The organism is Dactylosporangium aurantiacum, from assembly GCF_000716715.1.
In the GTDB taxonomy this organism is placed as follows: domain Bacteria; phylum Actinomycetota; class Actinomycetes; order Mycobacteriales; family Micromonosporaceae; genus Dactylosporangium; species Dactylosporangium aurantiacum.
Window position 1 is genome coordinate 1 of record NZ_JNYJ01000038.1, and the last position, 112843, is coordinate 112843.

At 73.0% G+C, this 112843-nt stretch carries 110 protein-coding genes, 1 tRNA gene, 4 pseudogenes and 1 riboswitch (1 of these 116 cut by a window edge); of the genes and pseudogenes, 39 read left to right on the forward strand and 76 right to left on the reverse strand.

Translation table 11 applies throughout. The features are described 5' to 3' along the window. The 7 genes from OP18_RS34980 to galE all read right to left on the reverse strand — a co-directional run. The coding region (locus OP18_RS34980) for a carbohydrate-binding protein (protein ID WP_063745675.1) at positions 1 to 2408 on the reverse strand (2408 nt) is incomplete at its 3' end. 367 nt (positions 2409 to 2775) lie between these two features. Further along, positions 2776 to 3690, reverse strand: coding sequence for an endo alpha-1,4 polygalactosaminidase (locus OP18_RS59910; protein ID WP_245635630.1), 915 nt, complete (start codon positions 3688 to 3690; stop codon positions 2776 to 2778). Positions 3691 to 3955: 265 nt separating this feature from the next. Continuing rightward, on the reverse strand, positions 3956 to 4603 hold the full coding sequence (locus tag OP18_RS59915; RefSeq protein ID WP_033363433.1) for a spherulation-specific family 4 protein: 648 nt from the start codon (positions 4601 to 4603) through the stop codon (positions 3956 to 3958). Beyond that, on the reverse strand, positions 4600 to 6051 hold the full coding sequence (locus tag OP18_RS34995) for a hypothetical protein (protein WP_033363434.1): 1452 nt from the start codon (positions 6049 to 6051) through the stop codon (positions 4600 to 4602). The genes OP18_RS59915 and OP18_RS34995 overlap by 4 nt, the downstream gene beginning before the upstream one ends. Before the next feature lie 140 nt (positions 6052 to 6191). Continuing rightward, positions 6192 to 7655 carry a GT4 family glycosyltransferase PelF gene (gene pelF / locus OP18_RS35000; protein ID WP_033363435.1) on the reverse strand — a complete coding sequence of 488 codons (1464 nt, stop codon included), beginning with the start codon at positions 7653 to 7655 and terminating at the stop codon, positions 6192 to 6194. 9 nt (positions 7656 to 7664) lie between these two features. After that, a complete protein-coding gene (locus OP18_RS35005) occupies positions 7665 to 9698 on the reverse strand; it encodes a hypothetical protein (RefSeq protein ID WP_033363436.1) in 2034 nt (677 codons plus the stop codon). 26 nt (positions 9699 to 9724) lie between these two features. Continuing rightward, positions 9725 to 10822 (reverse strand): UDP-glucose 4-epimerase GalE, encoded by a 1098-nt coding sequence (gene galE / locus OP18_RS35010; protein ID WP_063745676.1) that lies wholly within the window; start codon positions 10820 to 10822, stop codon positions 9725 to 9727. Positions 10823 to 11222: 400 nt separating this feature from the next. Between galE and OP18_RS35015 the strand changes: the two genes are divergently transcribed. Beyond that, positions 11223 to 12806 carry a GGDEF domain-containing protein gene (locus tag OP18_RS35015; RefSeq protein ID WP_245635631.1) on the forward strand — a complete coding sequence of 528 codons (1584 nt, stop codon included), beginning with the start codon at positions 11223 to 11225 and terminating at the stop codon, positions 12804 to 12806. Between the two features lie 370 nt (positions 12807 to 13176). On the opposite strand, the gene hemB is transcribed toward OP18_RS35015, so the two are convergent. From hemB to OP18_RS35040, 5 genes are all read right to left on the reverse strand, one after another. Next, on the reverse strand, positions 13177 to 14157 hold the full coding sequence (gene hemB, locus OP18_RS35020) for a porphobilinogen synthase (protein ID WP_033363437.1): 981 nt from the start codon (positions 14155 to 14157) through the stop codon (positions 13177 to 13179). A 9-nt stretch (positions 14158 to 14166) separates the two neighbouring features. Continuing rightward, positions 14167 to 15750, reverse strand: coding sequence for a bifunctional uroporphyrinogen-III C-methyltransferase/uroporphyrinogen-III synthase (locus tag OP18_RS35025; protein ID WP_033363438.1), 1584 nt, complete (start codon positions 15748 to 15750; stop codon positions 14167 to 14169). Then, positions 15734 to 16663: a hydroxymethylbilane synthase gene (gene hemC / locus OP18_RS35030; RefSeq protein WP_033363439.1), complete on the reverse strand. Its 930-nt coding sequence runs from the start codon at positions 16661 to 16663 to the stop codon at positions 15734 to 15736. Before hemC ends, OP18_RS35025 begins: the two co-directional genes overlap by 17 nt. Continuing rightward, the gene (locus OP18_RS35035; protein WP_052387791.1) at positions 16660 to 17958 is read right to left on the reverse strand and encodes a glutamyl-tRNA reductase; all 1299 of its coding nucleotides are present in this window, start codon (positions 17956 to 17958) and stop codon (positions 16660 to 16662) included. The genes hemC and OP18_RS35035 overlap by 4 nt, the downstream gene beginning before the upstream one ends. Positions 17959 to 18019: 61 nt before the next feature. Next, the gene (locus tag OP18_RS35040) at positions 18020 to 18766 is read right to left on the reverse strand and encodes a redox-sensing transcriptional repressor Rex (protein WP_052387792.1); all 747 of its coding nucleotides are present in this window, start codon (positions 18764 to 18766) and stop codon (positions 18020 to 18022) included. Between the two features lie 404 nt (positions 18767 to 19170). Between OP18_RS35040 and OP18_RS35045 the strand changes: the two genes are divergently transcribed. After that, positions 19171 to 20463 (forward strand): sensor histidine kinase, encoded by a 1293-nt coding sequence (locus tag OP18_RS35045; RefSeq protein WP_033363440.1) that lies wholly within the window; start codon positions 19171 to 19173, stop codon positions 20461 to 20463. Between the two features lies 1 nt (position 20464). On the opposite strand, the gene OP18_RS35050 is transcribed toward OP18_RS35045, so the two are convergent. The 4 genes from OP18_RS35050 to OP18_RS35065 all read right to left on the reverse strand — a co-directional run bounded on the left by OP18_RS35050 (position 20465) and on the right by OP18_RS35065 (position 23618). After that, positions 20465 to 21109, reverse strand: a complete 645-nt coding sequence (locus OP18_RS35050; protein WP_033363599.1) for a response regulator — start codon at positions 21107 to 21109, stop codon at positions 20465 to 20467. A 108-nt stretch (positions 21110 to 21217) separates the two neighbouring features. Further along, a complete protein-coding gene (locus tag OP18_RS35055) occupies positions 21218 to 21874 on the reverse strand; it encodes an HAD family hydrolase (protein ID WP_245635632.1) in 657 nt (218 codons plus the stop codon). Further along, entirely contained in the window at positions 21871 to 22116 is a 246-nt protein-coding gene (locus OP18_RS35060) for a glutaredoxin family protein (protein WP_033363441.1), read from the reverse strand. The genes OP18_RS35055 and OP18_RS35060 overlap by 4 nt, the downstream gene beginning before the upstream one ends. Then, the gene (locus OP18_RS35065) at positions 22113 to 23618 is read right to left on the reverse strand and encodes an AMP-binding protein (RefSeq protein ID WP_033363442.1); all 1506 of its coding nucleotides are present in this window, start codon (positions 23616 to 23618) and stop codon (positions 22113 to 22115) included. Before OP18_RS35065 ends, OP18_RS35060 begins: the two co-directional genes overlap by 4 nt. 513 nt (positions 23619 to 24131) lie before the next feature. Between OP18_RS35065 and OP18_RS35070 the strand changes: the two genes are divergently transcribed. The 3 genes and pseudogenes from OP18_RS35070 to OP18_RS35080 all read left to right on the forward strand — a co-directional run bounded on the left by OP18_RS35070 (position 24132) and on the right by OP18_RS35080 (position 27277). Continuing rightward, the gene (locus tag OP18_RS35070) at positions 24132 to 24995 is read left to right on the forward strand and encodes a sigma-70 family RNA polymerase sigma factor (protein WP_389250113.1); all 864 of its coding nucleotides are present in this window, start codon (positions 24132 to 24134) and stop codon (positions 24993 to 24995) included. A 169-nt stretch (positions 24996 to 25164) separates the two neighbouring features. After that, a pseudogene (locus tag OP18_RS35075) lies at positions 25165 to 26028 on the forward strand (DUF5667 domain-containing protein); the annotation flags it as partial. 346 nt (positions 26029 to 26374) lie between these two features. Further along, on the forward strand, positions 26375 to 27277 hold the full coding sequence (locus tag OP18_RS35080; RefSeq protein ID WP_081971377.1) for an HAD family hydrolase: 903 nt from the start codon (positions 26375 to 26377) through the stop codon (positions 27275 to 27277). A gap of 754 nt (positions 27278 to 28031) precedes the next feature. Here OP18_RS35080 and OP18_RS35085 read toward each other — a convergent pair. From OP18_RS35085 to OP18_RS35120, 9 genes and pseudogenes are all read right to left on the reverse strand, one after another. Further along, positions 28032 to 29015, reverse strand: coding sequence for a lysophospholipid acyltransferase family protein (locus OP18_RS35085; RefSeq protein WP_081971378.1), 984 nt, complete (start codon positions 29013 to 29015; stop codon positions 28032 to 28034). Next, complete coding sequence (locus tag OP18_RS35090) at positions 29012 to 30067, reverse strand: NAD-dependent epimerase/dehydratase family protein (RefSeq protein ID WP_033363443.1); 1056 nt, start codon at positions 30065 to 30067, stop codon at positions 29012 to 29014. Before OP18_RS35090 ends, OP18_RS35085 begins: the two co-directional genes overlap by 4 nt. A gap of 245 nt (positions 30068 to 30312) precedes the next feature. Next, entirely contained in the window at positions 30313 to 30414 is a 102-nt protein-coding gene (locus OP18_RS55865; protein ID WP_007465623.1) for a 30S ribosomal protein bS22, read from the reverse strand. A 122-nt stretch (positions 30415 to 30536) separates the two neighbouring features. Then, entirely contained in the window at positions 30537 to 30752 is a 216-nt protein-coding gene (locus OP18_RS35095) for a helix-turn-helix domain-containing protein (RefSeq protein ID WP_033363444.1), read from the reverse strand. A gap of 129 nt (positions 30753 to 30881) precedes the next feature. Then, positions 30882 to 32066: an ABC transporter permease gene (locus tag OP18_RS35100; RefSeq protein ID WP_033363445.1), complete on the reverse strand. Its 1185-nt coding sequence runs from the start codon at positions 32064 to 32066 to the stop codon at positions 30882 to 30884. After that, positions 32066 to 32737 (reverse strand): annotated as a pseudogene (locus tag OP18_RS35105) (ABC transporter ATP-binding protein); the annotation flags it as partial. The gene OP18_RS35100 and the pseudogene OP18_RS35105, both read right to left, overlap by 1 nt. Continuing rightward, complete coding sequence (locus OP18_RS35110) at positions 32734 to 34092, reverse strand: efflux RND transporter periplasmic adaptor subunit (RefSeq protein ID WP_033363447.1); 1359 nt, start codon at positions 34090 to 34092, stop codon at positions 32734 to 32736. The pseudogene OP18_RS35105 and the gene OP18_RS35110, both read right to left, overlap by 4 nt. Positions 34093 to 34127: 35 nt before the next feature. Next, a complete protein-coding gene (locus OP18_RS35115) occupies positions 34128 to 36059 on the reverse strand; it encodes a hypothetical protein (RefSeq protein ID WP_156090019.1) in 1932 nt (643 codons plus the stop codon). Positions 36060 to 36147: 88 nt separating this feature from the next. Further along, positions 36148 to 37068, reverse strand: a complete 921-nt coding sequence (locus OP18_RS35120) for a proline dehydrogenase family protein (RefSeq protein WP_033363449.1) — start codon at positions 37066 to 37068, stop codon at positions 36148 to 36150. Between the two features lie 78 nt (positions 37069 to 37146). Here OP18_RS35120 and OP18_RS35125 point away from each other — a divergent pair, with 78 nt between their 5' ends. Together OP18_RS35125 and OP18_RS35130 are read left to right on the forward strand one after the other, a co-directional pair. Continuing rightward, positions 37147 to 37734, forward strand: coding sequence for a CGNR zinc finger domain-containing protein (locus OP18_RS35125; RefSeq protein ID WP_052387794.1), 588 nt, complete (start codon positions 37147 to 37149; stop codon positions 37732 to 37734). Positions 37735 to 37936: 202 nt separating this feature from the next. Further along, positions 37937 to 38137, forward strand: coding sequence for a cold-shock protein (locus OP18_RS35130; RefSeq protein WP_033363450.1), 201 nt, complete (start codon positions 37937 to 37939; stop codon positions 38135 to 38137). Positions 38138 to 38258: 121 nt separating this feature from the next. On the opposite strand, the gene OP18_RS35135 is transcribed toward OP18_RS35130, so the two are convergent. Together OP18_RS35135 and OP18_RS35140 are read right to left on the reverse strand one after the other, a co-directional pair. Beyond that, positions 38259 to 39059, reverse strand: a complete 801-nt coding sequence (locus tag OP18_RS35135) for a sugar phosphate isomerase/epimerase family protein (protein WP_033363451.1) — start codon at positions 39057 to 39059, stop codon at positions 38259 to 38261. A 40-nt stretch (positions 39060 to 39099) separates the two neighbouring features. Next, a complete protein-coding gene (locus tag OP18_RS35140; RefSeq protein WP_033363452.1) occupies positions 39100 to 40029 on the reverse strand; it encodes a Ppx/GppA phosphatase family protein in 930 nt (309 codons plus the stop codon). 43 nt (positions 40030 to 40072) lie between these two features. Here OP18_RS35140 and OP18_RS35145 point away from each other — a divergent pair, with 43 nt between their 5' ends. Further along, positions 40073 to 40906, forward strand: a complete 834-nt coding sequence (locus OP18_RS35145; protein ID WP_052387795.1) for a DUF3109 family protein — start codon at positions 40073 to 40075, stop codon at positions 40904 to 40906. 19 nt (positions 40907 to 40925) lie between these two features. On the opposite strand, the gene OP18_RS35150 is transcribed toward OP18_RS35145, so the two are convergent. Beyond that, entirely contained in the window at positions 40926 to 41138 is a 213-nt protein-coding gene (locus OP18_RS35150) for a hypothetical protein (RefSeq protein WP_033363453.1), read from the reverse strand. 292 nt (positions 41139 to 41430) lie between these two features. Here OP18_RS35150 and OP18_RS35155 point away from each other — a divergent pair, with 292 nt between their 5' ends. Next, positions 41431 to 41877 carry an acyltransferase gene (locus OP18_RS35155; protein ID WP_389250110.1) on the forward strand — a complete coding sequence of 149 codons (447 nt, stop codon included), beginning with the start codon at positions 41431 to 41433 and terminating at the stop codon, positions 41875 to 41877. A 44-nt stretch (positions 41878 to 41921) separates the two neighbouring features. Next, positions 41922 to 42551, forward strand: a complete 630-nt coding sequence (locus tag OP18_RS35160) for a PilZ domain-containing protein (protein WP_033363454.1) — start codon at positions 41922 to 41924, stop codon at positions 42549 to 42551. Between the two features lie 120 nt (positions 42552 to 42671). Here the strand turns inward: OP18_RS35160 and OP18_RS35165 are convergent, their stop codons facing one another. Both OP18_RS35165 and OP18_RS35170 read right to left on the reverse strand, forming a co-directional pair. Continuing rightward, entirely contained in the window at positions 42672 to 43355 is a 684-nt protein-coding gene (locus tag OP18_RS35165; protein ID WP_033363455.1) for a response regulator transcription factor, read from the reverse strand. A gap of 77 nt (positions 43356 to 43432) precedes the next feature. Continuing rightward, positions 43433 to 44500, reverse strand: a complete 1068-nt coding sequence (locus OP18_RS35170) for an ATP-binding protein (RefSeq protein WP_081971399.1) — start codon at positions 44498 to 44500, stop codon at positions 43433 to 43435. Between the two features lie 193 nt (positions 44501 to 44693). On the opposite strand from OP18_RS35170, the gene phoU reads away from it, so the two are divergent. Further along, on the forward strand, positions 44694 to 45350 hold the full coding sequence (phoU, locus tag OP18_RS35175) for a phosphate signaling complex protein PhoU (RefSeq protein ID WP_033363456.1): 657 nt from the start codon (positions 44694 to 44696) through the stop codon (positions 45348 to 45350). Positions 45351 to 45414: 64 nt separating this feature from the next. Here phoU and OP18_RS35180 read toward each other — a convergent pair whose 3' ends face one another. Further along, a complete protein-coding gene (locus OP18_RS35180; protein WP_033363457.1) occupies positions 45415 to 46167 on the reverse strand; it encodes a phosphoglyceromutase in 753 nt (250 codons plus the stop codon). A 63-nt stretch (positions 46168 to 46230) separates the two neighbouring features. Here OP18_RS35180 and OP18_RS35185 point away from each other — a divergent pair, with 63 nt between their 5' ends. From OP18_RS35185 to OP18_RS58825, 3 genes are read left to right on the forward strand one after another with little or no spacing between them, the layout of a single operon-like run. Next, positions 46231 to 47463 (forward strand): MFS transporter, encoded by a 1233-nt coding sequence (locus OP18_RS35185; protein WP_052387798.1) that lies wholly within the window; start codon positions 46231 to 46233, stop codon positions 47461 to 47463. 35 nt (positions 47464 to 47498) lie between these two features. Beyond that, the gene (locus tag OP18_RS35190) at positions 47499 to 48749 is read left to right on the forward strand and encodes an MFS transporter (RefSeq protein ID WP_033363458.1); all 1251 of its coding nucleotides are present in this window, start codon (positions 47499 to 47501) and stop codon (positions 48747 to 48749) included. A gap of 32 nt (positions 48750 to 48781) precedes the next feature. Beyond that, positions 48782 to 49108 (forward strand): STAS domain-containing protein, encoded by a 327-nt coding sequence (locus OP18_RS58825; protein WP_033363459.1) that lies wholly within the window; start codon positions 48782 to 48784, stop codon positions 49106 to 49108. Between the two features lie 55 nt (positions 49109 to 49163). On the opposite strand, the gene OP18_RS35200 is transcribed toward OP18_RS58825, so the two are convergent. The 4 genes from OP18_RS35200 to mshA all read right to left on the reverse strand — a co-directional run bounded on the left by OP18_RS35200 (position 49164) and on the right by mshA (position 53797). Beyond that, positions 49164 to 50192 carry an alpha/beta hydrolase family protein gene (locus OP18_RS35200; RefSeq protein WP_052387799.1) on the reverse strand — a complete coding sequence of 343 codons (1029 nt, stop codon included), beginning with the start codon at positions 50190 to 50192 and terminating at the stop codon, positions 49164 to 49166. Positions 50193 to 50515: 323 nt separating this feature from the next. Continuing rightward, on the reverse strand, positions 50516 to 51973 hold the full coding sequence (locus tag OP18_RS35205) for a glycosyltransferase family 39 protein (protein WP_033363611.1): 1458 nt from the start codon (positions 51971 to 51973) through the stop codon (positions 50516 to 50518). Positions 51974 to 51986: 13 nt separating this feature from the next. Next, positions 51987 to 52484, reverse strand: a complete 498-nt coding sequence (locus tag OP18_RS35210; protein WP_033363460.1) for a type III secretion system chaperone family protein — start codon at positions 52482 to 52484, stop codon at positions 51987 to 51989. Beyond that, positions 52481 to 53797, reverse strand: a complete 1317-nt coding sequence (gene mshA / locus OP18_RS35215; protein ID WP_156090021.1) for a D-inositol-3-phosphate glycosyltransferase — start codon at positions 53795 to 53797, stop codon at positions 52481 to 52483. Before mshA ends, OP18_RS35210 begins: the two co-directional genes overlap by 4 nt. Before the next feature lie 129 nt (positions 53798 to 53926). Between mshA and OP18_RS35220 the strand changes: the two genes are divergently transcribed. Both OP18_RS35220 and OP18_RS35225 read left to right on the forward strand, forming a co-directional pair. After that, complete coding sequence (locus OP18_RS35220) at positions 53927 to 54682, forward strand: SDR family oxidoreductase (RefSeq protein WP_033363461.1); 756 nt, start codon at positions 53927 to 53929, stop codon at positions 54680 to 54682. Continuing rightward, positions 54682 to 55434, forward strand: a complete 753-nt coding sequence (locus OP18_RS35225) for a methylase (protein ID WP_033363462.1) — start codon at positions 54682 to 54684, stop codon at positions 55432 to 55434. The genes OP18_RS35220 and OP18_RS35225 overlap by 1 nt, the downstream gene beginning before the upstream one ends. 10 nt (positions 55435 to 55444) lie before the next feature. Here OP18_RS35225 and OP18_RS35230 read toward each other — a convergent pair whose 3' ends face one another. Further along, the gene (locus OP18_RS35230; protein WP_245635633.1) at positions 55445 to 56467 is read right to left on the reverse strand and encodes a UDP-N-acetylmuramate dehydrogenase; all 1023 of its coding nucleotides are present in this window, start codon (positions 56465 to 56467) and stop codon (positions 55445 to 55447) included. An 86-nt stretch (positions 56468 to 56553) separates the two neighbouring features. Between OP18_RS35230 and OP18_RS35235 the strand changes: the two genes are divergently transcribed. Further along, a complete protein-coding gene (locus tag OP18_RS35235; protein ID WP_033363464.1) occupies positions 56554 to 57312 on the forward strand; it encodes a maleylpyruvate isomerase family mycothiol-dependent enzyme in 759 nt (252 codons plus the stop codon). A gap of 27 nt (positions 57313 to 57339) precedes the next feature. Here OP18_RS35235 and OP18_RS35240 read toward each other — a convergent pair whose 3' ends face one another. From OP18_RS35240 to OP18_RS35250, 3 genes are read right to left on the reverse strand one after another with little or no spacing between them, the layout of a single operon-like run. Beyond that, positions 57340 to 58158 carry an EI24 domain-containing protein gene (locus tag OP18_RS35240; protein WP_052387800.1) on the reverse strand — a complete coding sequence of 273 codons (819 nt, stop codon included), beginning with the start codon at positions 58156 to 58158 and terminating at the stop codon, positions 57340 to 57342. Between the two features lie 39 nt (positions 58159 to 58197). After that, positions 58198 to 58548, reverse strand: coding sequence for a hypothetical protein (locus OP18_RS35245; RefSeq protein ID WP_033363465.1), 351 nt, complete (start codon positions 58546 to 58548; stop codon positions 58198 to 58200). Then, positions 58548 to 58736, reverse strand: a complete 189-nt coding sequence (locus OP18_RS35250; protein ID WP_033363466.1) for a hypothetical protein — start codon at positions 58734 to 58736, stop codon at positions 58548 to 58550. Before OP18_RS35250 ends, OP18_RS35245 begins: the two co-directional genes overlap by 1 nt. A gap of 126 nt (positions 58737 to 58862) precedes the next feature. On the opposite strand from OP18_RS35250, the gene OP18_RS35255 reads away from it, so the two are divergent. Beyond that, complete coding sequence (locus tag OP18_RS35255; RefSeq protein ID WP_033363467.1) at positions 58863 to 59270, forward strand: GntR family transcriptional regulator; 408 nt, start codon at positions 58863 to 58865, stop codon at positions 59268 to 59270. A gap of 373 nt (positions 59271 to 59643) precedes the next feature. Here OP18_RS35255 and OP18_RS35260 read toward each other — a convergent pair whose 3' ends face one another. From OP18_RS35260 to mtfM, 11 genes and pseudogenes are all read right to left on the reverse strand, one after another. After that, positions 59644 to 60381, reverse strand: coding sequence for an alanyl-tRNA editing protein (locus tag OP18_RS35260; protein ID WP_033363468.1), 738 nt, complete (start codon positions 60379 to 60381; stop codon positions 59644 to 59646). 174 nt (positions 60382 to 60555) lie between these two features. Next, positions 60556 to 61443, reverse strand: a complete 888-nt coding sequence (locus OP18_RS35265) for an alpha/beta fold hydrolase (RefSeq protein ID WP_156090022.1) — start codon at positions 61441 to 61443, stop codon at positions 60556 to 60558. Positions 61444 to 61453: 10 nt separating this feature from the next. After that, the gene (locus OP18_RS35270) at positions 61454 to 61780 is read right to left on the reverse strand and encodes a DUF2516 family protein (protein ID WP_033363470.1); all 327 of its coding nucleotides are present in this window, start codon (positions 61778 to 61780) and stop codon (positions 61454 to 61456) included. Positions 61781 to 61850: 70 nt separating this feature from the next. After that, entirely contained in the window at positions 61851 to 62375 is a 525-nt protein-coding gene (locus OP18_RS35275; protein ID WP_033363471.1) for a hypothetical protein, read from the reverse strand. A 17-nt stretch (positions 62376 to 62392) separates the two neighbouring features. After that, positions 62393 to 62785 (reverse strand): annotated as a pseudogene (locus OP18_RS35280) (helix-turn-helix domain-containing protein); the annotation flags it as partial. A gap of 69 nt (positions 62786 to 62854) precedes the next feature. Then, positions 62855 to 63802 carry an asparaginase gene (locus OP18_RS35285; RefSeq protein WP_033363472.1) on the reverse strand — a complete coding sequence of 316 codons (948 nt, stop codon included), beginning with the start codon at positions 63800 to 63802 and terminating at the stop codon, positions 62855 to 62857. Further along, a complete protein-coding gene (locus OP18_RS35290; RefSeq protein WP_033363473.1) occupies positions 63795 to 64631 on the reverse strand; it encodes a beta-keto acid cleavage family enzyme in 837 nt (278 codons plus the stop codon). Before OP18_RS35290 ends, OP18_RS35285 begins: the two co-directional genes overlap by 8 nt. An 8-nt stretch (positions 64632 to 64639) precedes the next feature. Then, positions 64640 to 65707, reverse strand: a complete 1068-nt coding sequence (ygfZ, locus tag OP18_RS35295; protein WP_033363474.1) for a CAF17-like 4Fe-4S cluster assembly/insertion protein YgfZ — start codon at positions 65705 to 65707, stop codon at positions 64640 to 64642. Positions 65708 to 65710: 3 nt separating this feature from the next. Further along, positions 65711 to 66136, reverse strand: coding sequence for a Fur family transcriptional regulator (locus OP18_RS35300; protein ID WP_033363475.1), 426 nt, complete (start codon positions 66134 to 66136; stop codon positions 65711 to 65713). Positions 66137 to 66184: 48 nt separating this feature from the next. After that, the gene (locus OP18_RS35305; RefSeq protein ID WP_033363476.1) at positions 66185 to 66769 is read right to left on the reverse strand and encodes a heme-binding beta-barrel domain-containing protein; all 585 of its coding nucleotides are present in this window, start codon (positions 66767 to 66769) and stop codon (positions 66185 to 66187) included. Then, a complete protein-coding gene (mtfM, locus tag OP18_RS62055) occupies positions 66766 to 66870 on the reverse strand; it encodes a small membrane protein MtfM (RefSeq protein WP_033363477.1) in 105 nt (34 codons plus the stop codon). Before mtfM ends, OP18_RS35305 begins: the two co-directional genes overlap by 4 nt. Positions 66871 to 66882: 12 nt before the next feature. Here mtfM and OP18_RS35315 point away from each other — a divergent pair, with 12 nt between their 5' ends. Further along, on the forward strand, positions 66883 to 67257 hold the full coding sequence (locus tag OP18_RS35315) for a DsrE family protein (protein WP_211273764.1): 375 nt from the start codon (positions 66883 to 66885) through the stop codon (positions 67255 to 67257). 1 nt (position 67258) lies between these two features. Here OP18_RS35315 and OP18_RS35320 read toward each other — a convergent pair whose 3' ends face one another. The 6 genes from OP18_RS35320 to OP18_RS35340 form a co-directional block, all read right to left on the reverse strand. Further along, complete coding sequence (locus OP18_RS35320; protein WP_156090023.1) at positions 67259 to 68044, reverse strand: hypothetical protein; 786 nt, start codon at positions 68042 to 68044, stop codon at positions 67259 to 67261. 174 nt (positions 68045 to 68218) lie between these two features. Next, entirely contained in the window at positions 68219 to 68530 is a 312-nt protein-coding gene (locus tag OP18_RS35325) for a DUF1416 domain-containing protein (RefSeq protein WP_033363480.1), read from the reverse strand. Positions 68531 to 68543: 13 nt separating this feature from the next. Then, positions 68544 to 69395, reverse strand: a complete 852-nt coding sequence (locus OP18_RS35330; protein WP_033363481.1) for a sulfurtransferase — start codon at positions 69393 to 69395, stop codon at positions 68544 to 68546. Between the two features lie 213 nt (positions 69396 to 69608). Beyond that, positions 69609 to 69683 (reverse strand): Ms5788A family Cys-rich leader peptide, encoded by a 75-nt coding sequence (locus tag OP18_RS62675; RefSeq protein WP_345006453.1) that lies wholly within the window; start codon positions 69681 to 69683, stop codon positions 69609 to 69611. 71 nt (positions 69684 to 69754) lie between these two features. After that, the gene (locus OP18_RS53515; protein ID WP_052387802.1) at positions 69755 to 70525 is read right to left on the reverse strand and encodes an LmeA family phospholipid-binding protein; all 771 of its coding nucleotides are present in this window, start codon (positions 70523 to 70525) and stop codon (positions 69755 to 69757) included. 90 nt (positions 70526 to 70615) lie between these two features. After that, complete coding sequence (locus OP18_RS35340) at positions 70616 to 71554, reverse strand: hypothetical protein (protein WP_245635634.1); 939 nt, start codon at positions 71552 to 71554, stop codon at positions 70616 to 70618. A 272-nt stretch (positions 71555 to 71826) separates the two neighbouring features. Here OP18_RS35340 and OP18_RS35345 point away from each other — a divergent pair, with 272 nt between their 5' ends. Both OP18_RS35345 and mshD read left to right on the forward strand, forming a co-directional pair. Then, positions 71827 to 72528, forward strand: a complete 702-nt coding sequence (locus OP18_RS35345) for a winged helix-turn-helix transcriptional regulator (RefSeq protein ID WP_033363482.1) — start codon at positions 71827 to 71829, stop codon at positions 72526 to 72528. A gap of 14 nt (positions 72529 to 72542) precedes the next feature. Beyond that, the gene (gene mshD / locus OP18_RS35350) at positions 72543 to 73466 is read left to right on the forward strand and encodes a mycothiol synthase (protein WP_033363483.1); all 924 of its coding nucleotides are present in this window, start codon (positions 72543 to 72545) and stop codon (positions 73464 to 73466) included. Between the two features lie 15 nt (positions 73467 to 73481). Here the strand turns inward: mshD and OP18_RS35355 are convergent, their stop codons facing one another. Then, positions 73482 to 74243 (reverse strand): NUDIX hydrolase, encoded by a 762-nt coding sequence (locus OP18_RS35355; protein ID WP_052387803.1) that lies wholly within the window; start codon positions 74241 to 74243, stop codon positions 73482 to 73484. Positions 74244 to 74252: 9 nt separating this feature from the next. Next, a complete protein-coding gene (locus OP18_RS35360; RefSeq protein ID WP_033363484.1) occupies positions 74253 to 74687 on the reverse strand; it encodes a hypothetical protein in 435 nt (144 codons plus the stop codon). A 38-nt stretch (positions 74688 to 74725) separates the two neighbouring features. On the opposite strand from OP18_RS35360, the gene OP18_RS35365 reads away from it, so the two are divergent. The 3 genes from OP18_RS35365 to OP18_RS53520 all read left to right on the forward strand — a co-directional run bounded on the left by OP18_RS35365 (position 74726) and on the right by OP18_RS53520 (position 78416). Beyond that, positions 74726 to 75703, forward strand: coding sequence for a Gfo/Idh/MocA family protein (locus OP18_RS35365; RefSeq protein ID WP_033363485.1), 978 nt, complete (start codon positions 74726 to 74728; stop codon positions 75701 to 75703). A 41-nt stretch (positions 75704 to 75744) separates the two neighbouring features. Then, positions 75745 to 76071 (forward strand): hypothetical protein, encoded by a 327-nt coding sequence (locus tag OP18_RS35370; RefSeq protein ID WP_033363486.1) that lies wholly within the window; start codon positions 75745 to 75747, stop codon positions 76069 to 76071. A gap of 332 nt (positions 76072 to 76403) precedes the next feature. Continuing rightward, positions 76404 to 78416 (forward strand): M91 family zinc metallopeptidase, encoded by a 2013-nt coding sequence (locus OP18_RS53520; RefSeq protein WP_156090024.1) that lies wholly within the window; start codon positions 76404 to 76406, stop codon positions 78414 to 78416. A gap of 35 nt (positions 78417 to 78451) precedes the next feature. Here the strand turns inward: OP18_RS53520 and OP18_RS35380 are convergent, their stop codons facing one another. From OP18_RS35380 to OP18_RS35390, 3 genes are all read right to left on the reverse strand, one after another. Next, positions 78452 to 79468, reverse strand: a complete 1017-nt coding sequence (locus OP18_RS35380; protein WP_033363619.1) for an inorganic phosphate transporter — start codon at positions 79466 to 79468, stop codon at positions 78452 to 78454. 1 nt (position 79469) lies between these two features. Then, on the reverse strand, positions 79470 to 80096 hold the full coding sequence (locus OP18_RS35385) for a DUF47 domain-containing protein (protein ID WP_033363487.1): 627 nt from the start codon (positions 80094 to 80096) through the stop codon (positions 79470 to 79472). A gap of 113 nt (positions 80097 to 80209) precedes the next feature. Further along, the gene (locus tag OP18_RS35390; RefSeq protein WP_033363488.1) at positions 80210 to 81199 is read right to left on the reverse strand and encodes a PI-PLC domain-containing protein; all 990 of its coding nucleotides are present in this window, start codon (positions 81197 to 81199) and stop codon (positions 80210 to 80212) included. 53 nt (positions 81200 to 81252) lie between these two features. On the opposite strand from OP18_RS35390, the gene sigJ reads away from it, so the two are divergent. Further along, positions 81253 to 82143 (forward strand): RNA polymerase sigma factor SigJ, encoded by an 891-nt coding sequence (sigJ, locus tag OP18_RS35395; protein WP_033363489.1) that lies wholly within the window; start codon positions 81253 to 81255, stop codon positions 82141 to 82143. Here sigJ and OP18_RS35400 read toward each other — a convergent pair. Beyond that, a complete protein-coding gene (locus tag OP18_RS35400; RefSeq protein WP_033363490.1) occupies positions 82126 to 82626 on the reverse strand; it encodes a DUF402 domain-containing protein in 501 nt (166 codons plus the stop codon). The genes sigJ and OP18_RS35400 overlap by 18 nt on opposite strands. A 139-nt stretch (positions 82627 to 82765) precedes the next feature. Between OP18_RS35400 and OP18_RS35405 the strand changes: the two genes are divergently transcribed. Further along, positions 82766 to 84751 carry an ATP-dependent DNA helicase gene (locus OP18_RS35405; RefSeq protein WP_081971402.1) on the forward strand — a complete coding sequence of 662 codons (1986 nt, stop codon included), beginning with the start codon at positions 82766 to 82768 and terminating at the stop codon, positions 84749 to 84751. Positions 84752 to 85164: 413 nt separating this feature from the next. On the opposite strand, the gene OP18_RS35410 is transcribed toward OP18_RS35405, so the two are convergent. Continuing rightward, positions 85165 to 86421 carry an AI-2E family transporter gene (locus tag OP18_RS35410; protein ID WP_033363492.1) on the reverse strand — a complete coding sequence of 419 codons (1257 nt, stop codon included), beginning with the start codon at positions 86419 to 86421 and terminating at the stop codon, positions 85165 to 85167. 148 nt (positions 86422 to 86569) lie between these two features. Here OP18_RS35410 and OP18_RS35415 point away from each other — a divergent pair, with 148 nt between their 5' ends. Continuing rightward, entirely contained in the window at positions 86570 to 86890 is a 321-nt protein-coding gene (locus tag OP18_RS35415; RefSeq protein WP_033363620.1) for a GroES family chaperonin, read from the forward strand. On the opposite strand, the gene OP18_RS51535 is transcribed toward OP18_RS35415, so the two are convergent. Next, on the reverse strand, positions 86881 to 88524 hold the full coding sequence (locus OP18_RS51535) for a PrsW family intramembrane metalloprotease (RefSeq protein ID WP_052387805.1): 1644 nt from the start codon (positions 88522 to 88524) through the stop codon (positions 86881 to 86883). The two genes, OP18_RS35415 and OP18_RS51535, sit on opposite strands and share 10 nt — an antisense overlap. A 32-nt stretch (positions 88525 to 88556) precedes the next feature. Beyond that, positions 88557 to 88672: riboswitch (SAM riboswitch) on the forward strand. Between the two features lie 12 nt (positions 88673 to 88684). Here OP18_RS51535 and OP18_RS35425 point away from each other — a divergent pair. Further along, entirely contained in the window at positions 88685 to 89932 is a 1248-nt protein-coding gene (locus OP18_RS35425) for an aminotransferase class V-fold PLP-dependent enzyme (protein WP_033363493.1), read from the forward strand. Positions 89933 to 89945: 13 nt separating this feature from the next. Here OP18_RS35425 and OP18_RS35430 read toward each other — a convergent pair whose 3' ends face one another. Further along, positions 89946 to 90779 (reverse strand): PSP1 domain-containing protein, encoded by an 834-nt coding sequence (locus OP18_RS35430; protein WP_033363494.1) that lies wholly within the window; start codon positions 90777 to 90779, stop codon positions 89946 to 89948. Between the two features lie 310 nt (positions 90780 to 91089). Between OP18_RS35430 and OP18_RS35435 the strand changes: the two genes are divergently transcribed. After that, on the forward strand, positions 91090 to 92592 hold the full coding sequence (locus OP18_RS35435; protein ID WP_033363495.1) for a hypothetical protein: 1503 nt from the start codon (positions 91090 to 91092) through the stop codon (positions 92590 to 92592). 532 nt (positions 92593 to 93124) lie between these two features. On the opposite strand, the gene OP18_RS58830 is transcribed toward OP18_RS35435, so the two are convergent. Then, positions 93125 to 93361 carry a hypothetical protein gene (locus OP18_RS58830; RefSeq protein ID WP_033363496.1) on the reverse strand — a complete coding sequence of 79 codons (237 nt, stop codon included), beginning with the start codon at positions 93359 to 93361 and terminating at the stop codon, positions 93125 to 93127. A 286-nt stretch (positions 93362 to 93647) separates the two neighbouring features. Between OP18_RS58830 and OP18_RS58835 the strand changes: the two genes are divergently transcribed. The 5 genes from OP18_RS58835 to OP18_RS35465 all read left to right on the forward strand — a co-directional run bounded on the left by OP18_RS58835 (position 93648) and on the right by OP18_RS35465 (position 98529). Continuing rightward, positions 93648 to 94037 carry a GntR family transcriptional regulator gene (locus tag OP18_RS58835; RefSeq protein WP_033363621.1) on the forward strand — a complete coding sequence of 130 codons (390 nt, stop codon included), beginning with the start codon at positions 93648 to 93650 and terminating at the stop codon, positions 94035 to 94037. Between the two features lie 223 nt (positions 94038 to 94260). Then, positions 94261 to 94767 carry a MarR family winged helix-turn-helix transcriptional regulator gene (locus OP18_RS35450; protein ID WP_052387807.1) on the forward strand — a complete coding sequence of 169 codons (507 nt, stop codon included), beginning with the start codon at positions 94261 to 94263 and terminating at the stop codon, positions 94765 to 94767. After that, positions 94764 to 96329, forward strand: coding sequence for an MDR family MFS transporter (locus tag OP18_RS35455; RefSeq protein ID WP_033363497.1), 1566 nt, complete (start codon positions 94764 to 94766; stop codon positions 96327 to 96329). The genes OP18_RS35450 and OP18_RS35455 overlap by 4 nt, the downstream gene beginning before the upstream one ends. A gap of 107 nt (positions 96330 to 96436) precedes the next feature. Continuing rightward, positions 96437 to 98065, forward strand: coding sequence for a fatty acid--CoA ligase (locus OP18_RS35460; RefSeq protein WP_211273771.1), 1629 nt, complete (start codon positions 96437 to 96439; stop codon positions 98063 to 98065). Beyond that, entirely contained in the window at positions 98062 to 98529 is a 468-nt protein-coding gene (locus OP18_RS35465; RefSeq protein ID WP_033363498.1) for a hypothetical protein, read from the forward strand. The genes OP18_RS35460 and OP18_RS35465 overlap by 4 nt, the downstream gene beginning before the upstream one ends. Before the next feature lie 54 nt (positions 98530 to 98583). Here OP18_RS35465 and ku read toward each other — a convergent pair whose 3' ends face one another. Continuing rightward, positions 98584 to 99564 carry a non-homologous end joining protein Ku gene (gene ku, locus OP18_RS35470; protein WP_033363499.1) on the reverse strand — a complete coding sequence of 327 codons (981 nt, stop codon included), beginning with the start codon at positions 99562 to 99564 and terminating at the stop codon, positions 98584 to 98586. A gap of 95 nt (positions 99565 to 99659) precedes the next feature. On the opposite strand from ku, the gene ligD (OP18_RS35475) reads away from it, so the two are divergent. Both ligD (OP18_RS35475) and ligD (OP18_RS35480) read left to right on the forward strand, forming a co-directional pair. Continuing rightward, positions 99660 to 100592, forward strand: coding sequence for a non-homologous end-joining DNA ligase (gene ligD / locus OP18_RS35475; protein ID WP_033363500.1), 933 nt, complete (start codon positions 99660 to 99662; stop codon positions 100590 to 100592). Then, a complete protein-coding gene (gene ligD / locus OP18_RS35480) occupies positions 100585 to 101448 on the forward strand; it encodes a non-homologous end-joining DNA ligase (RefSeq protein ID WP_063745679.1) in 864 nt (287 codons plus the stop codon). The genes ligD (OP18_RS35475) and ligD (OP18_RS35480) overlap by 8 nt, the downstream gene beginning before the upstream one ends. Positions 101449 to 101554: 106 nt before the next feature. Here ligD (OP18_RS35480) and OP18_RS61095 read toward each other — a convergent pair. Next, positions 101555 to 101909 (reverse strand): annotated as a pseudogene (locus tag OP18_RS61095) (cellulase family glycosylhydrolase); the annotation flags it as partial. A 214-nt stretch (positions 101910 to 102123) separates the two neighbouring features. Here OP18_RS61095 and OP18_RS35490 point away from each other — a divergent pair. After that, positions 102124 to 102729: a response regulator gene (locus tag OP18_RS35490; RefSeq protein ID WP_033363502.1), complete on the forward strand. Its 606-nt coding sequence runs from the start codon at positions 102124 to 102126 to the stop codon at positions 102727 to 102729. Positions 102730 to 102879: 150 nt separating this feature from the next. Beyond that, positions 102880 to 103500, forward strand: coding sequence for a LuxR C-terminal-related transcriptional regulator (locus OP18_RS35495; protein ID WP_033363503.1), 621 nt, complete (start codon positions 102880 to 102882; stop codon positions 103498 to 103500). Here OP18_RS35495 and OP18_RS53525 read toward each other — a convergent pair. From OP18_RS53525 to OP18_RS35515, 4 genes are all read right to left on the reverse strand, one after another. Continuing rightward, the gene (locus tag OP18_RS53525) at positions 103472 to 105067 is read right to left on the reverse strand and encodes a cellulose binding domain-containing protein (protein WP_052387808.1); all 1596 of its coding nucleotides are present in this window, start codon (positions 105065 to 105067) and stop codon (positions 103472 to 103474) included. The genes OP18_RS35495 and OP18_RS53525 overlap by 29 nt on opposite strands. A 171-nt stretch (positions 105068 to 105238) precedes the next feature. Then, on the reverse strand, positions 105239 to 106972 hold the full coding sequence (locus OP18_RS35505) for a putative bifunctional diguanylate cyclase/phosphodiesterase (RefSeq protein ID WP_052387809.1): 1734 nt from the start codon (positions 106970 to 106972) through the stop codon (positions 105239 to 105241). Positions 106973 to 107094: 122 nt separating this feature from the next. Beyond that, a complete protein-coding gene (locus OP18_RS58840) occupies positions 107095 to 108201 on the reverse strand; it encodes an ABC transporter permease family protein (RefSeq protein WP_162189878.1) in 1107 nt (368 codons plus the stop codon). Between the two features lie 81 nt (positions 108202 to 108282). Beyond that, on the reverse strand, positions 108283 to 110019 hold the full coding sequence (locus tag OP18_RS35515) for a metallophosphoesterase family protein (RefSeq protein ID WP_033363627.1): 1737 nt from the start codon (positions 110017 to 110019) through the stop codon (positions 108283 to 108285). Between the two features lie 137 nt (positions 110020 to 110156). On the opposite strand from OP18_RS35515, the gene OP18_RS35520 reads away from it, so the two are divergent. Continuing rightward, a tRNA-Thr gene (locus OP18_RS35520) sits at positions 110157 to 110229 on the forward strand. 526 nt (positions 110230 to 110755) lie between these two features. Here the strand turns inward: OP18_RS35520 and OP18_RS35525 are convergent. From OP18_RS35525 to OP18_RS35540, 4 genes are all read right to left on the reverse strand, one after another. Further along, positions 110756 to 111445 carry a hypothetical protein gene (locus OP18_RS35525; protein ID WP_033363505.1) on the reverse strand — a complete coding sequence of 230 codons (690 nt, stop codon included), beginning with the start codon at positions 111443 to 111445 and terminating at the stop codon, positions 110756 to 110758. A gap of 94 nt (positions 111446 to 111539) precedes the next feature. After that, the gene (locus OP18_RS35530) at positions 111540 to 111848 is read right to left on the reverse strand and encodes a hypothetical protein (protein ID WP_033363506.1); all 309 of its coding nucleotides are present in this window, start codon (positions 111846 to 111848) and stop codon (positions 111540 to 111542) included. Between the two features lie 23 nt (positions 111849 to 111871). Beyond that, positions 111872 to 112189: a YbaB/EbfC family nucleoid-associated protein gene (locus OP18_RS35535; protein ID WP_033363507.1), complete on the reverse strand. Its 318-nt coding sequence runs from the start codon at positions 112187 to 112189 to the stop codon at positions 111872 to 111874. Between the two features lie 76 nt (positions 112190 to 112265). Beyond that, on the reverse strand, positions 112266 to 112843 hold the 3' portion of the coding sequence (locus OP18_RS35540) for a DNA polymerase III subunit delta' (RefSeq protein WP_033363508.1). 628 nt of this gene lie beyond the right edge of the window; only the last 578 of its 1206 coding nucleotides appear in the window; the start codon falls outside the window, past its right edge; its stop codon occupies positions 112266 to 112268.

Below are 112843 nucleotides of genomic sequence, written 5' to 3' on the forward strand. Positions count from 1 at the left end.
GCCCAGTTCTGCGCCCCGGACCCGTTGCACGTCCACAGCTGGATCTTCGTACCGTCCGCGGAGCCACCACCGGACACGTCCAGGCACTTACCGAGCGCCTGCAGCGTCTGACCGGAGCGGGTCCAGGTCTGCGCGTTGGTGCCGTTGCAGGTGTAGATCTGGATCTGCGTGCCGTCCGCGGTGGCGGCCGAACGCACGTCCAGGCACTTGCCGGCGAGGCCCTTGACCGGGCCGACGCCGCCGGTGCCGGTGGTGAACGTGAAGCTGTCCAGGTCCAGCAGGGCGGCGGTGCCGCTGCCGGCGAACGTCACGTACAGCGACGTCGTGCCCGCCGGCGGGCTGGTGATCGGCACCGTGACGCTGGTGAACGTCTCCCACGAGCCGGTGACCGGGATCGTGGCGGAGCCGATGACGGTGCCGGTGGGTGAGCCGGTGCGGAACTGCACCGTGCCGCCGATGCCACCGGACGACGCCCGGACCAGCACCGAGGTGGCGTTGTTCAGCTTGTACGGGTCGAACTCGATCCAGTCGCCGTTGTTGATGTCACCGACGGTCTTGCCGCCCTCGGCGGTGGTCTTGCTGAACGTGTTGATGCCGGAGGACGTCTTGAAGTGCTCCGCCTGCCGGTGCCGGGGCTGCAGGATGTTCTGGGCGTGGGTGGTGAGGCCGCCCTTGTCGGTGTACTGCGCGTCGAAGATCGGGAAGATGTTCGCCGCGTCGTCGTGCTCACCGTCGACCGGGATGGTGATCGTGCCGGAGCAGCCGGTCTGCGACGTGATCTGGTGGGCGTGCTGGTCGTGGCCGAGCACGTAGGTCATGGTGACCTTCGTGCAGTCGATCGTGCCGTCCTCGGGGTCGCTGACCGTGACGCTCCACGGGACGCTGTCGCCGAAGGACACCAGCTGCCCCGCCGCGGGCGCGTTGATCGTCACCGTCGGCGCGGTGTTGCCGACGCTGATCAGCACGCTGGACGTGGCGGGGGCGTTCTGGTTGTCCCGCACGGTGAGCGTCGCGGTGTAGGTGCCGTTCGTGGTGTACGTGTACGACGGGTTCGCGGCGGTCGAGTCCTGGGTGCCGTTGCCGTCGAAGTCCCACGAGTAGGTCAGCGCCCCGCCCTCGGGGTCGCTGGACCCGGCGGAGGAGAACGTGACCGTGAGCGGCGCGGCGCCCGAGGTCTTGTTCGCGCTCGCGACCGCGGTCGGTGCCCGGTTGCCGCCGCCGACGTAGTCGTAGCGGTACAGGGCCGAGTTGGCGTCGCCGTTGAAGTAGCCCGTGCCGTAGTCCAGGACGTACAGGGCGCCGTCGGGGCCGAACTGCATGTCCATGACCTGCTTGCCGTTCCACGGGAACGTGTCGATCGCGCCGCGGGAGCCGTCGCTGTTGACGACGATCGGCTTGATCCAGCCGCGGCCGAACTCGCCGGCGAAGAACATGCCGTTGAACGCCGCCGGGAACTTCGTCGCCGACGGGTTCGCCGCGTCGTAGCGGTACACCGGACCGCCCATCGGCGACTCGGAGCCGCTGCCGAACTCGGTCGGGCTGCCGGCGTCGCCGCCGTAGCGGATCCAGGCGGGGCGCGCCGCGGGCAGCGTGCCGAGGCCGGTGTTGCGGAACGAGTTGTTCGTCGGGCCGCCCGTGCAGTTGTACTTGGCGCCGCCGGTGCTGGTGGCGAAGTCCCACTCGTTGTAGGTCTCGGTCGTGGTGTTCGTGCCGGTGCAGTACGGCCAGCCGTAGTTGCCCGGCGACGTGATCCGGTTGAACTCGACCTGCCCGGACGGGCCCCTCGTGGAGCTGGTGGTGCCGGCGTCAGGGCCGTAGTCACCGACGTAGACGACGCCGGTCGCCTTGTCCACGGTCATCCGGTACGGGTTGCGGAACCCCATCGCGTAGATCTCCGGCCGCGTGTTCGCGGTGCCGGGCGCGAACAGGTTCCCCGACGGGATGCTGTAGGTGCCGTTCGCGTTGAAGTTCGAGTTCAGCGTGAACCGGGACAGGCGGTTGACCCCGGTCCAGGTGGCCCAGTCGGTGGCGGTGCCGGTGGCCGGTGCGTCGCCCGCCGGGGTGTTCAGCGGCGGCGCGTAGTACAGGTAGATGTAGCGGTTGGTGGCGAAGTTCGGGTCGGCCGCGACGCCCTGCAGGCCTTCCTCGTCGTGCGTGTAGACGGGGATGTTGCCGATGACGGTGGTGGTGCCGTTCGCGTCGGTGCGCCGCAGCGTGCCGTTGCGGGCGGTGTGCAGCACGGACCGGTCCGGCAGCACGGAGATGGTCAGCGGCTCGCCGACCTCGGGCTCGCCCTTAGCCAGGGTGACCTGCTGGAAGTCGGCGGGGTTGATCGCCGCAGCGGCCGGGGCGGCCTGGACGACCAGGGCGCCGACGCTCGCCGAGACAAGGAGCAGGGCGGCACCCATCGGCCGCCATCGATGACGTGAGGGTTGTAGGTTCACTGTGTCCCTTCCTGACTGAACGTGCCAGGCAGGGCGCGCGCCGCCGCGCCGGATGCCGTATGCCTCCGCGACCCCGGGATGGCCATCGATGCATCCACTGCCGACGGATACATTGATGAAACACTCCGGTGTCGTGGAGGACACACTAGGAGCTTCGAACCACGCTGTCCACACTTTCTGACGCGTTGGCATGAACTTTTGCTGAGTTAACCAAAAGTGACGATCCGCTACCGAGGACGCGGTCGGCTACGATGTGTGACCGCGTCGATAGGTGATTTGGAAGAATCGGCTAAGGTTTGCTGGAGAGCAGCGCGCCGGCACCGGGCTGGGATCAGCAGGGGGCACGCCACGCGTCGAGGTCCTGCTTCTTCTTCATCGACGAGAAGCGCAGGGCGGTCGTCCTGGGGCAGAACGCGGCGGTGTCGACGTCGTACTCGACGTGGAAGACCGGCTTGCCGGCGGCGATGAACACCTTCAGCGTGTCGCACTCGTCGTAGTGGGCGCACTCCTCGTTGACCGCGAAGTCGAACGCCGGCTCCAGCGCGCGGGCCTGCTCGACGTCGTTCTTCAGGCCGACACCGAGGCCGTGGCGGTGCGCGAGGTCGGCGACGCGCCGGTTGAACGTCAGCTGGTCGTCGGCGGTCAGCGGGAAACCGCTGTGGTTGGCGTAGCCGTCGACGTTGTCGGGCTCGACCGCGTCGAAGCCCTTGTCCTTGCACACCTTGAACCGGGCGGCGAACAGCGGCTCGAGCGTGTCCCAGCGGCGGATGTCGAGCCACTTCTCCCCCGGCCAGCCTTCCAGGCCCTTGCCGCGCACCGACTCGGGGAAGCTGCCGGCGTCGGCGCGGAAGTCCTCGTGGGCGCCGACGTTGACGTAGCAGATGACGCGCCGGCCCGCCGCCTTCAGCCGGGCGACGTCCGCCGCGGACGTGGTGACGGCGTCGACGTCGTACACGTCGACGGCGACCGACGTGTCGAGGGTGCCGGTCAGCTGCCACTGCCAGGTGGCCCCGACCGCCGGCCGCCACCAGCCGGCCGGCGCCGGCGCGCCCGACCCGGACGGTGCCGGCGCCGGTGACGGCGACGCGGAGCCGAGGCCGCCGAACCCCGACGGCGGCACCGCGGCCGTGCGCGGGGCGCCCCGGCCGGCGTCCGGGTCGTCGCCCCGGTCCGTGCAGGCGGCCGCGTACAGGACGGTGAGCAGGACGAGCCCGCACAGCGCGAACCGGAGCCGGCGGTCGCTCACCTGGCCACCGCCCGCGAACGCGGGAACCGCGGCCGGTGGCCGGTCACGGGAGCGCCGCCGGCGAACGCCCGACCGCCCGAACGCCCGAACCGCGGCCCGTGGCCGGTCACCACGCCTGCGCCCGCGGACGCCCGAACGCGCGGCCCGCGGCCGGTCACCGCGCCGTTGCCCGCGCACACACGAACCCGCGAACGCGCGAACCGCGGCCCGCGGGCGGTCGCCACGCCGCCGCCCGGCGAACGCGGGAACCGCGGCCCGTGGCCGGTCACCGGGCCGCCGCCCGGGACCGCACGACCGACGGGATGCCCTCGTAGGGCAGCGGCGCGACCAGGTCGGTGACGAGGCCGTGCGGCGCCCGGGACAGCAGCAGCGCGGTCGCGGCACCGACCCGTTCGGGCGGCACGCCGTAGACGAGGTGCGCGGCGTTCGGCCAGTCACGGCCGTCGGGCAGCCCGTACGACGGTGGGGCGTCCACATAGGACTCCCACGGGCCTTCGAAGGTGCACACCACGTCGGCGAGGTCCGCGTACCCGGGCAGGCACCGGGTCCCCGGGTTCAGCACCACCGAACCTCGCACCGCCCGCACCACCTGGGTCACGTAGGGCAGACCGGCCGCGTCCGCCGGCACCTGGTCGAAGAAGATACCGCCGACCGGGTACCGCGCCCAGCCGACGATGTCGCACCAGACCTCGCCGTTGGCGCGGTTGCCGTAGTCGAGGTCGACGTAGCCGAGCATCCGCACGCCGCTGCGGTGCAGGCGGGCGGTGGCGACCGCGTACACCTCGTCGCGGCCCTCGCCGCCAGGTCCGTTGTGGACGTTGACGATCGTCGTGGGGCGTTCGGTGCTGCGGCACAGGGTGTCCCACGCGTCGGGGTCGGCGAGCGGGTGGACGTACAGCGGCAGGAGCATCATCGGTAACTCTCCGGGTCACGCAGGACGAGCGCCGCGACGGCCAGGCCGGGCAGGCCGGCGCCGAGCAGGGTCGCGACGGCGAGGGTTTCGGTGAACGTGGGCGCCACGTGCACCAGGGCGGGTGCCCAGTGCCCGACGCCGGCGACGAGCAGCGTCGGCCACCACACGACGAGGGCGGCGGTGCCGGCGCGGCCGTGCGCGGCGAGGACGAGGCACAGCGCGTACACGCCGGTGAGCAGGATCGCGGCGGCGAGGCCCTGCCCGCCGGGGCCGCTGAGACCGGCCCAGACGGCCCCGGCGACGGCGGCGCCGAGCCCGACGGGCACGCACAGCACGGCGACGGTGCCCTTGCTGATGCGGGCCAGCCGCCGGTCGAACGCGGCCCGGTCGGCGAGGACGGCCCGGGCGTACGCGATGCGCCGCCGGTGCCACACGAGGGTCAGCTCGATGAGGGGTACCCCGACGAGCAGCGGCACCGCCTCGACGGGGACCCGGTGCGGGGCGATGCCGTCGAGGGCGACGGCCCGCAGCAGTGCCGCCTGGCCGGTGCCGACGAGCCCGAAGAGCAGGGCGTAGCCGATGTCGCCGCGCCATGACCGCCACCGCCGCCACGGCATGCGGCCGCTGACGTCGGCGCCGACGACGGGCCGGAACGCGACGGCGACGAGCGCGGCGACCCCGCACAGCAGCGCGGGGACGGCCCACCGGCCGAGCCCGGCGGCGACCGCGGCGGTGGCGAGCCAGCACGGGGCGGCCGCGGCCAGCACGACCCGTTCCCGGCCGGTGACGAGTGCGACGGCGGCGACCGCGAACAGCGCCAGTTGCGCGGCGGCGATCGTGTACGCCCGTGGCCCGTGCCCGGCGAGCGCGACGGCCCAGCCGGCGGCGAGGCCGAGGAACCCGCCGCCGAGCAGCCGCGCGGCGGCGGTGACGCCCCGCTCCGACAGTGCCCGGTAGCCGAGGTACGACAGTGCCTGCCCGCCGCCCCAGCCGAGCAGCAGCGTGCCGGTCGTGGCGAGCTGCGGGGCGCCGTCGACCTCGGGTGCGGCGCCGAGCCCGATGGCGAGGGGCGTCAGGTAGATGGCGGCGCGGGTGAGGGTCTCGGTGACGACGGCGCGGGTCGTCGGCCCGTCCTCGACGGCCGTGGTGTGCACGACCGTCTCGGCGGTGTCGAGGGTACGGGCGACGACGCGCCCGGCGAGCGCGAACACCGACGGCACGCCGTACTCCCGGTCGGCGACCCGGTCGTTGATGCCGTTGGCCTCCAGGATCGCGGCGATCTCGTCGACGTCGACGGCGCCGACGCAGTCCTCGCGCATCCGGTCGGCGAGCGCGGCGACGGGGTCGGTCGGGACCCGCCCGACGAACCGCAGCGACTCGCCGCGGTCGAGGGTGGACGGCCGGGCCCGCCGCTGGGTCGGCACGACCACGAGCGAGTCAGCGCCCATGCCGCCCGCCCCCGCCGCCGTGCCCGGGACCGCCGGGGCCGTCGGGACTGGTCATGCCGTCACCTCCGCTGCGCTCCGGCGCCGCCCTGACCTCGAAACTGCGCCCATGATGACCAGCTCCTCGCTCCGCTGCGGGCCGGTCATACCGCCACCAGGACCGGGTCGGCGGCCGGGGCGGACCCGGCGGCGCGGTGGCCCGTCAGGTCCAGGTACCGGTCCCGGTACGCGGACAGGCACCGGTCGAGGGTGTGTTCGCGCAGCGCCCGTTGCCGGCCGGCGTGGCCGGTCGCGGCCCGCAGCTGCGGTGAGGTGAGCAGGGCGACGCACGCCTCACCGAACGCCTGCGGGTCGCGGGGCGGCACGACCAGCCCGGCGTCGCCGACGGCCTCGGCGACGCCGCCGACGTCGGTGCTGACCGTCGGCCGGCCGCACATCATCGCCTCCAGGACCGTGTACGGCATGCCCTCGGAGATGCTGGACAGGGCCGCGACCTGCCCGGCGGCGAACGCGTCGCGGCTGGACGCGCACGGCCCGGCCCAGGTGACCGCGTCGGTGAGGCCGAGCCCGGCGGCGGTGGCCCGGCACGCGGCGGCGTACGCCTCGTTGCCGGCGGGGACGGGACCGGCCAGGTGCAGCCGGGCGCCGGGCACCTTGGCCCGCACGACGCCGAGGGCGCGGATGAGTGTCTCCAGGTCCTTGAGCGGGTCGACCCGGCCGACCCAGGAGATCACCGGCTCGTCGGGCTCGTCGGGCAGCGGCGCGAACCGGGCCGGGTCGACGCCGTTGCCGATGACGGCGAGCTTCGCCGGGTCGGCGCCGTGGCGTACCGCCCACCGCGAGTTGAACCCGCTGACCGGGGTGATGAGGTCCGACTCCCAGTACGACAGCCGGGCGAGGGCCCGGTGGAACCGCAGCAGCGCCGTCTTCACGCCGGGGCTCTGGTCGCCGGAGGACAGGTACCGTTCCCGCAGGTACACGCCGTGCTCCGTCATCAGGAACGGCACGCCGGAGCGCCACTTCGCGGCCAGCGCGACCATGGACGACAGGCCGTTGGCGTTGGCGTGGACGAGGTCCGCGCCGGCCGGGAGCTCCGCGGCCAGGGGGCGCAGCGCGTGCTCGAGCAGGACACCGGCGACGTCGGCGTCGCGGAGGGTGAGGCGGGGCAGGTGGATGCCGTCGGCCCTGGCCCGCGCCCACGCGTCGAGCAGGATGTCGCCGAGCCGGATCCCGGCCGCGGGGTGGCGGCCGGTGCGGGCCCTGGTGAACCGGCCCGGGCGGGGCCGCGCGAGCTCGGCGAGCTCACGCAGCCCTTCGGTGAACACGACCAGGTCGGCGGTGGTGTCGCCGAGCATGCCGCGGCACAGCCGGGCGGCGGCCCGTTCGGGGCGGCCGCGGGCCGGGCGGGCGCTGCCCCAGATCGGGACCGGGGTCAGTGACCGGACGTTGCCGGGCAGCTGGACCGCGGGCCGGTCCGGCTCGGTGCCGACGATGGCGACGAGGTCCCAGCCGACGTCGGGCAGGCCCCGCACGAGCTGGTCGCACCAGGTGCTGACCCCGCCGGTGACGTACGGGTAGGTGCCTTCGTTGACGAGCACGACACGCACGCGCGGGCCTCAGCTCGGCAGGCGGAGCAGCTGGCTCGCGCCACGGGTCAGGGTCCGCCAGGCGGAGCGTTCCCCGCCGTAGGCGTCGCCGTAGTTGCCGCCCGTGACCTCGATGCCGAGGACCGACATGCTGATCACCTTCGTGTTGGCGGGGACGGTGATCGGCACGTCGACGGTGCCGCTGCCCTTGTTGACGACGGTGACCCTCCCGTCGAGGGTGTACGCGTCGACCGACCCGGCGCGCAGGGCCGCCGTCCACGCCGCCTGCCGCTTGTTCTGCAGGGCGGTGTCGGCGAACTTCGGGTTCACGACCGGGGTGGCGCTGGTGTACGTGGCGGTGTACCGGTCGAGGACGGCGTCGAGCACCGGGTACAGGATGCGGTCCTCGGCGAGGTTCGACTGGTGCGCGTAGTGCGGCGCCGGGTTGGTGGACACCACGTGGTCGTAGGCGATGCGGGCCTCGATCGGCACGATGTACGTGTCGAACCCGTCGGCACCGAGCGGGGCGATGCAGGTGGAGGCGGGGTTGTTCTCGCAGATGCCGCTGCCGCCGGCGGCCCGGCTGGTGTAGATCCAGTTGTACTCGTCGACCTCTTCGGCTCTGGTGGCGACGTTGTAGTAGATGTTCATCGGGTACCGGGGCACGGTGACGGCGTTGCCGGCGGGGCGTGCGGTCTGCTCGCGGGACGCGTCGGAGGCGATGTACCTGACGCCGGTGGTGTTCAGCGCGGGCGCCAGGTTCGGGTTGTCGGCCGGCATCTGCGGCCACGTCCTGAGCCCGGAGTGTTCGCCGGTGACGAGCTCGGCGGCGTCGACGGTGATGCCTTTCGACCTGGCCCAGTCGACGTTGTTCTTGATCTGGGCGGTGATGTCGGCCTGCGACATCCATCGGGTGGCGCCGTAGCTGTCGGTCTGGCACCGCCACGGGGACACGGTGAAGTCCTGGACGCAGCCGAGGTACGGGTGTTCGTACGTGTGGTTGATCCAGCGGAACTGTGTCCTGTTGTTCAGCATCGCGGTGGTGAGGGGGTCGCCGGCGCCGGCCTCGACGCTGCCGGCGCCGTTGAAGACGACGTCGAGCTTGACGCCCCTGGCCTGCTGCCAGGCGACGAGTGCCTGCACGTCCGCCGGGGTCATCCGGATCGTCGTGTTGTACGGGGTCACGCCCGGGTCGCGGCCCGGGTTGCAGTCGTCGCCGACGGTGCAGTTGTGGGTGGTGTCCCACCGGTCGTCGGGCAGGAACACGTCGTCGACGTGGACGCTGAAGTAGTTGCGGGTGATGCCGAGGTGGATGCCTCTGGTCAGCCAGGTGACGAGGCCGTGGCCGAGCTCCATGGCGTGGGTCTGGTACCGGTTGGCGGCGAGGGTGACGACGAGCTCCTCCCGGCCGTCGTGGGTGTGGACGCCCATCAGGGCGCCGGTCGGGCCGCCGCCGGGTGCGGTGCCGGTGACGAGCGGGGTGAACGTCGCGCCGGCGGCGGGGGTGCCGAGGTAGCCGTAGGACTCGATGACGGCGGCGTCGCGGTCGTCGATGCGGACGGTGCCGTTGAGGTAGCCGAAGCCGGCGGCCTTGCCGGCGTCGGTGACGTTCATCGTGGCGCCGTCGAGGACGCCGCTCCACGCGAGGGTCTGCCCGACGTTCGGGTTCGCCCACGTGTACGCGTCGATCTGGCGGATCTTGAACTCGCGTTCGAAGTCGGCGAGGGCGGTCGCCTCGGCGCCGGTGACGGTGCTCTCGTTCGGCACGATCACGCCCTGGTACCTGGCCCGCCGTACGCCGCTGACGGAGTCGGCGAGGAACGCGGGGGTGATCGCCGGGCGGCCGCTGTCACCGAGGGCGAGCGCGTCGTAGGGGACGCCTTCCCGGTCGAGCTGGGCGCGGAGCATGTCGATGCCGGTGCTGCCGTCGTCGAGGACGAGGACCTGCAGGTCGACGCGCTGCCTGGGTTCGGCGGCGACGGCGGGTGAGGCGACGAGGAGACCGGTGGCGGCGACGAGCGCGCAGGCGCCGGCGATGCCGCGCCGGCGGATCGGGGACTTCAACGTGTTGCTCCTTCGGGGCGGGGGGCTCAGCGTTGGGCGTTCTTGACCTGGTTCTTCGATCTGGGTCCCGGGTGCTGCTCGGGTACGACGGTGAGGAGCGCGTCGCGGTGGGCGGCGCGGGCCCGGTGCGCGGCGGCCTGTGAGGTGGCGGTCTGTGGTGTGGCGGCGTGTGTGGTGGTGTCCGCGGCGGCGCTGGTGACGATGTCGTGCAGGTCGTGGCGGGCCTGCCAGCCGAGCAGGGCGCGGATGCGGGCGGGTGAGGCGACCACCTGGGCGGGGTCGCCGGCGCGGCGGGGCGCCGCCGTGTAGGGCAGCGGGCGGCCGAGCGCCGCGCCGACCGCCTCGATCATCTGCAGGACGGAGGCGCCCTCGCCGCGGCCGATGTTGAGGATCTCGTCGCGGGCCTCGCCGCGGTGCAGGGCGACGGCGGCCCGTACGTGCGCGTCGGCGATGTCGGCGACGTGGACGTAGTCGCGCACGGCGGTGCCGTCCGGGGTCGGGTAGTCGGTGCCGTACACCGTCGCGGGCCGGCCGTCGGCGGCGGCGCGCAGCAGCCGCGGCACGAGGTTGGTGCCGCCGTGGTCGCGCAGGTGCGGCGCGCCGGCGCCGGCGACGTTGAAGTACCGCAGCGCGCACCAGCCGAAGCCGGCGCTGCCGGCCGCGTCGCGCAGCATCCACTCGCCGATCAGCTTGGTGCGGCCGTACGCGTTGTCCGGCGTCGTCGCGTCCGACTCGCTGACCGGGGATCGGGGCGGGGTGCCGTACACGGCGGCGCTGGAGGAGAACAGGACCGACGGGGTGCCGCTGGTGGCTACGGCGTGCAGGACCGACCGGAGCCCGTCGAGGTTCTCCTCGTAGTAGCGCAGCGGGTGCGCGGTCGACTCGGCGACATCCTTGCGGGCGGCCAGGTGGATGACGCCGTCGAACCGCTGCCGGCGCAGCAGTCCGCCGAGCGTGGCGCCGTCGCGGACGTCGGCGCGGACCAGCGGCACGCCGGCCGGCAGGCGCCGCGCGTGGCCGGTCGACAGGTTGTCGAGGACGACCGGTTCGGTGCCGGCCGCGCGGAGGGCGGTGACGACGTGCGCGCCGATGTACCCGGCGCCTCCAGTGACTAGCCATCTCACGGTGGGGGCAACGAGGGTCTATCCCCGCGAATCGGGCAACTGTCGTGTTCCTGACAGAATGAGCACCCGAAAGTCCGACGGAAGTCCCTCCACGGGTCCCGTAACCCAGTGTGGCCGACGAGCCGACCTGCGGGTTCGCGAACACGCGCAAATGCCCGAAATGTACGTCCTGCGGTGGTGCGGTGGGTCCTGTGGTGGGCGAGGCGCGCTGCGGTGGTCGGGCGCGTACTGCGGTGGTGAGGCGCGCTGCGGTGGTCGGGCGTGTACTGCGGTGGTGAGGCGCGTCGCGGTGGTCGGGCGCGCACTGCGGTGGTGAGGCGCGTCGCAACGCTCATGCGCGGCGACCGGCTGCCGACGACAAGTGGCGGAAGCCGCGACCACGACCGGATGGGGAAGGCACATGCCTGACGCTCAGCCACGGCCCATGCCCGCCGCGCGGCTGCCGATCCCGTTGTGGCCGTTCGGACCGCACCAGGCGCTCACGCTGCAGGTGCACGAGCTGACCGTGCACGGGCGCAACTCGGAGGCCCTCGCGCTCGCCGACCGGCTCGAACACGTCGTCGACCTGCTCGGCGACACCCGCTCCGTCGGCATGATCCGCCAGGGCCGCCTGTACGCCCTCATCAGCCTCGGCCGGCTCCACGAAGCGCTCGAGGAGGGTGAACGCCTCCTGCAGATGCACCGCACCAGCGGCGCCCGCACCGGCGAGGCCAAAACCCTCGCCGACACCGCCGAGGTCCTGATCAAGCTGGGGCTGCTCGACGAGGGCCTGCACCGCCTCGCGAACGCCACCCGCCTGCTGGAGAGCATCCCGCGCAGCAACGTCCGGTACATCTCGGCGATGTCGTCGGTGAGCGAGGCCGCCCGGGCCGCCGAGCTGTACGAGCTCGCCGACGAGGCGTCGGCGTTCGCGGTCGAGTCGTTCGCCCGCGGCACCGACCAGCGCGCCGCCGCCGAGCTCCAGCGCGCCGAGCTGCTCCTGGAATGGGGGCTGCGCCTCGAGCACGTCGGCCTGACCGAGGAGGCGAACGTCCGCTTCGCCAGGAGCGTCGACCTGGTCCGGTACTGGGTGCAGCACCACTTCCACGACGCGCCCCTGGCCACCGTCCTGTACGCGCTCGGCCTGGTGAAGATCGGCGCCGTCGAGCAGGCCCTCACGCTCGCCGACTCGCTGGTCGTGCCGCTGCGCGACAACGGCCACGAGCACGAGGCCCGCCTGGCCCACCTCGCGTACGGCATCGCCCTGCGCTGCACCGGCCGGCTCCGCGAGGCCCGCCGCGAGTTCCTCGCCGCCGACGAACTGGCCCCGCTGAGCCCGCAGCGGCTGATCTTCCAGTACGAGCTGGCCCTGCTCGCCGCCGCCGAACAGCCCGGCGACTCGACGGGCGCCCTGCTCAACGCGGTCCGCGAGCACGCCCGGCACCTGTGGCGGCTGCGCCTGGAACGCCGCTCGATGCTGCAGCAGGCGCGCCGCCGCGTCGACCTGGAAGCCGCCCGCGCCAGCGCCGACCGCGACGCCGCGCAGGACGCTCTGACCGGCCTCGGCAACCGCCGCCAGTTCGACCGGCAGCTCGACCAGATCGCCGCCGGGCCCGGCTCGGCCGTGCTGCTGCTCGTCGACATCGACCGGTTCAAGGGCATCAACGACCACTTCTCGCACATCGTCGGCGACCGCGTCCTGCGCGAGATCGCCGCCGTCCTGCGCGCCCACTGCCGCCCCGAGGACGTCGCCGTCCGCCTCGGCGGCGACGAGTTCGCCCTCTTCCTGCGCACCGACCTGCCGACCGCCGCCCGCGTCGGCGAACGCATCCGCGACGTCGTCACCGCCCGCGACTGGAACCAGGTCGCGTTCGGCCTCCGCGTCACCCTGAGCATCGGCGTCGCCGCGCTTCACGACGGCATGGACGGCCGCCAGCTGTACGACATGGCCGACCGCAACCTGTACGTCGCCAAACGCGGCGGCCGCGACCGGGTCGCCGCCTGACCCGCCGCAGGGCCGCTCGTGTCGCCCTGACCGACTCGCCCTGACCGACCGGGTCGCCGCCTGACCCGCCGCAGGGCCGCTCGTGTCGCCCTGACCGACTCGCCCCGACCGACCGGGGTCGCCGCCTGACCCGCCGCCGCAGGGCCCGCTCGTGTCGCCCTGACCGATCGCGTCGCCGCCTGGCCCACCGCACGAACCTGTCGCGTGGCCGTCTTGACCGGCGCAGCGCCTAAAGGCGAGCGGCGGCGTTCAGGAGCATCCACCGATCGGTGACCCCGTGGCGGCGCGCTGCCCTACTGGCACGGTACTCCATCCATGCAAATCACCGAACGAAGTCGCTACGCGCGGTGAGCGCCGGCGGCGTGTCGGTTCAGGCGCGCAGGAGGCGGGCCGCGTCCATGGCCCAGTAGGTGAGGATGAGCTGGGCGCCGGCGCGGCGGATGGAGGTCAGGGTCTCCAGGATGACGCGGTCGCGGTCGAGCCAGCCGTTGGCGGCCGCGGCCTCGACCATCGCGTACTCGCCGGAGACCTGGTAGGCGGCGACGGGCACGTCGACGGCCTCGGCGACCTTGGTGAGCACGTCGAGGTACGGCAGGGCCGGCTTGACCATCACCATGTCGGCGCCTTCGGCGATGTCGAGGGCGACCTCGCGCAGGGACTCGCGGACGTTGCCGGGGTCCTGCTGGTAGGTCTTGCGGTCGCCGACGAGGGCGGACTCGACGGCCTCGCGGAAGGGGCCATAGAAGGCGCTGGCGTACTTGACGGCGTAGGCGAGCTGCGCGACGTCGGTGTAGCCGGCCTCGTCGAGGGCGCGGCGCACGACGCCGACCTGGCCGTCCATCATGCCGGAGGGGCCGAGGACGTGGGCGCCGGCGGCGGCCTGGGCGACGGCCATCGACGCGTACGCGGCGAGGGTGGCGTCGTTGTCGACGGCGCCGTCGGGGGTGAGCAGGCCGCAGTGCCCGTGTGAGGTGAACTCGTCGAGGCAGAGGTCGCTCATGATGACGGTGGCGTCGCCGACCTCGGCGACGACGTCGCGGATGGCGACGTTGAGGATGCCGTCGGGGTCGATGCCGGCTGAGCCGGTCTCGTCGCGGGTGGTGGGGACGCCGAAGAGCATGATGCCGCCGATCCCTGCATGGGCCGCTTCGGCGGCGGCCTTCCGCAGGGATTCACGCGAGTGCTGGACGACACCGGGCAGCGACGAGATGGGGCGCGGCTCGGTGAGGCCCTCTTTGACGAACATGGGCAGGATGAGGTTGGACGGCTCGACGTGTGTCTCGACGACGAGCCGTCGCATCGCTGGGGTACGACGCAGCCGGCGCGGGCGGACGGTCGGGTAACCAGCCATGACGTACCCCTAACGGAACCTGAGAGCGGTCGGACCCTGGACCTTGGAGCCGCGGCGCTGCTTCGCGGGCATCGCGGCGAGCTTCTCGCGCAGCTCGACCGCGTAGCCGGCGAGGGCCTCGACGAGGTCGGGGACGGACGCGTGCGGCGGTTGGACGTCGACGCGGAGCCCGAACTCGACCGCGGTGTCGGCGGTCTTGGGGCCGATGACGGCGACGACGGTGCGGGCGTGCGGCTTGCCGGCGATGCCGACGAGGTTGCGCACGGTGGAGGACGACGTGAACAGGACCGCGTCGAAGCCGCCGGACTTGATGGCGTCGCGGATGTCGGCCGGTGGCGGGGCGGCGCGGACGGTCCGGTACGCGGTGACGTCGTCGACCTCCCAGCCGAGCTCGGTGAGGCCGGCGGCGAGGGTCTCGGTGGCGATGTCGGCGCGGGGCAGCAGGACCCGGCCGACGGGGTCGAGGATCTCGTCGTGCGGGGAGAACTCGGCGAGGAGCCCCTCGGAGGACTGTTCACCGGCGGGGATGAGCTCGGGGACGATGCCGAAGCCGCGGACGGCCTCGGCGGTCGCCTCGCCGATGCAGGCGACCTTGACGCCGCCGAAGTGGCGGGCGTCTAGGCCGTGCTCGGCGAACTTCTCCCAGACGGCGCGGACCGCGTTGACGGAGGTGAAGACGGTCCAGGCGTAGCGGCCGTCGACGAGGCCCTTGATGGCGCGTTCCATCTGGGCGGGGGTGCGGGGCGGTTCGACGGCGATCGTCGGCACCTCGCACGGGATGGCGCCGTAGGCGCGCAGCCGCTCGCTCATCGCGCCGGCCTGTTCCTTGGTACGGGGGACGAGGACCTTCCACCCGTACAGGGGCCGGTTCTCCCACCAGCCGAGCTTCTCGCGCTGGGCGACGCCGGCGCCGAGGCACAGCACGACCCGGCCGGCGAAGCCGAGGGCGGCGGCGACCATGCTGTCGACGGTGGTGGCGGAGCTGTACTGGGTTTCGCCGGTGCCGTCGCCGGTGACGGAGACGGGGGTGGACGGGTCGACGCCGGCGGCGAGGAGCCCGTCGCGGACGGCGGCGAGGTCACCGGCGTCGACGGCGAGGGCGGAGGAGCCCCGGCTGACGGCGGCGGCGATCGCCTCGAAGTCGACGGACTGGACGTCGTCGACGTCGGCGGTGACGCGGACGCCGGGCAGTGGCACGCCGGCGTACGTGGCGACGCCGGCGGCTTGTCCGATGCCGGGGACGACCTCGAAGGGGACGGCGGTGCGGGCGACGGCCTGCACTTCCTTGAGGACGGTGTCGTGGGCGAGCGGGTCGCCGCCGACGAGGTGGATGGCGCGCAGGCCGGATCGGGCCGCGGACAGCAGCACCTTGGCGACGTCGCCGGGCGCTCCCTCGGCGGGGGAGAACTGCGTCTCCGGGTCGGCGTCGGCGCGGATCACGCTGAGCAGCGACTCGGGGACGTTGCGGTCGTAGACGATGTGGTCGGCGGACACCAGCGCCTCATGGGCGCGACGCGTGAGCAGGCCTGGATCGCCGGGGCCGGCCCCGACGAAGGCGATCCGGCCGGTGCTGCCCTTACGGGTGCGGGTCATGCTGCACTCCCAGTGCGTTGTCGGCGCCTTCTTCGCGCAGGTCGCGGGCCAGGGCTCGGCCCACCTCCGCGGCGTCGGCGAGCGTTCCGGTGCGTGACAGCCGGAGGGCGAACCCGCCGTCCGGGCTGAAGACCGCACCGCGCAGATAGATCTCCGGTCCGTCGTCGCCTTCTGCGACCTCGGCCAGTGCCGCGATCGGGGCGGAACAGCCCGCCTCGAGCTCGGCCAACAGCGCCCGTTCGGCGGTGACCGCCGCGCGGGTGTATTCGTCGTCGAGCGCGGCGAGGAGGTCGCGCAGCTCGGCATCGTCTTCCCGGCACTCGACCGCGAGTGCGCCCTGCGCGGGGGCGGGCAGCATCAGCAGCGGGTCGAGGACCTCGGTGGCTTCGTCGCCGCGGCCGAGGCGGGCCATGCCGGCGTGGGCGAGGACGATCGCGTCGAACTCGCCTTCGGCGAGCTTGCGCAGGCGGGTGTCGACGTTGCCGCGCAGCGGGAGGGGTTCGAACCGGCGGCCGAGGGCGTTGAGCTGGGCGATGCGGCGCAGTGCGCCGGTGCCGATGCGGGCGCCGACGGGCAGTTCGTTGAGGGTGAGGCCGCCGCGGGCGACGAGGGCGTCGCGTGGGTCGTGGCGGGGTGGGATGGCGGCGATGACGAGGCCGTCGGCGGGTGCGGTCGGCAGGTCCTTGTACGAGTGGACCGCGAAGTCGATCTCCTTGGCGAGCAGCGCGTCGCGCAGGGCGGAGACGAAGACGCCGACGCCGAGGGTCTGGATGGGCGCGCTGGAGCGGTCGCCGGGGGTGACGATCTCGACGAGTTCGACGTCGCGGCCGGTACGGTCGCGGACGGCCTGGGCGACGGTGCCGGACTGCGCCATGGCCAGGGCGCTGCCTCTGGTGCCGAGTCTCAACGTCACGGGTGCACCTCGCCTGCGGCGGCCGGGTCGATGTCCTTGGTGGGGATCTGCAGGTCGAACAGTTCGCGGAGCGCCTGAGCATATGCTTCGCCGCCGGGTTCGGCGGCCAGTTGCCGGACCCGGACGGTCGGCTGGTGCAGCAGGCGCTGGACGATGCGGTGGACGCTGTGGGCGACCTCGGCGCGGTGGCCGTCAGTGAGCTCGGGGCAGCGTTGGGCGAGGCGGCCGAGCTCGGCCTCGACGACCTCGTCGGCGCGGGCGCGCAGGGCGGCGACGGTGGGTGCGACGTCGGCGCCGCGCAGCCAGGTGAGGAAGGCTTCGACCTCGCCGGCGACGATGTCCTCGGCGGCGCGCTGCTCGGCGTCGGCGGTGGTGGACAGCGACTCCGACAGCAACTCGATGTCGACGAGGGTGACGCCGGGCAGGTCGCCGACGCCGTGGGCGACGTCGCGCGGGAGGGCGAGGTCGAGGATGAGCAGCGGGTGTGCGGCGGCGCTGACGGCGGCGCCGACGAGGGCCGCGTCGAGGACGGGCTCGGGTGACGCGGTGGCGCTGACGACGACGTCGGCCTGCTCGAGGGCGGTCGGCAGGGTGGCGTACGGCACGGCGATGGCGCCGTGCAGCTCGGCGAGGCGTTCGGCGCGTTCGGCGCTGCGGTTGGTGACGTACAGCGGGGACGCGCCCGCGCGGCGCAGCGTGGCGAGGGACAGCGCGCCCATGGCGCCGGCGCCGATGACGAGGGCGGGGCGGCCGTCGACGGGGCCGGTGGCGCCCTGGCCGTAGGCGAGGGCGGCGCTGACGACGCTCTGCCCGGCCCGGTCGATCTCGGTTTCGGCGTGGACGCGTTTGCCGACGCGCAGCGCCTGCTGGAGCAGTTCGTGCAGGACGCGGCCGGCGGTGCCCTGTTCGGCGGCGGTGCCGTACGCGTCGCGGAGCTGGCCGAGGATCTGCGCCTCGCCGACGACCATCGAGTCGAGGCCGGCGGCGACGCGGAAGGCGTGGCGGATGGCGTCGACCTCGTAGTGGACGTACAGCTGCGGGGCGAGCTCGCCGACGGTGGTGCCGGCGCGGGCGGCGAGGATGCCGCCGATGTCGGCGAGGGCGCCGTGGAAGGCGGTGACGGACGCGTAGATCTCGACCCGGTTGCAGGTGGAGAGCATGACGGCCTCGTCGACGTACGGCTGGGCGACGAGGTCGGCGAGGACCGCGGCGAGCTGGCCGCCGGGGACGGTGACGCGTTCGAGCAGCGGCACCCCTGCGGTGCGGTGGGAGATGCCGACGACGAGCAGGTTCACGCCGTCACCTCCGCCGAGTCCCGCCGCTGGGGTACGGCCGTTGCGCTCCGCTTCGATCCGTTCACGTGGCCACCGCCTCCCCGCCGAGCCGGTTGGCCATGCCGACCCGCCCGGGTTTCTGCACCGCGGCGGGCAGCGCGGTGAGCGCTGACTTGCGGTGCTCGTGGAAGGACAGGATTTGCAGTTCGATGGCCAGATCGACCTTACGCACGTCGACGCCGTCGGGGACGTTCAAGACACACGGTGCGAAGTTCAGGACACTGGTGACGCCGGCGGCGACGAGGCGGTCCGCGACGTGCTGCGCGGCGTGTGCCGGGGTGGCGATGACGGCGATGGAGATGGACTCCTGCTCGACGACTTCGGGCAGGTCGTCGATGTGGCGCACGACGAGTCCGTTGATGTGTTCGCCGACGCGGCCGTGGTCGGCGTCGAAGAGGGCGGCGATGCGGAAGCCGCGGGTGCCGAAGCCGGCGTACCCGGCGAGGGCGTGACCGAGATTACCCACGCCGACGAGGGCGACGGCCCTGCGGTGGGTGAGGCCGAGGACCTGTTCGATCTGGTCGATGAGCAACGTCACGTCGTAGCCGACGCCGCGGGTGCCGGTGCGGCCGAGGTGGGAGAGGTCCTTGCGGAGCTTGGCGGAGTTGACGCCGGCGGCCGCTGCGAGGCCCTCCGAGGAGACCGTGTCGTGCCCGTCTTCCGCGAGGTGGTGCAGGGCGCGCAGGTACTCCGGAAGCCGGGCGACGGTCGCCTCCGGAAGGTCCGGAAAGTCCGGTCCGTCGGTGGGGCCGGTGCGCTGCTGGCTCATGAGTCTCCGTGACGACGACGGTATGCGAGGCCGCTCGCGATGGCTGTGACCGCCTGTGCTAGCGGGGTTCGTCGTTGCAACAGAGTAGGCGCTTGTGAAGCCGTGCACAAATCGCGATCTTGATACGTCCACGCCGACCATGCAGAGGTCAGCGCCCGCCCGTGCGGCCCACGTACCCGTGGAATGCCCCCGCGGCACCTGTGTGCCCCTTTCCCCGGACCAGGCCGGCAGCGGGCGGGCGCTCGATTGAGTATCGCTACAAAACCGGTCATAACGCCGCCGACACGCTGGAGTCGTTTTCTCCATCAGTAGCCAGGCTACACGTGCCGGTAGGGTTGCCCCTACCACCGAGTGGCCGGGCGGCGGGATGGGACGGGAGCAACGCCGTGCATAGCGTCGACGACATGACAACGACCATCACCCCTCGCCGCAGTGGCATCTTCCGTCAGCTCGCCGTCGACACCCAGTACGTGCTGCTCGGCTTCCCGCTGGGCATCGTGACCGTGGTGCTGTTCCTCGTCGGCTTCGGCCTCGGCGTCGGACTGAGCGTGACCGTGCTCGGCTTCCCGATCCTGGTCGCGACCCTGTTCCAGGCCCGTGGCTTCGCCACCGTCGAACGCGCCCGCATCGGACCCGTCCTGCGCACCCGGCTACCACATCCGTACTACAAGAAACCCGACCCGGACGACGGCTTCTGGCGCAAGATGCTGGTGCCGCTCAGCGACGGGCAGTCGTGGCTGGACCTGCTGCACGGGATCCTGCGCTTCATCCCGAGCACGATCGCCTTCGCGTTCGTGCTCACCTGGTGGGTCGGCGCCCTCGGCGGGGTCACCACCATTCTATGGGACTGGTCGATCCCCCGCCCGCCGGACAACAAGGACCTCAACGAGCTCATCGGCCTCGGCAGCGGCGACGACGTGCGGATCCTGCTGTACACCGGCATCGGTGCCGTCTTCGCGCTGACCCTCGTGCCGGTGGTGCGCGGCGCGGCGCAGCTGGAGGCGCAGTTCGCCCGGGCCCTGCTCAACGGCGTCAACGAGCTGCGGGAGCGGGTCGCCGAGGCCGAGGCCGGCCGCGACGCCGCCCGCGCCCAGCGGGAGGCCGCCGTGTCCGCCGAGGCGACCGCCCTGCGCCGCCTCGAACGCGACATCCACGACGGGCCGCAGCAGCGCCTCGTGCGGCTCGCGATGGACCTCGGCCGGGCCGACCTGCAGTTCGAGTCCGACCCGCAGGCGGCCCGGGCGACGGTCGCCGAGGCCCTCGCCCAGACCCGGGAGACGCTCGACGAGCTGCGCGCCCTGTCCCGGGGCATCGCGCCGCCGATCCTCGTCGACCGGGGACTGCGGGCCGCGCTGACCGCGCTCGCCGGCCGCTCCCCGGTGCCGGTCGACCTGGACCTACCGAAGACCGACGACCGGCTCGCCGAGCACGTGGAGACCACCACCTACTTCGTCGTCGCGGAGGCGCTGACGAACGTGGCGAAGCACAGCGGCGCCCAAGAATGCCAGGTGCGGCTGCAACGGTCCGCGTACGGGCTGCTCGTCACCGTCGAGGACGACGGGGCCGGCGGGGCCAGCCTCGCCAAGGGCCACGGCCTGACCGGTCTCATGGACCGGGTCAAGGCCGCCGGCGGCGAGATGACCGTCACCAGCCCCGCCGGCGGCGGCACCCGCCTCACCGCGATCCTGCCCGCCTGACCTAGCTCTGCAGGTACGTCAGCACCGCCAGCACCCGGCGGTGCTGCTCGTCGTCCGGGGGCAGGTCGAGCTTCGTGAAGATGTTCTTGACGTGCTTCTCCACCGCGCCGTCGGTGACGACCAGCTTGCGGGCGATCGCCGTGTTGGACCGGCCCTCCGCCATCAGCCCCAGCACCTCCCGCTCCCGCGGGGTGAGGCTGCGCAGCGGGTCGTCGCGGCGGCGGCGGACCAGCAGCTGCCCGACGACCTCCGGGTCCAGCACGGTCGCGCCGGTCGCGACCCGCTGCATCCCGTCGAGGAAGTCCGCGACCTCCGACACCCGGTCCTTCAGCAGGTAGCCGACGGCGCCGGCCCGGTCGGCGAGCAGGTCGTCGGCGTAGGACACCTCCACGTACTGGGACAGCACGAGGATCGGGGTGCCCGGCACCCGCCGGCGGGCCTCGACGGCGGCACGCAGCCCCTCGTCGGTGTGCGACGGCGGCATCCGCACGTCGACGATCGCGACGTCCGGCCGGTGCTCGACGACGGCGTCGACGAGGCTCGGGCCGTCACCGACGGCGGCGACGACCGTGTGCCCGCTCTCGGTGAGCAGCCGCACCAGGCCCTCCCGCAGCAGCACCGCGTCGTCCGCGACCACCACCCTCAGGCTCATGACGTCACCTCCGCTGCGCTCCGGCGCCGCCCTGAGCTCCACCCTGAGCCCATGATTCGCAGCTCCTCGCTCCGCTGCGGGCCGCTCATGCCGCCACCTCCGCTACGCTCCGGCGCCGCCCTGAGCTCCACCCTGAGCCCATGATTCGCAGCCCTCCAGGGTGGACGCCACCGGCAGGCCGGTCGCCTTGAGCAGGGACACGTCGGTGAAGCCGCCCGCGTACAGGACGCAGGACGCGCCGAGGGAGGTGGCCGCCTCGCCGTCGTCGACGGAGTCGCCGATGAGGACGACGTCGGCCGGGTCGAGCTGGAGGGCCTGCAGGTGCCGCTCCAGGTACGCGACCTTGCGGTGGCCGCCGACGGTGCCGGGCAGGCCGTCGACGCGGACCAGGTGCGCGCCGAGGCCGTGCCGCTCGACCTCGATGAGCAGCTCGTCGTGGAAGAACATGGACAGCAGCGACTGGGTGCCCGACCAGTGGCCGATCGCCTGCAGGGCATCGGGGGCGAGCTGCACGTCGGCCATGCCGAGCCGGTACGCGTCGTGGAACGCGTCGTCGAGCAGCTGGAACTCGACCTCGTCGACGGGGCGGGCCAGGACGTGGGCGTAGTAGTCGAGGATCGGGCGGCGGAAGTCGCGGCGGTGGTCCTCGGCGGTGATCACCGGCCCGCCGACGGTGGCCAGGCAGACGTTGGTGGCGTCGACGACGAGCTTCAGGTCGTCGAGGAGGGTGCCGTTCCAGTCCCAAACGAGGTGCTTCACCCGGGTGAGGATAGCCGCATGTCGCGCAGCAGCCTGTCCTCCTCCACACGCCAGTAGCCGTGCTCCTTGCCGTCGAGCATGACGACGGGGATCCGGAAGCCGTACTCGTCCTCGAGGGCCTCGTCGCCGGTGATGTCGACCTCGGTCCAGTCCTCGCCGGTGGCGGCGGCGACCCGCGCCATCGCCTCCTTCGCGACGTCGCACAGGTGGCAGCCGGGCCGGGTGTACAGGGTGAGCCTCATCGCAGCGCCGCCTTACGGATCTTGCCGGTCGCGGAGTGCGGCAGCTCGTCGGCGAACTCGACCGCGGTCGGGCACTTGAACCGGGCGAGGTTGCGTTCGCAGTGCGCGATCAGCTCCTCCGCGGTCACCTGCGACCCGGGGCGGCGCACGACGATCACCTTGACGGTCTGCCCGGTGTACGGGTGCGGCACGCCGACCGCCGCCGCCTCCACGACCGCGGGGTGCCCGGCGAGGACCAGCTCGACCTCGTGCGGGTACACGTTGAACCCGCTGACGAGGATCAGCTCGCCGAGCCGGTCGACGATGAACAGGTCGCCGTCCTCGTCGGCGTAGGCGACGTCGCCGGTCGCCCACCACCCGTCGGGGTCGGGCGCGCCGGACCGGTCGGGCCAGTAGCCGTCGAAGAGGTTGGCGCCGCGCACGACGATCTCACCGGGGTCGGTGCGGACCTCGTCGTCCTCGTCGAGGAGGACCTCCTCGCCGCCGGCGTCGATGAGCTTCAGCTCCACGCCGGGGATCGGGCGGCCGATCGAACCCGGTTTCACGGTGTCGCCGGCGAGTGTGCTGGTGAGGACCGGAGCGGCCTCGGTCAGCCCGTACCCCTGATGGACCGGTTTGCCGGTCGCCTCGGTGAAGCGGCGTTCGGCGGCCGGGTCGAGCGGTGACGCGCCGCAGACGGCGAGGCGGACCCCGGCCCAGGCAGTGGTGAGCCGCTGCCCCATCAGCGACCAGGCGACGAACATCGGCGGGACACCGACGATGCCGGTGACGCCGTGCCGTTCGATGACCTCGAGGGAGTCGGCGGGGTCGAACCGTTCGACGAGGACACCGCACGCGCCGTGGTAGGCAACTGCGCCGAGGCCGCTGTTGAGCCCGTACGCGTGGAAGAGCGGCACGGCGAGCAGCAGCACGTCGTCGGGGCCGACGGGCGGCGGGTCGATCGCCGCGAGCTGCTCGTGGTTGGCGAGCAGGGCCCGGTGCGACAGCATCGCGCCCTTCGGGGCGCCGGCGGTGCCGGACGTGTAGAGCAGGATGGCCGGCTCACCACGGCGGCCGTCGGTGGTGGCGGCGCCGGCCGGTGGGGTGAGCAGCTCCTGGAGGTTGCCGCCGAGGGTGTACTGCCGGGGTGGCCCGCCGGCGCCGACGGCGCTGGTGACGGACTGGGTGCCGACGAGGACGGCGGCGCCGGAGTCGGCGAAGACGTGGGCGAGCTCACGCGGGGTGTAGGCGGGGTTGACCGGGACCGCGACGAGCCCGGCGCGCAGGACACCGAAGAACACGGCGGCGAACTCGGGGACGTTGGGCAGGGCGACCGCGACCCGGGCCGGGCCGAGGTCGTCGTCGGGCAGGCCGAGCCCGGTGAGGTGGGCGGCGACCGCGTCGACCTGCTGGTCCAGCTCCGTCCAGGTGACCAGGGTGGCGTGTGACCGCAGGGCCGGTCGGGCGCCATGGGAGGCGGCGGCGCGCCGGACCAGATCGGCGAAGTTCGTGACGTCCTGCACGATCGATCAGTCTGCCACGCCGAGGGTGAGTTGCCGCCACCTGAGAGATCACCCGTCACCTATCACCCTCGGGACACCCGGTGTTGTGCCAGGGTGCTTACGCGTCCGACACGCCGACTGAGTAAAGGTCCACCCGTTCGTGTGGGTCCGGTGCGTCGTGCCCAAGTAAGACCGGCGCCTGTATGTCCCGTTTGCCCAGATATTCGGCGTGTTGCACGGCGTGTCGTGAGCAAGTGACGGACAGCATGTGCGCCGGGACGTCGCCGATCTGTGGGAAGAATTGTGCCCTCACGCCAAAGACTGCCCACATGCGGGTGACGCCGGACCTATCATCACCCAAGTCAGCTCACCCCATTTGTTGCGAGTTGACACCCCTCACCCCGAGGAGGCCGAAGTGCCCGTGATCGCGCCGAATAGGCCGTGTGGTCTGGATTGCGACGCATGACCGCGATCCAGCACGTGTTCGACGCCGAGCACGCACTCGCCGATGGGCTGTCAATGCTGCGCGACTCGATGCGCGACATGTTCAGCACGGTGCTCCGTGGCGAGGGCGGCAGCGTCCCACGTACCCGAGGCCGCCCACACACCAACGAGGCACCCACCCGTCAGGGTGCCGGCCAAGGTCCCGGCACAAACGTCAGACCGAACGCGGGCAAGCCCTCCCCCGGCACCGGCCTGATCGAAGAGGACACCGTCCCGATCTCGAAGACCGCGGTGACCGGCACCATCACCGGCACGCTCGTCGACACGGGCCCGTCCGGCGAGCCCGAGGCCCCGGAGCCGGCGAAGCCGGCCCGCCCCGACCGCAGCGACCCGGCGTCGGAGGTGTGGGCGCTGATCGAGCGCGCCCAGGCCGGCGATGGCGCGGCGTTCGGCCTGCTGTACGACCGCTACTTCGACACCGTGTTCCGGTTCGTGTACTTCCGGGTCGGCAACCGGCAGCTCGCCGAGGACCTGACCGCCGACACGTTCCTGCGGGCGCTCAAACGCATCGGCAGCTTCACCTGGCAGGGCCGTGACCTCGGCGCCTGGCTGGTGACGATCGCCCGGAACCTCGTCGCCGACCACTTCAAGTCCGGCCGGTACCGCCTGGAGGTCACCACAGGTGACGTCCTGGACGCCGACCGCCCGGACCGGGGCCCGGAGGGCAGCCCCGAGGCGGCGGTCATCGACCACATCACGAACGTGGACCTGCTCAAAGCGGTCAAGCAGCTCAACCCGGAGCAGCAGGAATGCATCGTGCTGCGCTTCCTGCACGGGTTCTCCGTCGCCGAGACCGCCCAGGCCATGAGCAAGAACGAAGGTGCGATCAAGGCGTTGCAGTACCGCGCGGTCCGGGCCCTCGCGCGGCTGCTGCCCGACGGATTCCAGCCGTGACCGCTGTCACCTTCAGTTACAGCGCCCCCTCCGGCGCCGTAACCAGCTTCCGCTCTGCACCGTTGGTCCGGGTGCGACCGTCGGCTTGGCGCACGGCGGACGCGGTGGCACACCATCCCGCTACCCTGCCGCGCCTGAGTGACGCGATCAGCGAAGGGGGGTGCCTCAGGTGATCGGCTCCGTCTTCCACCGTCGCCGGGCTGAGCGTTTCGCGCAGCTCGTGGACGAGGCGGCAGGAGCCCGCAGGCACCGCATGAGGTCCACGCTCGACGACTCCCTGACCGACCTGGTCTCAGTCAGCCAACGGCTGACCGACCTGCCGGTCAAGGTGGAGACGCAGCAGGAGTTCAAGGACGGACTGCGGGCCATGCTCCTGGCCACAGCAGAACGCGAAGGCATCGGCATCACCGCCAAGGACCCCGAGCCGGAGGTGACCCGCCGAGGGCTGCGTTCCCTGCGCGGCCCGGCGGGCAGCAGGCCCGCGGTCAGCCGCCGGACCCGCACCCGCGGCGCGATCGTCGTCGGCCTCGCCGCCGGCACCCTCGCCCTGTCCGGCATGTCCGCGGCGAGCGGCGACGCCATCCCCGGCGACGCCCTGTACACGGTGAAACGGTCCACGGAGAAGGCCCAGCTGGCGCTCGCCGGCTCGGACATCAGCCGCGGCCAGCTGTACCTGGAGTTCGCCCGGACCCGGCTCGACGAGGCACAGGCGGTGAAGGACCCCGCGGGTCTGACCGCGGTCCTCGACGACATGGACAGCGAGACGCTCGAAGGTGTGCGCCTGCTGACCTCGACCGCCGTCAGCCGCAAGGACGCCGCCGCGCTGGACGCCATCGACGCGTTCACCAGCACCCAGCGCGCCGGCGCCGAGAAGCTCCGGGCCGGCGTCAACGGCGCCGCCGGCTCCCGGGCCGCCAAGTCCGTGACCCTGCTCGACGAGATCGACCGGCGGTCCAAGGCGATCCGCCCGCTCATCAGGTGCGGCACCGCCGCGGTCTCCGCCGCCGACCAGCTCGGCCCGGTGCCCAACAGCACCGCGTGCAAGCCGGCCGGTCAGAAGACCTCGGGCTCCACGACGCAGCAGCCGGGCAACACCCAGCAGCAGAACAACCCGGGCCAGACCGGCGCCCCCGCCGGCCAGCGTCCCGTCCCCAGCGGCTCGGCCGGCACCGGCACCACCGGCTCGGCGACCGAGTCCGCGCCCGCGGCCCCCACCGAGGGTCCCGCACCTTCCCCCACGAAGGACCACGGCCTGCTCGACTGGCTGTTCGACTGAGCGAACATCATGCGAAGGGCCCGGTGTCAGACACCGGGCCCTTCTCGTTGTTCATGCCGGTACCGTTGGTCAGTCCGGGGGAAAGCAGAGGGGGTTTTCGCGCATGCCGATCCGACCTTCAACCGCTGCGCTCGCGCTGCGGCGCCGCCGGCAGTCCGGCCGCATCGTGGCGTCCTCGGCCGGCTGGGCCGTCGCCGAGGTCGAGGCCGCCCTGGAGGTCCCCGCCGACCCCTCCGCCGCCGCCTTCTTCGACGTCGACAACACGATGATGCAGGGCGCGTCGATCTACTACTTCGCCCGCGGCCTCGCCAAACGCAAGTACTTCACCAGCGGCGACCTGGTCCGCTTCGCCTACCAGCAGGCCCGCTTCCGCCTCCTCGCCTCCGAACACGCCGGCACCGTCGCCGGCGCCAAATCCGCGGCGCTCGCGTTCATCGCCGGCTGGCAGGTCCAGGACATGGAGCGCCTCTGCGAGGAGATCTTCGACGAGCTGATGGCCGACCGGATCTGGTCCGGCACGCGCGCCCTCGCCCAGCTCCACCTCGACGCCGGCCAGCGCGTGTGGCTCGTCACCGCCGCCCCCGTCGAGCTGGGCCGCATCATCGCGCAGCGCCTCGGCCTGACCGGCGCCATCGGTACCGTCGCCGAAATCCTCGACGGCGTCTACACCGGCCGCCTCGTCGGCGACCTCATGCACGGCCCCGAGAAGGCGGCCGCGATCACCGCCCTCGCCCAGGTCGAGCGCCTGGACCTGCAGCGCTGCGCCGCCTACAGCGACTCGGTCAACGACACCCCCATGCTGTCCACCGTCGGCTACGCCGTCGCCGTCAACCCCGACCCCGCCCTCCGCCGGGAAGCCCGCAAGCGAGGCTGGGAGATCCGCGACTTCCGCACCGGCCGCAAGGCCGCGAAGATCGCCGTACCGGCCGCGCTCGCCACCGGCGTGCTCATGGGCGGCGTAGCAACCGCCGCCGCCCTGCGCCGCCGCCGCGTGCCGACCATCTGATCCTCGATCATCTGATGCTCGATCACCTGCCCCTCGACCGCCGACCACCTGGCCCGCCGACCACCTGGCCCACCGACCACCGGGCCCACCGACCGCCGGACCGCCGACCACCGGACCGCCGACCACCGGGCCGCCGACCACCGGGCCGCCGGATCGGACGGGCGGTTGCCGAGTTCGGGTGGGCGCCAGGTTCCCGGGGCGGACGCCAGGTTCCCGGGGGCCGCCAGGTTCCCGGGGGCCGCCAGATTCCCGGGGGCCGCCAGGTTCCCGGGGGCCGCCAGATTCCCGGGGGCCGCCAGGTTCCCGGGGGCCGCCAGGTTCAGACGGGCGACTACTTGGTTCGAGCGGGCCGCCAAGTTCGAGCCGGCCGTCCGGTTCGAGCAAGCTGCCAGGTCCCGGGGGCGGGCCGCCGATTCGGGCCAGCCGCCAACTTCCGGCCGCGCCGTCGAGTTTCTAGCAAGCCGTCGGCCTCGGCGGGTTCTGGCCAGCGGGTGCCACGTTTGAACAGGGGCGCCAGGTTCCACGAGACCATCGCCGCTGAACGACAGCCACACCGGGGTGGACCGGGAAAGCGGGCCGCCGGGTTCGGTCCGGCCGCCAGGTTCCGGGGTGGGTTGCCAGGTTCGGGCGGGCCGCCGGGGTTCCCGAGGTAGGTCGCCGGGGTCAGGGCCGACGACTCATCCAGACCCTACTCCAGCCATCCTAATTGATCTACGGAGCGGACACGTTCCGTGATACGCCCTGCTCGCCGTAGCTAGCTGGAGAAAGCGTCCGGGCGGCGGTCGAGGAGCTTGTACAGGGTCTGCTGGATGGTTTCGCGGACCTGGTCGGCGAGGTTGAACACGACCATCGGGTCGTCGGCGGAGTCGACGAAGTCAGCGGTCGGGATGGGTTCGCCGAACTCGATCAGCCACTTGCTCGGCAGCGGGACCAGGCCGAGGGGGCCGAGCCACGGGAAGGTCGGGGTGACCGGGAAGTACGGGGCGCCCAGCAGGCGGGCGAGCGGCCGCAGGTTGCCGATCAGGGGGTAGATCTCCTCGGCGCCGACGATGGAGACGGGGACGATGGGGGTGCCGGTGCGCACGGCGGCGGAGACGAAGCCGCCCCGGCCGAAGCGTTGCAGCTTGTACCGCTCGGCGAACGGCTTGCCGATGCCCTTGAAGCCTTCGGGGAAGACGCCGACGAGCTCGCCTTCGCCGAGGAGGCGTTCGGCGTCGGGGTTGCAGGCCAGGGTGGCGCCGGATTTGCGGGCCATCTCCGACAGCACCGGCAGGCGGAAGACCAGGTCGGCGCCGAGGAGGCGCAGGTGGCGGCGGGCGGCGGTCTCGTCGTGTACGGCCACCGACAGCATCAAAGCGTCGAGGGCGACGGTGCCGGAGTGGTTCGCGACGACGAGGGCGGGGCCTTCCTTCGGCAGGTGTTCGACGCCGAAGACCTCGGTGCGGAACCACTGCCGGTACAGGGGGCGCAGCATGGGCAGGAACACGCCGTCGGTCAGGTGGCGGTCGAAGCCGAAGTTGTCGACCTCGTAGTCGCCGGTGAGCCGCTCGCGGAGGAAGGCGAGCGCGCCGGCGACCCGGTCGTCCCACTCGTCGGGGACGCCGTCGTCGGCGGTGCCGGACGAAGCGGCCGGCGCAGGCTCGGAAAAGCCAGGATCAGGCAGACCAGGATCAGGCAGACCAGGATCAGGCAGACCAGGATCAGGCAGACCAGGGTCGGAGCGACCGGGGTCGGTCATTTGCCCGCCTCCAACGCGGCGCGTGCCGCACGGGTCCGTCGGAAGCCTTCGAGCAGGGTCTGTTCGAGGGCGCGGATGCGTTCGGCCGGCAGGGTCTCGCCGGAGCGGCGGCTGCTGACGAACTCGTCGAAGGCTTCGGCGGTGGTCCGGGGGGTGAAGCCGAACTCGCGGATGAGCCTGCTCGTGTCGACCACCCGGCCGTGGACGAACAGGTCGAGCTGGTCGAGTGAAACGTTGCCGCGGCCGAGGCCGGCGACGGCGCCGAGGCCGGGCTCCAGGACGGGGGCGGCGACCCGGCCGGCCCGCCGGATGGCCTGCGACAGCGTGAGGGTGCCGCCGCCGGCCACGTTGAACGTGCCTGGGTGTGACTCGGCCACGGAGCGGTGCAGGACCTCGAACGCGTCGTCGACGTGCAGGAACTGCAGCCGGGGGTCGCGGCCGAAGACGGTCGGGACGACGGGCGCGGCGAAGTACCTGGTGAGGCTGGTGTCGACGGTCGAGCCGATGAACGGCGCGAAGCGCAGCACGGTGGCGGCGACGTCGGGACGGCGGCGGCGGAACCCGCGGACGTATCCCTCGATGTCGAGGACGTCCTTGGCGAAGCCACCGCGTGGGATCTCCCGCGGCTCGGTGTCCTCGGTGAAGATCGCCGGGTCGCGGAAGGACGCGCCGTAGGCGGCGGTCGACGAGCGGACCACCAGCTTGCGCAGCCGGGACGCCTGCTGGCAGGCGGCGAGCAGCTGCATCGTGCCGATGACGTTGAGTTCCTTCATCGCGGCGCGACCGCCGTGCTGGTCGGCGGCGGTGGTCACGGCCAGGTGCGCGACCGCCTCGACGCGGGCGTCGACCAGCACCCGCAGCACCCCGGGGGTGCGCAGGTCGATCTGGTGCACGTCGACGCCCTTGAGCACCGTGGCGAGGTCGCCGGACGGTGCCGTGCTGTCGATGCCGACGACCCGCTCGATCCGGGGATCGGTGGCGAGCCGGGCGGCCAGATGTGCGCCGAGATAGCGGCCGATTCCTGTGACCAGGACGACCCGTGGCGTGTTCACGCCGTCACCTCCGCTGCGCTGCGGGGTCGCCGCCGAGCGGGCCCGCACCCGTGGTGCCGGCCCGCGCCCGCGGTGAGCGGCCCTGCGCTGCGCTCCGGCCCGCTCACGCCGTCACCTACGCTGCGCTCCGGCGCCGGCCTGAGCCAAAGCGCTGAGCCCATGGTGAGCGGCCCTGCGCTGCGCTCCGGCCCGCTCACGTGCCTGCTGTGGTTGCGAGCGAACCGGGGCGGACCGGCGGCGCGCTGCTACTTGCCGAGACGACGACGCTGGACGCGGGTCTTGCGCAGCAGCTTGCGGTGCTTCTTCTTGGCCATACGCTTGCGGCGCTTCTTGACCACCGAGCCCATACGGGTATCTCCTCGAAACAGCGGAACGCGTGCCATCGCTGGCACGCCGAAGACATGGTTAGCGGCTCCAGCGTAGCCGCACCCCCGCGCGATCGGAAAAGCGGGCCCACCGGTGGTCGCGGTCAGGCCGTCTCGCGGAACGCTTCGCGCAGGTATGCGTCGACTGCGTGCTCCGGCACCCGGAACGACCGGCCCACCCGGACGGCGGTGAGGTCCCCGGCGTGAACCAGGCGGTACACAGTCATTTTGGACACCCGCATCAGGGTGGCCACCTCGGCGACCGTGAGAAACCTGACCTCGCCCAACCGGCCTTCGGTGGTGTGTGGCGTGCTAGACATCGCGACCTCCGACCAGCGTGCGCGCCGAGCTGATGAATCAGCGTGTTATCAGTACGGTAACGGTACTGCTGTGACTTGCGCCTTGGCTTCGTCGGATTCTTTCCTCCTCAAGGTCAAGTCGCCGCCGGGTCACTCGGTCCGCAGGGCGACGACCGGGTCGAGGCGTCCGGCGCGTTGGGCCGGGACGACGCCGAAGATGATGCCGACGGCCGCGGAGACGCCGAAGGCGAGGGCGAGCGACCACCAGGTGATCGCGGCCGGCACCGGGGACAGCGCGGCGACGGCGAGGGCGGCGCCGATGCCGAGGGCCATGCCGATGAACCCGCCGAGGGTGGTGAGCAGCACCGCTTCGAGCAGGAACTGCACGCCGATGTCGCGGGGGCGGGCGCCGACGGCTTTGCGCAGCCCGATCTCCTTGGTCCGTTCGCGGACGGAGACGAGCATGATGTTGGAGACGCCGACGCCGCCGACGAGCAGGGAGATGCCGGCGATGGCGGCGAGGACGCCGGTGAGGACGCCGAGGATGTCGCCGAGGACGCCGAGGATCTGCTCCTGGGTGACGGCGCTGAACTCGGTGCCGGGGTGGCGGCGGGCGAGTTCGGCGATGATGCGGCCGCTGAGCTGGTCGATCTCGGCGCGGTTCGGGGCTTTGATCGCGATCCCGTCGACGCGGTTGGTGCCGAGGAGCCGCTGGGCGGTGGTGATCGGGACGTGGACCTCGTTGTCGCGGTCGACGCCGAGGCTCTGCCCGAGCTGAGCGAAGACGCCGATGACGCGGAAGCGGACGCCGGCGATGGTGATCTGCTGGCCGACGGCGTCGCGGTCGCCGAAGAGGGTCTTGGCGACGCTCCAGCCGAGGACGGCGACGCGGCGTTGCGTGTCGACGTCGCTGCGGCTCAGGTACGTGCCCCGGGCCAGGCTGCGCACGAACACCTGCGGGGTGGTCTCGATGACGCCGTTGATGGTGGCGAACGTGTCGACGGTGCCGGCGGCGACGGTTTCGCCGGAGGCGACGGTGACGGCGACCCGGTTGCGGTCCCCGACGATCTTCGACACGGCGTCGACGTCGGCGAGGTCCATGCGTGACACCGACGGCGCCGAGCCGAGGCTGACCTGGCCGGGCAGGACGATGAGGAGGTTGGAGCCGAGGCCCTCGACCTGCCGTTCGATCTGCTGTTTGGTGCCGGTGCCGATGGCGACGAGCACGACGACCGCGGCCACGCCGATGATCACGCCGAGCATGGTCAGGGTGGAGCGGAGCCGGTTCGCGCGGAGCGCGTCGATGGCGACCCGCCAGGCCTCGGCGAACCTCATGACACGATCTCGCCGTCGCGCATGACGATCTTGCGGTGGGCCCGGTCGGCGACCTCGTTGTCGTGGGTGACGATGACGAGGGCGACGCCCTGTTCCTGGTTGAGCGTCTCGAGCAGGGCGAGGACCGCCTGTCCGTTGCGGGTGTCGAGGTTGCCGGTCGGCTCGTCGGCGAGGAGGACCTGCGGGTCGGTGACGAGGGCCCGGGCGATCGCGACCCGTTGCTGCTCGCCGCCGGACAGCTGGTTGGGGCGGTGGTCGAGGCGGTGGGCGAGCCCGACCCGCTCCAGCATGGCGGCCGCGCGGCGGCGCCGCTCGCCGGCCCGCACGCCCCGGTACACCAGCGGCAGTGCCACGTTGTCGACGGCGCTGGTGCGGGCGAGGAGGTGGAAGGACTGGAAGACGAACCCGATCGTCTCGTTGCGCAGTTTGGCGAGGGCCTGCGGGTCGAGGTCGGCGACGTCGCGGCCGCCGATGCGCAGCGAGCCGGTGGTCGGGCGGTCCAGGCCGCCGAGCAGGTGCATGAGGGTCGACTTGCCCGACCCGGACGGGCCGATGATCGCCACGTAGTCGCCGGCGTCGATGGTGAAGCTGACGCCGCGCAGCGCCGGGACGGTGACGCCGTCGAGGGCGTACTCCCGGGTGACGTCCCGCGCGACGAGCGCCGCCGTCATCGTGGCAGGTCCATGCCCTGGGTGACCTTGTCGGTGCCGCGGACCACGACCCGGTCGCCGTCGGCGACGCCGCTGAGGACCTGGACCCGGTCCTGGCCGGCGACGCCGACGGTGACGGTTGCCTGGACGGCGCGCCCGTCGCGGACGAGCCACACGACGTCCTTGCCGCCGACGTTGAACACGGCCGCGGCGGGCACGGTCACGGCGTCGCGGATCTGGCGGACCTGCAGGTGCGCGACGGCGTTCATGCCGGGGCGGGGCGCCGGGGCGGGCCGGCCGTCGGCGAAGGTGCCCTGGGTCAGGGTCAGCCGGGAGCGGTACGACACGCCGCCGCGCGCCGACGTCGACGGCAGCACGTCCGCGGAGGTGACGGTCGCCTCGTAGGTGGCGCCGGGTGCGGCGTCGAGCTCGACCCGGGCGGTGACGCCGGGCTGGACGAGCAGGACGTCGGTTTCGTCGATCTCCGCCATGAGCCCGAGCTGGGACACGTCGACGACGGTGAGGATGGCGGTGCCCGCGGTGACCTGGCCGCCGACGGGGACGGCGGGGTCGACGCCCGGGCCGGCGGCGGCCCCGGCGGCGGTGGCGGCGCCGGCCGCGGCGGGTGCCTGGCCGCCGGCCGCGGCGCCGAGCAGGTCGGTGATCGACGGTGCCGCGGCGGCGGAGGTGCCGCCGAGCTGCACGACGCCGGCGACGGGGGCCCGCAGGGTCAGCGCGTCGACGGTCGACTTCGCCAGGTCGTACGCGGCCTGCGCCTGGCTGCGCTGGGCCGTGGTGAGCGCCGCCATCGCCTTCGTGACGCTGGCGAGGCCGCGCTGGACGGCGGCGATGACGGCCCGGGCGGACGCCGCGGCCTCCTGGTAGGACCGTTCGGCGAAGTCGATCTGGGCGAGCAGGCCGGCTCGGACCCCACTGTCGGCGATGACCTGGGCGGCCTTGCGGGCCTCGCCGAACGCCTTCGCGGCGGCGTCGTCGGTCTTCTTCTGCGTCGCCGAGAGGTTCTTGACGCCGCCTCCCCCGCCGCCGGCGCTCTTGAGGGCGTCGAGGGCCTCCTCGGCGCTGCGCAGCCGCTGCTGCGCGGACGGGGAGTCGACGACGGCGAGGACCTGCCCGGCCTGCACGGTGTCGCCGGGGCGGACGGTGAGCGAGGCGAGGGTGCCGTCGGCGGCGGCGGTCAGGGTCGCCGCGGCCCGCGCGGTGACGGTGGCCGGGGCGTCGACGACCTCGACGACGTCGCCGCGGCCGGCGGTGCCGAGCCCGATGTCGTCCTGCTCGTCGCCGCAGGAGGCGCCGGTGAGCGAGAAGACGGTGAGGACGGCGACGAGGAGCTGAACACGCGGGGGGACGCGATCCACGCCCGCAAGTCTGCCACGGCGTTCACGGACGCCGATCAGATGTGGTTGCGGACGTACTTCACGCAGTCGGTGGCGACGTCGTCCCAGGAGACGCCGTAGACCTTCACGGCGGCGTCCTGCAGGGCGTCACCCTGCCGGGCGGTCCGGTTGAAGAACTCGAGCATCTTCTCCTCGCCGAAGCGCTCCGCCATCCGGTTGACGGCCAGGTAGGCGACGCCGTACCGGCCGCTGACGTCGGCGGACGTGGTGCCCTCCGGCGGGTCGTCCATGGCGATCTCGTTCTTCCAGCGGCCGCTCTGCACGTACTTGCGCACGGAGGCGACGTCGTCGAAGCGGCCGCCGAGGCCCTGCACGCGCACGTACTCGGCGATGCCTTCGACGAGCCACCACGTCTGGTCGTAGGCGCGTTCGACGGTGGCGAGGGTGACCACGTGCGTGAACTCGTGCCGCAGCACGTCCAGGGTCTCCTTCACGTCGACCCGGTTGGCGTTGAGCACGATCTCGGTGGCGTCGGCGGTGAGCGGCAGCGCGAACCCGGCGACCCAGCTCTCCTGTTTGATGCCGTACCAGCTGGACCACTCCTCCGGCCCGGCGAGGTAGACGACGTACCGGGACGGCGGGGTGCTCCACTTCGCGTAGCGGTCGGCGAGCTCGGCGGCCTTCTCCGCCGCCGAGAGCATGGTGCCCAGCCGCGACGCGTACTTCGGGGTGGTCGCCATGACGACCCGTTTACCGACGGAGACCCGCAGCTCGCTGCGTTCCCAGGGGCGGGGGCCGAGGTCCTCGGCGACGCCGAACTCGAGCAGGCTCACCCGGTCGCCGGTGACGCTCCACTTCGTCTTCGTCTCGAGGTTCATCGGGTCGCAGGTGGTGACGACGTAGCAGTACTTGACGTAGACGATCACGTCGGCGGTGTTGTCGGCGGCGACCTTGACGGCGTCCAGGACCGTCGGCTCCCACACCTTCACCTGCAGCTGGCGCAGCGAGTTGAACCGCCGGGTGAGGTCCTCGCGCAGGGCACCCGCGGACGGGTCGACGGCGGCGACGAACCCGGCGGCGTCGCCGTTGAGCAGTGCCGCGCCCTGGTCGGTGAGGGCCCGCTTGACCTTGCCGTCGACGGACGCCGGGGCGGAGCCCTTCGGGGTGCCGCTGGCGCCGGGCCGGCCGTCGGTCTCGCCGGGGCTCTTGCCGCCCGGGTCGACGCCCTGGGCGGTGCCGGCGGCGGTCCGCTCCCGCCGCACCGTCTCGAACGCGATCGCGGCCGGCGGCGTGACCAGCACCAACGCGAGGGCGACGAGCAGCGCGGCGCGCAGCCCGGTGATCCTGGAGCGCCGCGGCGGTGCCGGCGGCGGGTAGGGCTGGTAGCCGCCGAAACCCGGATACTGCTGCGGCGGGTACGGCGGTCCCTGGTACGGCGGCTGCGGCTGGCCGGGCGGCGGGTACATGTGCGGCCCGGCCTGCGACGGCACGCCGAGGTGCGGCCCGGCCGGGAACGCCCCGGTCTGCGGGGACACGGCCGGGAACGGCCCGGTCTGCTGTGGTGCGGCCGGGAACGGCCCGGTCTGCTGTGGTGCGGCCGGGAACGGGCCGGGCTGCGCCGGCTCGCCGGGCATCGGCTGCAGGTGCTCCGCGGACGTCCGGGGCCGGATGACGGGGTGCTGGCCGGTGTTGCCCATCCGCGGTGGGAACGGGCCGACCGGCGGCCACGGCGCGACCGGCTCCGCGGAGGTCGCCGGTCGCGGCGGCCACGGGGTCTGCGCCGAGGGCGGAGCGGCCGGATGGAGCACCGGCGGCACCCAGGTCGCCGGGGCCGCCGCCGGGGTCACCGCCTGCTCGACCGGCTGGTCCGCGGGGGTGCGTTGCTGCGGCAGCGGGGCGCGGGCGGGCGCCACGGAATCCGCCACCTGGTCCGGTGCGGTGTCCGGTCCCGGGTGGCGGGTCGCGTCAGACTCATCCCCCTGCATCACTGCCGGAACGTACGCGACCCGGTCAAGGTGCCGCGTCGCCCGTACGGACGAGATGCTGGGTAAGCCCGTAACCTCCGGCTATGTCCGCCTAGCCGCGCGAGGTGACCGCCCGGGCGAGGAACCCGAGGTTGGCGGGGCGTTCGGCGAGGCGCCGCATCATGTACGCGTACCACTGGGTGCCGTACGGCAGGTACACCCGCACGGTGTACCCGAGCTGGGCGAGCCTGAGCTGCTCGTCGGGGCGGACCCCGTACAGCATCTGGAACTCGAACTCATCGGGGTTGCGGTCGAACCACTTGGCCCGGTCCTCGCCGATGGCGACCAGTCGCGGGTCGTGCGTGGCGAGCATCGGGTAGCCGGCGCCGGACATGAGGACGTTGAGGCAGCGCACGTACGACTTGTCGACGTCGAGCCTGGACTGGTACGCGACCGACTCCGGCTCCTTGTAGGCGCCCTTGCACAGGCGCACCCGGGACCCGCTGACGGCCAGCTCGCGGCAGTCGGCCTCGGTGCGGCGCAGGTACGACTGCAGCACGGCCCCGGTGGTCGGGAAGTCGGCGCGGAGCCGGCCGAGGACCTCCAGGGTGGAATCGGTGGTGGTGTGGTCCTCGGCGTCGAGGGTGACGGTGGTGCCGGCCTCGCTCGCCTTGGCGCAGATCGCGTGGGCGTGCTCGTAGGCGAGCTTCTCGTCGAAGACCTGGCCGAGGGCGGAGAGCTTGAGGCTCACCTCGGCGGCGGGGGTCAGCTCGGCGGCGTGCAGGGCGTCGAGCAGGCGCAGGTATTCGTCTCGGGTCGCCTCGGCCTGCTGGGGGTTGGTGGTGTCCTCACCCAGGTGGTCGATGGTGACGGCCAGTCCGGCGGCGACGAGCTCGCGGGTGCGTTGTAACGCGTCCTGCGCGTGCTCGCCCGCGATGAAACGGCGAACGATGCTCCGGCTGACCGGGGCGGTTTCAACGATCCGCTCGACCCGATGTGAGCGGGCGGCGGCGAGGATGACCGATCTGAGCATGTGCCGAGCGTAGACAGAACCACCCGCCATCGGTGACGCCTGGTCGCCAGTGTGGCATTTCTTGACTACCTTGGTCGGGTGGACTTCGACGCGTATGCGCGGACCGCTGTCGACATCGTCAACGCGCCGCTCGAGAGCATGCAGGATCTCGCCGCGCTGTTCGGCGAGGACAGCTGGCAGACCGCCGAGGCGACGGAGCGCGACCTGATCGCGTTCCGGCGCGCCCGTAAGCGGCTGCGGGAGGTGTTCGAGCACGGTTCGTCCGGCCGGGACGTCGCGGCCGTCGCCGAGCTCAACGCGCTGCTGGAGGCGTATCCGATGCAGCCGCGGATCTCCGGGCACGACACCCATGACTGGCACATGCATGTCACCGGTCGCGGCTCGTCGGTCAGCTCCGAGCTGCTCGCCGGTGCGGCGTGGGGGCTGGCGGTGTGGCTGTGCGAGCACGGCAGTGCCCGCTTCGGGGTGTGCGCCGACGAGCGCTGCGGCAACGTCTACCTGGACACCTCGTCGAACTGCTGCCGCCGGTTCTGTTCGGAGCGGTGCGCGACCCGGTCACACGTCGCGGCGCACCGTGCCCGGAAGCGGGCCGCGGAGACGGGCGCCACCCGGGCACCGGCGCAGGTCGGTGCGGGCGAGGCGGATCGGGCGGTCGTCACCGCGTAAGTGTTCGAAACGGCCACGGGGCGGCCGACTTCGGCATATCTTGCGTGATGTGGTTCGCTTCTACCGCGCGCCCGGCATGCCCGAAATTTCGGATATGATCGGACGAACGGGTCAGGGCGATGTTGGGTCGTGGCATCTGTATACGGCCGTCGACACCGGTACCGCACCGGATCACAACGCCCTACGAAGGAGACACAGCACCATGGCACAGGGAACCGTGAAGTGGTTCAACGCTGAGAAGGGCTTCGGCTTCATCAGCGTCGACGGCGGCAACGACGTCTTCGTCCACTTCTCCGCGATCGCCGAGGACGGCTACCGCAGCCTCGACGAGAACCAGCGCGTCGAGTTCGAGATCAAGCAGGGCCCGAAGGGTCCGCAGGCCGAAGCGGTCCGCAAGATCTGACCGTCGACTTCACGGCCCGGCGCGCATTTCGGCGTGCCGGGCTACTTCCCTGCGGTCCGCACGCGCCCGCAGGGGTCCTCACGCGCCCGTCGCGGTCTTCGAGGGCGCCCGCCGCGGGCCGTCAGACGACCGACGGGGTGGCGAGGTGCTGCCGGGCGAACCGCAGCGACTCGGCCAGGTCGGCCTCCCGCTCCGCGCGGCTGCCCGCCTTGCGGGTGCCGACCTCGACCGCGACCGACCCGGTGAACCCGCGCCGCCCCAGCGACTCCAGCAGCTCCGCGCACGGCTGGGTGCCCCGGCCGGGGACCAGGTGCTCGTCGCGGCCCTTGCCGGTGCCGTCGCCGAGGTGCACGTGGGCCAGGCCCGCGCCCATCGTGTCGGCGAGGCCCAGCGCGTCGGTGCGTGACGCCGCGCAGTGCGACAGGTCCAGGGTGTAGGCGTCGAAGCCGGTGACCGTCGGGTCCCAACCCGGCGCGTACGGCACGAACTCCCGACCGACGCCGCGCAGCGGGAACATGTTCTCCACCGCGAACCGGATCCCGGGGAACGCCTTGCCGAGGCGGGCCAGCCCGGTCTCGAACGTCCGGGCGTAGTCACGCTGCCAGGCGAATGGCGGGTGCACCACGACGGTCGGCGCGCCGAGGGTGTCGGCGAGCACCGCGGCCCGGCGCAGCCGCTCCCATGGGTCGGGGCTCCACACCCGCTGGGTCACCATCAGGCACGGGGCGTGCACCGACCGGACCGGCACGCCGTAGTGCCTGGACAGGCCGGCGAGGGCGCCCGCGTCCTGGCTCACGGCGTCGGACCAGACCATCACCTCGACACCGTCGTAGCCGACGGCGGCCGCCATCTCGAATCCGGCCGCGGTCGGCTCGGGGAAGACGGACGAGGTGGACAACAGGACCGGCACTCGAGGACTCACTCCACCAGGCTAGCCCCAGCCCGGTAGCGTCTCCTGTCGATCAACTCGACTCCAACACCTCCAGCCGGCGAAGAATCACCCCTTCGCGCAGCGCCCACGGGCAGATCTCGATCTCGTCGATGCCGAGGCTGCGCATCGTGACCTCGGCCACGACGGCGCCGGCGAGGATCTGGTGCGCCCGGCCCGGGCTGACCCCGTCGATCTCGGCGAGGGCCGTCGACGGCATCCTGCGGATGAACGACAGGACCTGGTGCAGGCCCGTCCTCGTGAGCTTCCGCGGGGCGCGCGGCCCGGCGCTGGACGGGGCGGCGCCGGCCAGCCGGGCCAGGGTCCGGAACGTCTTCGACGTGGCGACGGGCCGGTCCCAGCCGGCCTCGATGAGCCGTTTCGCCGGCCGGGCGACCTCCGCCTCGACGTAGTCGCACAGCGCGTCGACCGACGCCTTGGTCGGCGGGTCCCCGGCGAGCCGCTCCCGGGTCAGCCGGCCCGCGCCGAGCGGCACGGACAGCGCCACGTCGGGCTCCTCGTCGATGCCGCCGGCCAGCTCCAGGGAGCCGCCGCCGATGTCCATGACCAGCAGCCGCCCGGCCGACCAGCCGAACCAGCGGCGCACCGCGAGGAACGTCATGATCGCCTCGGCCTCGCCGGACAGGACCTGCAGGTCGACGCCGGTCTCCTCGCGGACCCGGCGCAGCACCCGGGCCGAGTTGGTCGCGTCGCGCACCGCCGAGGTCGCGAACGCGAGCAGGTCCTCGGTCTGCAGCGCCGCCGCCGCGTCGCGGGCCTCGGCGCAGGCGGCGACCAGGCTGTCGGCGCCGGCCCGGCTCAGCTCGCCGTCCTTGCCGATCTTCTCCGCGAGCCGCAGCTCCGCCTTCTGCGAGTGCGCCGGCCACGGATGGGCGCCGTGGTGGGCGTCGACCACCAGCAGATGCACCGTGTTGGAGCCGACGTCGAGCACACCGAGCCGCATCCCTTCACCGTAATGCCGGGGTTCACCGCGTACCCTTCGTCAGATGGAGATTCATGTCGCGGTCGACAGCACCGGCGACCCCGACACCCCGCGCGACCTCGAGGTCGACCTGGACTTCCCCAGGGAGTACCTGGAGTTCTCCGACCCCGCGGACGCCGACCATCTGGTGCGCGCCGACCTGACCTGGCTGCTGTCGAACTGGACGTGCGTGTACGGGCGCGGCTGCCACGGCATCATCGAGGGCAAACCCGAAGAGGGCTGCTGCTCGCACGGCGCGTTCTTCACCGACGCCGACGACGAGAAGCGGGTCCGGGCCGCCGCGAAGCGCCTCACGCCCGAGCACTGGCAGCACTACCGGCGCGGGTTCAAGCAGTACACGGAATGGGACACGATCGACGGGGAGTCCAAGGCGCTGCGCACCGCCACGCGGCCCGGCGCCGGGTGCGTGTTCCAGAACGACACCGACTTCCCCGGCGGCGGCGGATGCGCCCTGCACGGTCAGGCGCTCCGCGACGGCGTGCACCCCCTGGAGTACAAGCCGGACGTCTGCTGGCAGCTGCCGGTGCGCCGCGACCAGGACTGGCGCAAACGGCCCGACGGCACCAAGGTCCTCGTCTCCACGCTCGGCGAGTTCGACCGCCGCGGCTGGGGCGAGGGCGGGCACGACCTGCACTGGTGGTGCACGTCCTCGCCGGAGGCGCACGTCGGCACGAAGCGGCTGTACCAGGAGTACGAGGCGGAGCTGACCGCGCTCATCGGCGAGGCGGCGTACGCGAAGCTGGCGCAGCTGTGCGAGGAGCGGGCGCGGCAGGGCATGATCGCGCCCCACCCGGCCACGACGGTCGCGTTGACGCTCCTGCCGACCCGCCGCGCCTGACCCTCCCCCGGGTGGCGGGTCAGTCCTCGTCGCCGTGGGCGTCGTGGCGGGTGCGCCGGGACCTCGCGAACAGCGAATAGCCGACCGCCGTCAGTGACAGGCCGATGAGGATGCTGGGCAGCGCCCGGGGCCAGTCGGCGCGGGTGATCGCGGTCCAGATCGAGCTGGCGGCGAGCAGCACGCCGATCAGCATCATGAGCGTCCCGGCGGTGCCGGAGTTGAAGCTGCGCACCCCTGGAAACGCTACGGGCCGCGGCTGTCGAGTGTGCGACAACGCGGGAACCCGCCACCGCGGCCCCGCCGCGGTGCAATAGGTTCGTGCGGTGACCGAAGAGATCTTCCCCGGGGTTGAGCTGGGTGAGGGCACCGTGGTGGAGCCCGGTGCGCGGATCGGGGTGCCGCCACGCGGCGCGGCGCCCGGCGAGCTGCCGACGATCATCGGGCCAGGCGGCAGGATCCGGTCCGGGACCGTGATCTACGCCGGGGCGCGGATCGGGGCCCGGTTCCAGTCCGGGCACGGCGCGATGATCCGGGAGAACAACGTCATCGGCGACGGGTGTTCGGTGGGCACCAACGCGGTGCTGGAGCCCGGCAACCGCATCGGCGACGGCAGCCGGGTGCACTCGCACTGCTTCCTGGAGAACGTGACGCTGGGGCGCCGGGTGTTCCTGGGGCCCGGGGTGGTCTTCACCGACGACCCGCACCCGCCGTGCCCGCGGTACGACGAGTGCGTCGGCGGCGCCACCGTCGAGGACGACGCCTCCATCGGCGGCAACGCGACGATCCTGCCGGGCGTGCGGATCGGTGCCCGGGCGCTGGTCGGCGCCGGGTCGGTGGTGACCCGGGACGTGGCGCCGGACACCGTGGTGGCGGGCAGCCCGGCCCGGGAGAAGCGCAAGACGTCGGAGCTGCTGTGCGCCCCGGGGCACTACGCCCGGCCGTACGAGTGGCGTGAGGCACTGGACTCGTAACACGTCCACCTCAAGTCGGCGGGTGATCGGCCGAACCTGGGGATGTGACTCTGCCCGCGATCAACGCGCTGGTCGACGTGGTGCTGATGGACGGCGAGGCCTATCAGTCCCGCGTCGAGGACGTCGTCGGCAAGCGGCTGACCGTCGCGGCGCCGTTCGGTGTGAACGGCGCCGACATGCCGAAGGTCGGCAGCTCCGTCGAGCTGGCCTGGGTGGCCGGCGACCGCCGGCAGGCGGTCGACGTGCGGCTGGTCGAGCTGGGCAAGGAGCAGCCGCCGCGCTGGTCGCTGGAGGCCGTCGGGTCGGTGCGGCTGCAGACGCGGCGCAACTACGTGCGCGGCGGCGGCGGTGAAGGCGTCGAGGTGTCCAAGGACGGCACCGCGTTCGCCGGGCGGGTCATCGACCTGTCCGAGGGCGGGGTGCGGTGCCGGATGCACGAGGACCGCTTCGACCGCGACGACCGGGTCGACCTGCGGATCGCGCTCGACGACGAGACGATCGCGTTGCGCGGCACGGTGCTGTTCGTGCGCCGCGACCCGGAGAACGGCGCGTTCGACGTGATCATCACGTACGAGACGACGGAGCTGACGGGTCGCGCGATCCGCGGCTACGTCCTGCGGCGCGAGATGGAGGAGCGCCGCAGGGCCCGCGAGTCGGTGGCGAACGCCGGCTGAAGCTAGCCGCTGGCCGGCCGGAAACAGCTTGAGTGCGTCGCGCAGCGGCGCATGGGGGGCCCGCGGGGTGGGACCCCCCGCGCGGGACCCGCCGCTTGCGGTGGGGCAGCTAGGAACAGCCTAGGGCTCGAACTTGTAGCCCAGGCCGCGCACGGTGACGATGAAGCGCGGCGCCGAGGGCTCCGGCTCGATCTTCGAACGCAGCCGCTTGACGTGCACGTCGAGGGTCTTGGTGTCACCGACGTAGTCGGCGCCCCAGACGCGGTCGATGAGCTGGCCGCGGGTGAGGACCCGGCCGGCGTTGCGCAGCAGCAGCTCGAGCAGCTCGAACTCCTTCAGCGGCAGCTGCACGGCGTCGCCGGCGACCGTCACCACGTGCCGGTCGACGTCCATGCGGACCGGGCCGGCGGACAGGGTCGGCGGGGCGAGCTCGCTGACGGCGTCGACCTGCCGGCGCAGCACGGCGCGGATGCGGGCGACCAGCTCACGGGGCGAGTAGGGCTTCGTGACGTAGTCGTCGGCGCCGATCTCCAGGCCGACGACCTTGTCGATCTCGCTGTCCCGTGCGGTGATCATGATGATCGGCACGTTGGACTTGGTCCGCATCTGGCGGCAGACCTCGGTGCCGGACATCTCCGGCAGCATCAGGTCGAGCAGGACGATGTCCGCCCCGGTGCGGTCGAACTCGGTGAGGGCCTCGGTGCCGGTCGCCGCGATGGAGACCTCGAAGCCTTCCCGGCGGAGCATGTACGACAACGGGTCAGAGATGGACTCTTCGTCCTCGACCACGAGTACGCGCGCCAACGTGCTGTCCTTTCGTGCCTGCCGGGGAACCGCACTGCGCTGCGAACCGCGGGTCAGATGTTGCGATTGGGTCACAATCATGGGGTGCCTCCGATCTCAACGGACGGCGGTAGCGCCATCGCGGCCTCCGTCGGACGCGCGGGCAGCCGCAAGGTGAACGTCGAGCCAACTCCGACGGTGCTGACCACGTCGACCTGGCCGCCGTGATTGGTGGCGATGTGCTTGACGATCGCCAGGCCGAGGCCGGTGCCGCCGGTCGCCCGGGAGCGGGCCCGGTCGGCCCGGTAGAACCGTTCGAAGATCCGGTCGATGTCCCGGGGCTCGATGCCGATGCCCTGGTCGGTGACGGCGATCTCGATGTGCCCGGCGTCGGTGCCGGTCTCCGCCGCCGAGCGGCTGGTCGCGATCGTGACCGTGGTGGACTCCGGCGAGTACGCGATCGCGTTCTCCACCAGGTTGACCACGGCGGTGACGAGCTGGTTCTCGCTGCCGTAGACGGTCAGGCCGCGGGGGCCCCGCGCCACGACGTCGATGCTCTTGGCCGTGCCGGGCGTCTTCGTGCGGTCCAGCACCTCGGCGACGATCTTGTCGACCTCGACCGGCTCCGGCTCGGGCAGCGGCTCGGCGCCCTGCAGGCGGGACAGCTCCAGCAGCTCCGAGACGAGCCGGCCGAGCCGCGCCGACTCGTGCTTGATCCGCTCCGCGAAGCGGATCGCGGCCGCCGGGTCCTTGTCGGTCGCGTCCAGCAGCGCCTCGGCGAGCAGCTGCAGCGCCCCGACGGGCGTCTTGAGCTCGTGGCTGACGTTGGCGACGAAGTCGCGGCGGACCCGGGCGACCCGGTGCGCCTCGGTGACGTCGGCGGCCTCGACCGCGACCCGGCCGCCGTCGAGCGCGACCGCGCGCACGTTGACGCCGAGCGGGTCGCCGGGGGTGAGCCGCGGCAGGTCCAGCTCGACGACTCTGGTCACCCCGCTGCGGCGCACCTGGCCGGCGAGGGTGCGCACGATCGTGTGCGCCTCCTCCCCCACGCCCTGGCGCTGCCGGACGAGGCCCATCTCGCGGGCCGCCGCGTTGGCCAGGACCGGCCGGTCGGCGTCGTCGAGGACCACGACGCCGACGAGCAGCGCGTCGAGGATCTCGGTCATCGCCGCGCCATCGGCCTTCGACTGGCGGAACTTCCACTCCACGACCTGATGGTAGGAGGTCGTGTACCCGACGGACGGTGGTCGAGGGCACGAAACGGGCTCACATCACCCAGTGTTCACCCAGCGGCGGGACGATGTTCACCGGATGCCCCGGCCCGGGACCTACCGTGATGGACACCACGATAGGAGAACCATGCGCGACGAATACCGTGCTGACCTGCTGCAGGTCAACCGCTTACTGGTGTCCATGGCGGACGCTGTGCGCAGCGCCATGAGCCGGGCCACGAAGGCCCTGCTCAACGCCGACCAGTCCGAGGCCGAGGAGGTCGTGGCCCGCGACGCGGAGGTGGACGCCCTCTACCGCCTCGTCGAGGACAAGGTGTACGACCTGTGCGCCCGTCAGGCCCCGGTCGCCTCCGACCTGCGGGTGGTGCTGACCGCGCTGCACCTCGCGGCCGACCTCGAGCGCATGGGCGACCTCGCCGACCATGTCGCGAAGACGGCGCTGCGGCGGCTGCCGGAGCTGGCCGTGCCGGCCCCGCTGACCGCGACGTTCGAGCAGATGGGCGCGGTCGCCGACCGGATCGCCGGCAAGATCTCCCGGACCATCTCCGAGCTCGACGTGGTCGCCGCCGGGCAGCTGGACCGCGACGACGACGAGATGGACCGGCTGCACACCAGCCTGTTCGAGACCATGTTCGGCCCGGACTGGACCGAGAGCACCCAGGCGGCGGTCGACACCGCGCTGCTCGGCCGCTTCTACGAGCGCTACGCCGACCACGCCGTCAACGCCGGCCGGCACGTGGTCTTCCTCGTCACGGGTGAGGCGTTCGACACCGCCCACGCCTGAGCACGCGAAGAGGGGCCCCGCGCACGCGGGGCCCCTCTCCCGTTCGTCCGGTTACCGGCCCTGGTTACCGGCCCTGGTTGGCGACCGCGGCCGCGGCCTCCTTGGCCGCCTCCGGGTCCAGGTAGGTGCCGCCGGCGGTGACCGGCCGCAGCGCGGCGTCCAGGTCGTAGCGCAGCGGGATGCCGGTGGGGATGTTGAGCTTGGCGATGGCCTCGTCGGAGATGCCGTCGAGGTGCTTCACCAGGGCCCGCAGCGAGTTGCCGTGGGCCGCCACGAGCACCGTGGCGCCGGCCAGCAGCTGCGGCACGATCTGGTCGTACCAGTACGGCAGCATGCGCTGCACGACGTCCTTCAGGCACTCCGTGCGCGGGCGCACGTCCGGCGGCAGCTTCGCGTAGCGCGGGTCGGCGACCTGCGACCACTCGTCGTCGTCGGCGATCGGCGGCGGCGGCACGTCGTAGGAGCGGCGCCAGAGCATGAACTGCTCCTCGCCGAACTCCTCGAGCGTCTGCTTCTTGTTCTTGCCCTGCAGGGCACCGTAGTGCCGCTCGTTGAGCCGCCAGCTGCGCTGCACCGGGATCCAGTGCCGGTCGGCGGCGTGCAGGGCGATCTCACTGGTGCGGATGGCACGGCGCAGCACTGACGTGTGCACCACATCCGGCAGCAGACCGGACTCACGGAGCAGCTCGCCGCCCCTGCGGGCCTCGGCCTCTCCTTGGGCGCTGAGGTCCACGTCGACCCAGCCGGTGAACAGGTTCTTGGCGTTCCACTCGCTCTCACCGTGCCGCAAGAGCACCAGTGTCCCGACTTCACTCATGCCGCCATCTTCCCGCACGGAATCACTTCGACAGCACCGGACCTCCGATGTAAGGATGCGGACGTGCCTCGCTACTTACCGAGCAAGTTGCCGTCGCAGTTCTGGATCGTGTGGACCGCGACGCTGGTCAACCGGGCGGGCGGATTCGTCGGGATCTTCCTGACCATCTACCTCACCGCCGAGCGGGGGTTCAGCGAGGCGATGGCGGGGCTGGTCCTCGGGCTCTACGGGCTCGGCGGTGCGATCGGCGTCACCGTCGCCGGCCAGCTGACCGACCGGTGGGGGCGCCGGCCGACGGTCCTGCTGACGATGACGGCGGCGTCGGCGCTCATGGTGGTGCTCGGCCTCGCGCACAGCGCCCCGGCGATCATGGCGGGGGCGCTGGCGCTGGGCATGGCCGCGGAGGGCGCCCGCCCGCCACTGGGCGCGATGATCGCCGACCTGGTGCCGGCCGCCGACCGCGGCCGGGCGTTCTCCGTGTACTTCTGGGCGATCAACCTCGGCTTCGCGACCGCGGCGATCCTCGCCGGGTTCGCCGCGGGCAGCGGGTACCTGACGCTGTTCCTCGCCGACGCCGCGACGACGGCCGCCGCGGCGGTGCTCCTGGCCGTGAAGACCCGCGAGACCAGGCCCACGCTGCCGGCCACCGCCGGCGGGGGCCCGGGGCGCTCCGCGTCGGCGGTGCTCGGCCGGGACCGGGTGTTCCTCGGCTTCGTCGCCTGCAACCTGCTCGTCGCGCTGGTGCTGCTGCAGCACATGGCGATGCTGCCGCTCGCGATGATCGACGACGGGCTGAGCCCGCGGACGTTCGGCGTGGTGATCGCGCTCAACGGGGTGCTCATCGTGATCGGCCAGCCCCTGGTCACCCGGCTGCTCGCGACCCGCCGCGAGGCGCTGGTCGCGCCGGTCGCCGCGGTGGTCGTCGGGCTCGGCTTCGGGCTGACCGCACTGGCGCACGTCCCGGCCTGGTACGGCGCGACCGTGCTGCTGTGGACCGCGGGCGAGATGCTGCACGCCCCGTCAAACGCGGCGCTGCTGGCCGGGCTGTCCCCGGTCGACATGCGCGGCCGCTACCAGGGCGCCTACAGCCTGTCGTGGCAGGCGGCCTCGTTCCTGGCGCCGACGCTGGGCGGCGCGGTGCGCGACCTGGCGGGCAACACCGCGCTGTGGCTGGGCTGCCTGGGGCTGGCGCTGGTCGCGGCGGCGTGGAGCCTGCTCGCGGTGCCGGCCCGGGAGCGCCGGGTGGCCGAGCTGACGGCCGCCGCCGAGACCGGGGACGAGCTGGCTAGGATCTAACTGTTAATAACGTTAACCATTGCTGGAGAACCACCGTGCGCGACTGGTACCGGTCCACGATCGGTGGACTGCCCAGGATGTACTGGCTGCTCTGGACGGGCATGCTGATCAACCGGGTCGGCGGGTTCGTCGCGCTGGTGCTCTCCCTGTACCTGACCTCCGAACGTGACCTGAAGCCCAGCGCCGCGGGGCTCGTCGTGGGCCTCTACGGCGTCGGCGGCATGGCCGGGGTCCTGCTCGGCGGCGTGCTCGCCGACCGGTGGGGGCGCCGGCCGACGCTCCTGCTCGCCCACTTCGGCGCCGTGGTGTTCCTCGGCGGGCTGGCGGTGACCGAGCGGGTCCCGGTGATCGCGGCCCTCGCCGCGCTGCTCGGCCTCATGCACTCGATGCCCGGCCCCGCGTTCGTCGCCGCGATCGTCGACGTGGTGCCCGCGGCGGACCGCAGCCGGGCGTTCAACCTGCAGTTCTGGGCGTTCAACCTGGGCATGGCGGCGGCGTCGCTGCTCGCCGGGCTGCTCGCCGAGGTCAGCTTCACCCTGCTGTTCACCGTCGACGCGGCCGGCACCCTGGTCACCGCGGTGCTGCTGCTGTGGAAGGTCCGCGAGACCAGGCCCGCCATCGGCCCCGCCGGGAACGGCTCGGCCGGCGGGGAGCCGCGGGGCGGGCTGCACACGGCGCTGACCGACCGGGCGTTCGTGTCGTTCGTCGGGCTGAGCCTGCTCCTGGCCGTCGTCACGCTGCAGACCTCGACGATCCTGCCGCTGGCGATCACCGCCGACGGGCTGCGCCCCACCGTGTACGGCTCGGTCGTCGCATACGCCGGCCTGCTCATCGTCGCCGGGCAGCTGTTCGTGCCGAAGCTCATCGACCGGTGGCGCAAGGGCACCACCCTCGCCGTCGCCAACGTGTTCCTCGGCCTCGGGTTCGCCTGCGTGGCGCTCGCCGACGACGTGCCCGGCTACCTGCTCGCCGCCACGGTGTGGACGGTCGGGTCGATGCTCGCCGCGCCGCCGAACGCGGCCGTCATCGCGGAGCTGTCGCCGGAGGCGCTGCGCGGCCGGTACCAGAGCGTCTTCTACCTCGTCTTCCCGGCGGCGAGCTTCATCGCGCCCGCCGCCGGCGGCGCCGGCCTGGAGTTCCTCGGCGACTGGCACTGGGTCATCTGCGGCGGCCTGGGCCTGCTCGCCGCGGCCGGGCACCTGCTGATCCAGCCGGCCCGGGAGCGCCGCGCCGCCCGGCTCCGGCAGCAGGAACACCACAGGTTAGAAGTGCCCGCCACGGGGTAGACGCCGCCCTCCGACGTGACAGGGGGCGAGCAGTGGACGGTCTGTCGGCGAGGCTCGAGGCGCCGGACCCCGGCACGGTCATCGTCCGGCTCGACGGGGAGCTGGACCTGGCCACCCGCGACCAGCTGGTCCTGGCCGTGCGGGCGGTGCTGCCGACGTTTCACCCGCAGACGCTCGAACTCGACCTGGCGGGCGTGTCGGTGCTCGACTCGGCCGGCATCGGCGCGCTGGTGAGCTGCTGGAAGCTGGCCCAGGACACCGGCTGCGCGCTGCGGCTGAGCAACCCGCGGCCCCTCGCCTACGCGCAGCTGCGCCTGACCGGGCTGCTGGACGTGTTCGCGTTGGCCGGCACCGGCTGAGCGCCGGCCGCCACCGGCTGAGTGCTGGCCGGCACCGGCTGAGGTCCGCGCGCCGCTACAGGGTGCCGTCGTACTTGGCGGCGCCGCTGACGGTGGCGTCGGTGCGCAGCCGGCCCTTCGCCGCGCCGTCGCCGTAGAGGGTGTACCGCAGGAAGTCCAGCATCGTCCTGGACACCGCCTGGTTGGCCGGGGCCGAGCCGAACAGCCCGCCGCCGTGGTCGCCGTTGAGCAGCGTCAGGAACGCCTTCGGCCAGGTGCAGGCGTCGTACAGGGAGCGGCCGCTGCTGTAGGGCACCGTGGCGTCGGCGTCGCCGTGGACGAACAGCACGGGCGTGGCCGCGCCGCTGAGCTTGCCGCCCATGCTGCCGCCCGACACGATGACGCCGCCCTTGAGCCGGCTGTCGCGGCCCGAGCCGGACAGCATGCCGGCGGTGGTGTAGCCGCCCGCGGAGTGCCCGCCGGCGGCGACCCGGCCGGTCTCGATGTGCCCGGCGAGCGGCGCGCCCGCCTTCGTGTCGAGCTTGAGCACCTCGGTGATCACGGCGGAGGCGTCGGCGGGCTGGTTGCCCATGTCGCTCTGGTTGAACGGGTTCGCCTTGTCGTTCGTGAACGGGTACGCCGGCGCCGCCACGACGAACCCGGCCGCGGCGATCTTCGCGGTCACGCCCTGGTAGCCCTCGGGCGAGCCGTGCAGGCCGTGGCTCCACAGGACCAGCGGGAACCGGCCGGCGGCGACGGCCGCGCCGCTCTTCGGCGAGCCGCCGGCCGAGCCGGTCGCGGGGTAGAGGACCAGGGTACGCAGGGTCCGCCCGGCACGGGTGAACGTGAACTGGCTGACCCCGACGGCGAAGGTCTGGGTGGGCGCCTTGACCGCGGGCGGCGCGGCGCTCTTCGACGCCGACGCCGACGGCGTGGCCCCGGCGGCACCGAGCGCGGCCGCGTCGGCGCCCGTGGAGGCGTCGGCGGACTCGGCCACCCCGGTCGCGGCGACGTCAGACTGCGGCCCGGCGGCGCCGGTCTTGCCGCCACAGCCGGCCAGCGCGACGACGAGCAGGCAACCGGCGACCGCACCCCGCATCCGCATGCGAGGAAAATACGGCTTTGTGGACCCGGGCGTCTTTACGCATGGCTTAAATTTGGGGCTCGTGCCGGCGGCAGCGGGTGGCGTGCACCCCCAGTCCACGACCACCCGCTCTGCTGCGGTCTTTCGACCGCGCGGTGCCGCCGGTTGCGATGGTCGCCCCGCCCGGACAGACCACCGCGAGTGGGCCGTGACCGGCCCAGAAACACCCCCGTCGCTCCCCAACTTCAGGAATCGCCGGATCCGTCATTGACGGTACGCGGCGAGGAAATGCAGCGACAAGTAACGGGACTGTCGGCTCCCTCACACAACTGAAATAATTGAAATCAATCGAAATGCTGGAAGCTCGGCCACAGCTCAGCCCAGGTGCCCGTGAGACCCCGGCAAACGAAGACCCGAGCTGTTTGCTCTTCGTTCTCCACGCCGTAACCGTTGTCGAGATCGGCCTTGTGCTCGCAGGACCCGAACGCGGCCGACCGGCCCGGGTCGCCCTGCGTCACGAGCACCACCACGGTGGCCGACGGCGGCGGCGGCCCGAGCCACCACAGCTCGTTCTGTCCACTGTAGACATCGGGCAGGCCGAGCGCCTTGCCGTAGCGGTCCAGGGCGCCGGCCTCGCCGTAGTTGCCGGTGAGCAGTACCGTGCGGGGCTTGTCCTGCTCCGGGAGGGCGTCGTAGACGTCCGCGACCTGCCGCACGTACCGCCGCCAGCCGACCTGATCCGAGATGCCCTGGTTGATGGCGGGGATCGGGGTGCCGCCCACGACGCCGACCGGCAGCACCGGCAGCGAGGTCAGGATCGCGAAGCCGGCGTTGACGGCCGCGCCGGCGGCCAGGATCCAGCGGCGGGTGACGCGCCGCTCGACGGGCACCGTGCCGATCGCGAAGAGCGCGGCGAGCAGCCCGACCGTGTAGTACGGCTGGCCGGCGACCACGAACAGCAGGACCAGCATCAGCGGGTACGCCAGCCCGAGCGCGCGGACCGGGCGCAGCTCGGGGTTGCGCAGCAGCGTCACGATCCCCGCCACCCACACCGGCACGAACAGCGGGCCCAGCCACACCAGCTGCAGCGGCAGCAGCGTGACCCGGGCCTCGTCGCCCTTGTTCTCGGCGAGGGCCGCCGCCATGTCCAGCTGCGGGTAGTCGTTGGCGATCTGGTACAGCAGGTTCGGCAGGCCGACGACGAGCGCGATGCCGAGCCCCGCCCACAGCCACCGCGACAGCAGCACCTTGCGCGGCCCCAGCACCAGCACCCCCGCCGCGAACGTCAGCAGCAGCAGGATGACCAGGTGCTTGTTGTACAGCGCCAGCCCGACCAGCAGACCGGCGAGCAGCCAGTACCGCTCCCGGCCGCGCAGCATCGCGCGCAGCACGCACAGGATGACCAGCAGCCACATCAGCAGGTCCGGCGCGGCGGTGATGCTGATGTGCGTGGCCACCAGCACGAACGTGGTCAGCACGCCGCTCGCGGCCAGGGTCTGCGCGACGGCGCCGCCGCCGGCCTCCCGGGCGATCAGTGCGAGCAGGAACGCGGCGGCGACGATGTAGGCCACGCCGGGCAGGCGGATCGCCCACACCGTGTCGCCGAAGACGTCGGCGCACAGCCGCAGCAGCAGCGGCGTGAACGGTGGCTGGTCGACGTAGCCCCACTTCGGGTGCGCGCCGACCATGCGGAAGTACAGCTCGTCACGGTGGTAGTCGTACCGGTTGATCGTCAGCAGGAGCGCGGCGGCGGCCGTGGCCGCGACCGCGCCGACAGGTTTCCAGGCCAGCCGCTCGGTCACCGGCACAGGTTAGCTAAGCGTCGCGCTCCACGAAGGCCGCGAATGCCTTCAGGTTGTCCAGCGGTTCGCCGCGCTTGACCCGCCACTGCCACTCGCGGCGGATCGCCGAGCCGAAGCCGATCTCGAGCATCGGGTCGAAGCTCTCGTCGGCGTAGGTCAGCACCGCGCCGAGGAGCCGGTCCAGCTCGTCCTCCGTGACGGCGTGCAGCGGCAGCCGGCCCATCAGGTACACGTCGCCGACCTGGTCGACGGAGAACGCGACACCGTACATGCGGGCGTTGCGCTGCAGCAGCCACTCCCACAGCTCCTCGCGGTGCTCGTCGGGGTGCCGCATGACGAACGCCTCGACCCGCAGCGTGTGCTCGCCGACGATGAGGTTGCAGTTGGTCTTCTGCTTGTGCGTGCCCGGCAGCACCACCACGTAGGAGCTGTCGCCGGTCTTCTCCCAGGCGATCTCCCGCTCGTCGCACACCCGCTCGATGAGCTGCCGCACGTCCTGCGTCGTGGTCATGACATCGCCGCCAGCAGCTCGGTGTCGCGGTGGGTGGTGAGGGCGTCGCGGTACGCGGCGAGCAGGCCGCTCGCGGTGTGGCTCCAGGAGAACTCGTGGGCGTGCCGCACGGCACCCGCCGACAGCTCCAGCCGCCGGGCGGGACGGGCCAGCAGGTCGCCGAGGACCGCGGCCCAGTCGGCCGGGCGGTGGGTGTCCACCAGGATCCCGGACACGCCGTCGCGCACCGCGGTGACCAGGCCACCGACGGCGGCCGCGACGACCGGCGTGCCGCACGCCTGGGCCTCGATCGCGACGAGGCCGAACGACTCGTTGTGGCTCGGTACCGCCACCAGGTCCACGGCCCGGAACAGCTGCGCCAGGTCGTCGCGCGGCTGCGGCGGGAGGAACCGCACGCAGTCGGCGATGCCCAGCTCGGCGGCGAGGTCCATGAGCGCCGTCGGCCGGTCCAGCCCGGAGCCGCTCGGCCCGCCACAGATCGCCACGATCAGCTTCTCGCCCAGCTCGGGGTCGCGGGCGCGCAGCTCGGCGGCGGCGCGCAGCAGCACGTCAGGTGCCTTCAGCGGCTGGATGCGGCCGACGAACGCCACCACGAGGGCGTCCTCGGGCAGGCCGAACTTCTTGCGGTCGCGGGTCTGCGACGGCGTGAACGTGTCCAGGTCGACGCCGGGCGGCACCACGCTGACCCGGCGGGGGTCGGCGGCGTACAGCTCGATCAGGTCGGCGGCCTCGGCCGGGGTGTTGGCGACCAGGCCGTCGGCCGCGGCGACGACCTGCTCCTCGCCGATGACGCGGGCGATCGGCTCGGGCTTGTCGCCGTCGGCGAGCAGCTGGTTCTTCACCTTCGCCAGGGTGTGCGCGGTGTGCACCAGCGGCACCCCCCAGCGGTCCTTCGCCAGCCAGCCGACCTGGCCGGACAGCCAGTAGTGGGAGTGCACGAGGTCGTACCAGCCGGGTGCCCTGGACGCCTCGGCGCGCAGCACGCCGTTGGTGAACGCGCACAGCTGCGCCGGCAGGTCCTCCTTCGCGAGGCCCTCGAACGGCCCGGCGATGACGTGGCGCACGAGCACGCCGGGCGCCATCTCCACGACCGGCGGCAGCTCGCTGCAGGTGGCCCTGGTGAAGACCTCCACCTCGACGCCGGCGCGGGCCAGGCGCTCGGCGACCTCCACGATGTACACGTTCATGCCGCCGGCGTCGCCGGTGCCCGGCTGGTCGAGCGGGGACGTGTGCACCGACAGCGTCGCGACCCTCCGTGGAAGGGAGCGACGGGACTGCGGGGTGTGCCTGTGCAGCGAGTCGACCCGCGCCACGTGGGTGCTCCTTCATCTGTTGCCGGACGGTTACATCTTCCCAACCGTCCATGTTCCCTCCCGGGCGGCCATCTACCCACCGTTGCGTTGGTCACTGCGCGCGCCGGGGATTGCGGCAGGATTGGCCTCATGTCTTCTCCCATCGCCGTTGTGACCGGCGCCTCCAGTGGCATCGGTGCCGCCACCGCCCGCCGGCTCGCCAAGGAGGGCTTCCACGTCGTGGCGGTCGCGCGCCGCGCCGACCGGCTCGACGCCCTCGTCGCGTCCCTGCCCTCGGCGACCGCGGTTGTGGCCGACATCACCTCCGATGCGGACATCGCCCGCCTTGTCGACACGGTGTCCGGTCTCGGTGCCCCCGTCGAGCTGCTGGTCAACAACGCCGGCGGTGCGATCGGCGCGGAGACCGTCGAGGAGGCCGACCTCACCGACTGGCAGTGGATGTTCGAGGTCAACGTCCTGGGCACCGTCCGGGTCACCAAGGCGCTGCTGCCCCTGCTGACCGAGTCGGGCCGGGCGACCATCATCGTGATCAGTTCCACCGCGGGTCTCATCGTGTACGAGGGCGGCGGCGGCTACACGGCGGCGAAGCACGCCCAGACGGCGGTCGCCGAGACGCTGCGCCTGGAGCTCAACGGCCGCCCCATCCGCGTGGTGGAGATCGACCCCGGCATGGTCAAGACCGACGAGTTCGCCCTCAAGCGCTTCGAGGGCGACGCGGACAAGGCCGCCGCCGTCTACCGGGGCGTCGAGTTCCCGCTGGTCGCCGACGACATCGCCGACTGCGTCGCGTGGACCGCGACCCGGCCGCACCACGTCAACATCGACCGGCTCGTCGTCCGCCCGCTCGCCCAGGCCGCCCAGCACAAGGTGCACCGGGTGCAGTGATGCGGCCGATCGGCGCCATCACCAGGGGCACCACCAACCCCAACCGGCTCCGCCGGGTCGACAACTGGATCGTGGCGACCCTCGGCGCGGTGCTGGCCCGCGCCGAGTCGCCGCTGGTCGTCGACCTCGGCTACGGCGCCTCGCCGATCACCACCCTTGAGCTGCACCGCCGGCTCGGCCCCGGGATCCGGGTCGTCGGCCTGGAGATCGACCCGGCGCGGGTCGCGGTCGCCCAGCCCTTCGCCGACCCGCCGGCGCTGGAGTTCCGCCGGGGCGGCTTCGAGCTGGCCGGGCTCGCCCCGACGGTCGTGCGCGCGTTCAACGTGTTGCGCCAGTACGACCTCGCCGACGTGCCGTCCGCGTGGGCGGCGATGACCGCGACCGGCGCGGTGCTCGTCGAGGGCACCTGCGACGAGCTCGGCCGGCTGGCGTCCTGGGTCACCGTCGAGGCCGGCGTGCCGCGGACACTGACCCTCGCCAGCCGGCTGTCCACGTTGGACACCCCGGCGACCCTGGCCGAGCGGCTGCCGAAGTGCCTCATCCACCACAACGTGCCGGGCCGGCCGATCCACGCCCTGCTGTCCACACTGGACACCGCGTGGCGGGCCGCGGCGCCGCTGTCGACGTTCGGCCCGCGGCAGCGCTGGCGGCGCGCGGTCGAGGCGACCCGAGCCGCCGGCTGGCCGGTCCTGGACCGCCCGGCCCGCTGGCGCCTCGGCGAGCTGACGGTTCCCTACTCCTGCCTGCTGTAGCGCGCTTCCCTCACAGCGCGCAGTTCACCAGGACCGGCTCGGGGTGCAGCCGCACGCCGAACTTCGCCCGCACCCCCGCCTGGATCTCCCGGGCCAGGCCCAGCAGGGCGGCCGTGGTGCCGGTGCCGCGGTTGGTCAGCGCGAGGGTGTGCTTGCCCGACAGGGCCACGCCGCTGCCCGGCTCGCCGTAGCCCTTGCCGAAGCCGGCCCGCTCGATGAGCCACGCCGCGCTGAGCTTGACCATGCCGTCCGGGGCCGGCCAGGCGGGGGGTTCGCCGGCGGATGCGCGTACAGCGGCGACCGCTTCGGCGGCGACGACCGGGTTCGTGAAGAACGAGCCCACCGAGAACGTGTCGCGGTCCGTGGGGTCCAGGACCATGCCCTTGCCGGCGCGCAGCTTCAGCACCGCGGCGCGGACCTCGTCGAGCGGCGCGGCCGCCCCCTGCTCCACGCCGAGCGTGCGGGCCAGCTCCGCGTAACGGACCGGCGTCGACAGCGGCGACGCGGCGAGCCCGAACGTCACCGAGAGCACCACGAACCGGTCGTTGTGCTTGAACACGCTCGTGCGGTACGCGAACCCGCACGCACCGGCCGGCATGGTGAGCACCTCGTCGCGGGCCCGGTCGTAGACGCGCACCGCGGTGATGGTCTCGGCGACCTCCTGCCCGTACGCCCCGACGTTCTGGATCGGGGTCGCCCCCGCCGAACCCGGGATGCCCGACAGCGACTCGATCCCCGACCAGCCGTTGGCGACCGCGGTCGCCACCACGTCGTCCCACGGGTGCCCGGCCGCGACGGTCAGGTGCACGCCGCCGTCGCCGCGGTGCGCCACCTCGATGCCGCGCTGGCGCAGCAGCACCACGGTGCCCGGGAACCCCTCGTCGGCGATGACCACGTTGCTGCCGCCGGCAAGGATGAGCAGCTCATCGCCGCCGCGCACGGCGGCCACCGCCTCCTCGTCCGAGGTCACCTCGATCAGACGACCCGCGGGGCCACCGAGGTGCAAGGTGGTGAGCTCGGCAAGGCTGGACACTGGCGTAGCTGCTTCGGACACCGCACCAGAGTAAGGCGTGCCCTAATGTTGGAGCTGCAGCGTCCGGACCGGGAGAGTGATCGTCGATGAGCAAGCCGCAGCTCACCAAGGAGTTCTGGCTCACCGCGCTGCGCACCGAGGGCGATGCCTTCCGCGCCGCCCTGGGCACGATCCCGCTGGACGCGCCCGTGCCCACCTGCCCCGGCTGGCAGCTGCGCGACCTCGCCTGGCACCTCACCCAGATCTACGTCTGGGTCAACGGCGTCGTCCCGCGCGGCGTCACCGACCGCCCCGACCCGCGCCCCGACGAGCCGCTGCCCACCGGCGTCGACCCCGTGGTCGCCTGGACCGACGCCTTCACGGAGCTGGTCGCCACCCTCGACGCCGTCGACCCTGACCTGCCCGCCTTCAACTGGGCACCGCAGGCGAAGAAGGCCTCCTTCTGGCACCGCCGCATGGCCCACGAGACCGCCGTGCACCGCTGGGACGCCCAGATGGCCGGCGGCCTCAGCGAACCCATCGAGCCGAAGCTCGCCAGCGACGGCGTCACCGAGGTCCTCGACAGCTGGCTGCCCGCCGGCCGCCGCAGCGGCCCCACCAACCGGGCCGGCATGATCGCCCTGCACGGCACCGACGTCGACCATGTCTGGTATGTCCGCCTCCGCGGCGCCGGGGTCGCCCTCCTGGACACCGACACCCTGCTGGACACCGACGACCACCACGAGCGCGCCACCGCCAGCGGCCCGGCCAGCGACCTGGTGCTGGCGCTGTATGGACGGGTCGCCTTCGACACGCTCCTCGTCAGCGGCGACACCAGCCTCCTGGAAGGCCTGCGCACCGGCTGACAGCGGCGTTCGGGGCCTTTCGCTCCGCTAGACGCGGACGAGCTTGTCGCCGGTCTCGGCGGGCTTGTCGATCGGCAGGCCGAACAGCTTGCGGGTGAGCAGGGTGCTGCCGGCGACCGCCGCCGGCACGACCAGGACCGCGGCGAACGGGATCAGCAGGATCACGAAGACCGGCACGCCGAACCCGAGCGCCAGGGGCCGGTTGGCGCGCAGCATGGCCCGGCGGTCCTTGAGCCGCAGGCCACGCCGGTTGAACGGCACGCCGGTCAGCTCGACGGCGAGCAGCCACCCGCCGACGACCGCGTCGAGCACCGGCACGACCGTCTGCCCGAGCACCGGCACGAACCCCAACAGGAACAGCGGCACCGCGACCACGATCCCCAGCACGATCAACCTGACCGAGTCGGCGGCGTTCTTCAGGATCGTCCGGTGCCAGGGCAGGTCGCTCATCCCCGGCGTGCCACCGAACCGCTGCTCGACCCGCTCTGAGATGACCTCGTAGAAGGGGTCCCCGATGAGCAGCGTCAGCGCCGTGTACGTCAGCACCGACACCAACGCCGACACGATCACGATCCCCGCGCCGGCGCCGAACCTGGTGAGCCCCCGCCACGGCGACCCCCAGTCGTCGGCGAACCAGGTCACCGCCGCCGACAGGTCCCGGATGAACCACAGCAGGAAGAACCAGGCGGTGCCGAGCAGCAGGAACGAGATGACCGCCGGGACCAGCCCGAGGATGAGGAGGCGGGGGCTGCGGCCGTACATAGCGAAACCCCGGCCGAGCAGCCGCGCCCCTTCGGCGAACTCCGCCCACATCGTCTTCAACGCCACCACCCCGCCATCTTTCATGATCCCGGGAGCGTGCCGGACCATGCCCCCGGGATCGCGCTAAATGGCGTGCACGTGGACGCCGGCGCCATACAGGTCGGGCTCGCAGGTCAATACCGGCCATCCGGTGGCGGCCGACTCCCAGACGGCGTGCCGGGCCGCGAGGGAGCCGATCTGGGTGCCGAGATGCTTGGCGGCGACTTCGCCGATCGGCAGCACGCGCATCGACGTCGACCACAGCAGCGGATCCCACGCGGTCGCGCTGATCTCGGCCCGCTCGCCGGCCTCAATCATCGCCGCGACGGGGAACGCCAGCAGCAGCTCGTCGCAGTCTGCATGGGACCACAGCTCGAGCACTGGATCATAGGAGTCGAACAGGGCGACGATCGCGCTCGCGTCGAGCACGAACATCAGGCCGTCGCCTGCCCCCGGCGCTCGGCGATGGACCGCTGCGCCCGCGCGATCAGCTCCTCCACCTGGCGCTTGACCTCGGGTGACGCCTCGGGCACCCGGTCGGGTCCCCACAGCTGCCGCAGCAGTGCCCTGCCAGCGCCAGGGGTGTGCGGCGGCAGCGCTGAGCCGTCCGCGGACGTGTCCATCTCGTCAGAATAGCGTGGCATGGTCTCCCCCCGATCGAGCTTCGCTGATGCTCATGGCTCAGTATAGGGCCATGTGCGCATAGGACGGCAAGCCGACAAGATCCGAGGGCTATCTACGGTTGTCGCATGATCGACCGGAGTTCGGATCGGCCGCTGTACCAGCAGCTGGCAGACCTGCTGCGCGAGCAGATCAAGTCGGGGGCGCTGGCGCCGGCGGCGTACCTGCCGTCGGAGAGCAGTCTCATGCAGGAGTACTCGCTGGGCCGCCCCGCCGTGCGCAACGCGGTGGCGGTGCTGCGGCAGGAAGGGCTGGTCGTGACGGCCCGGGGAGCGCGGACCCAGGTCCGGCCGGCGCCGCAGCGCGAGATCGTCGAGCTGCGCGCCGGCGACGAGGTCATCGGCCGCATGCCGACCGATCCGGAGCGGCGGGATCTGGGCATCGACCCGGGCGAGCCGATCTTGGAGGTCACCCGGGCGGACGGGCAGAAGCTGATCCTGCCCGCCGGCGCCCACCACCTGAAGGTCGGCCGCTGAGCCGTGCCCGGCCACGCCGGAAGGGCGGCGACGCACGGGCGGACACCGAGGGCCGGCGATGCCGCCAGCGCCTGCGGTGCGCGCATCAGGGCTCACAGCGAACGGCCCGACGGCGGCGAGGACCGGCCCAGGCGACCGCAGACCGCGTGGCACGCCCTCCTCGACGCTCTCGCCACCGCCGGAAGCGATTCCCGCGCCCGGGCCCGCTATGAGCTACCCGTGCGGTAGACGGGCCGTGGCCGACCCCCGTGACCTCCGAGCCCGGCTGGCCGTGAGCGACCCGCGCGGCCTCCCCGCGGTCGGCAGGCAGTGCGGGACCTCCGCGTCCCGCCGGCTGAAGGTCAGGCGCTGAGCGGCGCCCGCCGGTGGCTGGTCAGTCGGTGAGGCGGACCCTCACCCGGCGGTTGGCCTTGCCCTTGCTCTCGACCTTGACGACCTGCATGCGGCCGATCTGGGCGGTCGAGGCGACATGCGTCCCCCCGTCGGCCTGGGCGTCGAGGCCGACGATGTCGACGATGCGGATCTCCTGCTCGTCGGGCGGGATCAGGTTGGACTGGGTGCGGATGATGTCAGGCAGGGCGAGCGCCTCGTCGCGGGCGAGGACCTTGGTGACGACCTTGCGGTCGGCGGCGACCTCGGCGTTGATGAGCTCCTCGAGCCTGGCCTTGAAGTCGGCCGGCACCTCGGGGAGGTTGAAGTCCATGCGGGCCTCGGCGGGCTCCATGGAGCCGCCGGTGACCAGGGCGCCGAAGTCGCGGAAGACCACGCCGCCCAGCACGTGCAGGCCGGAGTGGGTGCGCATCAGCTTGGTGCGGCGGTCGTCCTCGACGGCGCCGATGACCTCGGTGCCGACGGGCGGGAGCGGGTCGCCCTCGGCGGGCAGGAGGTAGAGGTCGTCGCCCTTGCGGGTCCCGGTGATCCGGGTCTGGACCCCCTGCCAGAGCAGCACCCCGTGGTCCGGGGGCTGACCGCCGCCGCCGGGGTAGAAGGCGGAGCGGTCGAGCACGATGCCCTCGGCGGCATCGGCGTGCAGGACGACGCACGTCCACTCGCGCAGGGTCGGGTCGGCGAGGTCCAGGCGGGCGGTCCTACCGTGTTGCGTGACACCCATGTCGCAAACTCTATGTCGGTCCGGCCCAGCGGCGCAGCGCGGTCATGGTCCGATCCTCCCCCAGCAGGTCGTCGCGAAGTTCGTAGTTCCGTAGGACAGACGCGCGACGGGACGCCCCTGATACGCGGCACGGGTCAGCCGTTCGGTCAGAAGCGGAGCGGCAGACCGGTCGTATCAGTTCAGGAAGGATGAAATCCGGCCGCGCAGGTCGGCCCGCTGGGTCCACACGACGCCGGGGCGGTCGTAGACGTGCAGCTCGGCGTCGGGGAGGGACTCGGCGAGCTGCTCGGCGACGGAGACCGGGTGCAGGTCGTCGCCCCGGGCGCCGATGACGAGGCACTTCGCGGAGACCTTGGCCAGGTCGGCGCGGTCCTCGACGGCGACCTGGGCCGGCAGGCTGCCGAGGCCGGCTGCGAGCCCGTCGCGCATCAGCTGGTCGAGCCGCTGGCGCAGGAACGCCCACACCGGCGGCGAGTTGCGCACCTGGACCGGGACCTCCATGGAGATCACGTCGGCGACGGCCGCGGCGTCGCCGGCCTCGATCGCCTCGAGCAGCGCGGTGAGGCGCTCCTGCGCGGCGGCGGGCCGGGCCGTGTCGAGCACGGCGGGCAGGAAGAACACGGCGCGCTCGAAACGGCCGGGGTTGTCGGCGAGCAGCCGGCAGAGCGCGCCGGCGCCGAGGCTGACGCCCAGGGCGCGGGTGGCGCCGGACAGGTCGGCGACGGCGCGCAGGTCGCGGGCGAGGTCGGCATATGTCCACACGCCTCCCGGGGAGGCGGAGTGGCCGTGCCCGCGGAACTGGAAGAACACCTTGCGGCCGGTGACGGCGCTGCCCAGCGGGCGGGTCTCGGCGATGCCGCTGCCGAGGCCGTGGGCGAAGACGGTGACGGGCTCGCCGTCGCCGGTGACGAGCCATTCCAGCTCGACGCCGTGCGGGGTGGCGATCTGCTCGGTCGGCGGTGCGGGGAGGGTCGGCCGGCCGGTCTGCGGCCCGCGGGTCACGGGCGGGCGGAACCGGTCGGGCCTGCCGTCGGGCGGCGGCGGCCAGCGGAAATCCATCAATGAACCGCCATCACCACGAACCGTGGCCGTCAACCGCGTCGCGCAGCGCGGGTCTGATGTCCAGCAGGTACACGGCGAAGATGCCGGCGGAGATGAGCAGGAAGATGCTGAGATAGCCCAGGCGCAGCTGCGGCGCGAGGGCGGTGAGCAGCAGACCGCCACCGGTCATGGCCAGCCAGACGGTCTTGGACATCGTGCCGATCGCGGCGAACGCGTCGGCGCGCTGGACCAGGCAGTGCAGCAACGCCGCGGCGCCGAGCACCAGGCAGAAGATCCACACCGCCAGGTCGATGTAGAGCTCGACCCGTTCGTAGAACATCGGCACCGCAGTCACCATCCCACGAGCTTATTCCGAAGCCCCCCGGCCCGTGCGAGACGGTGCCGGAGGGCTCCCGACAAACTCCCGGTTACTTCTTCGCGGCCGCGGTCTTCTTCGCCGCGGTGGCCTTCTTCACGGGCGCCGCAGCCGGCGAATCGGCGGCCGGCACGGTCGACGCCGCGGCCTCCGGCTTCGGCGCGACGGCCGGCGCCACGTCGGCCGGGGTCGGGGTGACGGCGACCTCGGCGGTCACGGTCTTCGTGGCCGGCTCGATCTCGATCTTCGCCTCGGTGGTGCGGCCGCCGGCGACGACCTTCTCGCCGCGGCTGACCAGGTCGGTGTAGACGGCGAGGGCCCGGTCCTGGGCGACCTGCGCGCCGGCCTGGGCGTTGGCCAGGATCGACTCGGCGTTGCGCCGGGCGGCACCGCGCAGCCGGTCCAGGTCCTGGCGCAGCTTCACGTCGGTGACGGCCGGGCGCAGCTCCTCGACCCGGGCACGCAGGTGGGCGACCTGCGCGGGCAGCTTGCGCAGCTGCTGGTAGGCCAGGTCACCGGCGCCGGCGGCGGCGTAGAGCGGCGTGGGGATCTTCCGGGTGGTGGTGCTGGTGGTCATGTTGACTCCTCTGGCTTCGTCGTCGATGCCGGATCGGCTTCGAGCCCCGCCCCCGAGGCGATGCCGTCCGGATCCTGGCGCGCGTTCTCGCGCCGGAAGGTTTCGTAGATCTGCGTAAGGGACTGTTTCTGGGCCACGGTGAGCTCACTGTCCGCAGCGATCGCGGCCAGGACGTCGTGCCCTTCGCGCTCGAGCAGGCCGGCTCGCAGGTACATCAGCGGGGTCGACACCCGCAGTGCCCCGGCGAGCTGCGCGAGCACCTCGGCGCTCGGTTTGCGCAGGCCACGCTCGATCTGGCTGAGATACGGGTTGCTGACCCCCGCCTGCTCAGCGAGCTGACGGAGCGAGATGCGCGCGTTACGGCGCAGGTCACGAATGAACCCACCCAGGTCGCGCGGCTCTTCAGTCACGTCACTGACGGTAGCTCGCCCTGCTAACTCTTGCAAGCAAAACGCTAACAAGAGCTAGCGTGAAGCCGGTCACCAGATCGCGCGGACCTGGCCTACCCGCGTCCCGCCGCCCAAAACCGGCGTGTCGGCATGTGCCCCCAGGGAGACACCGAGGCGGGACAGCGCCGCCCCGAGCACGGGCAGCCGCGGGCGCATCGCGCCGTCGTCGATCTTCAGCGCGACCGCGCCGACGCCCGGCAGGGCGGCGGCCAGTACACCTTCCGCGCCACCCTTGATGAGCAGTCCGGGCAGCGCCCGCATGAGGTGCGTGTCGTGCCCCTCGGCGTCGGTGCCGGAGACCAGGTCGGGATGGGCGCGCATGGCGTCCGCGACCCGCCGCGGCGCGGTGCCCGGCTCGGCGGAGACCAGCCGCAGGAACGCCGTGGCCAGCCCGCGCAGCGACACGGCGAGCAGCGGCGCGCCGCAGCCGTCGACGCCGACCGCGGCGGCCGCCTCGCCGGTGAGCGACTCGACCCCCTGCCGGGCCGCCACCTGGAGGGGGTGGGCGGGATCGAGGTACCCGGCGAGGGGCCAGCCGTTCGCCGCGCAGGTGCGCAGCATCCCGGCGTGCTTGCCGGAGCAGTTCATGAACAGGGGCTGGCGCGGCTCGCCCGCCCTGACCACCGCGTCCCGCGCGTCGTCGGACAGCGGGTAGTCCGGCGGGCAGCCGAGCGCGGCGGGCGGGATGTCGCCCAGGACGCCGCGCACCGCGTCGACGTGGACCGGCTGGCCGCGGTGGCTGGCCGAGATGATCGCCAGCTCGGCGGGGGTGGCGACGAGTCCGGCCGCCAGCATCCCGACGGCCTGCATCGGCTTGTTGGACGAGCGCGGGAAGACCGGGCCGAGCACGTCGCCGGCCCAGGCGGCGACCTGGCCGGCGGCGTCCAGGACCACCACGGAGCCGCTGTGCCGGCTCTCCACGAACCCGCTGCGCACGACCTCCGCGAGCGGCTCGCCGCCCAGGTACAGGTCACTCACCGCGGATCCCGAGCAGCGTGCGGGCCTCGGCCGGGGTCATCGGGGGGCGCTGGGCGAGCCGGGCGAAGGCGGCGGCCCGGGCGACCAGCTGCGCGTTGCTCTCCACCGGCACGCCCTTGGCGTAGGTGACGGTGTCCTCCAGGCCGACCCGCAGGTGCCCGCCCGCGGACAGCGACGCGAGCATGACCGGCAGGGTGCCGCGGCCGATGCCGGTGGCCGAGAAGGTGGTCCCCTCCGGCAGGTCGCGCATCGCCTGGACGCAGGCGACGAGCGCCTCGGTGGTGCCGGGCATCCCGCCGGGGACGTTCATGACCAGGTCGAGGTGGACGTGGCCGCCGAAGGGCAGCCCGTGCTTGTCGAGCAGGCGGCGCAGCGCGGTCAGCTGGCCGAGGTCGAAGATCTCGTACTCGGGGACGATCCCCCGGTCGCGCATGCGGGTGTGCAGCTCGACGATGAACGCCCACCGGTTGAGGAACACGTCGTCGCCGAAGTTGACCGTGCCCATCGTGCAGGAGGCCATGTCGGGCTCGGCGTCCAGCACGCGCAGCCGGTCCTCCTCCGGGTCGGTGACCGCGCCGCCGCTGGAGAGCTGGACGATCAGGTCGGTCTCGGCCCGCAGCGCGCCGACGGCGTCCTTGAGCAGCCCCAGGTCCAGGGTCGGCTCGGCGGCGTCGTCGCGCAGGTGCACATGGATGACGCTCGCCCCCACCGCCTGGCATTCCTTGCCGGTCGCGACGAGCTCCTCCAGGGTGACCGGCAGGGCTGGCACGTCGGACTTGCGGGACTCGGCGCCGGTGGGCGCCACCGTGATCAACGTCGTTGTTGTCATGGCTCTTTCTACAGCGGGTCGATCGCGGCGGTGGACGGGCCCACCTGCAATTGACCGCCGTCGTCGGCCCTGACGTTCTGCCGGAGCACCGCGAGCGCGATCTGGCCCAGCTCGTAGTGGCGCACGGCGGTGCCGACGAACCCGACCGCCCGGCCGTCCCTGACGACCTCGGTGTGCGGGGCCGGCAGCTCGTCGGTGGTGACGCCGTCGAGGTGCAGCAGCACCAGCTTCCGGGGCGGGCGGCCCAGGTGGTGCACCCGGGAGACCGTCTCCTGGCCCCGGTAGCAGCCCTTCTCCAGGTGCACGGCGTGCGCCGTCCAGCCGACCTCCGCCGGGAGGGTCTTGTGGTCGGTCTCGAAGCCGAAGCGCGGCCGCCGCGCCGCGACCCGCATCGCCTCGTAGGCCCAGATCCCGGCGAGCGGCAGCCCCGCGGCGGCGATCACGTCGGGCACCGCGGCCCGCGGCACCAGCAGGTCGGCGCCGCCCTCGACCCGCCGGACGAGGCCGTCGAAGCCGGGCAGCGCCGCGGCCGCGTAGCGGGCGGTGGGCCGGCTCGGCACGGCCCCGGTGGCGAACTTCGCCGGCGGCACCGGCACCACGTCCGGCGGTGCGAGCGGCCCGGCGTTGAGCGCGCCGAGCGCCTCGTCGGTGTGCGGGCCGACGATCGAGAGCACGGCCCGGGCCTCGGTGACGTCGGCCGGCTCGACCCGCATCATGAAGCGCATCCGCTCCAGGAACGTCAGCAGCCCCGCGCCGGCGCCGGGCTCCAGGTCCAGCCACGTGGTGGCGCCGTCGTCGAGGAGCACGGCGTGGTGCTCGACGTGCCCGTGCGGCGACAGGACGAGCAGCTCGGAGCCGGTCATCGGGGGCAGCCCGGTCAGGTGCTGGGTGGTGAGGCTGTGCAGCCAGGTGAGCCGGTCCTCACCCGGCACCGCGAGGACGTCGCGGTGCCCGCGGTCGACCAGCCCGGCCTCGGTGTCGAGGAGCTTCTGCTCGCGGCTCGGGTCGCCGTAGTGCGCGACCGCCCCGGCGTCGGCCGACGACGGATCTATGGATCCCACGGTGACGGGCTTCACGGGTTACTCCTCTTCGGTGCCGCAGTTGCCGCACACGCCGAACAGGGCCACGTGGCCGATGTCGAGGCGGAAACCGCGGGTGGTGCGCAGGTCCTCGGCGAGGCCCTCGAGCGTGGGTGACGGCAGCTCCTGCACGTCGCCGCAGCCCCGGCACACGAGGTGGGCGTGCTGGTGCTCGCCGAGCGGGTGATACGTGGGGGCGCCGTGCGACAGGTGCGCGTGCGTCACCAGCTGCAGCTCCTCCAGGAGCTCCAGCGTGCGGTAGACGGTGGTGATGTTGACCCCGGCGGCGCGTTCGCTGACGTCGGCGTGGATCTGGTCGGGCGTCGCGTGGCGCAGCCGGTAGACCGATTCCAGCACCAGCTGCCGCGGCGCGGTCAGCCGCAGCCCCCGCGACCGGAGCACCCCGGCCAGATCATCGAAACCCACGACATTCAGGGTAGCCCGGAGCCGCAGGCCCCGGGCACCTGACGTTTCCTAGCCCGCGACCCGCTCCAGCCGGGCGGACAGGTGCGGCTGCAGCTGCTGGCCGACCGCGGCGAGGTCGAACGCGTAGAGCAGCGCGCCGTCCACGATGCCGTAGAGCCGCTGGGCGCCGCGGACCTCCTTCGCGGTCGACGTGCGCACCACCGCGTCGGTGGCCATCTGCCACTGCGTGGTGCCCTTCGCCTGGCCGATGTAGAGCTCCATGATCCCGGTCGGCTGGTTGAGCAGCACCTCGACCTCGTCGGTCGCCTTGCCGTCCTGCAGCACCGGCCGCCACCAGCCCGTCTCCCGGTTGCTGGGCTTGATCGGGTTGCCGTCGACGTCGATCACCCACGCCCGCGACTCGTAGAACAGGAACGGCCGGCCGTCGTGGCTGAACCGGATCTCCTGCGCGTAGTGGAAGCCCTCGATCGTCGGATAGTCGCCCTGACCGCGCCCGCGCCACACCCCGACCAGCGGCAGCAGGCCGAGCAGCGCGGGGTGGAGGTCCGGGCCGACCCGCAGGTCGTGCGTCTCCTCGTACGGGTACTCCCCGACCTGCGCCAACCCCGCCCACGGCGGCTGTACGTCCGTCACCAACGCCCCCTCGACACCCTCACCGCGAGATAGATCAGGCCGCCGGCCAGCGCGCCCATGCCGGCGACCAGCAGACTCACGAACCCGATCTCGGTAACCATCGCCCGAATCTTATGCTGCGAGACATGGGACGCTCGCTGGTCATCAAGACAACCGCCGGTGCGGACGCGCCGGAGCGCTGCTCGCAGGCGTTCACCGTGGCCGCCACCGCCGTCGCCGGCGGGGTGCCCACCTCGCTGTGGCTCACCGGGGAGTCGGCGTGGTTCGCCCTGCCGGGCCGGGCCGCCGAGTTCGAGCTGCCGCACGCGGCGCCGCTCGTCGATCTGCTCGAGGCGGTCCTGGCGGGTGGCACGGTGACCCTGTGCACCCAGTGCGCGGCCCGCCGGGACATCGGCCCGGAGGACGTCCTGCCCGGCGTGCGGATCGCCGGCGCGGCGGTCTTCGTGGAGGAGGCGCTCCGGGAGGGCGCGCAGGCGCTGGTGTACTGAGTCAGCACCCGGCGGTCGAGGTGACCCGCAGCCCGTCACCGTCGGCCCGCAACGCGACACCGGCCTCGCCGGCGCGGTAGGCGAACAGCTTCGGCTCGTCGAGGACCACCGCCGTGGCCGGCACCGTGCCGCGGGCCGCCGCGCCGTCGCCGCCGGTGACCGCCTCGACGGTCCACAGGGTGCCACCGCCGGGGCAGGTGATCCGGTGGGTGCGCCACTGCGACGCGCTCTGCTTGAGGGTGTCGAGCACCGCCTGGACCGGCGCCCGGTTGGCGTTCTGCGACTGCGGGGTGGCCTCCTGCACGGCGGCGTCCTGGACCCGGCAACCGGTGTCGGCGGTGAACCGCACCTGACCGGGCTGCACCACCGCGCCGCGCAGGGTGACGAAGTGACCGGCGTCCGCGGTCAGCAGATGGGTGTCCGCGCCGCTCACCAGATGGCTCTTGTACGCCGGGGGCAGCGCCGCCTGCACGCGCTCGAGGACGGCGGGCTCGGCGTCCTTCTTCACGTACACGAGCAGCACCCGCTCGAACCGGGTGCCCTCACGCGCCGAGGTGACCCGGCAGCTGCTGTCGGTGCGGGTGTACCCGCCGAGCGCCGGGACGGAGGTGGCCGGGTCGAGCGCGGCGGCGACGCGGCCGAGCGCCTCGTCGACCACCGGCAGGCCGTCGGCGATCGTGGTCTGGTCGCGGGAGGTCGGCGGATCGTTGCGCGAGGAGTAGTAGGCGAGCCCGGCCACGACGAGGGCCCAGGCAATCGCCACGGCGACGATCCAGCGACGGTTCACGGACGCCATCCTCGCAGCCCGGAGCAACGATGCCGCCCTCCGGGGTTGGGCCCGGAGGGCGGCATCACACACTCGCTCCGGGGTTGGGCCCGGAGTGCGGCGACGCGCGCACCCCGGGGTGTGCCCGGGGCGCGGCGTGCCATGCGTGCTCCGGGGGTGACCCGGAATGCGGCGTCAGGCGACCGCGACCGCGATCTCGTTGATGCCACGGCCGGCGGCGACGGTGGCGTCGCCGTTGCCCTGGCGGGACAGGGCGCGCAGCGTCCAGTTGCCGGGCGCGGCGAAGAAGCGGAACTGACCGGCGGGCGAGGTCACGACCTCGGCGGTGAACTCGCCGGTCGCGTCGAGCAGGCGCACGTACGCGCCGCCGACCGGACCGTCGCCGGAGCTGACCACGCCCGTGATGACGGTTTCCTTCTCGACGTCCACGGAGGCCGGGATCGGGGCGCTCTGCTCGGGCGCGCCGCAGCTGTCAACAGTGCTCATGATGGTCTGCCTTTCACGCGTTACCGGGCTCGTCGCCCACGGCGACGGGGACACCGACCAGGGAGCCGTACTCAGTCCAGGAACCGTCGTAGTTGCGCACGTCGCTGTGCCCGAGGATCTCCTTGAGCACGAACCAGGTGTGCGAGGAACGCTCGCCGATGCGGCAGTACGCGATCGTCGCCTTGCTGTCGTCGAGGCCGGCGGCGGCGTACAGCTCGCGCAGCTCCTCGTCGGACTTGAACGTGCCGTCCTCGTTGGCGGCCTTGCTCCACGGCACCGACACGGCGGACGGGATGTGGCCCGGACGCTGCGCCTGCTCCTGCGGCAGGTGCGCGGGGGCGAGGAGGCGGCCGGCGTACTCGTCGGGCGAGCGGACGTCGACCAGGTTGTGCACGCCGATCGCCTTGACGGCGTCGTCACGGAACGCGCGGATCGACAGGTCCTGGTCGTGCACCGCCACGTACTGGGTGGCGGGCCGGGTGACCTCGTCCTTGGTCAGCGGGCGCCCGTCGAGCTCCCACTTCTTGCGGCCGCCGTCGAGCAGCTTGACGTCGCCGTGGCCGTACAGCTTGAAGTACCAGTACGCGTACGCGGCGAACCAGTTGTTGTTGCCGCCGTACAGCACGACCGTGTCGTCGTTGCCGATGCCCTTGCTGGACAGCAGGGCCTCGAACTGCTCCTTGTTGACGAAGTCCCGGCGGACCTGGTCCTGCAGCTCGGTCTTCCAGTTGATTTTGACGGCACCTTCGATGTGACCGGCGTCGTAGGCGGCGGTGTCCTCGTCGACCTCGACGAAGACCACGTTGTCGGCACCGATCTTCTGCTCGGCCCAGTCGGCCGTGACCAGGGCGCTCTCGCGACTCATGAGTGTTTTCTCTCCCAGGGAACGATTGGGGTGGGTCGAGTCGACACACGGGTCGGGGTGTGCACCACGCCGCGCGCGACCCGAGGGGACGGATCACGGTTTCGGCGATGGGTCTGATGTCGCGCCGCGGACTGGGAACTCGCCCGCCAGACCCATCGGTCTGGGGCGCCGCTGCCTCGAGCCGTTAGAAGAGCACGCTGCAGGGCCGCACCATCAGGGGCGGCAACACAGGCAGGTGGCCACGCGGCACAGGTCGACCGCGCGCCGTCTGGTGAGCAGCATGCTCATGGTCAGGCAGCCTAGCACCGTGTAACCGCCCGGCCCAGGGTCCGCTCGGTCACTGTCCCGCCGCGGGTGGGTTACTGACCGGTCAGGAGGACGTTCTTCGCCGACGCGATGACCAGCAGTCCCGAGTCGGTGGTCTCCGCGGAGTTGATCACCAGGTTGTACGGCAGGCCGGGCAGCTTGACGCTGACCTGGAGGCGGCTCTTGTTGGCCTGGATCAGGTCGTTGACGAACTTCGGCAGGTTGCCCTGGTCGGTGGTGACCGATTCGAGCTTGAGCCGGACCTTGCCCGCCTCGACGACCATGTTGCCGTTGGCGATGATGGTGACCTTGAAGCCCTGGTACTGCACCGGGATGCGCAGCTCGATCTTGTTGTTGACGACCTTCACGTCGACGGCGGAGGGGTCCACGCCCTGCGGCAGGTTGGTGAACTCGAGCAGCTTGCGGACGTTGTCCCAGGTCATCGTGGCGCGGCCGGTGACCTCGCCGGCGACGACCTCGCCCGTGCCGTTCATCAGGTCGCGGGCGTCGGCCTTGACCGACTTGGCGTCCACGGTGAGGGCCTCGAGCTGCACGTTCTCGATCTGCGGCCGGGTGAGCCCGATCGTGATCTTCTCGTACTCCCCGGCGAGCACCTGGGTGAGGAACGGGAAGCCGGCGATCTTCACCGCCGGGCCGGCGGCGTAGGTGACGGAGTTGGCCGCGAGCTGCTTGCGGGTCTCGTCGGCGATGCGGTCCCGCGCGGTGCTCGCCGCGATACGGTCCGCGACGAAGAGCACGCCGACCAGGACGACGGCCAGCACGACCAGGACGATGCCGATCTTGGCTCCTCGACTCGCCGCCACGGCGCTCCTTCCTGATCCTGCGGGTGTTCTTGCGGGACGTACCCAGTCACCAGGATTTCCTACCCTGGCAACCTCGCGGCGGCGGCAGGACTACAACAGGAGCAGGGTGCTGGCGACGTAGGCGGCCGGCGCGGCGAAGGCGAAGGCCCCGAGCGGCCCCTGGATGTGCCGGGCCAGGTACAGGGCGGGCTCGTCGCCGTCGATGACCCGGCTGGCCTCGGCGTAGCCGACGGACAGGTCGACCATGACCGCGACGATGGCGGTGGCCAGCCCGGCCAGGGCGCTCGGCAGCGGGGTGATGCCGGCCAGCAGGTTGCCGATGGCGCCGGCGGCGGCCGTGCCGACCATCGCGCCGAGCACGACGCCGGCGCCGCCGCGGGGCACCTGCGGGGCGATGCGGGGCAGCGCGACGATGGCGTCGGTGAGCCGGGCGATGAGGATCGCGATGCCGGCCGCGGCGAGGCAGGCGACGATCGCCTGGGTGCCGCGGGGGCTGCGGCCCAGGACGATGACGCTGGCGAAGGCGACCACGCCCAGGGTGACGACCAGCGACGAGCCGAGCGACTCGGTCACCCGCTGCCGGCCGGCGGGGCGGGTGAGCTGCCCGACGACGCCGACGATGAAGCCGGCGGCGGTGACGTACGCCAGCGGCGCGAGCGACGCCTCCCGGGTGAGCACCGCGGCCACGTCGGTGCCGATCGCGACCGCGATGCCGACGGCGGCCACGACCCGCGGGGCCGGCGGGCGGCTGGCGATGACCCAGACCCCGACGAACAGGACCTGGACCCCGAAGATCACCACGGCGTAGGACTCGTGCGTGGTCTGCGCGCCGACGACCAGGCCGACGGTGAGCAGGGCGGCGAAGCCGGCGACGCCGAGGGAGACCATCCGCCGTACCGGCGGCCAGATCTCCGAACTGTCGGAAACTCCCGACTCGTCGACCTCCTCCCGGCGCCGGCGGCGGGGCGCCTGATCGGCGGCCGGGGGCCAGGCGCCGTGGTCCTCGGCGGAGGGCGGGGTAGCGGGCACGCCCCGATGGTGCCAGAACGCCCCCGGCACGGGCAGCACCGGGCCGAGGAATCCGCGCCGCGCCACGGCGGAACGGGCCGGGTGTGGCTCACCCGACTGTCTCGATCTGGATTCCCGCTGGCCGCAAAACGTGAATACTCAGATATTCTGTTGCAGGGATATACCCACAACCCTCCCGTCAGAGTGGCCGGGACGTAACCAAGCCGCCGCCCTGTCCGACGGGCGCCACAGCGCCCACTGCGAGAGGTGCGCCGCGGCCACGGAGGTGACTCGTGGAGATTCTGCTGCTGACCGCGGCTCCCGCGGGCCAGGTGGTCCTGCCCGGCCTGGACCTGCTGCCCCACACGGTGCGCACCGCCCCCCGTGACGTCCGCACGCTGGTGAGCGGGCCGAGCCCCGACGCCGTCATCGTCGACGCCCGCACCGAGCTGGCCGACGCCCGTGCGACCTGCCGCATGCTGCACGCCACCGGCCTCGGTGTGCCGCTGCTGGCGGTCGTCACCGAGGCGGGCCTCGTCGCCCTGCACGCCGACTGGGGCCTCGACGACGTGATCCTGGCCAGCGCCGGCCCCGCCGAGATCGAGGCCCGCCTGCGCCTCGCCGTCGGCCGGCTCAACTCGGCCGCGGCCGCGAGCGGCGGCATGATCAAGGCCGGCGAGCTGACCATCGACCCCGACACCTACGCGGCGAAGCTCAAGGGCCGCCCGCTCGACCTCACGTACAAGGAGTTCGAGCTGCTCAAGTTCCTGGCCCAGCACCCCGGCCGGGTCTTCACCCGCGACCAGCTGCTGCGCGAGGTCTGGGGCTACGACTACTTCGGCGGCACCCGCACGGTGGACGTGCACGTGCGGCGGCTGCGCGCGAAGCTCGGCTCGGAGTACGAGTCGATGATCGGCACGGTGCGCCAGGTCGGGTACAAGTTCGTGGTCCCGCCGTCGCGCCCGCTGCACGAGTCGGAGCCGGTAAGGGTCTGACCTAGACTTCACCCGTGACCGTTGAGCGCCTGGACCATCTCTCCACCCCGCAGATCGACCAGGTGCTCGCGCTGAGCCAGGCGGCCGGCGACACCGACGGCGCGCTGCCGCTGTCCGAGCACGTGGTGCTGCACCTGCGGCACGGCGGCGAGGCCCGGGCCGTCCACCTGCTGGTGCGCGACGCCGCCGGCGCCGTGATCGGCTACGCGCACGTCGACACGACCGACTCGGTGGCGGGCGCCTCGGCGGAGCTGGCGGTGCACCCGCAGCACCGGCGGCACGGCGCCGGGCGCGCCCTGGCCACCGAGGTGATCAAGGTGGCCGACGAGCGCGCCGGCGGCCGGCTGCGGCTGTGGGCGCACGGCGACCACCCGTCGGCGTCGGCGCTCGCGGTCAGCCTCGGCTTCGACCGGGCGCGGGTGCTGCTGCAGCTGCGGCGGTCGCTGTACGCACCACTGGACGAGGTCGACCTGCCCGAGGGCGTGACGCTGCGCGCCTTCCGGCCGGGCGAGGACGACGCCGCCTGGCTCGCGGTCAACGCCGCGGCGTTCGCCGACCACCCGGAGCAGGGCAGGTGGACCCTGGACGACCTGCGCGTGCGGCTGCGGGAGCCGTGGTTCGACCCGGAGGGCTTCCTGCTGGCGTTCCGCGGCGACCAGCTCGTCGGCTTCCACTGGACCAAGATCCACGGCGATGTCGAGGATCACGCGCACGAGCCGATCGGCGAGGTGTACGTGCTGGGCGTCGCGCCTGGCGCGCACGGCGGCGGGCTGGGCCGGGCGCTGACCCTCGCCGGGCTGTGGCACCTGCGCTCGCGCGGGCTGGCGCAGGTCATGCTCTACGTCGACGAGGAGAACCGGCGGGCGGTGGCGCTGTATCAACGGCTCGGCTTCGTGCGCTGGGCCAGCGACGTCAGCTTCCAGCGGTCCCTGCCCTGAGCGTGGAGCGGGCCGTCACACGGGCCTGATGGCGTCGGCCGGGTCGCGGTCCGGCGCCGCCGCCAGGGCCGCCTCGATGCTGCCCGCCGCCGCCAGCTCCCTGAGCGTGTGCGTGGTCGGCGGCAGCATCGTGAAGCGGCCGTCGGCGGCCTCGGCCGGCGCGCACCAGACCGTGTCGTCCGCCTCGCCGCCGACGTCCCTCGTGACCTGCCCCTCCGGCAGCGCGGCGAGGAAGAAGTACGTGTCGAAGCGGCGCGGCTCGAACTCCGGCGTGATCCAGCGCGACCACGGCTGCAGCAGGTCCGAGCGCAGCACCAGCCCGTTGCCGGCGAGGAACTCGGCGAAGCCCGTCTCCCGCGCGATCAGCGCCAGCCTGGCCCGCTCCCAGTCGGCGCCGCTCACGTCGCCGACGACGGTGTCCGCGTCGGCGCCGGCCAGCAGCACCCCGGACTCCTCGAACACCTCCCGGACCGCCGCGCAGACGACCGAGCGCGCCACCGACTCCTCCAGCCGCAGCCGCTGCGCCCACTGCGCCGGCGTCGGCCCCGCCCAGTCGGGCAGCACGGCGGCGTCCCGCGGGTCGACGCCGCCGCCGGGGAAGACGTACATCGACGCGGCGAACGCCATCGTGGGGACCCGGCGCAGCAGGTACACCTCGAACGGCGGGCGCATGAGCACCACCGTGCTGGCGAGGCGGGGCTCCACCGGCACACCACCGGCCGCGGCGAACTGACGGGCCTGCTCGGCCAGACCGGGTGGCAGACGGAACTCGACCATCCGCCCAGACTAGGGCAGGTCCTGGGGGCGGGCCTCGTGACCGGGGCGGCCGTGGGTGCGGCGGCGCTCCTTCATCTCGGCCTCGTAGAGGTGCCGGCGGCCCTCGACGAGCTCGTCGCGCGCCTGCCGGTCCAGCTCCTTGAACAGCCCGTAGTAGTTGTCGTCGAAGTCCTCGACGATCTGGAACGTCCAGCGTCCGGCGATCACGTTGCGGCCCAGCAGGTCCGTCTCGATGCGCTCGGCGAGCTTGGCGTGGCCCGCGTCGCGGAAGAGCTGGACCGCGTCGTCGAGCATCAGGTCGGCGTGGCCGATCAGCTGGTGCAGGTCGTACAGGCGCCCGCGGGCCCGCTCGACGGTCTCCAATGCCTCGCTCAGCTTGCCCAGCGCCTCGACGGTGGTGTCGGAAACGCCGTCCGGCCTGCGGTGTTCTTCGTCTGCTCCCACCTGGCTGGGGGTACCCCGCCGGGCACTAGATTGAACGCATGGCCGACCGCATTCGCTGGGGCATCCTGTCCACCGGCAGCATCGCGAGCACGTTCGTCGAAGATCTGCGCCTGCTGCCGGACGCCACGGTGACCGCCGTCGGCTCGCGCACCGCCGAGAGCGCCGAGCGGTTCGCGGCCAGGCACGGCATCCCGCGGGCGCACGGCTCGTGGCAGGCGCTGGTCGACGACCCCGAGGTCGACGCGATCTACGTGGCGACCCCGCACACCGCGCACTTCGACGCCACCATGCTGTCGCTGGCCGCCGGCAAGGCGACGCTGACGGAGAAGCCGTTCACGCTCGACGTGGAGTCCTCGGAGATCCTGGTGGAGACCGCCCGCAGCAGCGGGGTCTTCCTCATGGAGGCGATGTGGACCCGCTGCATCCCGGCGGTGCGCCGGATGGTGGAGCTGGTCGCCGAGGGCGTGATCGGCGCGCCGACCGCGGTGCACGCCGACTTCGGCATGCAGGTGCCCTTCGACGAGGCGCACCGGCTGTGGTCGCGCAAGCTCGGCGGCGGCGGGCTGTATGACGTCGGGATATACCCGGTGACGTTCGCGCATCTGTTCCTCGGCGCCCCGTCCAGCGTGCAGGCGTGGGCGCGGATCAGCGAGGGCGGCATCGACCAGAACACGGGCATCCTGCTCGGCTACGACTCCGGCGCGGTCGCGGCGCTGACCTGCTCGCTGGTCGGCGACAGCTCGCGCCGGGCGACGATCACCGGCATGGAGGGCCGCATCGAGGTGCCGCGCGACTTCTTCCACCCGCAGGGCTTCACCGTCTGGCACGGCGACCGGGCCGAGACCGTGGACCTGCCGTTCGAGGGCGCCGGCTACCACTTCGAGGCCGCCGAGGTGCACCGCTGCCTGCGCGAAGGCCTCACGGAGAGCCCGTTGGTCCCGCTCGCCGACACGCTGGACATTTTGACCGTTCTGGATGTTGTACGGGTAAAGGTCGGTCTTGACTACTCCGGCTGACGGGACCACCTGATCGTTCCCGCTTGGCTACCCTGCGCGATATGGCGAAGGAGATCCGGGCCGATCCCGCAGCGCTGAGCGATCTGGCGGACGCCAGCCTGGCCGCGGCCGAGCGGCTCGGCGACCAGTTCCGCGGCGGCTACCGGCACCTGCCGCTGCCCGCGTCGACCTTCGGCACCCTCGGCGGCGGCGCGGCCCTGCACGGCACGTGCGGCCTGGTCCTGACCGACGCCCAGAACGCGATCACGACGCTGGTCGCGGTCCTGGAGGGCGACGCGGACCGGCTGCTGCGCACGGCGTTCGCGTACCACGCCGCCGACCGCCATGCCGACCTGCGCATGGGCGACTCCCGCGGAGCGTCGGCATGACGCCCCTCCGGCGGCGCGGTGCCGACGCGCCGGCTCCGCCGCGCGGCGGGAGGGCCGCCGCTGCGGTGCGGCAGCGGGACAGGGCGCCTGGCGCGCCGGATTCGCAGCGCGGCGGAGGGCGCTGCGAATGGGCCACCAGGGCGGCGCGACTGCCGGGCGCAGCGGCGCGACTGCCGGGCGCAGCGGCGCGACTGCCGGGCGCAGCGGCGCGACTGCCGGGCGCAGCGGCGCGACTCGCGCGGCGGCGATCGCGGCGCAACGCTCTGCCGAGGGCTCGACGGGGCGCGGGCGCGGCAGCGCGCGAGCGACGCGGCCGGGGCAGGGGTGGCGGCGTGAGGACGGCGGTGGCCGAGGCGATCGTGGTCGACGACCTGTGGCGCATCGGGGCGCGGCCCGAGCTGCTCGACGCGGCGGCCGGCGTGTGGCGGGCGGCCGGCCGGGACGCGGCCGCGGCGCTGGCGATGCTGGACGCGGCGGCCCGGCCGGTGACCGGGGCCGGCTGGGCCGGGGACGCCGCCGACAGCTACCAGTGGCACCGCGGCCGGCTCGGCCGGGACCTCGACACGGTCGCCCGGGCGGCGCCGGAGGTCGCCGGGCGGTTCGAGGCGATGGCCGCGCTGCTGCGCCGCGGGCAGGACCTGCTCGACGAGGGCTGGCGCGGGATCGCCGCGCTGGTGCCGCACCGGCGGGGCGACGACGGCGTCCGGTTCAGCCCGGCGGACGAGGACCAGGCCGGCGCGGTCGGGCGGGCTGTCGCCGACGCGCGGGCGATCCGGGCGGAGGTCGTGCAGGCGCTGCTGGTCCACGACACGGCACTGCGGGCCGGCCGGCCCCGGTGGGTGTTGGTCGCGAACGGCTGGGGCGAGGTCGCCGCGGGGCGTGCGGAGGGGTGGCTGGCGGCCGCCGAGCCGGCGGGCGACCTGGACGTGATCATGGCCGGCAGTGTCGTGGTCGACGCCGGGTCCGGCGGTGACGTGGTGACGGTGCGGACCGAGGCCGACGGGAGCCGGATCGTGCTCGTCGGCGGGGTGCCGGTGCGGGTGCCGGCCGGTGCTCGGCTGGTGGTGCGGGCCGGCGCCGGCGACGACGTCGTCCGGGTGGAGGGTGCCGGCGCGGTCACCGTGCTCGGCGGCGCGGGCGACGACACCATCGAGGGCGGCGCGGGCGACGACACGCTGATCGCCGGCGCGGGAGCCGACACGGTCCGCGCGGGCGCCGGCGACGACCTGGTGAGCCTCGGGCCGTGGCGGGGCGGTGCCCAGGCGCACGCCGAGACCGCCGAGCTCGGCGACGGCGACGACCGGCTCTGGGGCAGCGCCGGTGCCGAGCGGGCCGACGGCGGTGAGGGCGCCGACCTGCTGTTCGGCGGCGCCGGTGACGACGTGATCAGCGCTGGCGGCGGCAACGACACCGTCGACGGCGGCGAGGACGGCGACCGGCTGGCCGGCGAGGGCGGCGACGACACGCTGTTCGGCGGCGAGTCGGCCGACTACCTCGACGGCGGCGCGGGCGACGACCACCTCGACGGCGGCGAGGGCGGCGACGTGCTCTACGGCCTGTCCGGCCGGGACACCCTGGCCGGCGGCGCGGGCGAGGACCACCTGGAGGGCGGCACCGGCGCGGACGTCCTCGACGGCGGGGCCGGCCAGGACGTGCTGTCCGGCGGCGGCGGCGACGACGTGCTGATCGGCGGTGCCGGCGATGACGTCGTGTACTGCGGTGCCGGCGCCGACGTGGTGCGCGGCGGTGAGGGCGCCGACACGGTGTACGGGCAGGGCGGGGACACCGCGGCGGGGGTCGAGACGCTGGTGTCGGTGTCCGCGTCGGGCGGGCTGGACGGCTTCGTGCGCATCCAGGGCGACGCCGGGTTCGTCGAGCGCGTCCAGGCCGACCTGGAGCTGCTCAGCGCCTCCCCCGACGGCCGGCAGATGCTCGCCGCGCTGCAGGCGACGGGCACGCCGGTCGTCATCCAGCCGGAGGCGGGCGACAACGGCCACGCGCTGCCCGGGTCGCCGCCGGTGGTGCGGTACAACCCGGCGTGGGGCGGCGTGCAGGAAGGGCGGCCGCCGGTGGTGACCCTGTTCCACGAGCTGGCGCACGTGTACGACTTCACGCACCGCACCACCGACTCCCGGCCGTACAACGGCGGCAGCGGGCGCGACGTGGACAGCCACGGCGACCCGGTGGTCAACGCCGAACGGCAGGCGACCGGGTTGCCGATCGACGACGACGGTGACCCCGCGACCGCCAACCGGATCGACCCGCGGCATCCGGTCGAGCTCACCGAGAACGGCCTGCGGGCGGAGATGCACCTGCCGCACCGCGACACGTACGGCAACCCCTGACCGGCGCGGCGCCGGACGGGCGCCGCGCCGCGGGGTCAGAACAGCGGGCGGGCGATCAGGTACGCGACGGCGGCGATCGCCCCCGCGGCCGGGAAGGTGAGGACCCAGGCGATCAGGATGTTGCCGGCCACGCTCCACCGCACCGCGGTGAGCCGCTTGGTCGCGCCGACACCCATGATCGCCGAGGTGATCGAGTGCGTGGTCGAGATCGGCAGGCCGAGCCACGACGTGGTGAACAGCACACCCGAGGCGACGGTCTCGGCGGCGAAGCCCTGCGGCGGGTCGAGGTCGATGACCTTGCGGCCCAGCGTGCGGATGATCCGCCAGCCGCCGGAGTACGTGCCCAGCGCCAGCATCGTCGAGGAGGTCCAGAACACCCACTCCGGGATGTGGCTGGTGTTGTCCTGGTAGCCGCCGGCGTACAGGGCGAGCACGACGATGCCCATGGTCTTGGCGGCGTCCTGCATGCCGTGGCCGACCGACATCGCCGCGGCGGAGAGGGTCTGCGCGTAGCGGAATCCCTTGTTGAGCTTGCGCGGGTTGCCGTTACGGAAGATCCACATGATGGCGATCATCATGATGCCGCCGAGCGTGAAGCCGACCAGCGGCGAGGCCACCATCGGCACGACGACCTTCTCCACGATGCCGGCCCAGAGCACGGTGGCGCCCTCGACGTCGAAGAGCATGGCGCCGAGGGAGGCGCCGACCAGGCCGCCGACCAGGGCGTGCGACGAGGAGGAGGGGATCCCGAAGTACCAGGTGATCAGGTTCCACGCGATGGCGCCGACGACGCCGGAGAACACGATGCCGAGGCCGCTCATGCCGGTCGGCGGGCTGATGATGCCGCTGCCGACGGTCTTGGCCACGGCGCCGCCGAGGTGCGCGCCGGCGAAGTTGCCGAGCGCGGCCATGATCAGGCCGGTGCGCGGGCTGAGCGCCCGGGTGGATACGGAGGTCGCGATCGCGTTGGCCGCGTCGTGGAAGCCGTTGGTGTAGTCGAACACCAGCGCCACGAAGATGACGGCCAGCACGGCGACGAGCTGGGCGCTGATGTCACGACTCCTTGACGACGATGGTCTCGACCGTGTTGGCCACGTGCTCGAAGGCGTCACAGGCGGCCTCGAGCTCGTCGACCACCTCTTTCATCTTGAGCACGGTGAGCGCGTCGTACTCGCCGGAGAAGAGCCGCACGAGCAGCATGCGGTACGCGTTGTCGCCCTCGTTCTCCAGGCGGTTGCACTCGACCCAGTACTCCTCGAGGTTCTTCATGGTCTTCAGCCGGGGCATGGCGTCCGCGGTGAGGCGGGCCTGCTGGTCGAGGACCTTGACGATCTCGTGCAGCTCACGGGGCAGCGACGGCAGCTTGGTGAGGCCGTACAGGTACAGCAGGCTGCCGACCGCCTCGAGGTGGTCCATCACGTCGTCCAGCAGCGAGCCGAGCCGGTAGATGTCCTCCCGGTCGAACGGCGTGATGAAGCTGGAGTTGATCTTCTTGTAGAGCGCGTGCGTGATGGCGTCGCTGTCGTGCTCGACCTCGATCAGTCGCTCGCTGACCGTCTGCACGTCGACGCCCGGAAGCGCGAGTTCGGACAGCAGCTCCGTGCCCTTGACCAGGTTCCCCGCTGCGCGGGTGAAGAAGTCGTAGAACGAATCGTCGCTGGGACGCAGCCTCAAACGCACAGCCTGACCTCGAGACGTGAACGAAATCCGCGAGTAACCGGTTGGTCCTCGGCGGGAATGCTAGATCCCGGCGCTGAGCTCGGCTGAACCGCAGTCCACAACCCATGTGCAGTTCATCTTTCGTTCAGCTGCTGTTCATCTTGTACCGCCACCCGGCGCGGCTCCGCCCGGTGCTTGCGCTCCCGGTTGACCGGTTTGCGCAGAAATCGGGCGAGGGCGCCGCGGTGGCGGCTGGCGATCAGGTCGGCCCCGGCGGCGCGCAGCTCCCGCCAGAACGCCGTCCGCGCCCCCCGCGGGTCCTCGGGCACGTCGACGAACCGGACCCGCCGCCCGCCGGCGTGCGCGGTCCCGACGAGCGACCGCAGGATGTGCCGCGCCTCGGCGGGGAACTCGTCCCACTCCTCCCGCGGGTCCCAGCCCAGCCGGGCCCCGAGCGCCTCGGTGACCAGTGGCGCGACGGTGACCGGCAGGCCGCCGGGCTCCAGGTCGGCGAAGCGGCCCTCCAGGAACGCGTACCGCTCGTACGCGCCGAGCAGGTCCGCGCGCGACCAGTACGGCCCGGTCAGCACCACGGTGATCGCGCCGGGCACGACCCGCCCGCCGACGAACGTGGTGAACAGCTCCGCCCTGGTGCGCAGCAGCTGGTGGAGGACCTCGTACTCGGGGCGGGCGCTGGGCGGCGGCGCGCCGCGCTGGTGCGGCGGGCGGCCGGCCCGCGCGCCGGGGGCCGGGTCGGCGTGCACGAGCAGCAGGAACGGCTCGGCCCGGCGGGGGTGGACGCGCGCGAGCGGGCTGGCCGCGACCAGCGCGGCCAGGGGTTCCAGGACGGCGTTCTCGAACGCCGGCGCCGGCTCACCGTCGGGCATGGGGCAGTCCAGCCGCAGGACGGGCGGCCTGGTGTCGCCGTCGAGGCGTACGGCGACCTCGACGCCGGCGAAGCCGGCGCGCACGGCGGCGCGGACCGGGTCGGCGGGGCCGTCGACCGCGACGAGGAGGCCGTCGGCGAGGTACGGCCGGCCCCGCCGCGCCCTCGCCGCGGCGAGCGCACCCATGGCCGCGAGCCCAACCAGCCCGCTGGCGACCGTGGCCAGACCGTTGCTCATTCCCAAATGGTATGTAACGTACATATCGCCCGGGTGGGAAACGCCCTGCTTGAATGGGTGCCGTGGGCGACGAGTTCAGCGCGTATCGCGGGCATCTGTTCGGGGTGGCGTACCGGATGCTCGGCACCCGCGCCGACGCGGAGGACGTGGTGCAGGAGGCGTGGCTGCGCTACGCCGGTGCGGACACCTCCGGCGTCGCCGACCTGCGCGCCTGGCTGACCACCGTCACGGGGCGGCTCTGCCTCGACCACCTGCGCGCGGCGAAGGTGCGCCGGGAGGCGTACGTGGGGCCGTGGCTGCCCTCCCCGCTGGTCGAGCGGCTGCCCGACCCGGCGCAGGTGGACCCGGGCGAGCGGGTGTCGTTCCGCGACAGCGTGAGCACCGCGCTGCTGCTGGTCCTGGACGCGCTGACCCCGGAGCAGCGGGTGGCCTTCGTGCTGCACGACGTGTTCGCGGTGCCGTTCGCGGAGGTGGCGGCGACGCTCGGGACGACCACCGAGAACGCCCGGCAGCTGGCCTCCCGCGCGCGCCGGGCGGTGGCCGACGGCGAACGCCGGCACACGACGGACCGGGCCAGGCAGGAGCAGGTGCTCGCGGCCTTCACCGCGGCGGCGGCCGGCGGCGACCTCGACGCGCTGCTCAAGGTCCTCGCCCCGGACGTGGTCGCGCTCGGCGACGGCGGTGGCGTCGGACCCGCGGCGCGCCGCCCGATCGTCGGGGCCCTGGCCGTGGCACGCTTCGTGCACGGGCTCTACCGCAGGGCGTTGCGGCAGGGGTACGAGGTGCGCCCCGCGCTCGTCAACGGCGACCTCGGGCTGCTCGTGCGGATGCCGGCCACCGGCGAGACCGTGGTCACCAGTTTGGCGGTCAGCCCCGACGGCCTGCTCACCGGCCTGTACAACCAGCTCAACCCGGTGAAGATCGGTCTACTGGACGAGTTCTAGCCAGTCGAGGTACCGGTGGCCGAACGGCTCCGTGCGCTGCGTCACCGCGCCGAAGAGCCACTCCGCGCTGGCCTGCGCCTCGGCGATCACGTCGGGCGGGTAGGAGTACTTGACCTGGTGCGCGGCGAACTCGTCCTCGTCGAGCAGCTCGATCGTGCCCGCGCGCCGGCGCCGCACGTCGAGATCCAGGTCGATCATCGTGACCTCGGTATCCTCGATCCAGTGCGGCACCGTCGTGATGTCGCAGTAGATCTCGGTGCGGTGCGGCACGGCGTTGAAGCACGCCGTCCACCAGGCCTGCCGCGGGAAGAGCAGCACGTGCGGCGCCTCGACCGGACCGGTGCGCAGCGGGCCGCGGTGCACGATCGTGCCGCTGTCGGCGCCGACCCAGATGCCGTGGTCGTCCTCGCCGAGCAGCCTGGTCTCGTAGTTCCAGTGCAGCGATCCGTCGAACTTCCGGTAGACCACCCGCACCTGTGTCATGTGCCCACAGTACTGATCGTGGTCTCGTCGGCGGGTTTCTGTCGTACCGAGGCGGTAGCTTCTTGGCGTGACTGCCACGCTTCCCGCTCAGCGCACTTCCGATCTTCTCGCCGCCGCCGTCGGGGCGGTGCCCGGCGGCATGGAGCGGCCCGGGCAGCAGAAGATGGCCGAGGCGATCGCCACGGCGGTCGAGCGGGAGGAGCACCTGCTCGTGCAGGCCGGCACCGGCACCGGCAAGTCGCTGGCCTATCTCGTGCCGTCGCTGCTGGTCGACGGCCCGGTAGTGGTGTCGACCGCCACGCTCGCCCTGCAGTCGCAGCTCGTCGACCACGACCTGCCCCGGCTCGCCGACGCGGTGGAGCCGCTGCTGAAGCGGCGCCCGACGTTCGCCGTGCTCAAGGGCCGCCACCACTATCTCTGCCTGGCCCGCCTGGAGGGCACGTCGGCGGAGGAGCCCGACGACGGCCTCTTCGACGTCGGTGAGGCGAAGCCCACCCGGTGGCTCGGCGAGGCCGGACGGCTCGGCAAGCACATCGAGCGCCTCCGCGACTGGGCGATGGAGACCGACACCGGCGACCGTGACGAGCTCGACCCGGGCGTCGACGACTCGGCGTGGAAGCTCGTGTCGATGCCGGCGCGGGAGTGCGTCGGCGCGGCCCGCTGCCCCTATGGCGCCGAGTGCTTCGCCGAGGCGTCCCGGGCCCGGGCCCGGGAGGCCGACATCGTCGTCACCAACCACAGCCTCCTCGCCGTCGACATGCTCAGCGGTCGCATGATCATCCCGCCGCACAAGCTGCTCGTCGTCGACGAGGCGCACGAGCTCGCCGACCGCGTCAGCTCCGCCTCGCAGGCCGAGCTGACCCCGGAGCTGCTGGAGCGGGCCGCCCGCCGCTGCCGCTCCTACGTCGACGACGACGTCGCCGACCGGCTCATGGAGGCCGGCGACACGCTCACCGTCGCGCTCGCCGACGCCCCCGCCGGCCGCATCACCGGCGGCCTGCCTCCCGTGCTCGGCGAGGCCCTCACCCTGCTCGACGGCGGCGGCCGCAAGGCGCTCGACGCCATCGGGGAGGTCAAGGCCGACGACGCCGACCCGGTCCGCAAGCAGCAGGCCAAGACGATGGTCGGCGACCTCACGAAGATCGCCCAGCGCATCCTGTCCGGCTCCGAGCACGACGTCACCTGGATCGAGCGCGACGACCGGGGCCGCCGCGCGGTGGTCGTCGCGCCCCTGTCGGTCGCCGGCACCCTCAACACCCACCTGTTCCACGAGCGCACGGTCGTGGCCACGTCGGCGACCCTCGCTCTCGGCGGCCAGTTCGACACCGTGGCCCGCTCCCTCGGCCTGCCCGTCACCACCCCGTCGCCGGCCCTCGCCACCGGCGCCTCCCCCGCCGAGGCGGCCCGCGAGGCGGTCGTGCGCGCCGCCGCCGCCCGCGACGAGGCGGACCTGGCATGGAGCTCGCTGGACGTCGGATCCCCGTTCGACTATGCCAAGCAGGGCATCCTCTATGTCGCCGCGCACCTGCCCCGCCCGCAGACCTCGGGCCTGTCCGACGCCGCGGCCACCGAGATGGTCGAGCTCGTCCAGGCCCTCGGCGGCCGGACCCTGGGCCTCTTCTCGTCCCGCAAGGCCGCCGAGCGCGCCGCCGAGGTGCTGCGCGCCCGCGCCCCGGGCATCACGATCCTCCTGCAGGGCGAGGAGTCCCTGCCCATCCTCGTGCGCAAGTTCCGCGACGACCGCAACAGCTGCCTGCTCGGCGTCATGTCCCTCTGGCAGGGCGTCGACGTGCCCGGCGACGCCTGCCAGCTCGTCATCATCGACCGCCTCCCCTTCCCCCGCCCGGACGAGCCCCTCGCCGCCGCCCGCTCCGCCGCCGTCGACGCCTCCGGCGGCTCGGGCTTCGCCGCCGTCAGCGTGCCGATCGCCGCGGTGCGCCTGGCCCAGGGCGTCGGCCGGCTGATCCGGGCCCGCACCGACAAGGGCGTCGTGGCCGTCCTGGACTCCCGCCTGGAGACGGCCCGCGGCTACGGCCCCTACCTGCGCGCCTCCCTGCCCCCGTTCTGGTACACCACCAAGCCCGACCTGGTCCGCGGCGCCCTCCGCCGCCTGTCCGCCACGTGAGCGCCCGGCCCTGACCGCCCGGCCCTGACCGCCCGGCCGCGGACGCCGGCTGTCTCGAGGCGGCTGTCGCCAACGGCGCGTCTTCGGGACGGCGGCCGCCCCGTCGGACCGGTCGTGACAGCGGACCGCAGCAGGGCGGCAGGAGTCGGGACACGGGCACCGGCCGCCCGACGATGCGGCGAGATCGGCGCCACGACCGCGCCAGGCGGCAGCTACCTCGGACCGCGACCACCACCGGACCGCAGTCTCGCCTGGACGGTCGCGAACTTCGACATCAGCCCCGACGCGGCCTCGCCATGAGGCCGAGCCACAGGTTCGACCGCCGTGCGGGCCGCACCATCGGAGCACGCGCCGTCCTGCCGGGCGCCGCGGCCGGGCGCTCGACCTCTCCTGCGGCGCCGGCTCCCGCGGGGTCAGTCAGCGGAGATGATGACCGAGTCGGGTGGGGGTTCGTTGCGGTTCTGGACCAGGTGGCGGATGCCGGTGTTCAGCACGGCGACCAGGGGCACCGCGACCAGGGCGCCGATGATGCCGGCGAGGACGACGCCGGTGGAGATGGCGACGATGACGGCGAGCGGGTGCACCGACACGGCGCGGCCCATGATCAGGGGCTGCAGGACGTGGCCCTCGAGTTGCTGGACGGCGATGACGCCGATGAGGACGACGAGGGCGCTGATGGGGCCTTCGTCGACGAGGGCGACCAGGACGGCGACGGCGCCGGAGACGGTGGCGCCGATGATGGGGACGAAGGCGGCCAGGAAGACCATGGTGGCCAGGGGGAACCAGAAGTCCACGTCGATGATGACCAGCAGCAGGCCGATGCCGAGGGCGTCGATGAAGGCGACCAGCACCGTGGCGCGGACGTAGGCGACCAGGGTGTGCCAGGCGGCCTCGCCGGCGCGGCGGATCGGGTCCCGGGCCGGGGTGGGCAGGACACCGGTGAGGAAGAGCCAGATGCGGTGGCCGTCACGCATGAAGAAGAACGTGACGAAGAGCACCAGCAGGAGCAGGGCGAAGAACTCGATGGTGGCGGTGGCGGTCGACACGGCGCTGTCGGTGAGGGTGCCGCGGTTGTCGTTGAGCCAGTTGGTCGCGGCGTCGAAGGTGGCGTCGAGCTGGCTGCCGTTGAGGTGCAGGGGGCCGGTGGTGAGCCAGTCCTGGATCTGGTTGACGCCGTCGGAGGCCTTGTCGGCCAGGGCCGGGAAGCCGTCGACGAACTCGGTGACGACGAGGGTGAGCACGCCGGCGACGGCGGCCAGGCCGGTGATGAGCACGAGGAACGCGGCCAGGGACGGTGGCAGCCGCACGCGGCGGCGCAGGAAGCCCATCATCGGCGCGAGCAGCGCGGACAGCAGCAGCGCGATGCTCAGCGGGATGAGCACGGTGCGCAGCCGGCCGACCAGCCACAACAACACCGCGAGGGCGGCGACGAGCACCAGCAGCCGCCACGACCAGGCGGCGGTCAGGCGCAGGCCGCGCGGGATCTCGGCGTCGTCGCGGCTCATCGTCGACGGGTGACCGGGGTCGAGCGGGGGCGGCGGCGGGGGCGGTGGGGCTTCCTCCAGCACGGGCGGGGTGGCCGCGGCGGCCTCGCGTTCGAGGCGGGCCTTTTCGAGGCGTTGCTCGTACGCCCGGCGGAGGTTGATCCGCACCTGATCGAACCGGCCCACGGAACCCCCTTCGACATCGCCAGCGGAGTCTTCACCGTAGTCCGGGTCCCGCGGCGATGGCACGTACCCAGGCGGTAGCGTCGCAACCGTGACAGCCCAGCCAGCCGCCGGTTACCCGACGGCCACCACCCAGCCCGCCGCGTCCGACGTGGACGAGGGTCTGCCGATCCGGTTGCTGCACGACCGGGTCCTTGTCCGGCTCGAGGGAGCCGAGGGTGAGCGCCGGCACGCGTCCGGCATCGTCATCCCGGCGACGGCGTCGGTCGGGCGGCGCCTGTCGTGGGCGACGGCGGTCGGGGTGGGGCCCAGCGTGCGCTCGATCGTGTCCGGCGACCGGGTGCTGTTCGACCCCGAGGACCGGTCCGAGGTGGAGCTGCAGGGCCGCGACTACGTGCTGCTGCGCGAGCGTGACGTGCACGCCGTCGCGGCCCGCCGGGTCGAGCCGGACTCGACCGGTCTCTACCTGTAGGGGTACGGGTAGCCGGCGTACATCGGCACGGGCGGCGGGGGCGGCGGCACCACGACCGGCACCGGCACGACGGGGGTGGGCGGGGCGGCGAGCACCCGGACCATCCCGTCCGGGAAGGTGATGTGATACCGGCTGCCGTCCCACACCGCGTGCGGCGCCTGAGGATCGCGGCCGACGAAGACCTGCCGGTACGCGGCGAGCGCGGTGAGCAGCTGCCGCTCCTCGGCGAGCGCCTCCATGCGGCGGGCCGGTGTGGTGTCCAGGCCGCGGTGCAGGCCGTCGCGGAGCAGGGCGAGCTTCGTCGCGTCGAACTGGAACGCCCGCATCGCCTTGGCGCCCGGGTCGCCGGCGACCCGCTTGGCCCAGCGGCGGGCGGACAGCCGCCGGCCGAGCGTGCCGAGCGCGGCCACCTCCGGCGGGGAGAACCAGCCGGCCCGCGAGTACTCGGTGAGCATCCGCTCGGTGAGCTTGCCCTCGTTGGACCGCTGCCACAGGGCGAAGCCGACCATGCACAGGAAGATCGGCATCATGACGGCGAAGTAGCCGTACAGCAGCACCCAGGCGCTCGCGGACGCGATGACGGACATGGCGTTCCACGACCCGTGCAGCAGCATCGCGAGCAGCAGCCCGGCGATCGGGGCGAGCCAGCGCACGGCCTTCGTCGAGCTGCGCGACGCGATGCCGAGCCCGATGCCGGTCATGGACGTGAAGAGCGGGTGCGCGAAGCCGGTCATCAGGATGCGCACCACGAAGATGGCGACGAGGGCGACCGCGCCGTTGACCGGGCCGGCCTCCTCGGCGGTGTCGGCGTAGCCCTTGAAGCCGAGGTACAGGATGTTCTCGACCATCGCGAAGCCGGTCGCGGACAGTCCGCAGTAGACGATGCCGTCGATCAGGCCGGAGAACGCCCGCGGCCGCCGCCAGAACAGCAGGATCGGCCCGAGGGCCTTCATGCTCTCCTCGATGAGCGGCGCCACCAGCACCGCGACGATCGCCTCCGACAGGCCGAGCCGGTCCGCGAGCACCCCGCCGGCGGTGTTGACCACCAGCGCGACGGCGGTGGCCACGCAGGCGCCCCAGCCGAAGACGAAGACGAGATACCGGATGGGCTCCGGCTCGTACCGGTCGAGCCACAGGAAACAGAAGACCAGCAACGGCACGGGGATGACCGCGGCGGCGACCCCGATGACGAGCGCGGTCCATCCGCCGCTGAACCCGAAGAACGCCAGCAGCGCCACGCCGCAGGCCGCGATGCCGCCCATGACGCCGATGAGCGTCAGGAGCCGGCGGCGGTCGGAGCGCTTGGCGGGCGGCGCGGCGGCCAGGGCGAGGGCGGCGGTCGGGTACCGCTGCTCGCCGGTGTCGGGCGCGGAGTCCTCTGTGACGTTCGGCACGACCTCGGCACTGGCGGCGTGCCAGTCCTGCACCGACGGCTTGCCCAGCCCGACCGGGCCGTCCCCCGCCGCCGAGCCGGCCAGCGGCCCGGCCCAGGGCGACCGCTGCGCTGCTGGCGGCGCCGGCACGGCATCCGCGCCCGGCTGCGCGGACGGGCCACCGGGCCCGGACGCCGGTGGCGTGACGGCATCGGGGTTGCCGGGATCCGTCGGCGTCCCACCCGGCGGGAGTGCGGTCATGGAGCAACCTTATCCGCGATATCGTGAGCGCAGGTCATGAGTGCCAGCGCACAGCCCCGGCTTGCTGGCCGGCAACCCTCGCGTTCGCGGCGGGGTGCCCCGGGTGATGACACGGTCCGGCACGCGGCGTGCCGGGCAAGCGCGAGCGGAGGACTCTGCCATGTCCACGATCCTGTCCCCCGGTGATGTGAAGCTGCGCGACGGTCGCAGCGTCGACTTCGCCAACCTCGACGTCGCCGCGACCGCCCCGTGCCTGCGGGTCGTCGCCGACACCGTCGCCGAGCTCCTGCCGTTCTACGGCAGCGTCCACCGCGGTGCCGGTGCCCTGTCCGAGCGGTGCACCCGGGAGTACGAGCAGGCCAGGGAGACCGTCGCGGACTTCCTCGGCGGCCGCGACGGCGACACCGTCATTTTCACCCGCAACACCACCGACGCACTGAACCTGCTGGCCAGGGCGGTGCCGCCGGACTCGACGGTGGTCACGTTCGACGCCGAGCACCACGCGAACCTGCTGCCGTGGCGGCGCACGGTGCACCTGGAGGCGCCGCGCTCGCCGCAGGAGGCCGTCGCGGCGCTGGAGCGGGCCCTGCGCCGGCAGCGGCACGGCCTGGTCAGCGTGACCGCGGCGAGCAACGTGACCGGCGAGGTCTGGCCCGTCGCCGCGCTGGCCGAGGTGGCGCACCGCCACGGTGCCCGGATCGCGGTCGACGCGGCGCAGCTCGCCCCGCACGCGCCGGTCGACCTGACGGCGCTCGGCGCGGACTACGTCGCGTTCTCCGGCCACAAGCTGTACGCGCCGTTCGGCGCCGGGGTCCTCGCCGGCCGCGCCGACTGGCTGGACGCGGCCGAGCCGTACCTGGCCGGCGGCGGGGCCAGCGCCAACGTGGACGGCAGCTGCGCCGTCGACGGCGGCGTCAGCATCGGCGGGCCGGACCGGGGCATCGGCGTGCGGTGGGCCACCGGCCCGGCGCGGCACGAGGCGGGCACCCCCAACCTGCTGGGCGCGGTCGCGCTCGCCGCCGCGTGCCGGGCCCTCGCCGCCGAGGGGCATCGCGAGCAGGCCGAGCGGGCGCTCGTCGCCCGGCTGCGGGCCGGGCTGGCCGAGCTGCCGCACGTGGAGGAGCTGCGGCTGTTCGGCCCCGACGCCGAGCGGGTCGGGATCGTGTCGTTCGCGGTGCTCGGCGAGGACCCCGGCGAGCTGGCCACCAGGCTCGGCCGGGACCACGGCATCGGGGTGCGGACCGGGCTGTTCTGCGCGCACCCGCTGACCCGGCGGCTGCTGGCGGAGGCGACGGCCCGGCTCGACCGGTCCGCGCCGGTGCCGGCTCAGGCGGTGCGGGCCAGTTTCGGGCTCGGCACGACCGAGGCGCACATCGACCGGCTGCTCGACGCGCTGCGGCGCCGCTGAGCCGCGGCCGGCGTCAGTAGCGCTCCTCGTACGCCTGCCGCGAACCGCACACCGAAGCCCGGCTGCACGAACAGCGCGACCCGTCGGCGTCCATCCGGACGGTGACGGAGTCGCGCGGCACGCTGTGCCCGACGACCCGGCCCTCACCGTCCGGTGTGGACACCCGGGTGCCGACGGCCGGGGCGGTGGCCTGGAACTGCTGGTACAAGGGATGCTCGTACTTCAGGCAGCACATCAGCCGGCCGCAGGCGCCGGAGATGCGCAGCGGGTTGAGCGGCAGGTCCTGGTCCTTCGCCATGCGGATGGTGACCGGCTCGAAGTCGTTGAGGAACGTCGCGCAGCACAGGTCACGGCCGCACGATCCGATGCCGCCCTGCACGCGGGCCGAGTCGCGCGCCGAGAGCTGGCGCAGCTCCACCCGGCAGTGCAGGGTGGCGCCCAGGTCCCGTACCAGCGACCGGAAATCCACCCGATGGGGTGCGGTGAAGTAGATCGTGGTCCGGGCGCCCTGGCCGCCGGACTGGTCCAGCACGTGGTCCACCGCGACGACCTTCATCGGCAGCTCGTGGTCGCGGATCAGCTTCTTCGCCGCCACCTTGGCCTCGGCCTTGCGCTTGCGCAGCAGCTCGTCGCGGCGCAGGTCCTCGTCGGCGGCCATCGCGACCAGGCGCGGGAAGCCGTCGGTGTCCTCGCTCACCCACTGCGCGGCCCAGACGCACTCGGCGACCTCGGGGCCGTCGTCGGTCGGGACCAGCACCCGGTCCCCCACGCCCGGGCGGAACTCACCCGGGTCGAAATAGAACAGCCGCCCGTAGCGATTGAAGCTCACCGCGCACAGCATGCCCATGGGTTGCACAGTAACGCGGGTCACTGCCAGTTCCATATGCCCTGCGGCTATCGCCCTGGAAAGTCCATTTTGGTGTACCCCGTAGCTATTCCAACTACTTCGTCGTTACTAGTGCGGATGAGCCCGCAAAACGGGCCGTAACTCCGGCCGGAAAGGGCTCGTTGGGGGCAGCAGTGGCACGCCCCCCGGCGAGCCACCCCCGTACTCCCGGTCTCGGAGGACCTCAAGCATGACGTCTCCTGTTGCTTCCGCATGCCCGAAAACAGCCCGGACCTTTGCCGCCCTCGCCGCAACGGCGCTGGTCGCAGCGTTGAGCCCGGTCGCGTTAGCGGCACCGGCGGGGGCGGCACCGGCCGACGCGGCCTGCCCGGAGGGCTTCGGTGCCACCGCCGCCAGCAGTACCCTCGCGCTGGGGCGCATCGACCTGCGTGCCGCCGGCCTGTCCAACACGGTCCTGCCCGAGCTGCGGGTGGCGACCACCCATTCGGGTGTCGCCGGTGGTGCGCTGCGGGCCGCCGCCGACGCCCGTTACCTCCGCAGCAGCGGCGACCTGCCGGCCGGGGTGCTCGGGCCGCGGGCGTACCAGCAGGCGCCGCCCTCCCACGACCAGCCCGACACCGTGAACGTCGCCGGCGTCGACCTCGGCGCGCTGCGGCTCGGCGCCGGCGGCCTGCGCGCCCAGGCGTCGTGGAAGGACGCCGGGCGTTGCACCACCGCCGACGGCCCGCGCGCCGCGTCGTCGGCCACGCTGGCCGGGCTGACCGTGCTGCCGGGCCGCGACGGCCGGGCGCTGCTGCGGATCAACGCCGTCGAGAGCGCCACGGTCACCGGTGTCGGCTCGGCGGGTGGCCGGCCCGCCGCGACCGCCGCCGCCACCGGCGGCATCGCCGACTTCAAGCTCCTCGACCACGGCCCCTCCACCATCGGGGTCCGCGTGGTCAGCCCGCCGTCGCTGCGCGTGCTGGCCGGCGCCACGAAGACGGTCGACTACACCGCTCCCGTCCTGGAGATCACCGTCCCCGGCCAGGCGCCGACCCGGGTGTCGTCGGCGGGCTCGCACGTCGACGTGGTGGTGCCGGTCGACGCGGCGAGCACCGAGGCCGCCGCGGACCTGGCCCGCACCGAGAACCTCCCGCTGCTGGGCGGCCTGCCGCTGCTGGAGCTGCTGACCGGCGTCACCGGCGCGCTGTCCGGCACGGTGGGCGGCGCGGCCGCGGTCGTGCCGGGCGTGGACCTCAACGGCGTGCTGGGTGCGCTGCCCGGCCTGCCGGCCGTGGGTGGCCTGCTCGGCGCCACTCCTCCCACCGAGTCGTCGTCCTCCTCGACGCCGGCGCGGGTGGTGGTGCTGCGGGTCGAGCTCGGCGCGGTCGAGAAGCAGTTCAGCTCCACCGGCGTGTACGCGAAGGCCGCGTCGGTGCGGGTCAAGCTGATCTCCCGCTCCACGTGGAAGTCCACCGGCGGGTACGGCCACGGCGGCTCCGGCCCGGCGGACCAGACGGCGCTGATCGACCTGGGCGTATGCACGCTGGAGACCGCCGCCGCGGCGCCCAAGGCCCCGGCCGGGCCCGGCTCGACCACCACGCCGTCGGACTCCGACGGCGGCTACGGGCCGGACGACGACGATGACGACGACGGCTACGGTCACCACGGCGGCGGCGGCGGTACGGGCGGCACCGGCGGCGGCAGCACCAGCGGCGGTGGCACCGGCCTTCCCGTCACGGGAAGCAACGTGGCCCTGATGCTCGGCGGTGGCGTCCTGCTGGTTGTCGGGGGCCGGCTCCTGCAGATCCTGGCGCGCCGCAGGGCGGCCTGAGAGACCCCTTCGCCGCCCGTGCAGTCCGTTCGCGGACTGCCCGGGCGGCGCTGTTTTTGCTGGTGGCGGGGCTGTGGATAACAGCCTGTGGATAACTCGGGAGGTTATCCACAGGCTGGGGACAGTGGTTTGCGCTGGGGCGTGGCCACCGCGATGCTGGTGGGGACGGGGCGCTTCGGCGGCAGGGCGCCGCCGGGCGCTGGCCGCCAGGGAGACGGCCGGGTGGTGGTGAGAGCGGCCGGGCGGTGAGAGCCGGCCCGACGCCCTTGGGGCGCTGCGCAGGGGTGGATGGCGAGGGCCCGCGGCCGGGTTGGGGCAGCGGCGGGCTCAGCAGTGGGTGGCGAAACTCGGCGCGCGGGTGGGCGGCCGATGTCAGCGGCGGGGGCTGGCTGCGATCCGGCGAGGGTGGCGAGGCGACGCCAGATGGCCAGGCGACGCCCAGATGGGCAGGCAACGCCAAGGGGGCAGGCAACGCCAAGGGGGCAGGCGACGCCAAGGGGGCAGGCGACGCCAGGTAATGACGGGGGCTTGGTCAGGCGGCCACGGGGGCGTGCTGGCGGCGGAGTTCGGCGGCGAACTGTCCGGCGGCGGTGGCGATGCGTTCGGCGCCGAGGATGGCCTGTTCCCAGGTGCCGCAGAGGCCGGAGCCGAACTCGATCTGCACGTCGCCGTCGTCGACCAGGAGGATGGGGTCGCCTTCGTCTTCGGTGATGACGGTGCGGATGGCGCGCAGGTCGAGGGTGACGATGGGGAAGAGTTCGTCGTCCATGGTTGGCTCCGATCGGCCTGCCGGATGCACCGGGGAAGCGGGACTCCAGGAGAAGGGGTGTTACACCCCCGGAACAGCGGGAACAGCAGGGAAAGGGTGCTGTGCCGGGTTCTGGATGGGGTGCGACGCCGTGCGGCTCGCAGCGTCGTGGGACGGCGCCGCACCCCGGACTGGGTGGCGCGAAACCGGACCGCCCAGCCCGGTCCCGCGCCTGGCGCCAACATTAGCAGTAGTAGCCATAAGGCCACAATCTCTGTTGCCGATTGGCCTTCATATGGTCGCGGTCATGATCTCCCGGAGTTCGGGCCTGGCACTCTATCTGCAGGTTGCGGACGCGATCCGGCAGAAGATCGTCAGTGGTGAGATGGCTCCGGGGAGCCTGTTGCCCTCGGAGAAGTATCTGGCCGAGGAGTATGACGTCGGCCGGGACACGATCCGCGACGCCATGGCCTATCTGCGCAGTGAAGGGCTCGTCGAGAGCAAGCGGGGCTACCGCAGCCGCGTGCGGACGAACGCGCCGCGCGAGCGGATCTGGTTGCACCAGGGCGAGGTCGTGTGGGCGCGCATGCCCACTCCGCAGGAGAAGAAGGAGCACGGCCTCGGTGACGGGGTGCCCGTGCTGGTGGTGGGCGACAAGACGTACCCCGCGGACCGCTTCGAGTTCGGCCGCGAGTAAGGCACCGCGTAAGCGCCGCAGCAAGGCACCGCGTGAGCGCCGCCAGCAAGACGCCGCGTGAGCGCGGTCAGTAAGACGCCGTGCCCAGGCGACGCGCGGGAAAGCAACCCCACCGGCGTGCCCGCGGCAGTAACACGGATCACCCGTAATTGACTTGGCGAACTCCGCCCCGCGAACCGATGCTTGTGCCAAGCAAGTATCTGTGCGCAGAGGACGAGGGGCCGTGGACGAGGACGCCGAGCAGGCCGAGCATGCCGAGCATGCCGCCATCGGGCGGCAGGTGGGGCGGTTCATCCGCCTGTCGGAGCGGCTCTTCGCCACGCTCAAGTGGAGTGACGCGGGGCGGGGGCTCGAGCGGCCGGCGTACATGCTGCTGAGCCGGATCGCGGTCGACGGGCCGTTCCGGCTGTCGGCCCTGGCCACCGACGTCGCGCTGGACCTGTCGACGGTCAGCCGGCAGATCGGTGCCCTGGAGGCGGCGGGGCTGGTGCGTCGCGCGACGGATCCGACCGATCGCCGGGCGAGCCTGGTGGAGGTCACCGACCTCGGGCGGGACGTGTTCGAGGAGAACCGGGCCCGCTGGATCGCCATCTGGCAGGAGTTGCTCGCCGGGTGGACGCCCGAGGAGCGCCAGATCTTCGCCGCACTCTTCACGCAACTCAACCAATCGCTCGCCGAAAGGTTGCCCAGCACCGAAAAAGGCACCACCTCCGAAAGGGACGCTCGATGACCACCGTCGCGCCGCCGGAACAGGCCCGGCCGCAACTCGCCCATCGGCAGATCATGCTGCTGATGGGTGGCCTCATGACCGGGATGCTGCTGGCCGCGCTCGACCAGACCATCGTGGGCACCGCACTGCCGACCATCGTCGGTGAGCTCGGTGGGCTGGACCACTACTCGTGGGTCGTCACGGCGTACCTGCTCGCGTCGACCGCGTCGACCCCGCTGTACGGCAAGATCAGCGACCTGTACGGGCGCCGGCCGGTGCTGCTGTTCGCCATCTCGACGTTCCTGGTCGGCTCGCTGCTGGCCGGCATGTCGCAGAACATGACCCAGCTGATCGCGACCCGCGCGCTGCAGGGCATCGGCGCCGGCGGTCTCATGACGCTCGCGTTCACCATCGTGTCGGACGTCGTCGCGCCCCGGGAGCGGGCCCGGTACCAGGGCCTCTTCGGCGCGGTGTTCGGCATCTCGTCGGTGGCCGGGCCGCTCGTCGGCGGCTACTTCGCCGAGACGGACTGGCGCTGGATCTTCTACATCAACGTGCCGCTGGGCGTGTTCGCGCTGTACGTGTGCAGCCGGGTCCTGCGGCTGGTGCCGCACACCCGCCGCGACCACAGGATCGACTACCTGGGCGCGACGCTCATGGTGGCGGCGGTCAGCTCGTGGCTGCTGGCGCTGTCGTGGGGCGGCAACGAGTACGCGTGGGGCTCCCCCACCATCCTCGGCCTGCTCGCCGCGGGCGCGGTGCTGACCGCGCTGTTCATCGTCGCCGAGGGGCGCGCCGAGGAGCCGATCCTGCCGCTGCGGCTGTTCAAGCGGGCGACGTTCTCCCTGGCCAACACCGCGACGTTCATCCTGGGCTTCGCGATGTTCGGCTCGATCATCTATGTCCCGCTGTACCTGCAGATCGTCAAGGGCGCCTCGCCGACCCGTTCCGGCCTGCTGATGCTGCCGATGATGGCGGGCGTGATCGTGACGTCGATCGTGGCCGGCCGGGTGATCAGCAGGATCGGCCGGTACAAGTGGTTCCCGGTCGCCGGCACCGTCATCATGGGCGGCGGGCTGCTGCTGTTCACCACGCTGCAGGTCGACACGCCGCTGTGGCAGGCGTTCATCTACATGACGGTGATCGGCGTCGGGCTCGGCATGGCGATGCAGCCGCTGATCCTCGCCGTGCAGAACGCGCTCGACCTGCGCGACATGGGCGCGGGCACCAGCGCGGCCACGTTCTTCCGCTCGCTGGGCGGCTCGGTCGGCGTCGCCGCGCTCGGTGCGGTCATGAACAGCAAGCTGTCGGAGCAGATGAGCGGCAGCGGCATGGCCGGCGTGTCGATCAACGCCCCGGCCGAGGTCCGCAAGCTGCCGCCGCAGATCCTCGCCGCGGTCGAGCACGTGTTCGTCAACGCGCTGCACCCGGTGTTCCTCGCCGCGGCGGTCGTCGCGTTCGTCGGCACCGTGATCACGATCGCGCTGCCGGACAGGCCGCTGCAGGGCGGCACCGCGCCGGCCGAGGCGGCGAGCGAGGAGGACGCCGCCGCCGAGATGGAGGCCAAGGCCGCGGCGTTCTGACCGGACGCTCGAAGAGCACTCAGGAACCCCGGAGCTACTCACCAGTAGCTCCGGGGTTCCGTTGTGAGCCAGGGCACATTAGCGTGCAGTACATGCGCAGCACGATGATGCAGACACCCCTGCTGATCTCCCGAATTCTGCAGCACGGCGCCACCGTCCACGGCGACTCCGAGGTCGTCACCTGGACCGGGACCGACGCCGGTGCGAGACATACCTCATACGCCGAAGTGGGCCGCCAGGCCGCCCGGCTGGCCCACGCCCTCCGCGACGACCTCGGCGTCACCGGCGACGAGCGGGTCGGCACCTTGATGTGGAACAACGCCGAGCACCTGGTGGCCTACCTGGCCGTGCCGAGCATGGGCGCCGTGCTGCACACCCTCAACCTGCGGCTCTTCCCCGAGCAGCTGATCTACATCGCCAACCACGCCGAGGACCGGGTCGTCATCGTCGACTCGACGCTGATCCCGCTGCTGGCCAACGTCCTGCCGCAGCTGAGCACGATCCGGCACATCGTGGTGGTCGGCGACGGCGACGACGCGAAGCTGCAGAAGGACGGCGTGACGGTGCACCGCTGGGATGCCCTGCTGGCCGGCAGGCCCGACACGTACGACTGGCCGGTGCTGGACGAGCACGACGCCGCCGCCCTGTGCTACACCAGCGGCACCACCGGCAACCCGAAGGGTGTCGCGTACTCCCACCGCTCCATCTACCTCCACTCGATGGAGGTGTGCATGGCGGAGAGCTTCGGGCTCGGGCCGAAGGTGCGCGACCTGTGCATCGTGCCGATGTTCCACGCGATGGCGTGGGGCCTGCCGTACGCGGCCATGATGAGCGGCGCCTCGCTCATCATGCCGGACCGGTTCCTGCAGGCCGCGCCGCTGGCGCAGATGATCGCGGCGGAGCGGCCGACGTTCGCCGGCGCCGTGCCGACGATCTTCACCGACCTGCTCGCGTACCTGGACGCCAACCCGACCGACACGTCCTCGCTGAAGGAGGTCGTCATCGGCGGCTCGGCCTGCCCGCCGGCGCTGATGCACGCGTACTCGGAGCGGCACGGCATCGAGGTCATCCACGCCTGGGGCATGACGGAGATGTCACCGCTGGGGTCGGTCGCCCGCGAGCCCGCCGGCGTCGACGGTCCCGAGGCGTGGGCGTACCGCTACACCCAGGGCCGCATCCCGGCCGGCGTGGAGGGGCGCATCGTCGGCCCGGCCGGCGAGGTCATGCCCAACGACGGCAAGGCGGTCGGCGAGCTGCAGGTCCGCGGCCCGTGGATCACCGCGCAGTACATCGGCGAGGACGGCCCGGACCCGGACAAGTTCGAGGACGGCTGGCTGCGCACCGGCGACGTCGGCACCCTGTCGCCGAACGGCTTCCTCACGCTCACCGACCGCGCCAAGGACGTGATCAAGTCCGGCGGCGAGTGGATCAGCTCGGTGGACCTGGAGAACGCCCTCATGGCCCACCCGGCCGTCCTGGAGGCGTGCGTCGTGGGCGTACCGGACGACAAGTGGGGCGAGCGCCCGCTCGCGACGATCGTGCTGCGGGAGGGCACCACCGTCGACGCCGCCGAGCTGCGCGAGTTCCTCGGCGACAAGGTCGCCAGGTGGCAGCTGCCGGAGCGCTGGTCGTTCATCGCCGAGGTGCCGAAGACCAGCGTCGGCAAGTTCGACAAGAAGCGGGTCCGGGCCGACTATGCCGGCGGTGGGCTCGAGGTGGTACAGATCAACGGATGAACCGGACGGCGAAGATCGCGCTGCTCGTCTCGGGCGCGGTGCTCGCCTGCCTGATCGCCTGCTGTGGTGTGGCCCTGGCGCTGCGTGACTGGGTGCCGGGGCTCACCGGGTGCGAGGACGTCAACACGCCGACCAAGACCGGCGTCATCACCCAGAAGGTCCGCATCGAGCAGATGTGGCCGCAGCTCGCCCCGATCCAGGACGTCCACTGGCAGGAGCACGAGGCGCGGGCCCGGTCCTGCCCGGAGATCGGGCCGATGGACTACACCATGGACGGCTTCGCGGTCATCACCGCCGAGCGGGCCGCCGCGCTGCCGGCGACGCAGCCCGCGGCGACGCCGCAGGTGCCGGAGGACCTGCGGCCCTACGCCCCCGCCGCCCCGTCCTGGCTGCGCGTCGACGGCACCGACCTGCTGCTGGACCGGGCGACGGCGACGGTGTACTTCACCCACACCACCAGCTGAGCCCGCACCGCCAGCCGAACTCACACCAGCTGAAGCCGGCCCGCGGCGGCCGGATCAGGCGGACTTGCGGGCCTTCGCCGGGGTGGCCTTCTTCGCCGGTGCCGCCTTCTTCGCCGCCGTGGTAGTCTTCTTCGCCGCGGTCCGCTTGATCGGCGTCGCCTCGGCGACCTCGTCCTCGCTGTCGTGCTTCGCGGCCGACGCCGTCTTCTTCGCCGCGGTGGTCTTCTTCGCGGCCGGCTTCGCCGGCGCGGTCTCGCCGCGGGCCGCCTTGGCCCGCTCCACCGACGCCCGCAGCGCCGCCATCAGGTCGACCGCCGCGGCCGGCGCCTCCTCGGTCTCCTCCGGCTGCACGACCTCCCGGCCGGCCACCTTGGCGTCGATGACCTCCTGCAACGCCTCGCGGTAGTTGTCGGTGTACGTCGCCGGGTCGAAGTCCGCCGCCATCGACTCGATCAGCGAACCGGCCATCGCCAGCTCCGCCGGGCGAGCCGACACGTCCTCGTCGAGGATGTCGAACTTCGCCGCCCGGATCTCGTCGGGCCACAGCATCGTGTTGAGGACCAGCACGTCCTCGCGGACCCGCAGCGTCGCCAGCTGCTCGCGCTGCCGCAGCGCCACCTTCACGATCGCGACCCGCTCCGTGTTGGTGAGCGCGTCGCGCAGCAGCGCGTACGGCTTGGCCGCCGTCTTGTCCGGCTCCAGGTAGTACGCCTTGTTGTAAAGGATCGGGTCGACCTGCTCGGCCGGCACGAACTCCAGCACCTCGATCGCCCGGCTGGTGGTCAGCGGCAGGTCGGCGAAGTCCTCGTCGGTGAGGATCACCATCTCGCCGCCGCCGAGGTCGTACCCCTTGGCGATGTCGTCGTAGCTGACCTCCTCGCCGTCGATCGAGCAGACCCGCTTGTACTTGATCCGGCCCCCGTCGTCGCGGTGGACCTGGTGGAAGCGGATGTCCTTCTCCTCCGTCGCCGAGTACAGGCGGACGGCGATCGACACGAGCCCGAAGGAGACCGCGCCTTTCCAGATCGCGCGCATTGGGATCCTTTCCGCAGCGTGTTGACCTCCGACACCCAGAATCGCATCGTTTCGACCGCCACGCGAGGAAGTCCGCGGCGAACTATCGTGTGGTGATGGGGACCGGCCCGCCGGCACCGATGCTCGCCTCGACCGGCCCGCTGCCATCCGGGCCGGGCTGGGCGTATGAGTTCAAGTGGGACGGCATCCGCGCGATCGCCGTGATCAGCGGCGGCGAGACCCGTCTCTACGCGCGCAGCGGCGTCGAGGTGACCGCCGCCTATCCCGAGCTCGCCACGATCGGCGAAGGGCTCGACGACACCGTCCTCGACGGCGAGGTCGTCACCATGGACGAGGCCGGCCGCCCGTCGTTCCAGCTGCTCGCCGAGCGGATGCACGTGCGCGAGCCGGCCCGCGCCGCCCGCCTCGCCGTCGCGCTGCCCGTGTCCTACCTCGCCTTCGACGTGCTGCGCAGCTCGGGCAGGCCGCTGCTTTCGATGCCGTACACCGGCCGCCGCGACATTCTCGAAGGGCTGCGGCTGGGCCCCCGGGCCGTCATCCCGCCCTCCTTCGACGACGGGCCCGCGACCGTCACGGCCAGCCGCGACAACGCCCTGGAAGGAGTCGTCGCCAAGCGGACCGGCTCGCCCTACCAGCCGGGCCTGCGCTCGGCGGACTGGGTGAAGGTCAAGCTGGAGGAGAGCTGCGAGTTCGTCGTCGGCGGCTGGCGGCCGGGCAAGCGGGCCCTCGGCGCCCTGCTGGTCGGCGTCCCGGTCGCCGCCGGCCTGGAGTTCCGCGGCCGGGTCGGCGGCGGCATCTCCGGCGCTGCCGAGCGCGCCCTGCTCGACGCGCTGCGCGACCTGACGACCGGGCGGTCACCGTTCGCCGGCACCGTGCCGCGCGAGGACGCCCGCGGCGCCGTCTGGGTCGAGCCCAGGCTGGTCGTCGAGGTCAAGTTCAGCCACCGTACCCGCGACGGCCGGCTGCGCTTCCCCCGCTTCCTGCGCATCCGGCCCGACCTGACCCCCGCGGACGTGACCGATGCCTGACCGGATCCGGGTCGACGTCGAGGGCCGCCACCTCGACCTGACCAACCTCGACAAGGTCCTCTACCCGCAGGTCGGCTTCACCAAGGGCGAGGTCATCGACTACTACACCCGCATCTCCCCGGTGCTCCTGCCGCACCTGGCCGGGCGGCCGCTGACCCGGATCCGGTTCCCCAACGGCGTGGAGGGCAACAGCTTCTTCGAGAAGAACGCGCCCGCCGGCACCCCCGGCTGGGTCCGCACGGTCCGGCTGCCGGTGCCCGGGTCCAGCCGCGGCCGGGAGACCATCGACTTCATCGTGGTCGAGGAGCTCGCCACCCTGGTCTGGCTGGCCAACCTCGCCTCGCTGGAGCTGCACACCCCGCAGTGGCGGGTCTCCGACGACGGCGAGGCGCTCGACCCCGACCAGCTCGTCGTGGACCTCGACCCGGGCCCGCCCGCGGGCCTGCCCGCCTGCTACGAGGTCGCGCTGCTGATCCGGGACCGGCTCGCCGAGGACGGGCTGGAGCTGCGGCCGAAGACCTCCGGCCGCAAGGGCATGCAGCTGGTCGCGGAGCTGCCCGGCGACGAGACCGCCGACGAGATCAGCGCCTACGTCAAGGACGTCGCCGAGGAGCTGTCCCGCCGGCGGCCCGACCTGATCGTGGCGAAGATGGCCAGGCAGCTGCGCCCCGGCAAGGTGTTCATCGACTGGAGCCAGAACAACGCGTTCAAGACGACGGTCGCGCCCTACTCGCTGCGCGCCGGCGCGCTGCCGACCGTGTCCGCGCCGCTGACCTGGGAGGAGGTCGAGGAAGGGGTGCTGACCATCGCCGACCTCACGTCCTCGGTGGTGCTGTCCCGGGCGCTCGACGCCTAGCCCACGGCCCGGTGGGCACTGGCGGCGCGACGGTGTCGGTGGTGCCGCCGTAGCGGTCGGTGAGGCTCGTCCCGTTGGTGCCGAGCCGCACCTGGTGGTCGAGGCACGGGTGGATGTGGCCGGAGCTCTCGGCCTCGGCGGAGTGCACGTCGAGCATCACCGTGGCCGGCCTTCCACTCCAGCGGCAGCTGGGTCGAGATCGGCACCCGGACGATGTTGATCCCGCGGTCGGCCATCGTCTTGGTGATCTCGGTGATGTCGGCGCTCCACAGGCCGTGGAAGACGCGCTCGGTGGCGTTGAAGCCGAACCAGCTGGTGCCGGTTGGCCAGACCTCGTTGCCCTGGGCGTCGACGACCCTGTTGCCGGCGGTGTGCAGCCGGTCCGGGGTGTCGGCGGCGGCCGGACCGGGCGGGACGAACGGGGCGGGGGGCACGAGCGACGCGGCCGCGGCGGCGGCCAGCAGTCCCCGGCGAAACCCAGGCGCATGGAGCGGTCCTTCCAGACGGCGGTCCAGAACGGCGACCGGGAGCGCCCCCGACGCGGTGGCGGCGCGCGTGGGAGCGCTCCCGGTGACCGGTAGCGTAGGCATGCGGTCAGCGCCGCGAAACAATGGCGAACATCGTTGGCACCTTTGTCCCGCGACGCGCAGGGACCCACGCAAGGAGGTCCCGGCAATGACCACCGTCCTCGTCGCCGACGACAACAGCGTGGTCCGGGCGGTCGTGCGGGACATGCTCGACGGCGCCGGCGACCTGGCCGTCATCGGCGAGGCGGCCAACGGCGCCGAGGCGCTGCGGCTGGCCCGGCTGCACCGCCCGGACGTGACGCTGCTGGACCACCGCATGCCGGTCCGCGACGGCCTGTCCGTCGTCGGGGCGATCAGCGCACACAGCCGGGTGCTGATGCTGACCCGCAGCGCCGACGACCGCACGGTCCTGGACGCGGTGCGCTCGGGCGCCATCGGTTTCCTGGTGCACGGCCAGTTCGGCCCGGCGGAGCTGCTGCACGCGGTCCGCGCGGTGGCCGGCGGCGAGTCGCACCTGTCGCCGAGCGCCGCACGGGTGCTGGTCTCGGCGGTGCGGGCGGCGCCGCCCAGGCACGGGCTGTCGCAGCGGGAGGCGGAGGTGATGGACCTGATCGCCCGCGGACTGTCCAATAGGGACATCGCGGCGACCCTGGTCCTTTCATCGAAGACGGTCGAGAACCATGTGAACAGGATCTTCGCCAAGCTCGGCACGACGAGCCGCGCCGGTGCCATCCAGCGGTGGCGGCGGGGCTGAACGCCGGCCGCCGCACCCGGTTCCGGGTGGGCCGGCACCCAAATTCGCTGGGTGCGGCCCGCGCGGCGACGTGGGCGAACCCACCCGACACACCTATCGCAAGTTTCGAGAAGCGTTGCCATCCGTCCTGCCCCGTGGTGTCGTGGCGGCATGCGGGTCCTGGTCATCAGCTCCACCGGCAACAGCCTCGCCGAGCTGTTGCGCCCCTGCGCCGCGGCGCTCGACGTACGCCCGCTGCTGCACGTGCTCAACGGCGGGCCGGTCGACGCCGATCTCGTCGTGCTGCACACGCACGCGCCGATCCGCGAGCTGACCGCGCTCGCCACGCTGCCGCCGCCGCGGCCGCCGGTGCTCGTCGTGGCCTACGCGGTGGTGCCCGGCGACGTGGTGCCGATCCTGCGGGCGGGCGCGCGCAGCCTGCTGGTGGAGGGGCAGTACACCCGCGCCGACCTGCTGGACGCGGCGCTGGCCACCGCCGACGGCCACAGCCGGATGTCGCCGGTGCCGCTGTCGGTGGTGGTCGACCACGTGCAGCACCGCGCCACCGACCGGTCGCCGGCCCTGCTGCACCAGCCGCTGACCCGCCGCGAGCACGAGATCATGGAGCTGATCGCGGCGGGCGAGCCCAACGCGGCGATCGCGGTGCGCCTGGACCTGGCCGAGAAGACGGTCCGCAACCGGGTCAGCCAGATCTACCTGAAGCTGCGGGTCAACAACCGCACCGAGGCGATCGTGCAGTGGCTCAGCCGCACCGAACGCCGTTCAGGGTGAACACGGTCGGCGCGGGGTTGGCGCCCTGCCAGGTGCCCTGCAGCCCGAACGTGAGCGTCGCGCCCGGCGCCAGCTTCGGCGTGACCCCGCCGTCCTCGACGACGACCGACGCGCCGGTCTGCGTGGCGATCGCGCCCCAGTAGCTGATCAGCTTCTGACCGGAGGAGTACTCGAACCGCAGCGACCAGCCGTCGATCGCCTTCGTGCCGCTGTTGGTGACCACGACATCGGCGACGAATCCTGGATTCCACTCGTTGCGCTTCGAGTAGCGCACCTTGCAGGTGTTCGCGGCGTCGGTACCGCTGGATCCTCCGACGCCCGGAATGCCTGCGGCGGGCGGCGGGCTGGACGAGGTGGGCGCCGCGGTCTTCGGCGGCCTCGAAGCGGCCGGTGCGACCGTCGGCCCCGACGCCGGGGGCGGGACGGCGGCCGCGGAACCCGCCGGCGCCTGCGCCGTCATCAGCGACCGGCCGGGTCCGGCGGACGGCACGGCGAGCTGGTCGCGGGGCGGCTCGGCGGCGCCGCTGAACGGCAGGATCAGCGCCACCGGCAGGGCGGCCGCGGCCGTGCCGACGAGCAGCCGCAGCCGGCGCGACGGCGGCGCGCCCACCGGCGCCGGCTCGGCCGGCACCGTCGCGGTGACCCGCGTGCCGGCGCCGGGGCGGGACCAGACGGTCAGCGCCCCGCCGCACAGCCGGGCCCGCTCCGTCATCCCGACCAGGCCGTGGCTGCCGGCGTGGTGCAGCCGGCCCAGCTCGTCGGGGACGGTGAAGCCGTCGCCGTCGTCACGGACCTCCAGGGTCACCTCGCCGCCGGCCCGGGTCAGGGTGACCGCGACGAGCTCGGCGCGGGCGTGGGCGGCGACGTTGCGCAGCGCCTCACGGAGGATCCAGCACAGCTCGATGCCGACCTCGGGCGCGGCGTCGACGTCGGTGTTGTGCAGGATGACCCCGACGCCGCTGGTCACCGACCACTCCTGGCCGATGGCGGCGACCAGGTCCGCGAGGGGGGCGTCGGCCGGGTTGGACCGCAGCTCGTCGATGAGCACACGGGCGTCGCGGGCCGCGTCGAGCGTCCCGTCGCGCAGCGTGGCGGCGAGCCGGCTGGCCCGGTCCGGCTCGGCGAGGGTGTCGGGCAGGGCGGCCGCGCCGAGGGCGATCGCGTCGAGGGTCTTGCTCAGCGAGTCGTGCATCTCCCTGGCGAGCCTGGCCCGCTCCGCCGCCGCGGCGGCGGCCCGGGCCTCGACCCGCAGCCGCTCGCCCCGGGACGCCCACGCCCGCCGGATCCGCAGCGCCAGCACGGGCAGCAGCCCGGCGGCGGCGACCACCCCGAGCACGACGAGCGGGTGCGGCCCGGCCACCGCGCCGCTGCCGCCGGTGGTGCCGCTGCCGGTGGTGCCGCTGCCGGTGGTGCCGCTGCCGGTGCCCGGGTGCAGCCACCACAGCAGCGCGGCCGCCGGCAGCCAGATCGCCGCCGCGGCCGGGCCGAGCAGGGTGCCCGCGAGGGCGGCGGCCGCCGCCAGGGGAACGACGGCCAGTGCTCCCGGAAGGGCACCGGTCAGTCCCACCCCCGCGATGGTCGCTCCCGTGGCGGCGAGGAGCGAGATGACCGCACGAAGACGCACAGAGTCACGCATGGTGCGACGAGTATCACTCGCCGCCGGTCGGGGCCGCTACTGTGCCGGCCGCCCTTCGCGCCGCCGGTGTGCCGGCCGCTTTCGCGCCGCCGGTGCCGCGGGTCAGGCGCCGGATCCGCCCGCTGTGGTGCCGGCGGGCAGCTGCCGCTCCAGGTCGGCCGCCGGCACCGGCCCGGAGAAGTGCCGTCCCTGCGCTTTCTCGCAGCCCAGCAGCGTCAGCTCGCGCGCCTGCGACTCGTCCTCGACGCCCTCGGCGACGGTGTCCAGGTGCAGCATCTGCCCGAGGCGCAGCACCGCCTGCGCGACCGCCGAGCCCTTCGGGGTGCCGTCCAGCTCGGCGACGAAGCAGCTGTCGAGCTTGAGCGCGTCGACCGGCAGCCGGGTCAGGTAGCGCAGTGACGAGTACCCGGTGCCGAAGTCGTCCAGCGCGACCCGGATCCCGGCGGTGGTCAGCGCCTCCAGCTGCGCGATCGAGTCGGCCTCGCCGATGACCGCGCTCTCGGGCACCTCCAGCACCAGGTGGCCGGGGAAGAACCCGGACCGGTCCAGGATCCGCAGCACCTCGGCGGTGAAGCCCTGGTTGTCCAGCTGCCGGGGCGAGACGTTGACGTTCAGCTGCAGCGACGGCACCCGGCGCTGCCACGCCCTGGCCTGCGCGCTGGCCTGTTCCAGCACCCAGCGGCCCAGTTCCTCGATGACCCCGGCGCGCTCGGCGAGCGGCACGAACGTCTCCGGCAGCAGCAGCCCGTGCCGCGGGTGTTCCCAGCGCACGAGCGCCTCCACCCCGGTCACCTCGCGACCGGGCAGCGCGACGATCGGCTGGTACAGCAGCCGCAGCTGCCCCTCGGCGATCGCGCCGCGCAGCTCCTGCTCCAGCGACGGCGCCGCCGCTTCGGTGAGGCCGCGGTCCCAGCACTGCCAGCGGGTGCCGTCGGTGCGCCGTCTCGCCTGGTGCATGGCGAGATCCGCGCGGTGCAGCAGCTCGTCGCCGGTGCACTCGCCGGGCCCGCCGATCGCGACGCCGACGCTCGCCGACGCGCGCAGCGTGTGGTCGCCGAACCGCACCGGCTGCCGCGCCGCCGTCAGGATCCGCCGGGCGACGGCGACGGCGTGGTCGACCCGGCCGATGTCGTGCAGCACCACCGCGAACTCGTCGCCGCCGAGCCGGCCGACGAGGTCGCCGCCGAGCACGCTGCGGCGCACCGTCTCGCCGAACTCGACCAGCAGCCGGTCTCCCGCCTCGTGCCCGAGGGTGTCGTCGACCCGTTTGCCGCCGTCCATGCCGACGAGCAGCACGGCGGTGCTCCGGCCCGTGCGCGCGCCGCGGGCCAGGGCGCGGTCGAGCACCTCGTGCACCTGGGCGCGGTTCGCCAGGCCGGTGAGCTCGTCGGTGACCGCCGGCTCGCGGCTCTCCCGCCGCGCGAGGGCCTGGCGGTGCTGCTCGGCGGCGGCGACCGCGACCAGCCAGAGCGTGGTGCTCCAGCAGCCGAACTGCCAGGCGGTGGGCTCCACCTCGCCGGTGTACGCCCGCAGGTGGCCGAGGTAGCCGTCGCCGGCGGCGAGGACGACCATCGCGGCGGCGACGCAGTTCAGGGCGAGGGCGAGGGCGTACCCGAGCGACATCCACCGCCAGGACCGCCGGGTCCGCCCGTCCGGCCCGTCGCGCCGGGCCGCCAGCAGCGCGCACGCCAGCCCGGCGACGCCGAGGGCGAGCAGGCCGATCCCGGCGGGCAGGCGGATCGGCACCCACCCGGTGCTGGCCGCGCCGAGGATGCCGGCCAGGGTCAGCGCGTACGTGCCGCCGAGCACGCGGAGCGTGGCGGTCCACCGCCGCACCCGCCGGTCGTCTCGCCCCGCGATGGCAACCCACTCCCCTCTGCCCGTCCTTTCGGCCCCGAGGGAGCGTGCCTGAGCGAAACGATCCGGCGGCGAGGCCGGCGAAGGGGCGTCCGGTTGGCTCAGCGAGGACTCTTCGGGTCGCGCGCGTCCGGTCGCGGGCCGGTCGCGGTCACCCGGCCGCGGACCATCGTCGCGGCCAGGCCCACGACGGCGCCGGCGGCGACGAACCAGCCCAGCCGCGTCCAGGGCACCACGGTCCCGAGATCGAGCAGCGCCACGACCGCCGCCCCGGCGCCGGTCCCGACGGCGGCGCCGAGCAACGCCGCCCCGCCGGCGTCCGCGGCACCCCGCCGGGCCGCGTCCAGGCCGCCCTCGGCCTGTCCGACAACCGGTTGGCCGTTCCCGGGCTGCTCGACGAGCGATTGGCCGTTCCCGGGCTGCTCGACGAGCGATTGGCCGTTCCCGGGCTGCTCGACGAGCGGCCGGGCCAGCAGCGCCCCGGCCAGCAGGACCGTCGCGAGCAGCACGAGCAGCGCGGCGGCCGGTGGTGGCGCGGGCCCGATCGGCTCGGCGGCGGCGACGACCTCGGTCCGGGTCCGCACCGTCGCGCCGGCGCCGGCGATCCCGGCCACCTCGCCCCGCGCGCCGGCCACCGGTGTCCCGGCCGCCAGCTTCACGTGCGCCACGCTCGGCCGGGCGTCGCCGAACAGCGCCGGCGCGTCCGACCATGAGACCGTGGCGCCAACGCCGAGGCCGGTGTCCATGGCGATCCCGGTCACCAGCAGCTCGCGCGCGCCGACCGCGGTCGACACCGGGACCCGGTCGCCGACCGCCAGGCCGAGGTCGTCGGCCGTGTGCCGGTCCAGGACGAGCTCGCCCGCGCCGACGTGGTCGACGACCCCGGCGTCCGCCGCGCGCGACAGCAGGAGCCCGGCCGCGCCGTCGTCGTCCCAGGCGACAACCTCCGTCGCGGTCCGCCCGACCCGCGCCGGCCCGGTCACCCCGGCCGCCATCAGGTCGACCGGCCGCAGCAGCTGGAGGCGTTCGACGGTGGCGGCGTCAAGCGGCCCGGTCACCACGAGGTCGCTGCCGAGGGCACGGTCGGCGCGCCGGTGGGCGTCGTCGGACGCGGACGCCTCGACGGTGGCGAGCGCGGCGGCGAGCGCGACGCCGGCGATCAGCACGCTCAGCGCCGAGCGGCGGTGGCGTGCGGGACGCGGTCGCATGCCAGCAGCTTCCGGCCGGACCGCTGTGAACCGCCTGAGCGCACCTGTGAGCGCCCTCAGCGTCCAGAGTCGCGCGAGGCGCTATGACAGCTCGATCGGGGGCTCCATGAGGCGCAGCGCCAGCGGCTTGCGCGGGGCGAACCAGGAGCCCTCCGGCTGCGCGTCCCAGCGGCGGGCGGTGCGGTCCACGCCGATCGGGTAGATCGTCAGCGTGCCGTCGGCGCCGAAGCGCATCCGCAGGAAACCCTTGTAGCCGGTGATGCCCTGGCCGGCGAACAGCTCGTTGACGTTGACCCCGAACCTGGCGGCGATCAGCAGGTACAGGGCGAACAGCTCACCGGCCGCGACGCACGACAGCGGGAAGTACAGCACGATCGCGATCAGCAGCGGCAGGGGCCACGGCTGGTCGACGAACGGCAGGTTGAGCCACGCCCACGTGCCGAGCACGGCGATCCCGACGAATGCGGCGCCGTGCCCCAGACCCAGGATCCAGTGCTTGGGTCTGCGTTTGCCGGCCACCCCGGGCATCGCCAGGAAGTACCCGCTGAGCACGTCGATCGCCACCATCAGGAACGCGGGGATGGTGACGAGCCGCTGCTCCGCGCCGGAGATGACCCGGTCCGCGGCGTTGACGAAGGCGAGCATGGTCAGGGTCTGCAGCACGCCCAGCAGCCCGAGGAACATGGGGTTGCGCCACGGGATGCGCCAGAAGGCGCCGAACGACAGCGCGCGCGACCGGGCCTTGGTCGGGTAGGCGGCCGCGAACTCGAACCACTGCGAAGGGCTGGCGTTGCGCACCAGCGAGCGGCGCGGTGGTACCTCGATCCGTCGCGGCAGCTCGTGCGTCGGGTACAGGTACGCCCCGCCGCCACCGCAGGTGATGAGCTGCCGGTCGGCTCCCTCGTACCGGGCGTAATGGTGCAGGTCGCCGGAGAGCATCAGCTTCACGTCCGCGCCGGTCGGAGCGATCACCGTGCGCACGAAGTAGTCGAGGCTGTCGTAGGCCTTGCGGTCGTCCTGCGCCTCGACCCAGCTCGGCGACGGCGGGCAGATGATCACCTTGTCGCCGGGGCCGAGACGGGCCGCGACCCGGGTGAAGTAGCGCAGCTGCGGGTCGTCGATGTACGCGCCCGCCTGCACGTCGGTGCCGAGGATCCACCACCGGTTGGGCAGCTGGATCGCGAAGTACGACCGCGACTGCCGCGTCTGCCAGCCGCCGATCTTGCCCTCGCCGCCCCGCACGAACAGGCGCAGGAAGGCGGTCAGGCCGTCGTACCAGTCGTGGTTGCCGGGCACCGCGTACATGCGAGGCCGCGGCCCCACGGCGGGCGGGTCGGGCAACGCCGCGCGGAACGGCCCCTTGAACCGGTCCTCGTACTGCTGACCGCTCGCCGTCGGATAGACCTGGTCCCCGCCGAGCACGAGCACCTCGCCGCGGGGCAGCTCGTGCCCCTCCACGCTCAGCGAGGGCTGGGCCAGCAGGTACGCGATCGAGTAGGTGGCGTTGAACCCGTCGCCGGTATCGGCGCAGTAGTCGACCCACAGCTCACCGTCGGGCACCTCCGCGTCGTCTGCGGACAGGTCCCCGGTGTAGCCGGGCGCCTCGCGCATGATCCGGTCCGGCATCGAGTCCTGCAGCTCGCGCTTGTCCAGGTACGCCCCGAACAGGTCGGCCAGCACGACCCGCACCGCGGTGCCGCTGAGCAGCACCGGACTGAGCCACGGCACGGCCCGCCGCGGGGTGAAACCCATCTGGTCCGGGTCCAGCGCGGAGGGCCGGTCACCGACCTGCACCACCGGCTTCTTCGCCTCGGGCATCGGCAGGAGTGGCTCGCCGGGCTCGGCGGTGAGCTCGCCGGGGGCGGCCGGCAGATCGTCGGGGATCACGCGCCGGACGTTACTCGGGAATCCCCTCGCGCGCGCCCCCTGGGCGTGCCGTACACTAGGTCATCGTTGCCGCCTTAGCTCAGTCGGCAGAGCGATTCACTCGTAATGAATAGGTCAACGGTTCGATTCCGTTAGGCGGCTCTGCAAGCCCTACCAGGGCAAACGTGAGGCCCGGGAGATTCTCCCGGGCCTTCGTCGTTGCGCAGCGCCTGTCGCGGATGTGTCATGCCCACCGGCGACCCGCTCCAGCGCCACCTGCACCCGGCCGCCCTGCTGTGGATGTCCGGCCCCGGCGCCGGACAGGTATCGCGGGGCGGACCCTCTGCTGCCGGAGGGGCAGCAGCGCTGCTCAGAGGGCGCGCCGACGACCGAGCGGACGCGGTGGCGGGCAGGCGTAATGCAGCAGCCGGACCTGCGGCGCTGCTCATGTGGGCGACGCGAACCACGCAGGCGGCGCGGACCAGCGGTGCCGCTCATGCAGCGGCAGCCGCTTCGAGCCGCCGGCGCTACTGCTGCGCAAGGCGGAGCAGGGGCGCGGACCAGGGGCGCGGAGCAGGGGCGCGGAGCAGGGGCGCGGAGCAGGGGGCGCGGCGCGGACCAGGCAGGCGAGGCCGCGGGGCCGAAGTGGGCGGAGCCGAGCCGGGCGGCGGCGGGCAGAGCCGGCCGGTTACCAGGTGACTCGGATGATCGGGGACACGCCGCCGGCCGGTGCGGTGGCGGGCTCGGTGTAGGGCAGCTCGGCCAGGTCAGGTGACCAGCGCCGCTCCAGGTCCCGCGCGGCGTCGAACGCGTCGGCCACCGGTTGCAGGACGCGCGCCCCGATGCGGGCGGCCGCCTCCAGGACGGCGGTGGGTGGTGGGGTGTCGGGGTGGGTGCCGCGGACGGTGACCGCCTCGATGGAGGTGGCGACCCTGGCGACGGCCTCGGCGAGCTCGTGGCGCAGCCCTTCGGCCCAGGCGGCGACGGCATCGGCGTACGCCGCGGTCGCTCGCAAGCGGCCGGTGACGGTCATCGGGTCGCTGCCGTCACCGAGGTGCCCGGCCAGCGCCTGCCACCGGGCCGCGAACGCCTCGGCGCCCGAGCCTTCCCATCCGGCGGCGGCGCCGAGGTCTGCGGCGAGCCACTCTCGGCGGCGGGCGAACCGCTCGGCGTCGGCCCGCAGCCGCGTCGCCGCTTCGCGCAGCGCCGCCGGGCTCAGCTTCAGCCCGAAGTCCAGCGCATCGCCGGGCAGCGCACCGACCAGGCGCAGCAGCGGCCACAGCGGATCGCCGGCCGGTGCCCCGCCGGCGACGAGGATCCCGTCGACGCGGTGCAGCAGGTCGGTGCCGATCCCGGAGAGCCGGTCAAGCGCGTCCATCAGGCACCGCCCCGGTCCGCCGTCGCCGGCCCGGTGGACCACGCGCCCCGCAAGGGCGGCGGCGGGGCAGCGGGGGGCATGCCGCGGCCGGGGGTCACGTGTCCTCCTGGCGCTGGTGACGGTGGCGGGCGTCGTCGTCGACGGTGCGGTAGTCCTGGGCCGCCCGGCGCAGCGCCTCGGCGGTCTCCGACAGGCGGATGCCGTGGGCGGACGCCTCGCGGGCGCGGGCGGTCAGCGCCGTCGTCAACGTCCGGTGCAGGGCCCGGCCCAGCTCGCCCGGGGCGCCCGGCGCGTCGCCGCCGAAGGCGCGGGAGCCCGGGTCGGCGAGTGCCATCGTGGTGCTCGCCCCGGCGAGTTCGTCGCCGGCGGCGTCGAGCCGGCCGGCCAGGTCGTCGAGTCCCATGCGCTCCCCCGCCAAGTCGTCCGCTACGTCAGGGACCGGTAGTCGCCGAACGTCTCGGCGTGCAGCTTCTTCCTGGCCCAGGCGGCGGCGTCGGTGGCGGCGGTGACGGCCGCCCGGACCGAGCGGGACACCTCGGCGCCCGTCTGCCCGCGCAGCTGGTCGATCCGCACGTCGCGGATCGTGCCGTCGGCGGTGACCACCACCTCGACCAGGCCGTCGGGGGAGCGCACGCTGACCTCGACGGTCGTGACCGCCTTGTCGAACTCGGCGAGCAACGCGTCGATGCGGCGGTAACGCTCCACCGCCTGCTCGATCCACCTCTCGTCGATCTCGCGCCCCATGTCGGCCCCTCCTCCGGGTGACCGTACGGCACCGGTGAGTGACACGGAACCCCGAACCGCGCCCTGTGGATAACTCTCAGCCGCGCCAGAGGGCGAGCATCATCGCTTCGACGGCGATGCGTGGCTTGACATTGGCCTCGATGGCGACGCGGCACTCCAGGACCGACTCGAGGCGGCGCAGGGTGCTCTCCGGCGCCCACTTCTGCGCGGCGGCGGCGGCCAGCTCGTCGGTGTCGCCGTGCACCGGCTCGACCCGCGCGGCGAACGTGTGGACCAGCACGTCGCGGTAGAAGCCGGCGAGGTCGACCAGCGCCCGGTCGAGGGCGTCGCGCTGGGCCCGGGTGGCGCGGGACTTCTGCCGCCGCTCGAGGTCTTTGAGCTGCCCGGCCGAGCCGCGGGCCGCCCCGGCGGCGCCCTTGCCGGTGCCGCCGGCGCCGAGCGCGGTCTCCAGCGCGGAGCGCTCCTTGGCGTCGGTCTCGGCCACGGACGCGGCGGCCTCGGCCTCGGCGGCCTCGATGAGCGCGGCCGCGGCGTCGAACGCGGCGCCGATGCCGGTCAGGCGGCGCGGCACGGCGAGGACCGCCTCGCGGCGGGCGCGGGCCTGCGGGTCGCCGGCGAGCCGGCGGGCCCGGCCGACGTGGCCCTGGGCGGCGG

Coding starts and splice junctions, on each gene's coding strand:
- OP18_RS59915 (WP_033363433.1), bottom strand. CDS start 4,603: ATGATGCTCCTGCCGCTGTACGTCCACCCGCTCGCCGACCCCGACGCG.
- OP18_RS34995 (WP_033363434.1), bottom strand. CDS start 6,051: ATGGGCGCTGACTCGCTCGTGGTCGTGCCGACCCAGCGGCGGGCCCGG.
- OP18_RS35015 (WP_245635631.1), top strand. CDS start 11,223: ATGCCTGACGCTCAGCCACGGCCCATGCCCGCCGCGCGGCTGCCGATC.
- hemB (WP_033363437.1), bottom strand. CDS start 14,157: ATGGCTGGTTACCCGACCGTCCGCCCGCGCCGGCTGCGTCGTACCCCA.
- OP18_RS35025 (WP_033363438.1), bottom strand. CDS start 15,750: ATGACCCGCACCCGTAAGGGCAGCACCGGCCGGATCGCCTTCGTCGGG.
- OP18_RS35040 (WP_052387792.1), bottom strand. CDS start 18,766: ATGAGCCAGCAGCGCACCGGCCCCACCGACGGACCGGACTTTCCGGAC.
- OP18_RS35045 (WP_033363440.1), top strand. CDS start 19,171: ATGACAACGACCATCACCCCTCGCCGCAGTGGCATCTTCCGTCAGCTC.
- OP18_RS35060 (WP_033363441.1), bottom strand. CDS start 22,116: ATGAGGCTCACCCTGTACACCCGGCCCGGCTGCCACCTGTGCGACGTC.
- OP18_RS35070 (WP_389250113.1), top strand. CDS start 24,132: ATGCGCGACATGTTCAGCACGGTGCTCCGTGGCGAGGGCGGCAGCGTC.
- OP18_RS35080 (WP_081971377.1), top strand. CDS start 26,375: ATGCCGATCCGACCTTCAACCGCTGCGCTCGCGCTGCGGCGCCGCCGG.
- OP18_RS35085 (WP_081971378.1), bottom strand. CDS start 29,015: ATGACCGACCCCGGTCGCTCCGACCCTGGTCTGCCTGATCCTGGTCTG.
- OP18_RS55865 (WP_007465623.1), bottom strand. CDS start 30,414: ATGGGCTCGGTGGTCAAGAAGCGCCGCAAGCGTATGGCCAAGAAGAAG.
- OP18_RS35095 (WP_033363444.1), bottom strand. CDS start 30,752: ATGTCTAGCACGCCACACACCACCGAAGGCCGGTTGGGCGAGGTCAGG.
- OP18_RS35100 (WP_033363445.1), bottom strand. CDS start 32,066: ATGAGGTTCGCCGAGGCCTGGCGGGTCGCCATCGACGCGCTCCGCGCG.
- OP18_RS35120 (WP_033363449.1), bottom strand. CDS start 37,068: ATGCTCAGATCGGTCATCCTCGCCGCCGCCCGCTCACATCGGGTCGAG.
- OP18_RS35130 (WP_033363450.1), top strand. CDS start 37,937: ATGGCACAGGGAACCGTGAAGTGGTTCAACGCTGAGAAGGGCTTCGGC.
- OP18_RS35140 (WP_033363452.1), bottom strand. CDS start 40,029: ATGCGGCTCGGTGTGCTCGACGTCGGCTCCAACACGGTGCATCTGCTG.
- OP18_RS35145 (WP_052387795.1), top strand. CDS start 40,073: ATGGAGATTCATGTCGCGGTCGACAGCACCGGCGACCCCGACACCCCG.
- OP18_RS35155 (WP_389250110.1), top strand. CDS start 41,431: ATGATCCGGGAGAACAACGTCATCGGCGACGGGTGTTCGGTGGGCACC.
- OP18_RS35170 (WP_081971399.1), bottom strand. CDS start 44,500: ATGACCGAGATCCTCGACGCGCTGCTCGTCGGCGTCGTGGTCCTCGAC.
- phoU (WP_033363456.1), top strand. CDS start 44,694: ATGCGCGACGAATACCGTGCTGACCTGCTGCAGGTCAACCGCTTACTG.
- OP18_RS35180 (WP_033363457.1), bottom strand. CDS start 46,167: ATGAGTGAAGTCGGGACACTGGTGCTCTTGCGGCACGGTGAGAGCGAG.
- OP18_RS35200 (WP_052387799.1), bottom strand. CDS start 50,192: ATGCGGATGCGGGGTGCGGTCGCCGGTTGCCTGCTCGTCGTCGCGCTG.
- OP18_RS35210 (WP_033363460.1), bottom strand. CDS start 52,484: ATGACCACGACGCAGGACGTGCGGCAGCTCATCGAGCGGGTGTGCGAC.
- OP18_RS35220 (WP_033363461.1), top strand. CDS start 53,927: ATGTCTTCTCCCATCGCCGTTGTGACCGGCGCCTCCAGTGGCATCGGT.
- OP18_RS35225 (WP_033363462.1), top strand. CDS start 54,682: ATGCGGCCGATCGGCGCCATCACCAGGGGCACCACCAACCCCAACCGG.
- OP18_RS35235 (WP_033363464.1), top strand. CDS start 56,554: ATGAGCAAGCCGCAGCTCACCAAGGAGTTCTGGCTCACCGCGCTGCGC.
- OP18_RS35240 (WP_052387800.1), bottom strand. CDS start 58,158: ATGAAAGATGGCGGGGTGGTGGCGTTGAAGACGATGTGGGCGGAGTTC.
- OP18_RS35245 (WP_033363465.1), bottom strand. CDS start 58,548: ATGTTCGTGCTCGACGCGAGCGCGATCGTCGCCCTGTTCGACTCCTAT.
- OP18_RS35250 (WP_033363466.1), bottom strand. CDS start 58,736: ATGGACACGTCCGCGGACGGCTCAGCGCTGCCGCCGCACACCCCTGGC.
- OP18_RS35255 (WP_033363467.1), top strand. CDS start 58,863: ATGATCGACCGGAGTTCGGATCGGCCGCTGTACCAGCAGCTGGCAGAC.
- OP18_RS35260 (WP_033363468.1), bottom strand. CDS start 60,381: ATGGGTGTCACGCAACACGGTAGGACCGCCCGCCTGGACCTCGCCGAC.
- OP18_RS35270 (WP_033363470.1), bottom strand. CDS start 61,780: ATGGTGACTGCGGTGCCGATGTTCTACGAACGGGTCGAGCTCTACATC.
- OP18_RS35275 (WP_033363471.1), bottom strand. CDS start 62,375: ATGACCACCAGCACCACCACCCGGAAGATCCCCACGCCGCTCTACGCC.
- OP18_RS35290 (WP_033363473.1), bottom strand. CDS start 64,631: ATGACAACAACGACGTTGATCACGGTGGCGCCCACCGGCGCCGAGTCC.
- mtfM (WP_033363477.1), bottom strand. CDS start 66,870: ATGGTTACCGAGATCGGGTTCGTGAGTCTGCTGGTCGCCGGCATGGGC.
- OP18_RS35315 (WP_211273764.1), top strand. CDS start 66,883: ATGCTGCGAGACATGGGACGCTCGCTGGTCATCAAGACAACCGCCGGT.
- OP18_RS35325 (WP_033363480.1), bottom strand. CDS start 68,530: ATGAGCACTGTTGACAGCTGCGGCGCGCCCGAGCAGAGCGCCCCGATC.
- OP18_RS35330 (WP_033363481.1), bottom strand. CDS start 69,395: ATGAGTCGCGAGAGCGCCCTGGTCACGGCCGACTGGGCCGAGCAGAAG.
- OP18_RS35355 (WP_052387803.1), bottom strand. CDS start 74,243: ATGGTCGAGTTCCGTCTGCCACCCGGTCTGGCCGAGCAGGCCCGTCAG.
- OP18_RS35365 (WP_033363485.1), top strand. CDS start 74,726: ATGGCCGACCGCATTCGCTGGGGCATCCTGTCCACCGGCAGCATCGCG.
- OP18_RS35370 (WP_033363486.1), top strand. CDS start 75,745: ATGGCGAAGGAGATCCGGGCCGATCCCGCAGCGCTGAGCGATCTGGCG.
- OP18_RS35390 (WP_033363488.1), bottom strand. CDS start 81,199: ATGAGCAACGGTCTGGCCACGGTCGCCAGCGGGCTGGTTGGGCTCGCG.
- sigJ (WP_033363489.1), top strand. CDS start 81,253: ATGGGTGCCGTGGGCGACGAGTTCAGCGCGTATCGCGGGCATCTGTTC.
- OP18_RS35400 (WP_033363490.1), bottom strand. CDS start 82,626: ATGACACAGGTGCGGGTGGTCTACCGGAAGTTCGACGGATCGCTGCAC.
- OP18_RS35405 (WP_081971402.1), top strand. CDS start 82,766: ATGGAGCGGCCCGGGCAGCAGAAGATGGCCGAGGCGATCGCCACGGCG.
- OP18_RS51535 (WP_052387805.1), bottom strand. CDS start 88,524: ATGACCGCACTCCCGCCGGGTGGGACGCCGACGGATCCCGGCAACCCC.
- OP18_RS35425 (WP_033363493.1), top strand. CDS start 88,685: ATGTCCACGATCCTGTCCCCCGGTGATGTGAAGCTGCGCGACGGTCGC.
- OP18_RS35430 (WP_033363494.1), bottom strand. CDS start 90,779: ATGGGCATGCTGTGCGCGGTGAGCTTCAATCGCTACGGGCGGCTGTTC.
- OP18_RS58830 (WP_033363496.1), bottom strand. CDS start 93,361: ATGGACGACGAACTCTTCCCCATCGTCACCCTCGACCTGCGCGCCATC.
- OP18_RS58835 (WP_033363621.1), top strand. CDS start 93,648: ATGATCTCCCGGAGTTCGGGCCTGGCACTCTATCTGCAGGTTGCGGAC.
- OP18_RS35455 (WP_033363497.1), top strand. CDS start 94,764: ATGACCACCGTCGCGCCGCCGGAACAGGCCCGGCCGCAACTCGCCCAT.
- OP18_RS35460 (WP_211273771.1), top strand. CDS start 96,437: ATGCAGACACCCCTGCTGATCTCCCGAATTCTGCAGCACGGCGCCACC.
- OP18_RS35465 (WP_033363498.1), top strand. CDS start 98,062: ATGAACCGGACGGCGAAGATCGCGCTGCTCGTCTCGGGCGCGGTGCTC.
- ku (WP_033363499.1), bottom strand. CDS start 99,564: ATGCGCGCGATCTGGAAAGGCGCGGTCTCCTTCGGGCTCGTGTCGATC.
- ligD (WP_033363500.1), top strand. CDS start 99,660: ATGGGGACCGGCCCGCCGGCACCGATGCTCGCCTCGACCGGCCCGCTG.
- ligD (WP_063745679.1), top strand. CDS start 100,585: ATGCCTGACCGGATCCGGGTCGACGTCGAGGGCCGCCACCTCGACCTG.
- OP18_RS35490 (WP_033363502.1), top strand. CDS start 102,124: ATGACCACCGTCCTCGTCGCCGACGACAACAGCGTGGTCCGGGCGGTC.
- OP18_RS35495 (WP_033363503.1), top strand. CDS start 102,880: ATGCGGGTCCTGGTCATCAGCTCCACCGGCAACAGCCTCGCCGAGCTG.
- OP18_RS58840 (WP_162189878.1), bottom strand. CDS start 108,201: ATGCGACCGCGTCCCGCACGCCACCGCCGCTCGGCGCTGAGCGTGCTG.
- OP18_RS35515 (WP_033363627.1), bottom strand. CDS start 110,019: ATGCCCGAGGCGAAGAAGCCGGTGGTGCAGGTCGGTGACCGGCCCTCC.
- OP18_RS35525 (WP_033363505.1), bottom strand. CDS start 111,445: ATGGACGCGCTTGACCGGCTCTCCGGGATCGGCACCGACCTGCTGCAC.
- OP18_RS35530 (WP_033363506.1), bottom strand. CDS start 111,848: ATGGGACTCGACGACCTGGCCGGCCGGCTCGACGCCGCCGGCGACGAA.
- OP18_RS35535 (WP_033363507.1), bottom strand. CDS start 112,189: ATGGGGCGCGAGATCGACGAGAGGTGGATCGAGCAGGCGGTGGAGCGT.